Here is a 115,343-nt window from a genome sequence, read left to right as displayed (position 1 = left end):
GGCTGATAGTCGTATCCAATTCAAAGTTACGTGTCGCTTCGCGGTGTACTTTGCCGTTGTTTGAACCATTACCACTTTGCAAGTCACGGATATCTTGTGGAATCGAAGCATCAGCAGGTGGCTGATTACTCAATGCCCCTGGGATTCCCGCCACAATATTACCGTTGTTGTAATCTTCTAGGGTGTACTCACTTCGCGTTGATGGCGTTGATGGGTCGAACTTTTTGCGGGTTTCTTCTACCGCACTAAAGTCCATCGACACATCAACTTGCGAGGTGTAATTGCCCAAGCCCAATACAGGGATCAAGATGGAATCAATCTTCTCGCGCAAGGCTTTCTCTTGCTTGCGCTCATACTCGTATTCTTTACGTTTGGCGGTGGCCGATGGGTCTTCGGTACCAGAGCTCAGCAAGCGACCATGCTGATCCGTAACTGTCACGCGAGTTGGCTTCAGGCTAGGCACGGCGGTTGCTACCATGTCGACAATCGAGTCAACTTCTTGCTGGCCAAGTGTGGTATTGGATGACAAGGTCAAAAAGACCGTTGCTGTCGCCTCTTGGTTATGGCGCACAAACACACTCTGTTTGGGCATCGCGAGTAAAATTTGCGCTTTACGGACATGGCGAATTTGCTCAATCGCGCGTGCTAATTGCCGTTCACGACTTAACTTCAATCGTTCTTGCTCTAAGCGCTGCGAAACACCAAAGCCCATATCCTGTAGTAAGATATCATCGCCTTCCGCTACCGAGTTATTGAGGCCTGCGCGCGTTAATTCAAGCTTAACAGAAGCATATTTATCGCTTTGTACCCGAATCGTATTGCCATCAAGCACGTAAGCAATTTTCTTTTGGTCAAAGTGATCAAGAATAGGGATCAATTCTTCAGTCTGATACGTCCCTAATGGGCGCATTTCAGGCTCTTTGATCCACATCACGACCATCACAATCAGCGAAACGCAAATCGCGACTGATAAGACAAGGATCACTTGACGTAGCAAATCGAGGTTGCCGAGTAAGCCGTCAACCTTGGAAGCACTTTTCGCTTCTAAATCTGGATTTTGTAGTTCAAGATCACCATCTGCTGAAACGACCGCTGAGCTGCTGTCACCCGCGATAGCCAAATCGTGATTTTGTGATTGTTCAGACACGAATTAATTCCCGAATTAAACTGGCATGTTCATCATTTCTTTGTATGTTTCGACCAGCTTGTTACGTACTTGTACGGTTGCTTCAAAAGCAACACTGGATTTATTACGGGCTATCATCACATCGGAAAGGCTAACGCTGCGATCACCTTGATCAAAACGTGTTTGTAGCGCACTAGACTCGCCCTGCAATTGGTTCACCGATTTAATGGCATTGCCAAGTAAATCACCAAAATCAGCATTCACTTGCTGAGCCGTGGCAGGACGTGTTGTGTTCTGCGCTTCTAATGCCATGGTTTGCATTTCAGATTGAAGACCACTGATTTTCATTCGCTACCTCATGGCCCCCCCATTAATGTACATCCAAGCACATTACGGTAATGAGAGAGTAGTAATTATATTGATTCGGTTTGCCATTATATTGACAGAGAGATTTATTAGCACTCTATTTCAGGCAATAAAACGGCAAACTCGACGCTATTATGTCTGCTTCGTTTAGTCAGCAGCCATTACAATGGAATTTCGATACCTGCATCGCGCATTTTTGCCAATTTATAGCGCAAGGTTCGCGGGCTTATGCCCAACTGCTCTGCCACCTCTTTTCGGCGACCTTCACAGGCATGAATCGTGTCGAGAATAATCGCAAACTCTTGTTCTCGTAATTCATTTCCCAACCCTTCGCGGCCATTATTGGCAGAACTCGCAACACCACTGTCAGGTAAAGCTTGGGCAACAGGACTAACCCTAGGTGCAATTTCGCTATCGTATGCTGGTTGAATACTGCATGCATCAAGCCAGTCTAAACTTTCGAGTAAAATGGCATCAGCATCAATGTTCGGACCATTCGCTAAAATCATGGCGCGCTGGATAACATTATCGAGCTCTCGTACATTACCAGGCCACTGATAGCCAAGCAGCTTTTGCTGAGCTTGTGCTGTCAGGCTAGGGACAGCAGTCCCTTGTTTGACACTATGGCGTTCAAGTAGGTGTGTTGCTAAAGGTAAAATATCCCCTGGGCGCTCAGATAAAGAAGGCCATACTAATGGGAATACATTCAATCGGTAGTACAAGTCTTCTCGGAAATTGCCTTCAGACACATACTGTTTTAAATCACGGTTACTGGTTGCGAGTACACGCACATCGAGTTTAATACTTTTACGACTACCTAAACGTTCAACTTCACGCTCTTGTAATACCCGCAGTAGCTTAGCTTGAAGGTTGAGATCCATTTCACTGATTTCATCCAGCAAAATCGTCCCACCTTGTGCCTGCTCAAACTTACCTGGACACGCTTGAATCGCCCCCGTGAACGCCCCTTTCTCGTAACCAAATAAGGTGGCTTCCAGCATGTTATCAGGAATAGCAGCACAGTTAATGGCAACAAACGGCTTGGTATTGCGGTGAGACTGTTGATGAATATAACGAGACATCACTTCTTTACCCGATCCACTCGGGCCTAGGACCATCACGCTAGCATCGGTTTTCGCCACTTTATCGGCTAGAGCCAATAATTTTAAACTTCTTTCATCTGCTGCTATCGCATGACTGCTTTCCGTTTTAACAGGTGCATAGCGGCTAACCATATTCAGTAGTACTTCAGGCGCAAATGGCTTGGCCATATAATCAATAGCCCCTTCTTTCATTGCTGCCACTGCATCTTCAATATTGGCGTACGCCGTCATTAACAGGACGGGGATCTTTGGCCAATGTTGTTTAATATTGCGCAGTAAGCCTAAACCGTCCATGCCTGCCATCTGAACATCTGAAACCACAATATCGACCGACTCAGATTTCAATAACAAAAGTGCTTGCTCTGCACTGTCCGCCTCTACCCATTGGTAGCCAGCAAGGGCCAAGGTATCAACAAGTGCTTCACGCAGACCTTCATCATCTTCTACAACTAAGACTCGGCTTGTGTTCATTTATAGTTCTCCCATTGGGGTATTTTCAGCATACTGAGCAACAAGGTCACTCTCTGTGGCGACAGCATCTGCCATTGGCAATGAAACAGTAAAACAAGCCCCCTGTCCTTCCTTTGAGACTAAGGACAAACGACCTTTATGTGCTTTAGTCACCATTTGAACAACCGCAAGCCCAAGGCCAGTGCCTTGCTGACGAGTGGTGAAAAAAGGCTCTAAAATTTTGGCTTGCATATCTGGTGCAATACCAGGGCCATTATCAATCACGCTCAGGTGAATTTGATCTTGGTTGGCGCGGCATACCAAAGAAACTTGGCTACCTTTTCCTGCAATTTGGATGGCATTAGTGAGCAGGTTACTTAATGCACTCGCAAGCGCATTGGCGTTACCTAAAATCATGAGGCTTTCATCATCGCACTCGATACTAAAATCAATCTTCTGAGCAAGTACCTGAGCTTCAACCATAGGCTCAAGTTCATTGAGCAAGGCCTCTAACGTAAACGGGGCGACAACTTTATTGTCGCCACCTTTTGCAAACAACAGCATGTCATTCACTTGCTTTTCAAGATCGTGCAGCCGATCGACCAGCTTAGTCTGAAAACGTTCGCGGGTTTGTTCATTCAAATTCGGCGATGACAGATTTGATGCGTAAAGCATGGCGCTCGATAACGGCGTTCGTACTTGGTGAGCCAACGATGCAACCATACGGCCTAGCGACGACATCCGCTGCATATCGCCAATGCGTGATTGCAGCAGACGTGTTTCTGTCATATCGGTGATCAAAATAAGCTGACCAGCATCAGAAGCTGAAATAGCTAACTTTACTTTACGCCCATTTCGTAAAGACACTTCATGGCCGTCATCTTCTTTCGGTGAAAACGCACGTTGTATCACATCAAACCAGCGTTCGCCAGCTAATGGAGTATCTAATAAACGTTGTGCTTCAGGGTTGGCTTCACAAACACATCCCATAGGGTCTAACAAGATCACACCAGCAGGCAAAACATCTAAAACTTGCTTATAGCGACTGATCTGTTGACTCAAAGAGCCGAGTGGTGATTCTTGTTGATCCATACGTAATTTGATTTAGCTCGAAATAATCTAACACTTAACCCTATTAAGCATATTTCGTGCCAATAAAAAACGTTGATTTTCAATGAATTGAGCTTGATAGGTAGGAGTTAAAGTGCGCCATAAAAATGACGCACCTTATTGTAACGCGATTAGCTTGCCTTGTTTAAACCATATTTGCGCATTTTTTCGACAAGTGTTGTGCGTCGCATGCCCAACATGTCAGCCGCACGTGCAACCACAGCACCCTGAGCGTCAAGCGCTTGACGTATCATGTCAATTTCAAGTTCTGCTAACATCTCTTTCAGGTTAACGCCTTCTGGTGGTAGGTCATTAAATCCTGAATTTTCGTCGAGAGTCTCATCTTCAAATGATGATGCAAACATGTCGGCCAGTGCCGCGCGTTCCTGATCTTCTACCGATAAGAAATTACTCTCTTCTGGTTGGAAGTCTGGTAATTCGCTATAACGGTACTTCATTGGCAAGTGGTTTACGTCAACCATCTCACCTGGGTATAAAATAATTAAACGCTCAACCAAGTTCGCTAGCTCACGCACATTACCCGGCCAATCATGCTCCATTAAAGAATTAATCGCACGTGGCGTGAAGTGAATTGGCTTCGCCCCTTCCGCTTCCATACGCGCAAGCAGTTCTTGTAACAAGAGTGGCGTATCTTCAATACGTTCACGCAATGCTGGCATTTCAATTGGGAATACGTTTAGACGGTAATACAGATCTTCACGGAATTTATTTTCGGTGATCATTTCGTCTAAATTACGGTGTGTCGCCGCTACAATACGAACATTGACTTTAATGGTTTGATTACCACCAACACGTTCAAAGCTGCGCTCTTGTAGCACACGTAATAACTTCACTTGCATCGACATTGGCATGTCGCCAATCTCATCAAGGAATAAAGTACCGCCATCCGCTAGCTCAAAACGACCTTTACGCGAAGCAATCGCACCTGTAAATGCGCCCTTTTCATGGCCAAACAACTCGCTCTCTAGCAAGTCAGGTGGGATCGCACCACAGTTTACCGGTACAAATGGTCCTTTGCCGCGTGATGAGTGATAGTGGATATTACGTGCCACTACCTCTTTGCCAGTACCTGACTCACCCAAGATCAAAACACTCGCATCTGTGGCTGAAACTTGCTCAGTCAGATGACGAACTTGGCTGATGCTATCACTGCGACCAACCATGCTACGGAATAATGTATTTTTTCGACCCAACTGAGGTACATGAAAGCTACGCTTACCAAGAAACTCTTGGCAATGACGTAAAGCATCCGTCAGCTGAGGATAATGAAGCGGTAGCTCAAGTTCACCCACATAGTTTGAGAGACCAGCAACTTCGCTATCATGTGTCGATAACGCGATCACGGGTATGTGATGATGAATCTGAAGAAAATCCAAAATCTTGGTCAATGCTGTTGGTGAGCTAATTTTACCAAGTAAACACGCTCCCCAGGCTTGATCTAATAGTGAACTGTGCACTTCACCTGTTGAGACGGCTTCATGCTGTTCACCCACAAAATTTAAAATGACACTTAAGTCATGTCGGTGCTGCAAATCGTCATCAATAACGAGAGTTTTAGCTAAGCCTTGCATAGGTCTAACTGCCTGCCTTTATGAGGGGGTTTATTTTGTGGCCTATTCTAAAAAAGGAACAGCTACCAAAATTCATAACTGTCTATTGTAATAAAAGCACAGCAGATGGCAACTGGGGACGGCAAAAACCTGTGACCCCAGTACAAACCAGACGTGATTTTGCGAGGTGATTGCTTAAATATCAAGCTGTGTCATTGAATGGAATTCAGTTGGGATCTGATCCCATGCCGATTTGATTTCACGAAGGATATCAACAACGTCATCCAGCTTCTCTGGCTCATTATTCTGATTAGCTGTTGAAATTTGATGAATCATAAAGTCATATAATGAATCAAGATTCGTAGCAATCTCACCACCATCTTCCATTGATAAACAACCACGTAGGCTAATTACGATGTCCATTGCCTTACCTAGGCGCTCACCTTTTACAGCGATAGACCCCTGTTGCATTGCTGCTTTACCTTGAATCAAACGCTCAATAGCACCAGCCATTAACATTTGCACCACACGGTGTGGTGTTGCTGATGTTAGTTGGCTATCAACGGATACACGTTTATAAGCCTGAAGAGAGCCTCTCATTGCCATGATTACTTACCTTAACGAAATTTATTATAAATCTGCATCGAGCGCTGCCCGTGCTGTAATCGCTTTAATTGATCTGCGGATCTGTCTCTGTGTTGACGGATCAGCTCAAGCAACAACGATGTTCTTTCTACGGCAGCTTGCCATTGCGGCTTATTGAGCCGTTCAGGGTGCGCCATTAATTCTTGTAGCAACACTTCACGTTGCTGTAATAACTGCTGCAGCTGCTCAGAATCAACCTCTGTGTCCGTTGCCGGCTCGGTATGTGTTGCCAATAAGGCGGCTAACTGTTCATCGAGTTGATCTAATCGCTGCATACTGAAATCTCTTTATCACGACACCAAAGTCATTCTACTGTGGCATCATACTCATCATTGATCCAAACTGACTCTGCATTTTACCCATAGCGCTGTCCATTGCCGCGAACTGATCAAAAGTTCGCTTTTGCACACTGTCCATGCGGCGATTCAACTTATCTTGATCGCTATTAAGATCGAGCACTTGGTCATTTAAGCTATTTTCACGGCTACGTATACTGCCTGTGATCCCAGTATGAGCGTGGATCAATTCTTCAATTTTACGTGCAAAGCCATTACGGCCACCTAGAAACTCACCCACATCACTGAAATTTTTATCTAAATGCTTATCCAGCACTTTGTAGTCGATTTCTAAATTACCTTCCAGCGTGGTTTTGATGCCAAGCTCACTCAGTGTCGACAGTGACTCAGGGGCTTTTTCTAGCGGGGTGGAAAATGCAGCACGTAATTGATTATTGGAAATACGTACAATACTGTCTCCAACCAGCGGCCCTTTTTCTTGGCTTTGCGGATCAAATTTAGCTAATTGCTCTGATGTGTTTTGGTACTGATTAAAGGCTTGTACAAACTGCTCGATTGAACCTCGCACAGCGTCACGATCGTAAGCCACTTCAACCACTACCGGCTTTACATCGATGCCATCTGTGATTTTTTCTAAATTAAGATCGACCCCTTTGATCGCATCTTCTATCACATTATTTTGGCTTGTCACTACAGCTAAACCATCGATCAAGACTTTAGAGTCTTTGGCGACTTGCATCTCACTCATGGAGTTCAAATCGTTATTGGGGTTAAAGCCAAACTTCTGCAAGGTGCTGGTAATGGGAGCATCTACCTTGACTTTTATAGTGTTATCTTCGCCAGGTTTATCCGATGATAAGACCAAACGCGTCCCCACATCATCTTTAATTAATGATGCCATAACGCCCGTATTAGCAGGATGACGGTTAATATGGCGAACAATATCGAGTGCTTTGCTTTCATCTTCAGGAATATCAACATTGAAATGTTTTCCCCCCAGTGAAATAGCAAGCTTACCTGCGCCTAGCTTGTCTTTCTCATCAAAAGAACCTGATACTATTTTATGTGACTGCGCCAATTGCTGAACATCAATGGTGTATTTGCCTGGTATCGCGTCTGCATCAACCGATGGCTTAAGCACTTCATCGTTATCCACACTCACTGAACGCGCCGAAAAGGCATCATTACGGCGAAAGTCTGACATCATGTTTTTCATAACATCAAGCGAGCTTTTGAGTTGCCCATAAGCACTGATAGTCGTACTGATTTGTCCGCGTTGTTCGTTGATCCGCGCTTCTTTTGGCGCACGCTCAGACTCAACAATCTTGTTAACCATGCTGTTGATATCTAGGCCAGATGCCGTTGCGGAACCAATATTCATTTACATCCTCGAACGTATCAAAATTAAACTTGGGTGGTAAATAACCCCCCAGAGTGCGTTGCTAACTGACGAGACAATGACAATAAATCTTCATCAGGGATCTGTCGCACGATCTCACCGCTTTTTTTATCGTAAACGGTAATAATTTGCCGACCAGAATCTTCATCTAAGCGAAATGCTAGCCCTTTATTCAAAGTACCTACAAACTCTTCGATACTCTCAACCATTTTTTCCAATTCTTGCTGCTGAATTTGTTGTTTTTCTTCAAGCGAAGCCGTTCGCTCTACACGACGAACATCGGTTTTGCCTTGATCACTACTTTTTACAGCTTGCTCTTGGTGTATAGTTTGAGAAAGTGATGTTGTGCTGCCAGATTTATCTGCAACATTCGTGCCAGATGAGGGGGTTTGCGCAGAAGAGGATGAAGGCAGCGGAGACATAGCAACGGGTTTTATTTCCATTATCTATTACCTTCCTGTAAACAGAAAAACGGCAAGGTTCTCACCTTGCCGTCTTATCAGCGATTAACCTAGTAGGCTAAGTGCCGCTTGTGGCGTTTGTTTTGCTTGCGCCAAGATAGACGTAGATGCTTGAGACAGAATTTGGCTCTTCGTCATTTGTGTGGTTTCTTTCGCAAAGTCTGTATCACGGATACGGCTGTTAGATGCCGATACGTTTTCATTAACGTTGTTCAAGTTGTTAATGGTGTGGTTCAAACGGTTTTGCGAAGCACCAAGCTCAGCACGGTTTGAATCTACGTACTTAAGTGCGTTATCGATAAGTGCGACCGCTTTTTGTGCACCACCCACTGTCTGGATATCTACATCTTGGATTGATGTCGCAGTACCGTTACCTTTCGTGAGACCTAGACCAGTAGTCGCCGTTGATGCCAGAGTACCGCTGAATACTAGGCTCTGACCCGATGCGCTAACAATCTGTAGTTCACCTTTCTCTGAAACAGAAGCATTCACATCAGGCATTGCGCCATTGATTTTAGTTGCAAGCTCTTCGATGTCATCACCCGCTTTAACATTGATATCAACACCTGCTGAAGTTTTACCCGTTGTCGAAATCTTCAGCGTATCTGCTGTACCAACCGTCCAGCTAGCATCTTTTCCATTTTTAGCTGTATGAACTTGACCACCCATTTTCGCTTCATCAGCACGTACGTTTTTAATTTCCATTTGAACGGCTTCACCTGAATCCGAACCGACTTGGAAAGAACGCGTGTTGAATGTGCCGTTAAGCAGTTTAGTACCACCGAAAGAGGTTGTTTCTGCGATACGGTTAAGTTCGTCTTGAAGTGCTGTTACTTCTTCTTGCATCGACGTACGGTCTTCTGCAGAGTTCGAGCCGTTAGCTGATTGTAGCGATAGGTCACGCATACGTTGCAAGATGCTGGTTGTTTCTTGCATTGAACCTTCAGCAGTTTGCGCCATTGAAATACCGTCGTTAGCATTTCGAACAGCAACATCAAGGCCACGACTTTGAGTCATCAAACGGTTGGAGATTTGAAGACCAGCAGCATCATCTTTTGCACTGTTGATCTTACTACCAGTAGCAAGACGCTCCATTGATTTACCAGTCGCTTCAGACGCTTGGTTTAAGTAACGCTGAGCGGTCATTGCAGAAACGTTAGTATTTACTGTAACTGCCATAATGTATCTCCTTACCTATTCATAATGGCTTGACCAGCCCAGCCGGTAAAACCTTTCTAATTCTTTATTCAAGAGTTGTAACGGCATGGTTTCGAAAACCTTTAAGACTTTTTTTAAAAAAAGCCAAAAAAGATAAATTCACTAAATACCACTCATGGTATTGATAGAGATATCAATGACAGTACTATCAAACAGGCAAAAGAAACGGCAAGAGGAAACCTCTTGCCGTTTAGTCAAATGTGATTTGATTTATTGAAGTAACGTCATTGCCGCTTGAGGCACTTGTTTTGCTTGCGCAAGGATAGAGGTACTTGCTTGTTGCAAGATTTGGCTCTTGGTCATTTCTGTGGTTTCTTTTGCAAAATCAGTATCACGAATTCGGCTGTTAGATTGCGATACATTTTCAGATACATTAGCCAAGTTATTTATGGTGTGGCCTAGGCGGTTCTGTTTCGCACCTAAATCAGCTCGTTGGCTATCAATGTACTTAAGGGCTGCATCGATCACACTCACAGCGGATTGCGCGCCACCCACAGATTGAACATCAATTTCTTGAACTGTTGTTAATGAACTAGAGGCTTGGGTAGCAAATATTGTCGTGCTAGTACCAGCATCGTTCACACCCAGCGCAAGCTTAGTGCTTTGTCCTACAACAACCTTACCTTCATCAGAGAATAGCTGCAGCTTGCCATCTTCAGTAACAGACGCATTCACTTTACCGTTAGATTGACCATTGATGCGGGTTGCCACTTCCTCAATGTCATCGCCTTCAATCAATTTAACAGAAACCGCTGACGTTTTGCCGGCGATATCCAGTTTAAGCACGTTATTTGAACCTGCTGTCCAATTCGGACCCGCTTTACCTTGCGCCATCACTTTTTGGCCGCCCATATCAGTATGGTCAGCACGCACACTGGTAATACCCATAATGATCGCTTCACCAGAATCTGAACCAATTTGGAATGCCGCTTCACCAAATGTACCGTTCAGTAGCTTACGACCACCAAAAGCTGTGGTTTCAGCAATACGGTTAAGTTCGTCTTGCAGTGCCGACACTTCTTCTTGCATTGCCACACGATCATCATCGGAGTTTGCACCGTTAGCAGACTGTAGTGACAAATCACGCATACGTTGCAAGATGCTGGTCGATTCTTGCATCGCACCTTCTGCGGTTTGTGCAATCGAAATACCATCATTGGCATTACGCATAGCAACATTTAAGCCGCGAGTTTGCGCCACTAGACGGTTAGAAATCTGTAAACCAGCAGCATCATCTTTTGCACTATTGATCTTCTCACCTGTCGATAAGCGTTCCATTGAACGACCAAGATCTTCTGATGCCTTGTTCAGGTAACGCTGCGCAGTCATGGCAGACACGTTGGTGTTTACTGTTACACCCATTTTGCTCTCCTTTGACTTTCGCTGTCTTCAGCGAAACAGCCTACCCGCAACAGTCAATCCAAAAGACAATGAAGCGGGACTAGCTATCTAATATCATTAAATTATTGGCAACACTTGTTGACCACTGAGCATTTAGCAATAAGCATGCCAACAAAACTAGCCATTAATTTTCAACCACTTAACACAAACCATCAGATGGTGATGCGGCAAGGTGGCAAGGTGATGCCTATTCAAGTGGGGGAAACTCACCTTAGGTACAATTCTTGCATATAATCAGCTATAACTGTAGATGTGGCTGAGAGCAAATAATGACGAGTGAGACAAATAAGACGTCTTTAACGCTAGAAGAAGCGTTTAATTTGGCGGTGGAGCATTACCAACAAGGTGAAAAAGAGACGGCCAGAAATATTTTTGAACAAGTTCTTGTCGCAGCTCCTGACTCTTTGCCTGTTTTACAGGTTCTCTCTGTTCTCGATATGGAAGATCATGCTTTTAATGCGGCAGAAGCTAAACTTCGCCATGCTCAAAGCCTAGCGCCTCAAGATTTATCTCTGCAACTTGATTTAGCCATTGCGATTAAAGCACAAGGTCGTAATAAAGAAGCGCTGTTGGTGTTAGAAGATCTACTTTCTGCCGATCCAGCGAATGTCAGTGCATTACAGCTGCGGCAAGAGCTTACCGCACTCATGGGGCAACGGGGTGCCAGTCAACGCGATAAAAAACAACTCGATGTTATTCAACAGCAAAAAAAACTGCAATTTGATAAAGAAATCGATGAAACCCTTAAGGCTATAGATACGCTTATGGCGCAACACCATAACGTACAAGCAGAGCAACTAATCCTTGCTGTTCTCGCCTTGGATGAAAACAACATCGCCACATTGCAAAAATGGGTGCAGCTATTGATGGTACAAGATAAAAATGTAGAAGCTGCCCACCAATTAAAACGCCTACTACAACTTGATCCGACTGATGACTTGGCGGCGATTTTACTTTCAAAGGCTTACGCCCGCTTAAAAGATTACCGTAATGGTCGAATAGTCTGCCAAGATTTCATTCGCCATGCAGGTGAACACCCTCAAATTGAAAAACAATGGTTCGTCATGTGCGTAAAAGATTCGCACTGGATACAAGGCGAGCAGTTAGGTAAAAGTCTAATCCAACGCTTCCCTGATGATAATGACATCATTTATATGTACGCCGTTTGCTGTTTTCAGTTACTTCGTACACGCTATAACTACACCATAGAAGCCATGCAACACACGCTTGAGTATATAGATAAAGCCAAAGTCGGCGCTTCTGATAAACGCTATACCGAACTCAGTCGTTATCAAATCGAAGTCACTTGGTATTTCGGTGAAATCACAAAAGTTGAGCAACTCATAAAGCAAGTACTTACAAGTAACCCAGATGATGATGAAATTATATGGCTTAGCCATTACATTCACCTTCACCGTAATCAATGGGAACAGTATTATCCAACGCATGAACTCGGGACAACAAACGGAAAACGCTTAGCCAACACGGATAAGCTACCGCGCTGGACAATTGAACACCCGTTGAATGAACACCTTCTTGTACTACCAGAGCAAGGGGTGGGTGATGAAATTCGAAACTATCACAACCTTTCATTTCTTCTTCGTTACACCGATAAGCTGTATGTCGCGTGTGACGCACGATTAGTGCCATTGCTAGAACAAGCATTCCCAACAATCACCTACATACCACAGCAACGAATATCGGATAACCATGAAATAATCATCCCAGCTGAAATAGGACAATACATAACCAGCTGGATACCCGTTGGGAGCATAGGTGCCGAGATATACCGAAAAGAAGGTAAACACTGGGATTCTCCCCATTATGCGGTATTCCCTAGCGAGCTCAAACAGCACTGGCAAGACAAAGTTGATGCCCAACATTCAGGCTCTGGGCTCAAAATAGGTATTAGCTGGCGTAGTGGTTTAGGGTCGGCATCACGTAACATAAATTTCTTGAAAACCCATGAAGTGGCGCACTTTATTAAGCAATTTCCTGATGCGACTTTCTATAACTTGCAGTACGGTGAATGCAGTAAAGAATTAAAGAAAATTGAGAAGTTAAGCGGCGTGAAAGTGATTCAGCTTGAAGGGCTAGATCTGCGTGATGATTTCCTTGCAACTGCTGCGGTAATGGATTCACTGGATGTTGTCTTCACAGCCCCAACCGCGGTGCACATGTTAACGGTAACAACCACAACACCTTGTTATGTTTATGGTGCAGGTTCGAATGAGTCGAACTTCGCGGAGCCCACTGAGTATTTTGGTGATATGGATGAGAAACAAGAATTTTTGTTCCGCTTCCCACCACTGATGGCTAATAAATATCCGATGATTGAGGCGATTAGTCAGCGGATCAAAACAGATCTTACCGACTAAACAAGCCTACACATCGCAGTGGATCAAAAAAGCCTTTGCTATTCGCAAAGGCTTTTTAATACCAAAACTTTTACCCGTAAAAGAACTTATTATTAATAGTGTTAACATTAAATATAATTAAACAAATTCAAATCTTTGGTTTTAGCAAACGCCTGTTGCGAGGCTTGCAGCGACATCATGTTTTCGTTGAGCTCTATTACCGCACTGGCATAATCTAAGTCTTGCAGTGTGCCTCGCGCTTGGCTCATCACAATTTTAAAGTCTTGATGCATATCTTCTTGTCGATCCAACGTTTGCAGGCGAGTACCCACCTCTGAACGCACTCGGTTAATATGCTTAAAGCCTTCCGATAATTCCGCGGCAACTTGATGTAATTCGGCACTGGCTGACGCATCCGACACACTGCTATCAGACAATTCGATCCCACGACGAAACGCTTCAAACACATTGACGTGTTCCTGACGATTTAAACTAATTTTATCACCGTCTTTGATTTCGCCTTCTAGATCAACTTGTAGCGTCCCCCATTGAATACCAGTATCTGGTTCATATTTACCTTGCTGAACCGATACTCCGTTTTGGAATAGCTCATAGTTAGTACCAGCGGCTGTATTGGTAAAGGTAATATCATAGGCCGCCTTATCAGCATTATTACTATTTGCTGCATTGGATAACAGTAATAAAGAACCGCTTTTTAAATCATAGTCAGGCTGATAATCACCATACGGATTCGCGACTTCTAAAAATAGTTTGTCACCCGCATCATTCACAGGTACATCAACCGATGCGGAAACTTTTGCCATTCGCTGGTAGCTATCACCTGCGTATGCAACAACGCCGTTGTTATCTCTAAAGAAAGGCTGCTTGTTATAGCGCGTCCCCGCAAATACAAAGTTACCCGACTCATCTTGGCTATTGACCAAGTTCATAAACGAATCGTATAAACCCTGCATATCCTGCTTATGCGCGATACGGTCATCGGTGGATAGGGAACCATTGACCATCAGCATGGATTTTCGTTTTGCTTCATCCAGCAGGTTTTCAACTTCAGCCACTGCCGTCTCTTCATTGTTAAGACGGTTTCGTGCCATGGTAATACTTTTCAACGATTGATCTATTTGAGTATTTTGCTGATCGAAGTTCTGAATATAGATCGAAGAAACAGGGTCATCACCCGCCGTTAATAATCGTTTACCCGTTGCTAACTGCTGCTGGTTTTCGGCAACTTTAACTTGCTGACGATTCATGTCATTCGCAACAGATTGATAGTTATGGAAAGTTGCCATACGAGTGATCATATCAAGTTACTCCCTAGCGAGATGCATTCAGCAAGGTTTCAAACGTTTCATTTGCTACCGTCATAATTCGAGACGACGCAGCATAAGACTGTTGGAAGCGCATCATGTTGGCGGCTTCTTCATCAAGGTTCACCCCTGAGATCTCAGCGACTCGGCTTTCAGCTGCTTCTTTTTCCACTAAGCCCACTTCACGTAAACGGCTTGCCGATGCTTTTTGCACGCCCATGTCGGTATTCAACCCTTCATAGACATCGAGTACAGTCGAGCGACCATCATTCATCAGTTTCGCGGTTTGCACGTCTTGCATTTTGATCAAGTTGCCGTTATCACCGACAGCGGCATTAAGGTTAACCGCAAAGACATCGTTACCCAATGCACCGTTACTCAAACTAAAGCTAGTACCATTTACCGTCACATCCCCTGCTGGCGGATACGCTTGTGGCGCTTGTAAAATTTGTCCTTTCATATCAAGCACTGCGAATTGGCTGGCATCAGGTGAAATGGCCACTTGGAATTCACGTAAAGCACCTGGCGTCGATACCTGCAAATCAGCCGTACCGTGCGCTTTAGTGGCAGAGCTCATGTAGCTCTGCGCCGCCAATTTTGATGGGTCTTCCATGGTGACACGAATTTCGCTAGCAGAGGTCCGAGTCGGACGAATTAAAATTGGCTCACCAATACCGATAGGCGCAGCGATTTCAATTTCTAAACCATCAATACTAAATTTTGGGGGCGTACCACTTGGCATCACCGTTTGGCGTTGGCCATCTGGTGAGACTAATTGGTGTTGGCTGCCATCAAAGCTCAGTTGATATTCGCCAGACTTTAACGCTTTAATGTCATCAATATAAACATTCACAGCCGCCGTTGAACCTTTAGGGATCAATGCACGGGCAGCTGCTGTTTCTGGGCTGTTGATATCGTGGAAAATATTCTCACCAACGCGGCCTTTTAAATCTAAACCTTGCGATTGCAGTTCGTTCATTGAATCAGAAAAACCGACCGCGATACGGCCCATTTCATCCATGGCCTGCGCTAAAGTTTCATCACGAAACTGAAACAGTGCAGCCAGCTTGCCGCCAATATCATCATTGCGAATGACTTTGAGCGACTTACCTTCCACCATCGCCAACTGTGTTTGACGCGGATCAGGATTACCGTCCACCATTTTCAGTTGGCTCGATTCTGTTCCCGATACCAAGGTGTGGCCGCTACCAATCATGATATTAAAGGTTTCATCATTCTTGCGCGTCACCGTCACTTTGGTGTACTGAGACAGCTCGTTAATCAAGGCTTGGTGGCGATCGAGTAAATCATTATCAGAGCCCGCAGTCGGGGTTTTGATGATCGCTTGATGAATATCCACCAGCTCACGACCAATATCATTCACACGATCAAGCGTACGCGCTAAAACCTCATTACTTTCCGTTTGCTGCTGCGCCAACACTTTATGGTTGTCGTTCAAGCCCGCGGCGACTAACTTGGCTTTTTCTAGTACAACTTTACGGCTACCAATATCGCTAGGGCTATCCGCCATGCCTTTAATCGCGTCGTACCATTGGTTCATGTCTTCTGGAATTTTCTTGGCACTGTTCGCCAACATATTATCCAAACGCCCTAACTGACCTTCACGTTCGCTGGCATAATTCAAGTTGGTGGTGGTCAAGTTCAATTCGTTGGTGGCAAATTGATCGTAGCCACGGCGAACTTCTGCCGCATGCACGCCAGTGCCATACTGATTGCCGCCCCACCAAATTGGGTCATTAGTGCTTTGAACAACAGACTGGCGGCTGTAACCTTCAGTATTAACGTTATTAATATTGTGGCTAGTGGTGTTGAGTTGACGCTGAGCGGTTAAAACGCCCTGCGACCCCATATTGAGTAGGTCAAACCCCATCTCGCCTCCAGTAATTGTTCATGCAAATATGATTAATGCTGACTTAAATGCAATATTCGCGCCAACTGAAAAACTTCCAATAAACAAATAAATTAACACCCGCTAGAAAGTAAAAAAGCACCCTCATTAGGTGCTTTTGATAAACTTATGATAACCCATTTGTTGAATGGTATTACTTCATCATACTGGTGACTTTATCCATCACGCTGATCACTTTTTGTGAGTAGTTAGGATCGGTTGCATAACCCGCTTGGTGTAGGTTACGAATAAATTGACGCGGATCTTCCGGTGAACTCAGGGCTTTTTCATAACGTGGGTTTTGGTTTAAAAACCGCACGTAATCATTAAAGCTGTCTTGGTAATCGTTATACGAACGGAAGGCCGCTTTTTCTTGTACCGCGATCCCGTTATGGAACTCCAACGTATTGGTGGCCACTTTGCCGCCCTGCCAACGAGGGTCAGCTTTGATATTAAATAAGTTGTTACTTGAACCCGCAGCATTCTTGATAACTTTTTTACCCCAGCCTGTTTCGAGCGCGGCTTGAGCGATCAAAACAGCAGGATCTGTCCCTAACGCGTTGGCCGCTTTTTCTGCGTATGGCTGCAATTTACTGACAAACTCTTCAGGGCTATCAAAGGTTTCAGGCTTTACCTTAGCTAAAGGCGGTGCCATGACTGCCGACTGCTGCGCTTGTGATGCTTTCATCGCTTTAATGGCATCATCAGCGGCTTTATCAACCATCGCTTGATCAGGCTTGTTACCGTTTTTATCGACAGGTAAGCGTAATGGTGAGTCATGGATCGCATTACGGATCACATCTTCTGGGGGCTTTTCTTGCTCGCCCCCTAATTGGTTAACGATCAAATCCGCTAAGCCCAGTGATCCTGTGCTGCTCAGCTCACTGGCCATTTGTTCATCGTGCATCTGCTCAAAGAACTTGGTGTTACTGCTGCTCATTAAATCCGATTCAAACGCTTCATTGGCTTGGCGCATGGATTTAAATAACATTTGAGTAAAGATAGATTCAAACTGTACTGCGGCGGCACGTAACGATCCTTGCTCATCATCTTTGATCCCTGCCCGTAAGCGATCAAGGCTTGATAGGTCATGAACAAATCCCGCATCTACATTTTTAATCATCGTCTTTGCTCAATTTAATCTTTTCTTAATGTAATCTTTTACCAATTCGGCCTTTCTCTGCTTACTCAGAAATGCCATTAGATAATAATCAGCTGGCCTTCAATCGCACCCGCTTGTTTTAGCGCTTGCAAAATTGCCATTAAATCTGATGGCGCAGCGCCTACCTGATTAACCGCACGCACTAAATCATCAAGGCTGACACCGGGTTCAAATTTAAACATCCGCGAGTCTGCTTCTGTGACTTCCACTTCAGAGTTAGGCACAACAACCGTGTTACCGCCAGAGAAAGCATTCGGCTGACTCACTTGTGGGTTCTCTCGAATAGTGACCGTCATGCCACCATGGGTAATAGCAGCAGGTTTTAACTTAACATGCTGACCAACCACTATGGTGCCAGTACGTGAGTTAACAATAATTTTGGCTGCACCTTCAGCAGGGTCAAACTCTAGGTTTTCAACTGTTGATAAAAAAGCAACACGCTGACTGACATCACGCGGGGCGCGAACACGAATAGAGGTCGCATCAATGGCCGCCGCCATATCAGGGCCTAGGAATTGATTCACGGTATCTGCCATGCGCTGCGCTGTGGTGAAGTCAGATTCAAACAAATTAAACGTCAGGAAATCACCACGGCCAAAGGGGTTCGGGACTTCTTGCTCAACCATAGCACCATTAGAAATACGGCCAACGGTTGGGTTATTCCCCACGATTTTCGAGCCATCAGCACCGCTAGCGCTGAATCCACTCACCACGAGACTCCCTTGAGCGACCGCATACACTTTGCCATCGAGACCTTTTAGGAAGGTTTGTAGCAGCGTACCACCACGTAAGCTTTTAGCCGAACCGATTGAAGACACCGTAATATCAATACTCTGGCCTTGCTTAGTAAAGGCGGGTAGCGTGGCATTCACTGCGACTGCAGCTACGTTTTTAGTTTTCGGCTTTTGCCCAGCAGGCAATTGAATACCAAAGTTTTGCAGCATGGCACGGAAGCTTTGATCGGTGAAGGGTGTGGTTTCGCCCGTTCCCGGCAAGCCGACAACCAGACCATAGCCCACTAATTGGTTACTACGAACCCCAGCAACTTCCGACACATCTTTAATGCGGGCAGCATTAGCTGGCAAGGTGAGTAACATTAACAAGCTAGCGATTAATAGACGGACGTTCACGTTCATGCTCCAGGTAGGTGCCACAGTTATAACGTGACGTTGAAGAATCGGCCTAACCAGCCTTGTTCTTGAATATCTTGGCGATCACCCGTACCCGAATACTGGATACGCGCATTAGTAATACGTGTTGATGTAACGGTATTTTCTTGTGAAATATCATCTGGGCGAATGGTGCCGCTAACGCGGATGTATTCATCACCCGTGTTCAAGGTTAACCACTTTTCACCACGCACCATTAAGTTGCCATTGGCGAGCACATCAATAACTTCAACCGAGATTTCACCTTTAATGCTGTTGCTCTGATCAGCCGATGTCGTCCCTGCGAATTTATTTTGGTTCTTCACTTCGTACGACAGTTCACGACCAGCAATTTGCAAGTTTTGACCACCGATCGCCATTGGATCCATGCTCATGTCGGTTTTCTTGTCGAGATCAGAACTCGCGCTCTTTTTCGCTTGGGTTTTTTCTTCCAATAGCACAGTCACAATGTCACCAACACCGCGCGGCTTAGTATCATCGTATAAGTCTTGTACTTGTGTTTGACTGAATAACGATCCTGTCGCAGTCGCATAGTGTTCAGGCTTAGGCTGAGGGCGAATACTTGCCCACGCCGGATCACCAGCTTGAGGATCGGTACGGCGACGGAGCATATCCACCAGATCGGAGTCTTTTTGTGTCGAGCCTTCAACCGCATCCACATTGGTGGTCGCTTTATCTACATCATTACCAGTATCAGGCGGCGGCATCATTTCACAACCAGTGAGTGCTAAAAAGACGAAGCCACACAAGCATTTTTTCATCATCAAACTACCTTACTTACCATTGCTGCCCGACTTACAGTTGCTGATTCACGTAGCTAAGCATTTGGTCAACCGTTGAAATAACTTTCGAGTTCATTTCGTAAACGCGCTGCGCTTCAATCATGTTAACCAGCTCTTCGGTCACATTAACGTTCGATGTTTCTAGCATCGACTGACGAATTGAACCTAAACCGTTCAAGCCTGGAACACCTTCTTGCGGATCACCACTTGCCCCCGTTGGTAAGAAGAGGTTCTGACCAATAGGCTCTAAACCGCCTGGATTGATAAAGTTAACTGTGGTGATCTGACCAAGCACTTGGTTTTCTTGCTGGCCACGAATACGCGCTGACACTTCACCGTCCGTACCCACGGTAATACCCACTGCATCTTCAGGTACTGCCACTTCAGGTTGAAGGACATAGCCCGAGCCTGTTGTGACCAATTGACCTTCGTTATTAATGGTGAATTGACCATTTCGGGTATAACCAATGTTGCCGTCAGGTAGCATGATTTGAAAGAAGCCATCGCCTTCGATCATCATGTCCATCGCGTTGTTGGTAGTTTGGGTATTACCTTGAGTAAAGACTTTTTGGGTCGCAACGACTTTAGAACCCGCACCCAACATCAACCCCGATGGCAATTGTGTATCTTGCGACGATTGGCCACCTGGTTGGTTAATATTTTGGTAAAACAAATCTTCAAAGACCGCACGGCTCTTTTTAAAACCCACGGTCGAGGCATTCGCCAAGTTATTCGAAATGGTTGAGATATTGGTTTGCTGAGCGTCAAGGCCAGTCTTACTTACCCATAGTGCTGGATGCATCTTAGTTTCCTTCTACCCTATTAACCCATGCGCAGTAACGAGCTTGAGGCCTCGTCCATCTGCTCCGCGGTTTTCATCAATTTCACTTGCATTTCAAAGTGGCGTTGTAGATCGATCATGCTGGTCATTTCGCCCACCGCATTCACATTGCTGCCTTCCAACGCCCCTTTTAGGACTTTGACGTTAGCATCCGCTTGGTAAGTTTTACCTGGTGTTTTCGACTTAAATAAGCCGTTCGCATCTTTGTATAGTTCGTTGTTTGCAGGGCGAACCAACTTTAAGCGATCGATCACTTCCATCGCATCAGGTGGCGCACCTTGCGGCAGTACCGAGATAGTGCCATCGGTACCAATTTCAATTTTGCTAATTGGGAGAGGAACAAAAATTGGCCCGCCATTTTCACCCATCATCAGGTTGCCATTTGAGTTTTGTAGCATGCCCGTTTGGTCAATCTTTAGGTGGCCTGCGCGCGTGTAGGCTTCTTGTCCTGATGGATCCATCACAGCTAACCAGCCTTGGTCTTGAACAGCAACGTCCAAATCACGGCCTGTCGTCATGAGTGCACCTTGCGAGAAATCTTGGCCTGGTCGCTCAGTCATTGCAAAAACACGGCTAGGTAACCCTTCACCATACGCTTGCATACTACGCGCTTGCTCAAGATCGGCACGAAAACCCGTTGTTTTTACGTTAGCAAGGTTGTTGGCATGCAGCTGCATACCATGCATGTCTTGCTTTGCCCCACTCATGGCAAGAAATAGCGCGCGATCCATATTACTCTCCCATCATCATATGACGATGATAAAGCAATAAATATGCCACTATTTAATAGTCTTATTTATCAAAATGTTAGATTTACAGAGGCAAAGGTAAGCAGAAAAGTGCCAATTTCATGACAGGAGATATGACAAGATTTGCCGCTTTAGATGAAAGCGGCAAAATCAATAAAGCAGTATCCGAACGATGAATCAAGCAGGGCTATGATAGCCCATCGCCATTAGCGGATTTGTAGGATGGTCTGTTGTAGCTGATTATCGACTTCTAACGCACGTGAGTTAGCTTGGAAGTTACGTTGCGCGGTGATCAAGTCAACCAGCTCTTGCGTCATGTCGATGTTTGATTGCTCAAGCGTACCGCTCTTAATCGCACCAAATGCACCTTGGGTTGCTTCGCCCCAAATTGCCGCACCTGAATCTTGGCTCGCAACCCACTGAGTACCGCCTTTCGATACCAAGCCTTGCTCATTCGGTACGCGTACCATACCCACACGACCTAGTGTTACGTTCTCGCCGTTACTGTATGTTGCAACAATAGAACCTTTAGGGTCGATATCCACTTTTGCTAAGTAACCTGTGGTAGCACCATCTTCGTTAAAACGACGCACTTCAAACGGCGCTGCGTATTGAGTCGGCTCATCGTAATTAAAGGTCAGTGTTTGCTGATCATCACCGCCGTTCATCTGAATACCTGCCGCTGCAAAGTTATCAGTCACGATAGGATTACCACCATTAATGGTTTTCACTGAACCATCAGAGTTGAAGTCCATCACCACACCTTTATGGCCTGTGGCATTGGTTGACCCACCATTAGTCACACTTACTGGCTTCTCACCTTCACTGTCCGTTACCGTATAATGAGAGACCCAACGGTTTGGCACGGTATTATCTTTGGTGTAATACGTGGTCATCTTGTATGGCTGACCCAGTGAGTCATAAATCGTTACCGATGTTGATTTATCGTACGTTGCAGGATCATTGAAATTAAACAATGAAGCGTCTTTCGCATCAGCATTGGCGGGTAAGTTAACACCCACTTGTACATTGGTTGATGCACGAGGCTGACCAAACTGATCAGGCACTTTCAAAGCTTGTGGTTCGTACGATGTCACTTGGTCAGTTTCTGCATCCACTTTATAACCTAACAAGTACTGGTTCTCGGAGTTAACCATGTAGTTGTCTTTGTTTAAGTGGAATGCACCATTACGGCTTAAGCTGTTATTTTGTGGTTGTAGGCTATCGTCTGCAACCGCAAAGAAACCACTGCCTGAAATACGCATATCCAGCGGGTTATTGGTGTAGATACTTGAACCTTCATGGAATTGCTGTGCAACCACAGACGTTTGCACACCACCACCTGTGGTGGTTTTTGCATTCGAAAAAATCGACGATGAGTACACATCACCAAACTCAGCACGCGACTCTTTAAAACCATATGTATTCGAGTTCGCAATGTTGTTACTGGTGGTATTAAGGTCTTTCTGCGATGCCCCGATACCACTAAGTGAAATGTTAAAACCCATGATCTATTCTCCGAATCCCTAAACCTTATTAAACTTTACCGACTTCTAAAACTTCAGCCAATTTGAATGGTGAATCCAAACCAGCAAGGTTTAGCATGACATTACCATCACCATTTCCTAGCAAGACGCTATTTACGTTTGCATAGGTTGATACGTCGAATTCACGGTTCTCACCGCCAACCAAACCTGCCGCTTTAACTTGGTATCGACCTTCTGGCAATGGGTTGCCGTTTTCATCCATACCGTCCCAGTCAAGGCGGTGTTCACCTGGCGGTTTCGCGCCAAGATCCATTGTCTTAATTAATTGACCTTGTTCGTTTTCAATTCGCACCATCAAGTTATCGAGCGCTTGCGGCAATTTGACCATGCCCGCAACACCACCTTCGATGCTCTTCACCGCGGTTGAACTTGGGATCAGTACATCACGCCCCACCAGCGATGAAGCTTGTAACGCTTGGCTTGAGGTCATTGCTGAATTCAAACTACCAAATTGGTCATTCATTTGGCTGATACCATCAACCGTCGCAAACGATGCCATTTGAGCAATCATTTGGTCATTCCCCACAGGTTTAAATGGGTCTTGCTGTGCAAGTTGCTTGGTAAGCAACGACAAAAAGTCTTCTTGCTTTAGCTCATTCTGACCTGTGGTTTTCTGTTCTTCTTGTACCTTTTTATCTTGCATCGCCTTAAGCTGATCAAGATACGTTAGGTTGGAAGCGCCACCTGCACCATTAATTCCGGTCATTACTGAAACTCCTTACCTATTTGCCCATCTGTAATGTGCTCATCAGCATTTGCTTGCTCGCATCAGCCACTTGCACATTACTTTGATAGGAACGCGATGCAGAAATCATATTGGCCATTTCTTCCATCACATTAACGTTTGGCTTGTAGATGTAACCTTCAGCATTCGCCATTGGGTGCGCTGGGTTGTATTCAGCACGTAAAGGCTTTTGGCTTTCAACTATGCCTTTTACTTGAACTGGCACGCTATCTTCACGGCGATAACTAGCACTTTGCAGTTCAGCCGCAAAAATGGGGTGACGAGCTTTGTACGTTTCTTCCGCAGAACTGCTGACGCTGTTGGCATTCGCTAGGTTACTTGAAGTGGTATTCAAACGAACCGATTCAGCACTCATGGCAGAACCTGCCACATTAAATACGTTAAATAGGCTCATTTATTATTCCCCTTTCAATGCCTTGGTCATGTTCTGAAACTTAGAACCAAGAAAATCTAACGATGCTTGATATTCCAGAGAGTTCTGCATGAATAAACTTTTTTCAAGTTGAGCATCCACCGTGTTGCCATCGCCCGTATCAGGTTGCGTCGGTACACGGTACATTTGTTCGCCCATAAGCTTGGTTGAGGCAGATATGTGCCGATCACTGGTGCGGCTAAGGCCAATACTTGCCCCAGACTTTGCCGCTTTTAGTGCGCGATCGAAATCCACATCCTTTGCTTTATACCCTGGAGTATTCGCATTGGCGAGGTTACTCGCTAGCGTTTCTGCGCGTTGCGCACGCACGCCAACTGTATGTTGGTGAATACCTAATGCTTTATCAAAAGAAATGGACATAGCTGCCTCCAATTAATCTGATGAATTAAATGCAAAGACAATGCCAAGTTTTTAAGCTTGTGAATTATACTAATCTGAGTAGATAAGGGACTGGTGATTTTAGCTAGCAAAAACGAGGGGATACAGTAGAAGGATGGCACTGCTACACAATTGTCAAAACAATAAAATGAAGCAATGCCATATTTGTATAGAGCTATCGAAACGCGCCAACTAAAACGATTCAACACTATACCGATGCCAGCTTAGCCACTGGCAGCAACCTAATTATTTAAGTTTGTAGATGATACCAGGGTTACAGCGGATCATTTCAAACTTATCGGTCAAGCCTGTTAACGACTCCGATGCACCAAGGAACAAGTAACCACCAGGGTTAAGCGATGCAGCCATTTGGTTAAGTACTTTTGATTTCATCTCTGGCGAGAAGTAAATCAGTACATTACGACAGAAGATAATGTCGAACTTGCCCAATAGCGCATAGCTGTCTTTCAAGTTTTGCGGACGGAAATTAACCATACGCTTTACTTTGTCGTTTACTTTCATGCGACCATCACCGTTATCTTCAAAGAACATGCGACGGCGCTCTGGTGATAAACCACGACTTAGAGCAAGGTTGTCATAAGCACCTGCACGGCAAGTATCTAGCATCGTTTGCGAAATATCTGTTGCCGTAATACTCACACTAGACAATAAGCCTGGACGACGTGCTTGCGTTTCTAGCACTGTCATCGCAAGTGAATATGGTTCTTGACCTGATGAACTTGCTGCTGACCAGATTTTCAACGGTCGCTTGTTTGCTGCAAGTTCAGGCAAAATCTTGTCTGACATCACAGTGAACGGGTAGCTATCGCGGAACCATAAGGTTTCATTGGTCGTCATCGCATCAACAGCTGCAACGCGAAGTTCACGGTTACGGCCACTGATCACTTGCTGCAGTAATTCAGACAGAGATGATAGCGAAAATCGGCTGACTAATGGACTTAGGCGGCTACGCACCAAGTACTGCTTGCTGTCGCCAAGGACAATGCCACATTGAGCTTCTAAAAATCGGCAAAAGTCTTTATATTCTTGGTCTTTTATTGTTATAGCTGTCATCTACTACTCTTTAATACACGGTTGCATTTCAGCATTTCTATTACTCACGGTTTACCTTACTTCTGATTCGTTGAAGTAAAATAAACCAGTCGTAATCTTAGTTATTCTTTTGCAGGCATTGCCGCTTTTACGGCTGCACCTAGCTCATCTGGGTTGAACTTCGGAATGAAGGCGTTAGCACCAACACGCTCAACCATAGCTTGGTTAAAGACCCCACTCAATGAAGTGTGAAGAATAACATGAAGATCTTTTAAATTCGGATCATTGCGAATTTCAGCCGTTAGCGTGTATCCGTCCATTTCTGGCATTTCAATATCAGAAATAACAAGCGCCAGCTGTTCATAGATACTGCCTTCTTTCGCCATTTCGCGCAGCTTAACAATCGCTTCACGACCGTCTTTTACTAAGACACATTCACAACCAATAGCTTCAATTGCGCGTTGTACCTGTTTACGTGCCACACTCGAGTCATCGGCAACAAGCACACGACGTACCGCCGTGAAATCTTCTACTAATTCTTCCAGTACTGTGTCTGTAATATCTGTGTTTACTGGTGAAATTTCATCGAGGATTTTTTCTACATCCAAGATTTCCACTAGCTCACCATCAATCTCTGTCACAGCGGTTAGGTAGTTCGCTTTACCAGCCCCTTTTGGCGGCGGCAAAATCGATTCCCAGTTCATATTAATGATACGCTCAACCGACGAAACCAAGAAGCCTTGAATTGAACGGTTAAACTCAGAAATAATCACAAAACAGTTATCCAAATCATCGATTGGACGACCGCCAGTAGCAAGGCTCATGTCAATAACAGAGATAGTCTGACCACGAATATGTGCAATCCCCTTCACCAATGGGTGCAGGTTAGGCATGGTGGTCAATTTAGGGCACTGTAAAACTTCTTTCACCTTAAAAACGTTAATGCCGTAACGCTGACGTCGGTTTAAGCGGAACGTAAGTAGTTCCAGACGGTTTTGGCCGACAAGCTGGGTGCGCTGATTCACTGAATCAAGTATTCCCGTCATACAGGTGACTCCATCTAAAGATTTTTATATTTAAGCGGGTGTTCGCAAGCAATCTCTTCGCGAATCACATATTATGGACTTCATCACTTGCGATTTCAGCCCCTGCAATATTGTTAATATGAGTAAAACAGTGACAAATAAAGCACATTTTTCACCCTTATTACTGATAGTCGGCATCTTCGCGATTATCTTTAGCACTATTGTACATGGAACGAGTATAAATTACCTCCATACCGTACAGCAAACGGCTGAAGACTTTGTCACAGACAGTCTATCGACACCGCAAAATGGTGAGTTACAAGTCACCGCCACTCAACTTGATTCACGATTACGGTTGGATGAATGCTCTGTCCCGCTCAATACTTCGATTCCGGGGAAGCAGTCAATGACAGGTAATGTCACTGTACTTATTACCTGTCCAACCGAAGGCTGGCAAGTCTATGTGCCTGTTCGCGTTAAACTACTCTTACCGCGTGTCGTGGCAACAAAACCGCTCCCTCGTGGCACGGTTTTATCGTCATCAGACCTTACTATCAAGCTGGTTGAAAACCGCTTTCAACGCAGCATGAGTTTTGAAGACCCCACCCAAGTGATTGGCTCTAAAGTAAAACGAGGCGTGAATATGGGTGATACCATTGAAGCCAACGATATTTGCCTGGTGTGCCGCAACGATCCTGTGCTGATTAGAGCTGGCGGGAGTGGCTTAAATATTGTCACTAATGGTACAGCACTCAGTGACGGTGCCTTAGGTGAGCAGGTTCGCGTTCAAAATGCGAAATCTAAACGCGTGGTCGACGGTATCATTACTGGCGTAGGTGAAGTGACCGTAAATTTTTAATTTTGGTGCTAAAGTTATAATATTCACGGCCGATAGCATCGCTGTAACCAGTATTTTGTTCAAAGGGTCAATCTTATGGCTAATATCGATCAGCTTCGTGGCGGACAACACATTCCGACTGCGCGTAGCAATCAAACCAAAGCAGGCAGTGCATCATCTGATGCGCCAACGGCGACTGCTGCGCCGTCGAGCCCGCGTGTAAATAACGATGCCGTATCCCTTAGCGCACAAGGAAAAGCAGTGGGACAAATCCACCAACAACTTGCAGCTGAACCAAGTTTTGACAGCGCAAAAGTTGCCGAAATAAAACAAGCTATCGCTGATGGCTCGTACAAGGTTGATGCAGAGAAACTAGCATCAAATATGACAAAATTTGAAGATGAATTGCGTGGCATTTAAGGGGAAGTCGCCCTTCCCTTTAACCACAACAATTCATAATTTCCTGCTAACCATCGGTAAACTTAGATGTCTCAGACCATAGATCAGTTGCTTGAGCTTCAACACGCAACACTAATGTCATTGTCTCGCCTTCTTGAGCAGGAAAAGGGCGCTATCGTATCGCGTCAGTCAACTGAGATTGAACGCCTTGCCAAAGAAAAGCTTAATCTCATTAATAAGGTCCAGCAACAAGACCATCTAATTGCCAGCCACACTCAGCGTCATCTGCTCACAGAGTCAGTCCCCCACTCTGAGTTTGTGACCAAAATCAAAGCCTGCGCCGCTCGCTGCAAAGAGCTCAATGCCATTAACGGTGAAGCATTACAACGCGCACAGCTCAGCTTTCATAAGCTAAATAACTTATTCCAGCAAAGCCGTGGTAAGCATCAAATGACTTACAACAGCGAAGGTGCTGCACAAAATATTCGTACCCTAGGGACCAATATTAAAGCCTAACCTACACTTCTCTCTTCTTTATATCTTCTCGGCTACAACATTCATCTTGAAGAAAATCAACCACTTGCTGCAAAGTATCATATTGCGGTAAACAGTAAAGTGTTCGCCCTTCACGGTGCTGTTTCACTAAGCCAGCCGCCACTAAACTTGAAATGTGATGTGACAAAGTGGAGCCGGGGATACTTAACTCTTCTTGTATATCGCCAACGGCTAAACCTTGATGCCCAGATTTCACCAAATGTTTAAAAATCTGTAGCCGTGTCGGATGCCCTAGCTCTTTCAATGCTTTAGCAAAAAATTCAATACTCATAGCCCCTCACTCTTTACGTCACCTAATGATTTATATTTCGATAATAGCAGAAATATATTGACGGTAAAATTAATCACGCCTATATTTCGACTATTCCAGAAATATAGATTAAAGCGTAAAACGTAAGGCTTACTATGATCACTTCAAATATGCTCACCATGGCAAAAGACACTTTAGATATGTTCGTCTTTCTTGCGGCTGAATTAACCCTCCTATTTTTGTTGATCAGCTATGCTGTTGGGATCTTGCAAGAATACATTTCACCACAAAAGATCCAACAGATCTTAAGCGCAAAAAAAGGAAAAGGTTACATCATTGCGGCATTTCTTGGTGCAATTACTCCGTTCTGCTCATGCTCGACCATTCCTTTTCTAAAAGGGCTACTACGCGCTAAAGCAGGGTTTGGCACCATGATGGTATTCTTGTTTGCCAGCCCACTGCTTAATCCAATTATCATAGGTTTATTTGCAGTGACCTTCGGCCTACAAGTCACCATCTTCTACTTTGTCATAGCGATGGGTGTTTCTGTTATTGCAGGCTATACCCTCGAAAAATTAGGGTTTGAGCGTTACATCAAGCCCGAAGCTTACCAAACGCCAACATCTACATGCTGTGGTTCAAGCTGCGGCAGCAAAGCGAGACCTGTTAGTAAATGGGTTCGAGTATGGCGCTCGACTTGGGTAGATTTTAAAAAAGTGCTCCCTTACTTAATTGGCGGGATTGCAGTCGGTTCGATGATTTATGGTTTTATGCCTACAGAATGGGTCGCGAGCGTGGCGAACGACGATAATATTTTTGCTATTCCTGTCGCAGCCGTTATTGGTATCCCTCTCTACATTCGTGCAGAAGCGGTCATTCCACTTAGCGCAGCTCTAGCCGCTAAAGGTATGGGCCTTGGTGCTGTGATGGCATTAATCATTGGTAGTGCTGGTGCGAGTCTAACGGAAGTTATTTTATTAAAATCGATATTCAAAAATAAAATGATTATTGCATTCCTTGTGGTCATTTTAGGGATGGCTATCAGCGCTGGTTATCTATACCAAGTGTTGTTCCCTGCAGTGTGATTCGTATTCGGTAACTCATATATCGACCACAAAAAAAGAGGCAAATTTAACTCATTTGCCTCTTTTCTTTAATCCGCCAAATGAAAGCATAAATACACTTCTTACAGTAAAAGTTAAGTTATGAAGAAACATCAAATTTAATATATTTATTATCCGTTCTATTATGTTTTTTAAATTAATATTTATTTTTCTCTTCCTTATCATCCCTTTAAAATAATTCACCTACGTATATAATACTGATTAAAATATCACTCGATGATATCCGTAAAAAATAACAATAATTAAAATTCAAAAAATAACCAACGCCATTATTTCAACATTTCACACGTAGACGAGATATGCTAAATACAATAAAAAACCTTCCTTTAAGAATACTGTTATCGCTTTCATCTGCTTTTGCCATTGCTTGCTTTATTATCACAATATTAATTAGCCAAAGCTTACTATCTGACGTAGAAGAAAATACAAATACAGTAAATAACTACATTTCTTTTAACGCCACACTGAAAGATTTTCAAGATTTACAAGACGTTAGCCGCATGGCATCCATCTATGGCCTTGGTTTTTATGAGCGTTTGGATAAAATGGTTGCCACAAACAATGACAATTATGCCAAAGTTCAACAACGTTATAGTGATTTAATTAAAGCTGATAATATTGCGCTAACACCTGACGTTAAATCTGAACTTGATAAATTCATTCGCAACTTTAATCAATATACTATTAATTCACAGTATGTCCGCCAACACCGTCAAAATATCAACGCAATCTACGATGCAACAAGTTGGATTACGAACGATATTAATGATGCTGATAGTGCGGTTGCAAGTCACCGAAATAGCGAAGATATTACCCTTTGGACCAATAAACTATCCGATATTTCAAGTATTGGTGGTTTAATGTTGTTTGAAATTGCAGAAGGTGTGAAAGGTCAAAATAGTGACGCAACAAGTAAAGCACTTGAACAAACGCGTTTACTGATCAAAGAACTCAAACCTTTCCGTCAGTGGCCTGAAGTACAAACCCTGATCAACCATGCTGATGAGTGGGAAAAACAAGTTACTCAAATCATCGCGCTTGATGCACAAAAAGCAAAAGCCGTGACTGCGATGATTGACTTAGGTAACGTCAACACAGATATCATCACCAGCCTCACTCGAGATGCAATCATGCACACAGAGGAACTATCTGGTCGCTCACACGAGCTGCTCGGCTCTGTGGCTTCAAGTCAGATCATCGCCTCTACCATTGCCATCATTCTATCAATGGCAATGAGCTTACTGCTGGCCAATGCGATCAGTAACTTAATGCAAAACCTTTACCTTGCAGTAAAATCATTGGCAGAAGGTAACCTCACCTCACGCTCAGGCATCAGTGGCAAAAACGAACTCGGTAAGCTAGGCCAAAGTCTTGATGATGCCATTGTACAGCTTAACCAAACCATTCAAGCACTACGTGGTATGGGTGATGAGGTAGCAACGTCTTCAACCGAGCTTGCCGCAGTAATGACGCAAAGTGAAGTGAATGGCCGCGAACAACAACAGCAAGTTGAACAAATTACCCATGCCGTGACTGAGCTTTCTACCGCAGCCTCACAGGTTGATGGCTACGCAAGAACAGCGGACGATAGTGCGCAACAAGCACTTGAAATGGGTGCAGAAGGTAGCGCTATTGCTCAGCAATCGCGTGAACTTTCACAAGAGCTGACTCAGCAGCTAAATGAAACCTCTGAGCAGGTGCTTGATCTTAACGAGCAGAGCATCAAAATCAGTGAAGTGATCACTGTTATCGATAGCATTTCAGAACAAACCAACTTACTCGCATTGAATGCAGCGATTGAAGCGGCACGTGCAGGTGAAAGTGGCCGTGGTTTCGCCGTTGTGGCTGATGAAGTGCGCGTATTGGCAGCCAAAACACAAGAATCAACCCAGCAGATCCAAACCATTATTGAACAACTACAAAGCAAGTCATCAACGGTTGTTACGGCAGTGAATAACAGCCTAGACAAAGTAAATGAGAATAATGAAATTGCTGAGCAAACAAGCCTACAGCTAGAGTCGATTACACAAGCACTACGTCATATCAGTGAAGTGAATGGCGATGTGACGACATCGGTTGATGAGCAAAGCCGAGCGATCACTGACATTACTCAGAATATCAACAACATTAACGATATCATCAGTCAAAACGTGGCGGGTATTAGTCAAACGGCGGAAGCCAGTGGCCATTTATCTCAATTGGCTGAAAATCAGAAAAACCGCTTGAGTGAGTTTACCGTTACCAATTACTAAACCATAATCAATAAACCATTGTGCGGTAACGAAAAAGAGGTGTACCTAGGTACACCTCTTTTCATTTTACTATCACTTAAAGCTAGGTGACATACTTACATCATCGCAGCACCTGCAAACAGCACAACAATGGTGGCAACAAACACAATCACCACAAATGGCATTACCCACTTCAAGAAACGTTCATACGGGATTTTTGCCAAGGCTAAACCAGCCACTAAGTGACCCGCTGTTGGTGCAAAGATATTAATCCAGCCACTTGCTGATTGGTAAGCGGTGATAATCAAATCACGGCCAATACCTGAGAAATCAGCCAATGGTGCCATTAACGGCATAGATACTGTTGCTAGGCCAGATGTTGACGGAATAAAGAAGCTCAATACGATGTGAACAAGGTAAGTCACAATCACGAACACGCCAGATGACAAGCCCGTAACCATACCTTCTGCCCAGTTAAGGATAGTATCGATGATCACACCGTTATCCATGACAACGTAGATACCACGTGCAACCGCAACTACCAGCGCAACGCCAATCAGATCTTTTGCCCCTTCCATGAAGGTTTTAATGAAATCACCTTCAGACATACGGTTGATGACAGCAATTAAAATCGCTGATGCCAAGAACAGAGTAGAAAGTTCATCGAACCACCACCACAATGTCGGAATGGCCGTGATACCCATGTCTTCCCATGGAATAACACCGTAGATCATCACTAAGAAAGCGCCGAAGAACACACTCATGGTCAGTTTTTGCTTGGTAGTGAATTCGCCTGTGTCTTCTTTCATGTGAGAGAATTCATCTTCAAATTCAATATCCGCAAGCACAGACTTTGATTTATCCGCTTTCACTTGCGCGGCATAACGCATAACAAACCAAGACGCTAAAACAATCAGTACGGTAAGTTGGATAACACGTAGCCCGATACCATCACCAATAGGCAAGCCAGCAAAGCCAGATGCAATACCCGTTGCAAATGGGTTTACCGTTGATGCCAATACGCCCACACCTGAACCAAGCAAGATGATCCCCGCGGCAACCATACGGTCATAACCCGCAGCGGCCATAACAGGCAATATTACCGCCCAGAAAGCAACGGTTTCTTCTGCCATCCCGTAGGTTGAGCCGCCTAAGGCAAACAAGGTGATTAAGACAGGGATCAGCATTTGCTCACGCCCACGGAATTTACGAACAATCGCCGCCACCCCTGAGTCCATCGCACCTGTACGCATGGTGATTGCTAAGAAGCCACCAATAACCAAAACAAATAGCGCCACATCAACCGCTTTGTGGAAGCCTTTGATTGGTGCCATCAAGACATCAATCACCCCTTGTGGCGATGATTCAATTTCTTGATAAGAGCCTGGGATTGGCAGTAACCGCTCACCCCCGTTGTAATCCAACACTTCGGCTGCAGGTATGATCTGATCTGTACCATTCACCATGTAGTCATATTTACCTGCTGGCATGATCCATGTCAGCAAGGCCACCAAGCCAATAATAATAAACAAGATGGTATATACCGTTGGCATCTTGAATGATTTTTTCGCTTTTACCGGTTGGCTTTTTTCTGTTGCCGTTGTCATAGCTCTACTCCCTGTAGCTGATAAATGGCATTTGCGTACACATTCATCGCTTTAAGCATGTCATCGATAATGAGGTATTCATTTGGCATGTGTTCAACTTTCTCGCGTCCAGGGAATATTGCCCCGTACGCAACACAATTTGGCATAGCGCGAGCGTAGGTCGCCCCACCTGATGTCATTGGCTTACTGTCCATATCGCCACTGATATCTTGGTATGCTTTCATTAAGCTCTGGATAATTGGGCTATCTGCTGGCATATACAATGATGGCAATACATCAAATTCTTCGTATTGCAGATCGTATTGCTGGCTTACGGCATTAATGTCGTTATCGTAGTCGTCTTTACTAAAAGTAACTGGCACGCGAATATCAATACCGCATTGACTGTGGGTTTCATTAATTTCAAGTTGCGCCACATTGAAAGTTAAGCGACCACTGACATCTTCCACAGAACCAAAGATCTCTTTGGCATTGGCATCTTCACCCACTTGTTCAGCAATAAAGCGAACCATAGGGTGCTCAACGCCCACTTTGGCTAACGCCATACATAGACGAGCAATCGCATTCACACCTTTAGTGTCAGCCGATGCTGAGTGCGCCGCTTTACCAAACACCGTCAACTCGTCATCTTCACAACTAAAGTCGAACCCCATTTGATCAAGTGCTGCAACTAGCTCCTCAAGTAAAGGGCCTTGGTAGCGAGCAAGCTCAGGTACAGCATTCAATGCTCCGCCACATTTAAGGCTAAGATCTACATCACCACCGCATTTCAAGTAAGATTGGATCAGCATTTTTTCAGCGTGGATCAGTGGGAAGGCAGAATCAGGTGTAAAGCCACATTGGGGGATTTCTTCTTTCTCACAATAGCGATCAATACAACGCCACAGTGTTTCTTCATCGGTGCCGAATATAAAGCGAACACGTTTATTAAAAGTAACATCGCATGCTTGCAAGGCTTTTACGGCAAACATGGCGGCAATGGTTGGGCCCTTATCATCTTGAGTGCCACGGCCATAGATACGACCGTCTCGAATTTCAGCTGCGAACGGATCAGAATCCCATGCAGAGCGCTCACCGACAGGCACGACATCAAGGTGGCCAAGCACACCGATCATCTGCTCGCCCTGTCCTATTTCAGCATAGCCGTAGTAGCCTTCAGGATCTTTATAAGTTGAAAAGCCTAAGGTTTCACAAAACGCTAATGTCGCCGTTAAGCAATCATCGATTGGCTGGCCAAATGGCGTATTACTCTCATCCTCTTGGTATACACTCGGTATCGACACTAAATGCTGAACAGCTTGGATATAATCATCTCGCAAGCCATCAATGTAATTAGCTATCTTGGTTTTCATCGTATCCCTCGTTGTTATGCCAAAGCGTCGTCCACTTATCTGCATACTCGCCAGTAAGCAGCATATTACTTCGGCATTTAATTCTTGATTAGCACAAGATGCGCAATCATTTTTATTAAGCCACACAATTCTGCTACAGCCACCAAAGGTAATCTGTGACAACTTTCACTGCTCGTACCATTGAGATGAGATAAGCGTCAAAATGTACGAAAAATATTCTAGAATTGCGCTATGGGAATAATACGTGCTAAATAAATTGGCCAATTGACATAGCAGTTTGTTGTGCATTAGCCATTGATTTACATCAGTAAACTCAGAGGTACTTAAATTAAGGCTAACGACAAATAACCGTGGAATATGCCTACCACATCGTTATTTATGATCTCAATGTGACATTAATAGAGAGCATTGCTGAAATTGTTGGATTCTTACTACAAATGACTGACAGAGAAGATAAATCGTACACACTACCGACAAGATCACACTTTGTAACAAAAAAAGACAAATGCATATTGGTGTATACCCCTTTTTTGCTTATCGCAACAAAGCTAAGCTATCCGTATTAACAACCTATTGATTATTAATGCAACCTTGCATTAACAAAGCAATCAAAATCAATATTAACCAAATTCGTAGCAGTGCTGAAAAGTCGCCAACTAAAAATCACTATGTTGTTGAAATTACGTAGATAACCCTAAAGTGTAAATTTGCCCTTACGAGATGAAATTAAATTACATTAAAATTTTTTTAGCGTTTATCAAAAAAATTATACCCTTAAAAAACAACATGTTACGTTTGTATGACATATAACAAAACGACCAAACTTGTTATATAATTTCACCGCCATGATCTGAATCAACTTTTTGAGCTCTCCCATTTGCTATTATTCCCGCAGAAAAAATTTGAACCTAACGAGCATTCCTGTGAAGACTGAAAACAACCCGTTTGACGCTCTCATGCCACCAGCAATGGCGCACAAAGCCGAAGAAGTTGGTGTCTACAAAGCAACGAAGAATCCACTACAATCCTTCTTCCTTGCTATTACCGCTGGCGTATTTATTTCGATCGCCTTTGTTTTCTATACCACAGTGACAACGGGCGCTGGCGATATGCCTTGGGGCATGGCCAAGTTTGTTGGTGGTCTTGCATTCAGCCTAGGTCTTATTCTTGTCGTTATTTGTGGCGGTGAGCTTTTCACTTCTTCGGTCCTAACCACTGTTGCTCGCGCTAGTGGCCGCATAACAACGACTCAATTATTACGCAACTGGGTTGTCGTTTACCTCGGTAACTTCGTTGGGGCGAGTTTCTTTGTTGCTTGCATTTGGATTGCACAACAACACATGGGCGCAAACGGCCAATGGGGCATCACTGCAATGAAAATTGCACAGCACAAATTGCACCATACTTTCGGTCAAGCCGTAGTATTAGGTATGCTATGTAACCTAATGGTTTGCCTTGCAACATGGATGACGTTCTCATGTCGCACCGCAACTGATAAAATTATGGTAATGCTACTCCCAGTTGCTATGTTTGTAGCGTGTGGTTTTGAGCACAGCATTGCTAATATGTTTATGATTCCGATGGGTATCGTGATTCACTCTTTCGCTAGTCCTGAATTTTGGACCATGGCAGGTGTCGATCCATCGCAATTTGCAGATTTAACGGTAAGTCATTTTGTATTTAACAACCTGATCCCAGTAACCATAGGTAACATCCTTGGTGGTGGCTTCTTGGTTGGTATGACTTATTGGATTATTCATCGTCGTCCAGAACTACGTAAGTAAGCTGTAAACGTCGATAACACGATTATTTTTTCTACTGAATAGAATATAGGTAGGTATACAATGGCAGAGCAATTTGCTAAAGCTTGGGAAGGTTTCGCTGCTGGCGAATGGCAGAACGATGTAAACGTTCGTGACTTCATCCAGAAAAACTACACTCCTTACGAGGGTGACGAGTCTTTCCTAGTTACTGAAGGTACTGAAGCAACTAACAAGCTTTGGGATCAAGTAATGGAAGGTATCAAGCAGGAAAACAGCACTCACGCTCCTGTTGATTTCGATACTTCCCTTGTTTCTACCATCACTGCACACGATGCAGGTTACATCAACAAAGATCTAGAGACGATCGTTGGTCTTCAAACTGAAGCGCCACTAAAACGTGCAATCATGCCAAACGGCGGCGTGCGCATGATCGAAGGTTCTTGTAAAGCGTACGGCCGTACTCTTGACCCACAAGTATCTAAGATCTTCTCTGAGTACCGTAAAACGCACAACCAAGGCGTTTTCGATGTTTACTCTCCAGACATCCTTAAATGTCGTAAGTCTGGCGTTCTGACTGGTCTTCCAGATGCATACGGCCGTGGTCGTATCATTGGTGACTACCGTCGCGTTGCTCTATACGGTATTGATTTCCTAATCAAAGAAAAAGTTGCTCAATTCCATTCTCTACAAGAAAAACTAGAGAAGGGCGATGACCTACAAATGACTATGCAGCTTCGTGAAGAAATTCAAGAGCAGCACCGTGCACTAGGTCAAATGAAAGAAATGGCAGCTAAATACGGCTACGACATTTCTAACCCAGCAACTAACGCACAAGAAGCTATCCAATGGGTATACTTCGGTTACCTAGCAGCTGTTAAATCTCAAAACGGCGCGGCAATGTCTCTTGGTCGTACTTCTACGTTCCTAGATATCTACATTGAGCGTGATATCGCTGCTGGTCTTATTACTGAAGTTCAAGCTCAGGAAATGATCGACCACTTCGTAATGAAACTACGTATGGTTCGCTTCCTACGTACGCCTGAGTACGATGAGCTGTTCTCTGGTGACCCAATCTGGGCAACAGAATCTATGGGTGGTATGGGTGTTGACGGTCGTACGCTAGTATCGCGTACTAACTTCCGTTTCCTAAACACGCTATACACTATGGGTCCTTCTCCAGAGCCGAACATCACTGTTCTATGGTCTGAGCAACTACCTGACGGCTTCAAACGTTTCTGTGCGAAAGTATCTATCGATACTTCTTCTATCCAGTACGAAAATGATGACCTAATGCGTCCAGATTTCGACAACGATGACTACGCTATCGCTTGTTGTGTATCTCCAATGGTTATCGGTAAGCACATGCAATTCTTCGGTGCGCGTGCAAACCTTGCTAAAACACTACTTTACGTAATCAACGGTGGTGTGGATGAGAAACTAAAAATTCAGGTTGGCCCTAAAGCAGAACCTATGCTTGACGAAGTTCTAGACTTCGACAAAGTATACGCTGGTCTAGATAGCCTAATGGATTGGTTAGCAACACAGTACGTGACAGCACTAAACGCAATTCACTACTCTCACGACAAGTACAGCTACGAAGCAGCGCTTATGGCTCTACACGACCGTGACGTTCGCCGTACTATGGCTTGTGGTATCGCTGGTCTTTCTGTTGCTGCTGACTCACTAGCTGCTATTAAGTACGCTAAAGTTAAGCCAGTACGTGACGAAGACGGTATCGCAATCGACTTCGACATCGAAGGCGACTATCCGAAATTCGGTAACAACGACGCTCGCGTTGATGACATCGCATGTGAACTTGTTTCTAGCTTCATGAACAAGATCCGTAAGCTTAAGACTTACCGTGATGCAATCCCAACTCAGTCTATCCTAACTATCACTTCAAACGTGGTATACGGTAAGAAAACGGGTAACACGCCAGACGGTCGTCAAGCAGGTGCTCCATTTGCACCAGGTGCAAACCCAATGCACGGTCGTGATGAAAAAGGTGCTGTAGCATCTCTAACATCAGTAGGTAAACTACCGTTTGCTGATGCGAAAGATGGTATCTCTTACACCTTCTCTATCGTACCGAATGCACTAGGTAAAGAGCAGGATACACAGCGTTCTAACCTTGCAGGCCTAATGGATGGTTACTTCCACCACGAGTCTGGCATCGAAGGCGGTCAACACTTGAACGTTAACGTTCTTAACCGTGAAACGCTAGAAGACGCTGTTAAGCACCCAGAGAACTACCCTCAGCTTACTATCCGTGTATCGGGTTACGCTGTGCGTTTTAACTCTCTAACAACTGAACAACAAAAAGACGTAATCGCACGTACTTTCACAGAATCTCTATAATCTAGACTTCTGAATTGTTGTTAAAAGCCGACCTTAGGGTCGGCTTTTTTATTGCTCACAATTTCTCTCCTCCCCCCTCGCTTCTTTCCTTTCAATGTTATCAACTCATTCAGCTTAGGTTTAACATTGTATAGTTTTATGATCGATCTTATATTTTTAGGAAAAACCCGATCGAACTATATTGGCAAAAACAGAGCAAATAACTTATTTATCAATAAATTAGAACCATACGAAATAGTTATAAAAACGCATAAAACATTGAGACTGCAAAAATTTGACCCACCCCGAACTTTTGCTAGCTTTAATATGAAACCATTAGGAGTATAAATGAGCTGCGAACGTATCAAGGCTCAATATAACTATGACTAATTGGGAATACACATGCAGATCAAACACGCATTATTACTCTTTGCTTTAAGCCCTTTTGCAGTATCAGCTTCAACCGCAGTTACTGTGATAGAAGTTCAATATCAGCCTGTTTACCAAGCAAAAACCTACAGTACGGCACTAACGGCCGCCAAACGTATTCAAGTAATCGCACAAACCTCAGGTGCTATTATCAAAAAACATATTCGTAATGGTCAGTCTGTTAAAAAAGGGGACATCCTGATCGAGCTTGAAGCACGTGATTACACATTGAATCATGAAGAAGCCAAAGCCAATGTTGTCCTCGCAAATGCCATGCTAAGTGAAGCCAAGAGTGCATTTGATCGTTCAGTAACAGTCCACAAACGTGGCGGTATGTCTGATTCTGCATTTGATCAAATCACGGCAAAGTTTCGTGCGGCTCAAGCGCAACTTACTTTAGCGGAAGTTGCAGAACAACGAGCGCAAATTGAAGTTAACCGCACCAAGATTCGCGCAAAAGAAGATGGGAAAGTCACTGAGCTTTACCTCGATGAAGGTCAACTCATTGATGACGGCGATGCCATTTGTGTGTTAGTGAACGATGAGCAAATTGATGCCATTGTTGAAATCCCAAGCAATGATGACTTTATTGATAATATCAAACAACTCAATGCTGAGCTGATCGTCGACAACGAGTCTTACTCGACAGAAGGTAGATTGTTTGCCGTGGATGGGGCTATCGATCCAACAAAAGGCTCATTGCGCGTACGCTATCGCTTCAATAACCACATGGATTTACTTGATGGGCAATACGCAAGAGTGACGCTGGCAAATCATAATGGCAACGGCAATATCGTTGTGCCCCAAGCCTCTGTACTCACTGACCGTCAAGGTAAATTTGTTTACGTGGTAGAAGATAACAAAGTTGCTTTGAAGCGAGTACAGTCACTCGGCACCCACAAAAACACCGAAATATTACTCGGCCTTGATGAGCACGATAAAGTCATAACCAGTGGCACAATGAAGCTGTACAGCGGGCTAGATGTTAAAATCGAAACGGCGGGGATGTAAATATCATGAGTCGTTTTTTTATTAATCGTCCTAACTTCGCCATAGTCATTGCACTTTTCATGTCTATCGTGGGCTTAATTGCCATGAAAGTACTGCCTGTGGGTCAATACCCTAACGTCGCTCCGCCAACAGTGATGGTTTACGTCAACATGGATGGCGGGTCGACAGATGTGATGCAAAAGTCGGTTGCTTCTATTATTGAAAAAGAAGTGAACGGTGTTGAAGGCATGACATACATGAAGTCAAATATCGGTAACGATGGTTCCTATTCGCTTGAAATCAGTTTTGAAATTGGTATCGATGCTGACCGCGCTGTTACGCTTGTCCAAAACCGCGTCAACAAATCACTTTCACGCCTGCCAGAGGGCGCCCGCCGCTATGGAGTAACAGTAGAGAAAGTTTCGTCAGGGATGCTAATGGCGTTCAGTGTACGGGATGACAGCCATAAAATGGATGCTATTGAGCTGTCTAACTGGACATCCGTCAACCTTAAAGAAGGTCTACAGCGTATTTCTGGCGTGTCTCGCGTTATGATCATTGGTGAGAAGAACTACTCTATGCGCATTTGGATGAACCCATCCAAAATGAATGCCTTAGGTATCACAGTAGAAGAAGTGCAAGCTGCGCTACTTGAGCAAAACCAAATATTAGCCGCAGGCCGCGCGGGTATTGAGCCAAGTGAAGGCATGCAATCTTGGGAATATACTTTCAAAGTTGACAGTGCCCTTGTCACGCAGGACGATTTTGAAAACGTTATTGTTCGCGCCGACAACTACGGCCTAGTAAAAGTGAAAGATATTGCACGGGTAGAACTAGGTTCTGTGCAATACATGGCGAATTCATACCATAACAACCAACCCGCGACGACCGTATTTATGTACCGCTCACCAACTTCAAATGCAATGGACGTGGGCTCAAGCGTAAAAGAATACCTAGCAACAACGCCACTACCCACAGGATTGAAGATTGATATTCCCTACGATGGCACTATCTTTGTGCAAGCGGCTATCGATGATATTTTCAGTACCCTACGTGATGCCGTGATCCTCGTAACCCTGATTACCTTACTCTTCCTGCAAAGCTGGCGTGTCACACTGATCACTGTCGCGGCAATTCCCGTATCCCTGATCACAACATTCGCTGTCATGCTCGCGGCGGGGATGACGATCAACATTATCAGCATGTTTGGCCTTATCCTTGCCATTGGTATTGTGGTTGATGCTGCCATCATCGTCATTGAAAATGTCGAACGCTTACTCGAAGAAAACCTCAACCTCAGTGTCAAAGACGCGGTACTTCAGTCAATGAATGAAGTCACAGGCCCTATCATCGCCTCTATGCTGGTTTTACTGTCGGTCTTTGGTCCGACCCTCTTCATGCCAGGTATGACAGGGATCCTTTATGGTCAATTTGGTATCGCTATTTCGGCAGCAGTTGTCATTTCAACCATCGTCGCACTTGTGCTCACACCTGTGATGTGTGTGATGCTAATGAAGCGAGGGGAAACCAAGAAAATTTGGTTATTCCGTGTCTTTGATAAAGGCGTAAATACTACCCGTGATGGTTTTGGTGCGGGCGTTAACTTCTTTGGTCGCCGCATGGCACTCGCAGGCTTGTTACTGGCAGGGATCGTCGGCTCTATTTTCTACCTTGGTCAACAAACCTCAACAGGCTTTTTACCTGAGGAAGACAAGGGCACACTGTTTGCTGTCGTTATGCTACCAGATGGTTCCGCACTTCACCGCACCGACAAAGCATTACGTCAGATTTCAGATCGAGTCCGTGACGTCGAGGGGGTAAAAACTGTCGTTACGGCATCCGGTTTTAATTTGATTACCAATACAACGGGCCCTAATGCAGGTTTGCTACTGATTTCACTTGATAATTTCGATTCACGTAAAGGTCAAGACGAAGTTAGCCAATGGGCTGTATTGGCAAAAGTGCAAGCCATCATAGATCAAGATGCACAAGTCTTTGGGATGGCCTTTGCGCCACCAGCAATACCAGAACTAGGCTTGGTATCCGGCTTTGATCTGATGTTTAAAGATAAAGAGGGTCGTGCTCCTGTTGAAGTCGCAAATGCTGCGTATCAATTTATTGAAACAATCAACAATGACCCTAGGGTCAATGGTGCGTACACCACCTTTACCGCTAACACGCCAAATATCATGCTTGATATTGATCGTGAAAAAATAAAAATGATGGGGCTACGGATTGATCAGGTTTTCAACACCATACAAGCACAATTTGCTGGGGCCTATGCCGGTGAGTTTAACCAACAGGGGCGTAACTTCTATGTCTTTGTACAGGCAGAACAAACCAAGCGTAAAAACATTGAAGACCTTAACTACCTAACAGTGCGAAATAACCACGGCGAACTAATTAATATCAGTGCAATTGTGACACCTAAGGTCGTATTTGGACCGCAAGTTATTCAGCAATTCAACATGATGCAAGCCATCAACATTAATGGCTACCCAGCCCCCGGCTACGCATCGGGTGATACAATCAAAGCCGTTGAGGACGCAGCTAAGTTATTACCTGCTGGCTACGAAATTGAATGGGCAGGTTTAACCAAGCAAGAGCTTTCAGCGGGTAATTCGGCAGTGATTGCATTCGCTATGGCTATCTTATTTACCTACCTACTGCTTGTTGCACAGTACGAGTCTTGGATCATCGCGATGTGTATCATTTTAAGTGTGCCCACCGCTATTTTAGGGACCTTGTTTACCGTGTTCATGATGGGAACAGATCTGAACCTGTATGTACAAATTGCCATGGTCCTACTGGTTGGTATGTCAGCCCGTAACGCCATATTGATTGTGGAGTTTGCAAAGAAACTGCGTGAAGAAGATGGCTACACCATTGTCGATGCCGCTGTAACAGCAACGAAATTGCGTTTCAGAGCGGTAATGATGACAGCGCTGAGTTTCGTGTTTGGCTTGGTTCCACTAATGTTCTCGCAAAGTGCGGGTTATGCCGCACAACAAGCCATAGGTTGGGCAGCGTGTGGGGGAATGCTATCAGCGACCTTCATTGGTATGTTGGTTATTCCTGTCATCTTCATCATGCTACAAACCTTACGTGAAAAGCTCATCAAAAAAACACAGCCAGAGGCATTAGTAACCTCTTAATAAAGTGGGTTACGCCAATAATATTATTTAATAACAAGGGCCCAGTTCACGCTGGGTTCTCTTGTTTTCAGGCCTAAATGACTCATCGAACACCACATCCCCCAATAAAAAATACGTTGCATATTAATACGTTATACCCTTGTCATTTCAACACAAAATATCATCCTAAAAATCAAACACCTTCAGGATATAATTCAACATATACCGCATAGCGTACATTATATTCCGAATGGTATTTTGTTTATTGCCAAAGTCATTACTCTCACTTATTATTTGCGCAAATTCCACCCCCTGTACCAATGTTATTTTCAGGATGAATGACGCTTAGTGACAAACTAAGCAATACAATTACCAGCGCAGGTAGTCTACAGGGATATATCGCGATTTATGATTCGGCGTATACACGCGTAAGGTAATAAGATCAATGCGGCAAGATAGCTCCGTACTTGTTGTAGACGACTGTTCGATCATCCAACAGACTACCAAGTTGATTCTACAAAATTGTGGTTTCAACCCTGCTAATATTCATACAGCCACCAATGCCAGTGATGCAATCAAAGCCTGTCAAAACAAGGTTTTTGATATTTTATTTATTGATTTTAATCTTGGTTACGGTAGCACTGGCTTACAACTGCTAGAGCACCTTTCACAAAAAAAATTACTGGCTCATTCACCTATGGTTTTTGTGATCACGGCTGAAGATTCCACACCAGTCTTTATGGGGTTTGCAGAATTTGAACCTGATGACTACCTGATTAAACCATTACGTAGTGATGCCCTGCAGCAACGCTTACAAGCCAGTTTTGCGCAGCGTCAGCTCAATAAATTGGTACAAACTGGGTTTAAACTTTCAGGGGTTGGTGGTGCAAAATCAGCCCTACAACAAGCGAAAAGCACCAAGGCTTTTCGCCAAGCGATCACGGCGCTATGCAAGCAATTAACCCTGGATGGCGAACACCAAAAAGCAACTGCGTTACTCGCAAGCTTTGTACCTAAACATCCATACTTACCAGCCCAGTTGCTGCTGGTTGAACTGTACATGCTGCAACAAGATCTGACCTCGGCAAATGCGGTGTTAGCAGCATTACGCGTTAGTCACCCAAATCATTTATTGGTACTGGATTTAAGTGCAAAAATGGCGTTGCATAATCATCAATTTAGCGATGCGATGCAGTACTGGCAACATGCTCAGCAGCTAAGTAATACCAACCTTGAACGCCAATTTTCACTGTTTTGGCTAACGCAAGCTCACCATTCGCAAGGGGCTTTTTCTAAACTCCGTGAAGCTTGTGCACATATCCAGCATTCTATCTGGGATATGCCGCGTTACCATGCCTTATTGTTCTTAGGGCAAATTGAACAAGGTATGACCCAAAAGCACACTATCGAACGCCAGTGGTTAATGCAAACAAGCCAAAAAGCGCTTTCCGTTGAAGAACGCACCTTTGCCTTTGCGTTGAAAGCCTTACTGGCCGTTCGAAACGGTGATAATTTTGCGGCTTACCGTTTCTTAAAAAACGGTCATATCACTACAGCTGAAGAATTACTTGCAACCAGCTTTGAATTCAATGCCATTTTGCTCAAAGTATATCGTCAGTTAAATATGAAAAAAGCCAATATTGACACCCTTGATCGCCTAGATAAATTAAGCGTCACCGAAGACAACGCGACCCATCGTCTACTGAAACAATACTGGCTAAAGCGCCAGCGTGAATCACTCGATACCACCGCAAGTGATTACCAAAAGGCGATCCAATTATTTACTGACAAACAGTACAAACTGGCTGGTCAAGCCTTACTGAAAGTATGGCCAAATTTCCGCTTTGACCCTGTTATTGCGCGTCAACTTATCGAGTTATTTAGTTTGAATCTACTGCCGCTCACGCATTTACAGCGAGAGTATTTAATGGAAGCCCGCTGGACATTCGAAGCCTTACCTGAACCGCCAAACTGGTATCAAACGCTGAGATCAAGCGATGATGCGTTTGCGACCCCCATCGAGCAAATGACCGCTAAAGCATCAGGAGCGGCAACATCATGTTAAGAGTTATTCTGTTTATCAGCCTTTGCTTGACGCCACTTTTTAATGCGTTCGCCCTTGAAAGTCGAGGCCTCACTCAACCTGTTAGTATGGATATCAAGCCACTCACCACCATACTGCCAGAACAAAAAAAAGTGCTGCGCATTGGCTACCCAAATTTTGACTGGGCCCCCTTCACTTATGTTTCTGATCGCGGTCATATGGCAGGACTACTGCCAAGTATTGTGTATGAGATAGCAAAAAAAAGTGGCTACACAACCCAAACGATTATTTACCCTAATTTTGAAGATGTGCTTGAAGGATTCAATAACAACGAAATTGATATTTTGGTGGGGGTATCATCGACGTTTGAACGCAAAAAAATCATGCACTTTAGCCAGCCTCTGATTGTTGTTCCTATGGCTGTGGTGAGCAAAGATCCTGCCATTCAGAACATTCAAGACTTAGCTGGTCAAGTTATTGCCGTTGAAAGTGGGTTTGCGATTAAAGAGCAGTTGCGCCAGTTAGCCAATAATAAATTAAATATAAAGCAGTATTCATCGAGTTCTGCGGCTTTTAACGCCATGCGCGTAGATGATGCAAATGCGTATATAGGTAATGCCATCACCTTACGTAATATGATGTCGCGCGAAGATGATCGTGAATCCATCGTGTTCCAAGAATTACCCGACCTACCTTACGAGCGCCTATACATTGCAAGCCAAAAGAAAAATACGTCTATTATCAATGATTTAAATAAAGCGTATTCGTCACTCGGCCAACATTTATTGACATCTATTTATGACACCTGGCTGACCAACTCGCAGCAACATTATTTAAGTATTGAAAACAACCTAAATTTAACGCCTGAAGAACAACAGTGGCTACACAAGCACTCGACCTTGAAAGTGGCTTATCACCCCAACGATTTTCCATATCAATTCAGTGGCTCTCAAGGTGTGATGGAAGGGATCAGCGCCGATGTTTTGGCTGAAATAGGCAAACTGTTAAAATTATCTATCTCACCAACGCCAATCACATCACTAAAAAGTGTGTTACCACAATTAGAAGCGAATGAGTTTGATGTTATCGCAGCTGTCACTTGTACCGCAGATAGAAAAACATTATTTCACTGCACTCAGCCTTATACCGACGAAAGCTGGGTAATGATCGACAATGCCGAGCAAGGACCTTTTTCTAGCACAAGTAAGATCGGTGTACTCAAAAATCGTTACGGGCATGCGCTAAGCAAAAAGCTATTTAGTAATAACCCCCTAGCCTTTTATGACAGCAATGAACAGCTACTCACAGCGGCAATGAATGGCAAGATCGACGTCGCTGTAATATCACTGTCGAGTGCCTCATCATTATTACAAAGTGAGTTTCTTGGTCGCTTACAGATCATCGCAAGTAAGTTAGATTCGTACAATCACCCCGTCGGCATGGCGGTATCAAAAGACAACCGCCTATTACGTGATCTATTGAATAAAGCACTGAATGCAATTCCACCTAAAAAATTCAGTGAAATTGAAAAACAATGGCAAACCGTTACTGTCCACCAAGGGATCCCCTACAAAAAGCTACTGCTATGGGGAGCGCTCATCAGCGCCGCTGCTAGCCTCATCATTTTTACCGTCATGTATTGGAACCGCAAGCTAACTAATGAAGTGAAGCAGCGTAAGCAAGTCGAACAACAGCTGACTTACCTCACCAATAACTTTGATGGCGTGTTATTGCAGCATGTTCAACGCAGTGATGATCCAAGCGATATTGAATTACTTTTTGTCAGTAACAAAGTCCATGAGTTAATTGGTATTTCGGCAAGTAAATTATTTACTCAGCCAATGCTGATTTTCCGATTATTAAAACAACGCGATGATAATAAAGACATTCTAACCGCCATGCGTGATGCCTGTGCCAAGGGGTACTGGAAAACGGAATTACAACTAAAGAGTGTCCAAACCAGCCAACGCTGGATCGAGATCCGTTGCCACATTACCCCGCAAGAAGGTGGCTGGCAGTGGAACACCATCTTGCTTGATATCACTCCGATGAAAGAGCAGCAGCATGAGCTTGAACTCGCTCGTAAAGATGCCGAAGCCGCTACTGTTGCCAAATCACGCTTTCTTGCGATGATGAGCCATGAGATCCGTACACCCATTAGTGGTGTGCTTAGCTTGCTCGAACTGTTAACGCCTCATGTCCGTCGCCCTGAAGCCAAAAGCATTCATACCAGCTTGGTGCAATCAGGCAATAATCTACTGAATATCGTTAACGATGTTTTAGACTTCTCTAAAGTGGAAGCCGGCAAATTAAGCCTCAGTGCCGCCCCCAGTGATCTCGCCAGTTTAATTCACGAACTAGTCCAGCCTCACGTTGTTCACGCAGAACAAAAAGGGGTGCGCTTTAAACTATGGGTCGACCCCGCTATTGCACAAACCCTGACTTTTGATCCACTACGTTTACGCCAAGTCCTAAATAACTTGCTAAACAATGCGACCAAATTTACCGATCATGGCCATATTGGCCTGTTGATTGATGTAGCCAATCAAGAAGATAACCAGCAAACATTGCGCTTCACGATTGAAGACAGCGGAATTGGTATCAGCGACCGTGATATCCAAAAGCTATTTCAACCTTTTGAACAAGCCGATGCCAGTAGCGAACGTCGGTTTAGCGGCACAGGCTTAGGGCTTTCCATTTGTCGTCAACTGGTACAACTCATGGGTGGCGAAATTCATGTAGAGAGCCAGTTAGAGGTTGGGAGCCAGTTTATATTCCACCTCACTTTCTCGGTGATAACGCCATCAGCACATGGGCTGCTGCTGCCTAACTGTGGATTAATCAACTTACCACAAGAGCAAAATGTCGCTTTGTATGCTTATTTAAATAACAGCTCTGAGAAAGTATTTTCTATTGAGGCATATAACTCGCAAGATGTATTCACCACGCTTAAACGCTACCAGCAAAAGCATGCGCTCCATACGCTGATGATCAGTGAATATGATTATCAAGCATTGCAACTCACACCAGCATGGGTTGCTGAACACTTTGCAAATGTGAAGTGGATTTTCTTGCGCCAATCAAGCCTGCTGTCACCAGAGCCTACTCAGCAAGGTTGGATACTCTCGCTATCACCGTTAATGCCAATACAGTTAAAGCACGTATTAACAACACAAGCCGAACTCTCAACCGATACCGACAACAATTATATGCCGAGCAATAGCCCGTCATTATTAACGGAATATCATACCGACGATATTGAAAGTATCAGGTTAAAGCCATTTAAGATTTTGGTGGCAGAAGACCACCCTATCAACCAACAAATTATTGCCCAGCAATTACACCAACTGGGTTACCAAGCAGATATTACTGACAACGGTCAGTTGGCGTTAAATGCACTGCATCAACAAGAATACGATCTGCTGTTAACCGATTGCCACATGCCTGAGTTAGATGGTTACGGGTTGGCATCTGCTGTACGTCAGCAAGGTTTTCGCACCCCCTCGGGCAAACTCATCCCAATTGTAGCCTTAACCGCCAATGCTGCAGCCAGTGAACAGTCCAACTGTAAAGCCAATGGGTTTGATCAGTGCTTATTCAAACCAGTCACCTTGCAACAATTGGATACGGTACTGACCTTGTGGCTCCATCCCGATACCGATATAACCCAACACAGCGGTTGTGGTTTCGATCTCGATGACAAACAGGCCAACACAGTAACCGATGATGTTGACGAATGGGATCTGGGAGACTTCAGTGCAAGCGAAGAAGAAGAGAATATATCAGGCTCTTTACTGTTTGAATTTTTAGATGATGATGCGCTCAAGCGCGAAGTCAAAGACAACACTCGCAACGAAGTCATTAATCTCGCGAGTTTAAGTCAGATATTTGGCGACCCAAGCTTATGTCAGCAAATCTTGCAGCAATATCATCAAGCTTGCTTAACCGACTTAGCAGATTTAGAACAGGCGGTATTAAGCCAAAATATTGAAAATATCCGCCTGATCAGCCACCGCATGAAAGGGGCGGCAAGAATGGTGGAGTATCAAATTTTGGCGCAAGCCTGTGAAGATATGGAACAATTAATACACGCGTCGCAATCTCCTACTAAAGATGCATTCAACAAGCAACTACACGAGATTAGTCGCCATATACAACTACTAGAGCAGCAGGTGTCAGCGTTCAATGAAAGTACTATTAATTGAAGATCACGCCTTCCAGCGTCAGATAATGGCAACCCAACTGGCTCAGTTATTAACTGAGCTCGGTGATGAAATTCAAACGGCATCATCGGGCGTTGATGCCCTAACTTTAATGTCAGGTTACTCACCTGACTTATTGCTGTGCGACTTAAATATGCCCGAAATGGACGGTATTACCTTCCTCAGCCGAGTAGCAGAACAGGCATTTCAAGGCAGTGTAGTCATCACCAGTGCAACCAGCCAAGACGTTATTCGCTCAGTCAGTAAAATGTGTGCGGACTATCAGCTCAATTTATTAGGGGCTTTAACCAAACCAGTACAACTTGAAACTTTATCAAGCATGATAAAACAAGCGCGTGATGCCAAACCACAGGCCTTACACCAGCACCCAGTGACAACAGTTAATAAAAACATTATTGAACAGGCTTTTAACCAACATTGGTTTGTTCCTTATCTCCAACCTATCGTGGATATTTCAACAGGTGCATGGACATCAAGTGAAGCGCTAATGCGTTTACTGCACCCTCAGCTAGGTTTGATTAACCCCAGTGAATTTATTCCATTGATCCGTCAATTAGAGAAAGACGCTGACTTAGCTTTATATACCCTGCACTATGTCATCACCAATGCCAGTTTACTGCAAGGAAAACGCGTTGCGATCAATATCAGCTCGGCAACATTAAGCACCCCTGGGTTTGTTGATGAGGTACTTCAATTGGCGCATCGCCACCCTCATTTACACCATACTGTGTACTTCGAATTAACCGAATCAGACATGGTAAAAAATACGGGCCGTGCACTAGAGTCAGCTTCTCGCCTAGGCATGAATGGATTTACTTTATCGATTGATGATTTTGGCACCGGGTTTTCATCACTCAAGCAACTTGAAACCCTGCCCTTTGAATCACTAAAAATTGACATGGGGTTTACCAAAGCCATTGCAACCAGCGATACCGCCTTAGCGATTGTCGAATCCTGCTTATTTTTAAGCAATCGCTTGTCTTTAACCTCAATCGTGGAAGGCGTCGAGAATATTCAGATCTGGCAGCAACTCCAAATGCTTAACGGTCAACTGGCACAAGGGTATTTTATTGCAGCTCCTATGCCAACCAACAAGCTCAATCAGTGGCATATTCAATGGCAGCAAAAAGTAACTGAGTTACAGCTTAGGCGGCGTTCAGATCGTCAATATGGTGAATAAAAACACAAAAGCCTGACATTTTCACCGACATTTCCGCTACTTTCACTGGGTGATTTGTAATAAAATAACAGGCAAAACACGCACCACTGCGGAGAAGTAAAGTAATGTCAGTAAAAGGTCGTATTCACTCTTTCGAAACTTGTGGAACCGTTGATGGCCCAGGTATCCGTTTCATCGTATTCATGCAGGGCTGTTTAATGCGCTGCCAATACTGCCATAACCGTGATACATGGGATTTACACGACGGCAAAGAAGTTACCGTTGAAGAGATCATGAAAGATGCCACTTCTTACCGCCACTTCATGAAAGCTTCTGGTGGTGGTGTAACAGCATCTGGCGGCGAAGCAATGCTTCAACCTGAGTTTGTACGTGATTTCTTCCGTGCCGCTCAAGCCGAAGGTATTCACACTTGCCTTGATACCAATGGGTACATTCGTAAACACACAGATGTCGTTGATGAAGTACTGGATGCTGCCGATCTAGTCATGCTTGATATCAAGCAAATGGATGATTCGATTCACCAAAACCTTGTTGGCGTTAAAAATAAACGTGTGCTTGATTTTGCACGTTACTTGCATAAACGCGGCCAAAAAACATGGATTCGCTATGTTGTTGTTCCGGGTTACACCGACGATGAAAAATCGGCTCACATGCTAGGTGATTTCATCAAAGATATGGACAACATCGAAAAGGTTGAGCTGCTACCCTATCACCAACTTGGCGAGCACAAGTGGGAAGCGATGGGCTTTGAATACCAGCTAACAGGCGTAAATCCACCGCCAAAAGAAACGATGGAAAACATCAAGAGCATTATCGCCAGCTACGGCCATAAAGTGATCTACTAATAGGTTAACAACCAAGTTACCCAATTTATAAAGGAGAGCGTCTGCTCTCCTTTTTCTATTCCATCGAACGACTAAACAACAGCTCTCTACTCAGTCTAATCAGCCAATGAATAAGCTCACAATACCCTCTTTTTAAAGATGTTGTTTATAAAGCTGTTTCAAGCACTTTACGGCTAACATCCAGTGTCATGTCACCGTGCTCACCCAATGTCGTCATGCCATGCTCTTCAAGTTGAGTCACTAACAGATCAATGCTTGCAGCATCGAGATCTACATCGCTCAAACGTACTGGCATTCCCATTGCTTTGAAGAAGGCTTCGGTTTTCACTATGGCTTGGTCGATGATTTCATCTTCACTGCCATCAACAATGTTCCAAACTCGGTGTCCGTACTGTAATAGTTTGGCTCGTTTTTGCTCACGCTGAACTTTCATTACAGCAGGCAATACAATCGCCAATGTACGCGCATGATCAATTCCGTATTGGCCCGTGAGTTCATGACCAATCATATGCGTACTCCAGTCTTGCGGTACGCCAGCACCGATCAAACCATTAAGCGCCATCGTTGCAGACCACATAATATTCGATCGCACTTCCATATCATCAGGCGTTGCTAATACTTTCGGGCCTTCTTCGATCAGATTCAGCAACAAACCTTCTGAAAAACGATCTTGTACTTTGGCATTCACAGGGAAAGTTAAGTACTGCTCCATGGTGTGAACAAAGGCATCAATCACGCCGTTCGCCACTTGGCGCTCAGATAAGCTTAAGGTTACTTTAGGGTCAAGAACCGCAAACAAAGGCTGAACATGAGGCGACATAAATGCCAGCTTAGTGGTGCCACGTGTGATCACCGCGCCCGTGTTGCTCTCCGAACCTGTCGCAGGTAAGGTCAACACACAAGCCATAGGTACCGCATCTGTTACTTTGGCATGCTGCGCCAGAATATCCCACGGTTGCTCACCTTCAAAACGTGCAGCGGCTGCAATAAATTTCGTGCCATCAACAACAGAACCACCACCGACAGCCAGTAAATAAGTAATGTCTTCTTCTTTAATTTGCGCAACGGCTTTCATCAATGTATCGAATTGTGGGTTCGGTTCAATACCAGAGAACTCGCTCCATTGGTGATCTTTTAGTGCACTACTTACTTGATCGTACACTCCATTCGCTTTAATAGAGCCACCACCGTAAGTCACTAAGACTTTAGCATCTGTCGGGATCTGCTTGGCGATTGCGGCAATTTGGTTTTCACCAAAGAAAATCTTAGTCGGGTTGTGGAAGGTAAAATTAAGCATTGCGCATTCCTTTCGTGATTTGAATATAGTGCTGATTATTGTGGCTACGAAGCGTATAAACACATCACTGCCTACATAGCTGATAGCATTATTTTAAAGCATTTCGTCGCAGACCTACTACGACCGCTGATGAGGAGAGACTCCCCTTGTGATCAGCTTACCATATTCATAGTCAATAAAAGGGAGCGCAGAGGGCTACAACGGCCATTATCATAGGAGCTACCGACCCTATTCTGGGTAGTTATTCCACCACAATAAAATTAGTTTTGCTACTAATCACACAATTAACAAAATCGAAACAACAGACAACGTCATTAATTCAAAGACTTTTAGCTAGTTCTCGGAATTGAGGTTTTCATAGTGTTATAAACATCAACAAATCAACAACAGATATATCGGAATAAAACTATATAACCGTGATAAAATTGTGGTATAAAGCCACCGCAAACGATTGCGTGACCTGCCAGAGCAGCTCAAAGCAGTGCTTCCCCATTGTTTATAAAGGTATGAGCCCACATGAAAAGCGACATTCAAATTTGCCGCGACACCGCACTCACTCCTATTGACCAAATCGCGCTTAATGCGGGAATTGAACCGCAAGATTTAACGCCTCAAGGGACGTTAAAAGCCAAGGTCAAACCGTCTATTCTCAAACGTCTTGCTGACACACCTGATGGTAAACAAATTCTTGTTACTGCGATTACACCAACGCCACTAGGCGAAGGTAAGACAGTAACAACCATTGGTCTATCGCAAGGCTTAGCCAAAATAGGTCAACGTGTCATCGCCTGTATTCGCCAGCCTTCAATGGGCCCTGTATTTGGCGTGAAAGGCGGGGCTGCGGGCGGTGGTTATGCGCAAGTCGCTCCAATGGAGAAGCTCAATCTGCACCTTACTGGCGACATCCATGCCGTAACCGCAGCACATAATTTGGCTTCTGCTGCGATTGATGCACGTGTATTCCATGAAGATCGCCATGGCTTCGAAGCATTTAACGAAAAAACTGGCCTGCCTGCACTGCGTATCGATCGTAACCGTATTGTTTGGCGTCGCGTAATGGATCATAACGACCGCGCGCTGCGTATGATCACTGTGGGTAAAAACGAAGAAGGCAAAACCATTAACGGCCTCGAACGTGAAGATGGTTTCGATATTTCTGCCGCTTCTGAGCTAATGGCTATTTTGGCGCTTTCTACCGATCTTGCCGATATGCGCCAGCGCATTGGTCGCATTGTGGTGGCATACAACCTTGATGGCCAACCTGTAACAACCGAAGACCTGCAAGTTGCAGGCGCAATGGCTGTCACTATGTGTGAAGCCATTGAACCAACACTGATGCAAACGCTTGAAGGTGTTCCAACCCTGATCCATGCTGGGCCATTTGCCAATATTGCCCATGGTAACTCATCGATCATTGCCGATCGTATTGCCCTGAAACTGAGTGATTTCACAGTTACAGAAGGTGGGTTTGGTTCTGATATGGGCTTTGAAAAGGCTTGTAATATCAAGGCTCAACAAGCGGGGCGCGGAGCCGACTGTGCTGTGGTAGTCGCAACACTTCGCGGTTTAAAAGCGAACTCGGGCTTATACGATTTACGTCCAGGCCAAGCACTGCCTGATGCCATTTTCGAAACCGATGAAAAAGCACTCATTGCAGGGTTTGATAACCTAAAATGGCACATTCGTAATGCAGCAAAATACGGTGTGCCTGTGGTGGTCGCGATTAACCGCTTCCCACAAGATACCGATGCTGAGCTCAACCAACTGAAAGAGATGATCGCTAACGAAACATTCGATACCTATGTGGATGTCGCAATCAGTGAAGCCTTTGGTAAAGGTGGCGAAGGTGCCGTTGAGCTTGCTCACGCCGTTGTTAAAGCGTGTGAAATACCTGCCAACTTCAAGCCTTTATACCAGTTATCACAACCGCTTGAAGAAAAGCTGATGACAGTGGCAGAAGTCGGCTACGGCTGTCGCGGTGTGGAGCTCTCAGACTTAGCGAAACAACAACTGGCTGAACTCAAAGCACAAGGCCATGACAACTTAGCGGTTTGTATGGCTAAAACACCGCTTTCAATTAGTCACGACCCAAGTATTAAGGGCGCACCAAGCGACTTTATTATTCCAGTGCGTGAACTTAAATTGTGTGCGGGAGCGGGCTTTGTTTATGCCCTTTGCGGTAATGTGATGACTATGCCGGGTTTACCAGAGAAACCAGCATTCATGAACTTAGACATTGATGCTGATGGTAACATCATCGGATTAAGCTAATCGGTTAGCACGCTGGGTGCTAATCAAATACCAATCCTTAGATACAACAAGGCCACGCAATGCGTGGCCTTACTTTTAGTCCGCTTTATTGCAGCGTTTTTTACTCTCTGCTCTCTACGCTATACTTCCACCGAGATCACAGTGTGAGTGAAATAAACAGCCCTGCCACGGTAGCATTGAGTAGATTCGCCAAGGTTGCTGCCACTAACGATTTCATGCCAAGTTTGGCTATCTCATCGTAGCGCGTTTGCGCCATCAACCCCATACAACCCAATAACACCGCAATTGAACCAAAGTTTGCAAAACCACATAGCGCAAATGCAATGATCACTTCAGTACGTTTATCTAATACACCACTGTCGATCATGGGTGCTAATTGAGAAAACGCGACGAATTCATTAATGGTTGTTTTAGTGCCAAACAGCGTTGCCATCTGCTGAGCGGCATCAAAATCCCACAAACCGGCAATATAGGCAAACGGCAGGAATAAGTAACCAAACACTAAATCCAGTGATAGACCTTCAAAGCCAGCCATTGAGCCTGCCCACCCCAGTAGCGCATTCAGCATCGCAATCAAACTGATAAAGGCTAACAACATGGCACCAATGTTGAGTGCAAGCTGCATCCCTTGTAGTGCACCTTGCGCTGCCGCATCAATAATATTGGCAGGTTTTTTCTCTTCTTCTGTACTTTCAGCAGAATCACAGGCTTGCTCTGTTTCAGGGATCAGCAGTTTTGCCATCATTAAACCCGCTGGCGCTGCCATGAAAGACGCCGCCAATAAGTATTCTAACGGGATCCCCATTTGCGAATAGCCAACAAGTACAGAGCCCGCAACCGACGCCATACCACCAACCATTACGGCAAAAAGTTCAGAGCGTGTCATACGCGCAATATAAGGACGGACTGTTAATGGCGCTTCAGAAATGCCCAGGAATATATTCGCTGTCGCTGAAATAGATTCCGCACGGCTGGTGCCCAATAATTTTGACAAGCCGCGACCCAGTGTCCCTACCAACAGCTGCATAATACCGAGGTAGTACAATACGGCGACAAATGCCGAGAAAAACACCACAACAGGTAACACACGAAAAGCCATAATGAAGCCACCACCAGCAAATAGCTCAAACATTTTGTCTGAAACTAATCCGCCGAAAAGAAAGCTAATCCCATCGTTACTGAAGTTGATAATATTTTGTACCGCACTGGAAAACTCGCCCAGCGCAGCACGTCCGCTTTCACTATATAACACGATAGCAGCGAACATCATTTGAATCGCTAGCGCACCTAAAACAGTACGCCAGTTAATGTGGGAACGTTTCTCTGATAAAAAATAAGCGATTAAAATTAAAGCCAGAATACCGACCAAACCAGAAATCAATTGCATTGTTACTACTCATAGTATCGAACAAAAGTTATTGCTCGCTTCGTTTCATTAATCCTCACGCCACTGATGGCGGCGATAAGATCAATACCAAATGCGCTCGATTTCCTTTTGCTTTCCTTGATCCATGCCATCCTAGCAATCGATCTCTCACCATTCGCAGAGAAAACAACATTTGAGAACGCTGTCATACTTTGCCGAGCTATCGGGGATTTAATGCAATTTTAGAGTTACCGACTTATTTGTCGGGCGCGGAAGATTAAAGGGATGGATACAATTGTTCAATGCCCACAAGCTCAGTCGGAGACTTATCAGTCAATAGTGGGTGTAACCGAATAAGATTAAGGCATCAAAATTTCTGAGTACTGGTCAAATGTTCACTCATAGTGGCAGGTTGATATTTTCATCACTCTCCAAGGTAACGTTTAGTCTCCTCCTTTTTTCTTCGTAACGTTAGAGGGTAAAAAACAAAGTAAACCCCTGTTAAAAATAGGGTTAACAGCCACTACCAATGTACGAATGACTAAGCTTTCATCACCTTAGACTTTTTAACAAAAAAACATGTGCTACATGTAGTCAGATCATGTTTTTTTGCATCTAAACTGCTAATCTCAGCGTCAGAAGATAAAAATATTAAAGGCCTATCATAATGGAAATGACCAACGCACAACGCTTAATCTTATCTAACCAATATTACCTAATGTCTCAACTTACCCCTGAGAACGCAGCTAAATACCGTCGCCTACAAACTATCGTAGAACGTGGCTATGGCTTACAAATGCGCGAGCTAGATAAAGATTTTGGTAACCTAAGTGATGATACTTGTCGCCAAGTAATTGATTTCATGGAAATGCACCATGCTATGCAAGAATCACACAAAATGTTGAACGAAAGCGATCAAAGTCAAGTTGATACGCGTCGCCTGAAATTCTTAGGCTTTGATGCAGCAACTGAATCTCAGCTTGTGCACTACGTTCGCTTCCTAACAGAAGAAGAAGGTCTGTACCCTCAGTTTGATAAGACTGAACACCAATTTAATAGCCAAGTTGCTATGCTAGATAAATACCAACGCATGCTACAAACATGGCGTAACTGTCCACGTCAGTACCACCTATGTGCGACAGAGCTACAACAAATTCTTAGTGCATAAATCGGAATAATTCGATTATCACGACAATTTAAAACTGGAGCTTGCTCCAGTTTTTTGTGAGCAAGATAAAGTGCCCCCCCAAAGATGGGTCATAAATAACTCATATAAAACAACTTTTAAAATAAAAGCCTATCCAAGCTCAAGAATGCTTTCTCATGCTTTTTTTTCAGTATAATCCCCCGCAACAACCCGATACATTAATTCACTAAGCATCAATTTAATTAGCCGCTAACGCTAACCACCCAAGATGACGTTATCCCTATGTACCGCTTGATTATTCTTTTTCTGATGCTGCTTCCGCAGGCTGTGTTTGCTTACAACACTCCCATCATTGTACTAACGACTTTCACCCCAAATTCGTTGGGCACCTTGATCTCGGATTACCAAGCTAAACATCCCGACATTAAGATCAAGGTACTACATCGCCACGAAGATGCCGCGGTGAGGCTACTTGGTGATCCCACACATGATATTGATATGGTGATCACAACATCCACCAGTATTTTTGAGCAGCTGCAACAAAACAAAACACTGCTCAAACTACCAAATGTGAATAAAGAATTTGCCAATGCAGAAGCGAAAGCCACACTGCAACAATTTAATGAGCACGTCGCGCTACTCGGTTATTCGCGCTATGGGTTTATGTGGAACCAGCGCTATTTAGAAAAACATAATCTGGATCGTCCAAGCAGCTGGAAAAGCCTGACTCATCCGCAATATTTCCAGCATATAATCATGGCAACACCGTCGCGATCTATCTCAAGCCATTACATGGTTGAGAGTATTTTGCAGCATTACGGTTGGCAAGCCGGTTGGAAAATCTTGTACCAAGTCGCAGGCAATCTCGCATCAGTCTCTATGTTTAATGTCACCGACCAAATCTCACGTGGATTAGTGGGTGTCGCGCCTGTTATTGATATTTTTGCATTCAAAACGCAGAAGCCTTTTCCTTTCATAGGTTTTAGCTATCAACCCGACAGCCCTGTTTTACCCGCTTATATGGCTAGCATTAAAAACTTACATTACGCCACTAAGACGGTGAACTTTTTGCAATACCTTGAAGCTTTTCAAGGCAATAATGTACAACATCAAAAATCCCATCGCGGCTATCATTTCTCCCAGCAGCTAGAGGGGCAACCAGAAGGCCAGCGCCTTGATTTCACATTGATCAATCAACGTGGAGATATTGTTAAAAAGCTTTTTACCCACACCATTGTTCACTCACTCGCGCTGCACAACAAAGCCTGGCTGCTTATCAATAGAGTTCAAACCTTTAGTCAGCTTACCGCGCAGCAACAGCAACAACTCAGCCAAGCCATAACGCTGGCTACCACCCCGCCGGTTTCTGAGCAAGACCTAAACACAATACTCAGTACGAGAGATCAGCTTTCCGCTAAAGCGCGCCAAAGCCAAGATGACAGTCATTTATGGTGTCTAGCTATGTATAAACAACTCAATGCGTCGATTGCTATCACAGAGGCTATCTTGATGGAGTATGAGATCTATAACCATGGTTAATGTAAATACCATAGGCAACCGCCTCATTTTCGCAATTGGCTTTATGGCGATGTTAACCATAGGTGTCAGTGGCGTGGCGGTTTATAACTGGGAAACCCTGGATGATCACATCGAAGAGATTGTGACGGTCAATATGCCGACGCTTCGATCCAGCTATCAACTTGAACGTAATACGGCAGGTCTTCAAGCTGCACTGAATAAGATCAGTATGAATACCGATCCGATTGTGCATCAAGAATTGCAGCAAAAAATCACCGCCAAGCTTCAGCTGATCAATTTAGCCATTAAAGACACCGTCAGCATGGAGCAATACAATGCTATCCTTGCGACTCAACAAGGGCTAGCAGAAACACTCAGTCAATATACTCAGCATCTCGAGCAGCGTAATTTACAACGTAATACACTGCTACAAGTTGAAAATAATATTCACTGGATACATCAAGACTTGATCAATGAATTGCCACTGTTGCAGCAAGAGGTGGAATGGCAACTCACTCGGATGTTACCCAACATCATAGACACGAATGCGATCATCGATGTGATGACTGAGTTTTCTTTGATTCAGTCAATTACCGTCAAAGAAAATGAACTTCACCAACTCGCACAAGAGATCATTTTGCAGCACCATAGCCGTGATCTGAGCAATGCATTTTATTTTATTGGCTACAAAATCGCAGAAGTGCAAACAATGAGTGAACAGTTGAGCCACTACCCCTCAACGTCAACCTATCGTGAGCATTTAAATGATCTTATTACTATCGTCGCCCCCAATGGCCAGCTAGAACGGCAACTACGAATAGACTCAGAGATCTACCATGCGATCACCCTGCACGAGCAAGACATTCAGCAACGATTAGCACGCCAAGAAGCATTGATTCAAAAAATGGTCACGGATGCCGATGCCAGCTTAATCAACCTGAACGACAAAACACGCAATGCGATCATTATCAGTAACTTAATTTTATTAGGTGCGGTTTGTTTATCCATTTTACTCGCCATCATCTTATCGATTTACTTAGTGGGGCGAGGTATTGTAAAACGCTTAAACACCCTTGGCCGACATTTGCATGAAGTAACAAAAGGCAATTTAAACGTTGAGATTCAAGTAACAGGTAACGATGAGATCGGTTTAATCGGTGAAAACTTGCGCCAGTTCTGTCTGCAAATGCAAGAAATGGAGCGCACTAACGCTCTCAACCTAATCAACAACACTCAAGCCAGTATCATCACCTGCGATCTGATAGGACAAGTTGAATCGGTGAACTCTAGCGCCCAGCAGCTATTTAAGCATCAAAATGATAACGCTGAAAATATGGTGGTATGGCAACTGTTTAACAGCAATATTGATTCTCGCCTTGAATCGCTGTTCCACCCAGCCAGCCCACTGATCGAAAACGGCGCTTGTAACCTGACGCTTAAGCACTTTCACAATGCCGAGCATCTCTATTTACGCCTCGACTTCCGTCTATTCAAGCAAGGTGCAACGGATAAAGTCATTATTACGATGACAGATATCACCGAACAAGAGAAAGCCGCACGTTGGCTCGAAAGTATCGTCTACGAAAAAACGGAATCGTTGACCAATCGAAACCGTCAACTTCGTGCAGAGATAGAAGATCGTAAACGCATAGAGCAAGATTTACGTTCAACTCAAGATGAACTGATTCAAGCAGCCAAAATGGCCGTGGTTGGTCAAACTATGACATCACTCGCACATGAGCTAAATCAACCCTTATCAGCCATTTCCACCCATGTGTTTGCGACTAAAATGGCGGTAAAACAAAGCAAAATTGATAAATTACCAAGCAGTCTCGAAAAAATTGAAGGCTTAACCGCTCGTATGGGCCGTATTATTGCGAGTCTTCGTAACTTTTCGAAAAAACAATCCGCGGATAACCCGTTACAGAGTATTGCTGTCCACGACTCAGTTGATCAAGCAATGCAAATTGTTGAAGGGCGAGCGCGAGTACAAAAAACGACGATAGAAAATGCGATTGCACCTGAACTAACAATCAACGCCGATGATGTCCAATTTGAACAAGTACTTGTGAACTTATTAGTAAATAGCTGTGATGCTGTCGCCAGTTGCGAGAATCGCCACATCCGCATTCATTTACTATCACAAAATAATCATACAACCCTGATTGCTGTTAGTGACTCAGGGAAAGGCTTTGATGCCACCATGATGGAGAAACTCTTCACGCCATTTACTACATCCAAAGATGTCGGACTTGGCCTTGGTTTAAGCATCTGCCGCTCAATTTTGACTCGATTTGGGGGAAGCATTTCCCTCGCGTCTGCCCTTGAGGGGGGCGCAATGGTGATACTGGAGTTACCTACACATGAAAATAACCAATGATATTCAAGTTCTCGTCATTGATGATGACCAAGATGTTGTCGAGGCATATCAAAACCTGTTAGAGATTGCCGGTTATAGTGCACTCGCTGAAACTGATCCGACTAAAGCCATTGAGATGCTTCATAAAGATTGGGCGGGGGTAGTTGTTACGGATATGTATATGCCCGGCCTAAGTGGTATGGATCTGCTCGAGCAGATCAAACACTTAGATGCTGAATTACCTGTCATAATGATCACAGGCCATGGTGATATTCCAATGGCTGTTGATGCCGTTAAAAAAGGCGCTATCGATTTCTTGCAAAAACCGTTACAACCAGAGCAACTATTGGATCTGCTTGAACGGTTTTTACCACATCGTCAACAGACTATCGATCAGCGTATTACCTTACTTAAAGGGGCTAGCAGCGTCTTATTGGGTGACAGCCCTTTGATCAACAAAGTTCGTGATCAAATTGCAGAAACAGCGCCAACCTTAAAAGATGTACTGATCGAAGGTTGCCAAGGAACAGGGCGCAGTACTGTCGCCAAGTTACTGCACGACGGCAGCTTAATTCGTCAAGGACCTTACGTCACCCTAAAAGGTTGTGCTGTCAGCACCACACCTGATTTACAGCGCAGCATGATTTCTGCACGCAGTGGGACCTTATGCCTGCACAATCCGCAAGATATGCCGAAAGAAACCCAGCAGTGGTTATGTCGTTTCTTATTAGAACAAGAACGTCAGGGCAAAAAAGAAGTGCGCGTATTGGCTATCACCAATACCAACCCAGAACAGCAGGTAGAAACCGAAGTATTCTTACCTGAATTGTTCTACTTCTTAAGCCAGATTCGTTTAAGTATGCCGACAATACAGCAACGCACCTGTGACATTGCCATGCTGTTTAAGCACTTTTTAAAACAAAGCTGTTTAACCTTGAAAAAGCCATTACCATCGGTTGATAAAGCGTATATCAATACCCTGAACCGCCATGATTGGGCAGGCAATGTGTTAGAGATCAAGAATGTTGCCGAGCTTTACGCTATCGGGATTGTAAAATTAGCAGGCCAAGAACGCACCAAACCGCTCGATCAAATGAGTAGCCCACTCGATGATTTGGTTGATAGCTATGAAAAACAAGTTATTGAAGATGCTTTGTACTTGTTTGCAGGGCGGATTAATGACGTTTCCAGCTACTTACAAATTCCGCGTAAAAAGCTGTATTTGAGAATGAAAAAACACAATCTCGACAAAGCTGAATACAAAGTTCAGCCAAGTTGTTGCTAATACGACAAGCATAGTTTATTGCTATAAAACAAACGCCCAGTTCGCATTTGAACTGGGCGCTTTTATTTTCATCAAAACAATCTAGCGCTAGCCTGATACACCAACACGTCTATCGGCTAATTTTCAGTTATAAACCTAATGCCCAACGCATAAAGTCTTTACGACGCTTCTCATCGGCATTTTTATACAAATCGCGTAGTAATGCATCTGCTTGCTGAGGTGTTAAATCACTAACATCTATTTTCGCTGCATTTACAGCAGCAATACCCGTTCCAGCCACGGCCGTTGAAGACAATACAGGTGCAGGTGATACCGTCGAGCCAATTTGATCCGCTAAAATGGCGTTGTAATCGGCAGTCATTGGCGAGCCTTCATACTCAACACGTGTAGTTTGATGTACTACCGTTTGACCTTCAGCATCAACCAAAGTAAACGTCGGCGCCTTAGCATAACGTTTGACTTCTTGCGGCGTATCTATACGTGGAGCAACTAAAATAACCTCTTCCCCATCATTAGCTGTAAACGTCACTAAGATAGGCTTCGAGCTAACAAACCCTAACGATTGCGCCGTTGAATGCGGGTTAGTAGGACTATCAAAACGCACCAGAATATGTTGATCGCCCTCTGGTAGTGCTACTTGTTTAGTCGCCTTTTTAATACGTACTTGTTCTGTTGCCAAAATCTCAAAGTTATTTGGCACTTTAATCACAACATCAGCCCATGCCGCCTGCGCCATCAGTAACGCTGGTAATGCTAATGCCATTAATGTCTTTTTCATTTTTTATCCCTTATTTACTGAGTGCGTTATTGCGGTATGCCGAATAGATGAAAGCCAGCGCAAAACGCTGGCTTGTCTTAGAGCAGTAAATATCAAATTACGCTTCGATTAGAATTCGTAACGAAGACCTAGGTGGTAGTAATCTTCTTTAGCATCGTTCCAACCACTCCAGATATTAGTGTTCTGGCCGTTTTTACCGTTTTCACCGTTACGGTTTACGTAGCTAGTGAAGATAGAAGAACGGTCAGTCAGCTTGTACTGAACTTCAGCCGTTAGATCTTTATATTCAGCATTGTCACCATCTGTATTTTCTACATTACGGTAACCACCACGAACAACCCAATCGTTTTGGAAGTCATAAACAGCTGTTAATTCGTAACCTTTATCTTGAGACGAATCTTTGCTATTGGTGTAGCTTACTTTGTCTTGTGAGTAAACCGCACCTAGCATTAGGTCGCCGATGTAGTAACGTGTACCAACCGCCCAGAAATTATACTTGTCAGCGTTATCAGTACGGTTATCTTCAGCGTTGTTTTGTTGGTAAGCTACAACTGGTGCTAGTTTACCAGCGTTACCCATGTCAAAAGTATAACGCGCCGCTACGTTGTAGCCGTTTTTCATGTGATCGTTGCCAAGGATGTAAGCTGCTGACAGATCAAAATCACCAAAGCTGTTTTGGTACTGTAGCGTGTCATCTTGACGGAAAACTTGTGTTGCGTTGCCATTAACAAGGCCAGCTTGACGTGCAAGTGTTACATCAGACAGTGCGAATACATCCGCGATATCTGTTGCCATGATAAGACCAGAAGCCACACGACCAACCGTTACTTTACCGATGTTACCCATGTCAACACCGGCCCACACGTAACGTGCTGTTAGGTCATGACCTTTGTTTTTACCTTCAGCAGCACCTACTTGGTACTCAGCCCAACCGATCACAGACATTTGATCGTTGATAGTTTGAGAACCACCAAGGCCTAGACGACCATCGAATTGACCAATCGTTTTGCTCGTGTCCGCATTGTTATCACGGTTAGTCACGTTAAAACCTAGACGACCGAATACGTCTACGTTTGAACCATCTTCACCTTGGTAGATAGTTGCAGCTTGTGCAGTACCTGCTACAAGCATTGCTGGAAGTAGTGCTGCTAGAATTGTTTTTTTCATTTTTCTGAGTCCTAATATTATTTTTAGTTATCCCTACTCAGCATGTTCACGGCAGTGGATCTTTCTTGAACAAACCGAATAATTTTGCTTTTCATCCATGAATGATGACTAAACCCTGATGCCATCGAATTTCCTATAAAAAGCATGGGCACTTACACATTTTTGGAGCAAAAAAAGCCAAGTATTTATGTCTTTATCAGTACATTAAGCACTCGGATTAGGCATTACGATAGCGATTAAACCTGAATCGACCCTGAATAAAAACAGCGTTGTTTTGTATTTAGAAATAATTGTTTTTGTTTGTGATTCTGATCGTACTTCTTGATGCTAGATATGAAACATGTAACGCAGAAATGTGCTTGAAGCGGCTAGTTGCAGCTAAATAGTCAGCGGATTACAATAGGACTCTCATTTTTATCTCGGTTAAATTCATGCCTTATCAGTGCCCTCTTTGTCATCAATCACTTACTCAACAGGCCAATACATGGCGTTGCGAGAACAATCACCAGTTTGATCTAGCAAAAGAAGGCTATGTGAATCTGATGCCTGCACATCATAAAAGCTCTAAAAACCCGGGTGATAATAAAGAAATGATGCAAGCGCGTCGTTTATTCCTAAATACTGCTCACTATCAACCGCTGCGTGATCATGTGGTAAACACGCTTAGCCAGAATATGATGCAAGGTGCTACTAAGCTATTAGACATAGGTTGTGGTGAAGGTTACTACACATCAGCTTTTTCTAAGCTGAACGAACAACACCCTGAGTTAAGTGTTCATGGGCTAGATATTTCAAAAATAGCAGTACGTTATGCTGCGAAACGTTACCCTGAATGTCACTTTTGTGTCGCATCTAGCCACCGTTTACCTTTCGCAGATGCAGCTTTAGATGCGGTTGTACGCATTTACGCCCCTTGTCGCCAAGAAGAGCTTCAACGCGCAATCAAAGAAAACGGCCTACTGATCACCGTAACGCCGGCAGCAAGACATTTGTATCAACTAAAAGAACTCATCTATTCAGACGTTCGTTTACACGATATTGCTCCAGAGAATATTGAAGGGTTTACCTTGATTGAAGATGAGCAACTGCATTACGAGATGAGCTTAAACGGTGACGAAGCTACAGCATTGATGCAAATGACCCCATTTGCTTGGAAAACGTCAGAGGCCGTATGGGATCAGCTAGGTAAGGAAAATCAGTTTAACTGTGAAGCTGATTTCTCAATCCGTGTTTACCGAAAAAACAGCCTATAAACGAGTTGGCTCTCGTCCCAACCAACAAGCCCTCAAATGAAATTGATTCTCACTAATTATTGAGAATCAATTTCATCTCCTCTATTATCCTGCCTTTCATCTAGAGTTAAACCCATTAGATTAACTCACACTCTACACATCACGGTTTGGATATATTTAATGAAAAGCATGAAACAATGGCTTTCCCTCAGCTGTATTAGCTTATTGGTCGGCTGCTCGGCGCAATCAATATCATCTCCAAATACTAGCAAAGTTACGCCAACTGCTGCTGCGTCAGACAATATCGCATCAACATTTTATGACTACACCATTCGTTCGCCTCAAGGAGAGGTACTCTCGGTATCAGCACTAGCAGCCCAGTTCCAAGATGCAGACATCATATTAGTCGGAGAATGGCATGGCCACCCAGCCGCGCATTTATTGCAAGCCCAATTGCTGGCTGCGCTATACCGTCAAAATAGTCAACTGGCCCTTTCTATGGAGCAATTCACCCGAGATAAACAAGGGATCATTAATGATTATCTGGCTAATAAAATAGGGGAAGCAAGCTTAACCAAAGACGCTAACACATGGCCAAATTACATCTCTGACTATCGTCCTTTGATTGAATTTGCGAAAACAAATCACCTTGATGTCATTGCAGCGAACGCGCCTAAGCCTATCGTGCGTTGTATTGGCAAGTACGGTGAAGCTTACCTAAACCGCCTACCAACAAATGAGCGTACTTGGGTTGCAGATTCTCTGACACTGACAGAAGATGCCTACCAAGATAAATTCATCAGTTCGATGCACCATGGTGATGAAGCTCAAACTAAACGTCAGTTTGCCGCCCAAACCGCATGGGATGACACCATGGCAGAAAGTATGGTGGACTATTTAGCATCACATCCAAATACTCAAATTTTACATACCGCTGGTCGCTTTCATGTTGAAGAAGGCTTAGGTACGGCATCACGTATTCTTTCACGCAATCCAAACTTAAAAGTCGTGATGGTCACGCCTGTTTCTTCTGAAACTGTCTTGAAGCAAGGAGCGCCAGATTATCAGGTTGAAATGCAGCCATTGCCGAAACAATACATGAGTAAAGAAAAGATGATTGCAGCAATGACGAAGATCCATTCTCGAAACCAGTCATTACAATGCTACGAATAAGGTAATAGATCGCAAAATAGCGATGACGGATATGTCTTAAGGGGATTGGATTGAGTCCCATCGGCGGCCAAGCTTTTTACTTCACTCTACTTTACGTAGCACGAGGTACTGGGACTCATAGGGAGAGATACAGCCGTATCTCAAGGAGATATATAATTCCATTCATAGGAAATAAATACCCCTATAAATGCATTATCACCGTATACCCTGTCAGCGAACTGAACGAAATGTGGGATCCTCTCTCCCATTACATAAACAGTGTAATAAAAAATACTTTTTTAGCGCCAGCTCGCAAATGTTAGACAGCAGGCAAGGATTGTCCGTTGCTTTACTCACAATCAAAGCCAACCCCTTGTTCTACCATTGAAATCCATAATACTGTTATCAACAACTTTCGCGAGATCAGAAGGTTTGGTGACTTATTTAGATGGGGATTATCGCCTCTGCCGCCAAATTGAAGTAAAATGTGATCAGCGCCTGCATAGCAGAGCCCAAATTTGATTTAGGAAAACGATGAAAAAAACATTTGCTTTAACTCACCCAAAGAAAGCCGTACCTCGCGTTGTAGAAGCAGTTAAACACGAAGTGAAGAAATACCTGAAACGCGAGCGCAACAAAGCGCTACCAAAGGGTGCAGATTACTGGGATTTTGATTGTAAGTTTGGTCACACTGAGCAAGAAGCAAAAGTGATCCACGTGAAAGAAATCAACAAGTGTATTGATGAAGCAGAAACGCTAGCGCTTGAGTCGTTCTACCTTGAAATTCTGGCGAAGCCTGCAACACGTGCAAAACGTCAGCTTCTAGAAGACGACGAGTTTTAGTCTTAGCGCCATAACGTTAAGCTACTTAAAAAGCCCAACATTGGGCTTTTTTGCTATCTGTATCTGCTATCTGCTATCTGGGCAAGACTAGAACCAGCGTTCCAACGAAGTACTATCAAGCTGCTTAAATGCGCTATTCAACACTTGCGCCAATTCGACATAACGTGGTTTCGCCTTTACGGGTTCCATCGCATTACCTTCACTTTCTAGCTTTTCATGCAATTCACGATACCAAGTCGCTAACGACGGTGGTAAATCAGTGCGACTACGTCGTCCCAGCCACAATAAGCCCTGCAATGGCATACTCAGTGCAAACAACGCCACGATCATCGCTTGTGGTATTGCGTCATAATTGTGGAATACCATTTGGCTCAATACGCTAATGACAGCCACTGCTGGCATCACGCGAATCGCAAATTGTGTCGCTTTGATATAGCGCGGCTCTGGAAACATAGGAGCCAGTTCTTTGCGCATAGGCCAGGTAGTCATGTAATCCTGCCCATTACGGAACAGTGACCAAATCGATTTTCGACTCATAAAACACCAAACTTCAAATTTTAGTACAACAATTCAAATTAAGTGATAATAAACTTGATTCAAATTAAACTTTTCTAAAAATCTTTTTGTTATATTGCGTAACAATCGCTATCCTACAGCACGCCTCAATTAATTGTTGCTCGTAATTTCCATTATGGCAACTCTAAGGCAGCCTCAAGGATGACCCAGAATTGCGGGTTTCTCAATTCTCAGTTCTACGGATAGAAACGAATTTGACCCAGATTAGGCCGACTGAACAAAAAGTCGTCTATTCTATGGGTACTTTTTTATTCAGATGAATATCAACTTTCAGACAGATTATAGGTAGTCACTCTCATGTCTAAGCTGGTTCTAGTACTTAACTGCGGTAGCTCTTCTCTAAAGTTCGCAATCGTTGATCCTGTATCAGGTGAAGAACACCTAACAGGTCTTGCAGAATGTCTGCACCTTCCAGAAGCTCGCATCAAGTGGAAACTTGATGGTAAGCACGAAGCACAACTAGGTAACGGTGCTGCACACGAAGAAGCTCTAGCATTCATGGTAGATACTATCATTGCTTCTAAACCTGAGCTTGCTGACAGCCTAGCAGCTATCGGTCACCGTGTTGTTCACGGTGGTGAGCAATTCACAGCTTCTGCTCTTATCACTGATGAAGTACTTAAAGGTATCGAAGACGCTGCGACTTTCGCACCACTTCACAACCCTGCTCACATCATCGGTATTAAAGCAGCTCAACACGCTTTCCCAGCACTGAAAAACGTTGCTGTGTTCGATACTGCGTTCCACACAACTATGCCTGAAGAAGCGTACCTATACGCACTTCCATACAACCTATACAAAGACCACGGTATCCGTCGTTACGGTGCTCACGGTACTTCTCACCTATTCATTACTCGTGAAACTGCACAGCTTCTAGGTAAGAAAGAAGAAGAACTAAACATCATCAACTGTCACCTAGGTAACGGTGCTTCAGTTTGTGCAATCAAGAACGGTAAATCTGTAGATACTTCTATGGGTCTTACTCCTCTTGAAGGTCTTGTTATGGGTACACGTTGTGGTGACCTAGACCCTGCAGTTATGTTCCACCTACACGACAAGCTAGGCATGAGCGTTGCTGAAATCAACACTATGTTTACTAAAGAGTCTGGCCTACAAGGTCTAACTCAAGTGACTTCTGACTGTCGTTTCGTTGAAGACAACTACGGCGAGAAAGAAGAAGCAACACGTGCAATGGACGTGTTCTGTCACCGTCTAGCTAAGTACGTTGCTGGCTACACTGCAACACTAGAAGGTCGTCTAGACGCAATCACTTTCACTGGTGGTATCGGTGAAAACTCTGCACCTATCCGTGAGATGGTTCTTAACCGTCTAGCTATCCTAGGTGTTGAAGTAGATAGCGAAGCTAACCTTAAAGCACGTTTCGGTAAAGAAGGTACTATTACTTCTGCAAACAGCCGTATTCCTGCAATGGTTGTTTCGACTAACGAAGAACTAGTAATCGCAGAAGATACAGCTCGTCTGACTGAAATCTAATCTGAGATTATCAGGTTGTTGATTAAAACAGCCTCTAACGGCTGGCTTAGGCCGGCCGTTTTTCATGGTAATCCCATGAACTTTTAATTTTCTTGTGGTGTTGTTCCATAGTTGTTTCTAACCATTTTTGGCCTAAAACGATTACGGAACAGCGCTGTATTGTTCAATAGTTTGAGGAATTCATAGTGTCCCGTACTATTATGCTTATCCCAGTTGGCGCTGGTGTTGGCTTAACAAGCGTTAGTCTTGGTGTTGTTCGTGCAATGGAACGCAAAGGCGTTCGTGTTTCTTTCTTTAAGCCTATCGCTCAACCACGTCATGGTGGCGATCAGCCAGATCTAACAACAACTATCATTCGCGCAAACAGCGACATGAACGTTGCAGATCCTGTATCAATGGCTCGTGCCGAAGAACTTCTTCGTAACGACCAAAGCGATGTTCTACTAGAAGATATCGTTGCACGTTTCAAAGCAGCAACAGCTAACGCTGAAGTAGCATTAATCGAAGGTCTAGTACCCACTCGCAAGCACCCATTTGCGAACCAGATTAACTATGAAATTGCTAAAACGCTTGATGCTGAAATCGTATTCGTTGTGACGCCGGGTACTGATAACCCATCACAACTTAAAGAGCGTATCGAAGTAGCATGTTCTAACTTCGGCGGCACTAAGAACGAGCAAATCTCTGGCGTTATCGTTAACAAACTAAACGCACCTGTAGATGCTGACGGCCGTACTCGCCCTGATCTATCTGAAATCTTTGACGATGCTGAAGGTACTGTTCCTTCAAACGTTGAAGTAATGCAAGTGTTCAACTCTAGCCCTATCCGTGTACTTGGTTGTGCACCTTGGAGCCCAGAGCTAATCGCAACACGTGCAACAGATATGGCGAAGCACCTAAACGCTGAAATCATCAACGAAGGTGAAATCGCGACTCGTCGTATTAAGAGCATCACTTTCTGTGCACGCTCTATTCCTCACATGGTTGAACACTTCCGTCCAGGCTCACTGCTAGTAACTTCTGCAGACCGTCCTGACGTTATCGTTGCTGCATGTCTTGCTGCAATGAACGGTGTTGAAATCGGTGCTCTACTTCTTACTGGCGGCTACGAGCTACCAAAAGCGGTAACTGATCTATGTGAGCGCGCATTCGAAACTGGCCTTCCAGTGATGACGGCTCAAGGTAACACTTGGCAGACATCGCTAAACCTTCAAAGCTTCAGCCTTGAAGTACCAGCTGACGATAAAGAGCGTGTTGAATTCGTTAACGAATACATGGCTAGCCATATTGATGGCCAATGGATTGAATCGCTAACTGAAGGTTCAGCGAAAGAGCGTCGTCTAAGCCCACCAGCATTCCGTTACGAACTAACTGAACTTGCTCGTAAAGCGGCTAAGCGCGTTGTTCTTCCTGAAGGTGACGAGCCACGTACAGTTAAAGCTGCGGCTATCTGTGCTGAGCGCGGTATCGCGGAATGTGTACTTCTTGGTAACCCAGAAGAAATTAAGCGTGTTGCTGAGCAACAAGGCGTTGTTCTTGGTGCTGGCGTAACTATCATCGATTCTGAAGCTGTACGTGAAAACTACGTTGCTCGTCTTGTTGAGCTACGTGGCGCGAAAGGCATGACTGATGTTGTTGCACGTGAAAAACTTCAAGATTCAGTTTTCCTTGGCACTATGATGCTAGAAAACGATGAAGTTGACGGCCTAGTTTCTGGTGCTGTTCACACGACGGCGAACACTATCGTTCCTCCGTTCCAAATCATCAAAACTGCACCTGATGCATCTATCGTATCTTCAGTATTCTTCATGCTTCTGCCTGATCAAGTACTGGTATACGGTGACTGTGCAATCAACCCAGATCCAAACGCTGAGCAACTTGCTGAAATCGCAATTCAATCTGCAGATTCAGCGAAAGCATTCGGTATCGAACCACGCGTTGCTATGATCTCATACTCTACTGGTACTTCTGGTAAAGGTGCAGACGTAGATAAAGTACGTGAAGCAACTCGCATTGCTCAAGAGAAGCGTCCTGATCTAATCATCGATGGTCCTCTACAGTACGATGCTGCAATCATGGAAAACGTTGCTGCTTCTAAAGCGCCTAACTCGCCAGTAGCGGGTAAAGCGACTGTATTCGTATTCCCTGACCTAAACACAGGTAACACGACTTACAAAGCGGTACAACGTTCAGCAGACCTAGTATCTATCGGTCCAATGCTGCAAGGCATGCGTAAGCCTGTAAATGACCTTTCTCGTGGCGCACTAGTAGACGATATCGTATACACAGTTGCACTAACTGCGATTCAGGCTAAACAAGCTGAAGAAGCTAACGCTTAATCGTTTTTAACGACTAACCGTAAATTGAAACGCCTCCATCTCTGATGGGGGCGTTTTTTTATGCCAAGCAGCCAGTATTCCAATCTAACGCAGCAATCCGTATGCTGAGCCTTACAACTACCTTTCGCCCAGAAAAGAATCGGATTATGACGACATGGAAAAAGCAATGGGCGGTGAACACGCTCCACCGCCAACTACTCGAGCTATTCAGCTAAGAAAAATCACACTATTCCGTTAAGTAAAATTCAATACTGGTGACCACTCGAATGTCTTTTTCGATTTTATACAAGTCACCGTATTCCTGCCCCGCATCGGTGATCGAAAAATTCCCCTGACGAGCAGTACGAATGCTGCCCACTTTAACACCGGCATTTTCAGCAAACTCATTGGCCGCTATACGCGCATTTTTAGTGGCAGTTTTCAGCATTTCAGGCTTAATTTGGTTCAACTTGGTAAACCGATATGTCGGAGCATGATTCGAAATATTGTAGCCCTTAGCAATCAACTTATTGACCGCAGCACGTACTTTGGCTATTTCATGGATCTTGGTCGTTTCTAAGCTAATCGTGCCCGTTAAGTCGTGATCTTGTTCGACAACCACTTGGTTTTCATCGCGGTATTCATAGGTACTGTAATCAATCAAACCAATCGTAATTTCTTCGTCAGTAAAGCCATTTACTTTCAATATATCGACAATTTCTTGCTGTTGCTTTTCGGCTAATTGATACAGTGCAGGGATCTCAGCTTTACTCTTCACTTGGTTTGAAAAACTCAGTGACCAGTTCGCGATATCTGCTTCAACACGCTGCTCTGCTAAACCTTTTACTTCAGCCGTGTTCATTGCGACTTTGGCGTTATACATCGTCTGGCCAATGAAATAACCACTCGCGCCCAATCCCGACGCAATCAACAAACTACCAAGCGCTATCCCTAATAAATTCTTGTTCATACTCTGCCTATTCATACATTACTGCGCACATCAATGTTACGCTAATGTCACTAAGCATTGCACCTTTGTGCTTATTGTTCTAGCACTGTATGTTAGGTTTCTGTCAAAGCCTGCTAACCTCATCCCAAAACACCTAAAAGCCAAGTATTACTGACAAATCACATTTTCATTCAATAACATCTGGAGGTGTTTTAGCTACAAAAAAACGCACCAAAGTGCGCTTACTGTTATCATTTTTACTCACGGATCACGTGATATTAATCACTCAGTACAACTGAACACAAGGTCTCGCCCGTAAAGCTTACCACTGACAGTTTATTGTCTTCTAACAGACCAAAACTGGCTTGATGCTCACCGCGAGGGATAGTGGTTGAGCCTGGGTTAAACGCAAAATAGTCGCCATGTGCTTGTGCTACGGGTAAATGCGTATGACCCGAAACAATCACATCACCTTGGCGTAATCGAGGGTGTTTATCGGCATGGTAAAGGTGACCATGGGTTAGAAATAAGCGGCGCCCCGTTGGCAGGAGAACCCAGTTGTAATCTGCCATCATCGGGAAGTCGAGTAACATCTGGTCGACGTCGCTGTCGCAGTTACCACGCACAGCTAAAATACGATCAGCATATTGATTGAGCTGTTCAGCCACTTCAATTGGCGCATAGCCAGCAGGCAGGGCATTACGAGGGCCATGGTTTAACACATCACCCAATAAGATTAAGTGCTCAGCACCGCTTTGTTCAAACGCGATCAGCATGGTACGGGTGCTCTCAGCACAGCCGTGTAAGTCAGAGGCAAAAAACAATTTCATCGTAACTAATTCATAGGTTCTGAGATGATGAGCATGTTACGCCCATCGTATTCAGATTGCTAATTTGTCCCTATCTATATAGCCGTTATTCGTCCCGTAACATACCGTTTAGCACAATGTTGTTATAGCTCACCATGCCTAACACTTTGCCATCTTCTATTACAGGTGCGCGACTCACCCCAAAGCGTTCAAACAACCGCGCACAATAACGCACATCCATCGAACCACTCACAGATAAGGCGGGTTTGGTCATGATTTCATACACATTCGTCCGTTTCGGTGAACGGTCTTTGGCTAACACGTTTTTCGCAATATCGTTCATTAAGACGATGCCATACTCATCATCCGCATCGCGTTTATTTACTATCAAGGCTTTTACTTGTTGGTGTTTAGCAATACCAATGGCTTCAGCAACCGTTGTTACACCTTCCACCATGGCATAGGTATTCATCATGACATCACGCACCCTGACAATCGCTTTATCTGTCATAGTTTATCCTCCACAACTTTGGTGAGCTGCTCGACTTGATGAGCGACACCAACAGCATCTTCAACATCGATTTGTACTGCAATCCCCTGCCCGGAAGCAGAATCAAATTCACCGACTTGCTCTATAGTTTCAAGGATATGACGTGCTAGGTGTTCTTCCACTAAAAGTAAAATCACATCACGCTGCACTTCGAGCGATAATCCAAAGAAGGTGGTTTTTTTATGCAAGCCTTCTCCGCGTGCATTATTAATCACCGTCGCCCCTGTTGCACCAGCAGCGCGGGCGGCATCAAGCACAGCCTCGGCTTTATCATCGTCAACAAACGCTAGTATTAATTTAAAGCGCATTTTCAGATCTCCTTTCACGCCATACCGATAATTGGGCATAGCCCATGACTGTTATCATCGGAAACAAACTCGCAAATGCAATCAAACCAAAACCATCTAGCATAGGATTTCGTCCCGGTACTGTAGACGCAAGCCCTAGCCCTAACGCTGTCACTATCGGCACCGTCACCGTAGAGGTGGTTACCCCCCCTGAATCATATGCCAGTGGTACTATCATTTTGGGCGCAAAAAAGGTTTGTGTCACAACAATAATATAGCCAACCAAGATGTAATAATGCAGCGGATCCCCAGCGACAATACGATAACTCCCCAAAGCAATACCCATTGCTACACCAAGGGCAACCGCAATACGCAACCCATTCACTTTAATGGTTCCACCTGAGACCTGACTGGCCTTAATGGCCACCGCAATCAATGAAGGTTCGGCAATGGTCGTACTAAAGCCAATGGCAGCGGCAAACAGGTACACCCAATAATACTCAGACCAATCGATGTGTAACGGGATCACTTCATCACTATCGAACAAAAAGGCAGGTGCGGTAAGCTGTTGCGCCATTGATTCCCCTAACGGAAATAATGCAAGTTCGAGCCCCATAAGAAAGAATGACAAGCCGAGAATAACAAGTACGAAGCCTGCCACCACTTTGCGCCAATTTTTAACAGGGCGACGTAATACCGCAAACTGAAAACCAAACATGATGATCACTATCGGTAATACATCACGGATCGTACTCAAAAGGGTCGTGACAAAATGGTTAGCCGTTGTTGCAATCACACTCATCCGCGCTCCTTATCATGCTAACCACAAGCCATAAGCCATCACAAAAATCATGGGAGTGAGTGAGGCAAAAGCGATCAAACCAAAGCCATCAACCATGGGGTTTCGCCCTTTAATGGATGAGGCAAGCCCGACCCCTAAAGCTGTCACCAACGGCACCGTAATGGTCGAGGTTGTTACACCACCCGAGTCATAGGCAATGCCGATAATGCTAGGGGGCGCAAACCATGTCATCACCATTACCAAGCAGTAACCGCCAATGATCATTCGATGGATCGGCCACCCTTTAAGAATACGTAACACCCCAAGTACAATGGCAACACCGACAGATAAAGCCACCGTTAACCGTAAGCCTGACGCATAGTCAGCCATCGCCTCTTCAGTCGCGACAATCATACCGCCTTCAGCCGCGACTTCTGCGGCTTCAGACGCCACCGCTGTTAATGCAGGCTCCGCTATCGTGGTGCCAAAGCCTAAGCAAAACGCAAAAATCAGTAACCAAGCCGCACTTCCTTTACGCGCGAAAGCTTGCGCCATTGACTCCCCAATGGGAAATAACCCCATATTTAAACCAATAACAAACAAAGTAAGACCAAACACCACCAGCAATAAGCCAAAGCCGATGGTACCTAGTTGAGGAAGAGGCTGTTGCAACACCACCAACTGGAAAAAGCCAATCACGACGATGATGGGCAATAAGTCACGCAAGCTAGAGAGCATTGATTGTAAAAATGCCGTGAATCCTTTCACTTATCACTCCTTTATCGCGACGTCATACTTTAGTGATAGCGCTAATCTTTACGACTTAACAGCTTGCTATTAATACAGCGCGAAGTAGCACACAAATATGATTCTCGATCTGAATAACCGCTTGTGATTCACAGGGGAACTCGTCATTCTTATTTTGTTACGCTTTGCTTTATCCCTCATTTTCACCCGCTATTTCCCTATCCGTTATACTTCATTTAACCTTGCTCTCTCTTGCGGGTCTTTCCTATATTTCACTAGAATTGATATAAGCTTGTGACCTGTAAGAGCATTATCAGGGTATTATCTATAGATATATGATTACACAGTGTTTAGGGAGACGTTGAAATGAATATCTTAGTGACAGGTGGCACTGGCTTTATTGGTAAAGCACTTCTTCCTCACTTCAATCATGATCAAGTTACCGTATTAACCCGAGACACAACCCGTGCCTATCAACGTTTAGGGCACCATATTAAAGTCATCAATCAACTTATTGAGCTTGATAATTTGGATAACTTTGATGCCGTGATCAATTTAGCGGGCGAGCCTATCGTCAATAAACGTTGGAGTGAAAAGCAGAAACAGAAAATTTGCGATAGCCGCTGGCAAATCACCCAAGAACTTGTGAATAAATTAAAAGCAGGAAAGAATCCGCCACCGATTTTCATTAGTGGTTCTGCTGTAGGTATCTACGGCGATCAAAAAGATGACCCGTTTGATGAAACATTACAGGTTAACAAGGATGATTTCGCTCATCATGTGTGTAAAAAGTGGGAAGAGATTGCATTGCAAGCCCAGTCCGAACAGACCCGTGTTTGCCTTTTACGTACAGGTATCGTCCTTGCCAAACATGGTGGCGCGTTAGCGAAAATGCTACCCGCCTATCAACTCGGGTTAGGCGGGCCAATTGGTAGTGGTCAGCAATATTTCCCATGGATCCATTTGCAAGATATGGTCAAAGGTATTCTGTTTTTATTGAAGCACCCCACGGCACAAGGCCCCTTTAATTTTACAGCGCCAACCCCCGTAACCAACAAGCAGTTTAGCCAGACGTTAGCCAAGGTATTGCGCCGCCCTCATATACTGAGCACACCTGAATGGCTGATCAAAATGGGGCTGGGCGAATCCGCTTGCCTGCTACTTGACAGCCAGCGTGCACTCCCAGCTCGACTTGAAGCTGAAGGGTTTAAATTTTGCTTTCCAGAACTGGAGCACGCCTTAAAAGAAACCCTTCATACCGTGAAATAGCCGCACAAAGTGCGGCCAACACATTAACTTTTTAACGGCTGAAGTAATTTAGGCAGCATGCTTTGCGCCAAGGCTAATACCAGCCCAACCGCAATCACAGGTAAACCAAGCCAAAGTGATGGGTGCCATTGTGGCGAGAGTTCAAACCCAAAATGCACTAACGCTGCCACCATACCCTCCGCCCCCATAGTGGCCATCAGACCCGCAATCAGTGCCATCATACCGTATTCAGACCATACCGTTGCACTGATCCGCTGTCGGCTCGCCCCCAAAGTGCGGTAGAGCTTCATTTCTTGTTGGCGCTGCGATAAACCAAGCCGTAACAGTGTCAGCACCAGCAATAATCCACTCAGCACCCCCAGTGCAGCCAACACGGATAGCGACAAGGACACCTGCTGTAACATCAATTGAATGCGTGATGCCATGGTCCGTAAATCCATCAGACTCACGGTTGGATAATCACGACCCAGCTGATTGAGCAAAGGGCTTTGATCGGCACCGATCCGAAAACTGACTAAGAAGGTTGCAGGAAGTTCAGCCACCACATCAGGCGAGAAGATAAAATAAAAATTAGGTCGCATATTGCGCCACTCAACCTGACGGATGCTACCAACTATCGCTGAAAATGGCTGGCTATTTACGGTAAATGCTAGCTCATCACCAACTTGAATATTCAAGCGCTCTGCAATGCCTTGTTCAACAGAGACTGTCCCTTCGCCGCCCCAAATTCCCGCAATCACTTGGTTGTGAATAGGTGGTGATTCACGCCACGTAAAATTCAATTCACGGCGCAGTGCTTCATCTGATTGCGCTTGATTACGACTCGATTGAGTCTCGGTATTATCTTTCTGGGTCTGATCACTTGTAAGGAATTGCTCGCCATTGGACGCCACGAGGCGCCCGCGGATCACAGGGTACATCGAGGAATGTTCAATATTTTGCGCATCTAACGCGGCCAAGTAAGGCTGAGTTTCCGTTTCACTAATATTGAGTGCAAACACATTCGGCGCATCAGACGGCAAAGTCTGCTGCCAATCCGCAAGCAAATCGGTGCGTAGCAGCCATATCACCGCTAATAACATCAGTGATGCTGTTAATGCTGCAAGTTGTGCCCCCGTCGCTAAAGGACTTCGACCAATACGGCTCAGCGCCAATTGCATCGCAGGTCCCCACCTTTTTTTCCGCAGCAAAGCGACAACAGCCACGCCTATTACCGCCAGTAAAAATAACATGACGGCTAGCCCTAATAGGGTTAACCACATCAAGGTGTTATCGCCAAACCAAATCAATAATGCACCAAGGGGCAATAACACCAATCCAAAGCGCCACGGTGATGCTTGGCGTGTATTCGATAGCCCTGTATTCGATAACCTTGTATTCAATAACCCTGAACCGGATTGCGCTGAGCCTTCAGGCTGCATAACAGCAATGGCAGGGGTATTCACGAGTTTAATTAATGAAACCCCCATACCGGGGATCGCCACTAGCAAGGCCACTAGCACGCTGGTAACTAATGGCGCAAACCCCATCGGTGGCAGCGGCTGAGGTAAAATATCCCCCAATGGCAATCGTAATAAGGTCTCCAGTAAAGCCCCTAAACCGACACCAAGTACAGCGGCAAAAGCAAACAGCATCAATAACTGGCCAGCCAGCCAACGCCACAACCACGCCTTACGGGCACCAAGGCTTTTCATCATAGCAACCGTTTCTCGACGGCTGGCTGTATAGTGCTGGCAAGTAAGAACCAAGGTGGCACTGGCCATGATAATGACCAAAATTAAAGTCAAAGATAAATACTGACGTGCGCGATCAATCAAATCCCCCGTACGACCTTGGGTTGATTCACTGATCCAACGCTGCCCAGCTTGCAATTCCACACTCTGCCTAAAAGAAGCCAAAGCGTCATCTGCACCGACAAAATACATTCGATACTGTACGCGACCACCAAGCTGCACCGCTCCAGTCCGCGCAATATCATCATAATGAATAAGCACGGCAGGCATCTGACTAAATGGGTTAAACGACAATTCAGGATCTTGCGCGATTAAGCCAGAAACGGTGAACTGCGCATCACCTATCATGACATCATCACCCTCTTTCACCGCGAGTAATGAAAATAACCGTTCAGCTAACCAGAGTTCGCCCGGCTGCACATGCTGTGATTGAATGCGCGCAGCCCCACCAGACGACAAGGCTAAATTGCCACGTAGCGGAAAATCATTGGCTACAGCTTTTACGCTCACTAGCTGCATATTTTCATCACTAAATGCCATAGTGCCAAATCGCGTTTGCTTAGATATGGTTAAACCGCGCTGGAATGCAGCGGCCAAAATATCCTCATCAATCGGGTTACCCGACACCAAAACTAAATCTGCCGCCAACACGGATCGCCCCTGATCTGTCATGATCTTCTCGACCCGAACAACGAGTGCCGACAGCGCAAATACACACGCAATAATGAGCGTTAATGCCACAGCAACAGGCCATAACTGCCCTTGCCATAACTCTCGCCAGCTCCAACGTGATAATAAATGCGGCGAATGCTGCTGTGTTGCTACCGATGTTTCACTGAGTTCACTCATGCTGCAGCCACCATACCGCCTTCAATACGGACAACGCGATCACAACGCTGCGCAAGTTGTGGGTCATGGGTCACCAAGACTAACGTGGTGCCATGATCGCGGTTTAACGCAAAAAGAATTTCAATAATAGTGCTAGCAGTGTGCTGATCGAGGTTACCCGTTGGCTCATCAGCAAACAGGATTTTTGGCTTGGTAATAAATGCACGGGCCAAGGCGACACGTTGTTGCTCACCACCAGATAGTTGTGTGGGTAAATGGCTTTCACGCCCTTGCAGACCCACTTGGGCAAGCAGCTCCATTGCACGGGTAGCATCTCCCTCTTCACCGCGAATAATCGCCGGTAATAGCACATTCTCAAGTGCTGTTAGCGAAGGTATTAACAAAAAACTTTGAAAAACAAAGCCAATCGATTCACTGCGTAAAGCCGCGCGCGCTTCGTCATCTAACGCCGATAATGACTGCCCGAGTAATTCAATATCACCCGATGTCGGAATATCCAAACCAGCCAATAGTGTCATTAAGGTTGATTTACCTGCACCAGATACACCAACCAATGCAATACTTTCACCCTGCTCGACCTCAAGCGAAACATCCTGCAGAATAGTAATAGACGATGTTGTCGTAGCCACGTGCTTAGATACGGACACAGCTTTAATCACGGATGTAGACATGAAACGATTCCTTTCAGTTTTAATTTTTATTGTTACGCTCCCCTTAGTATCAATCACGGGATACTGCGGCACCTTAATGATACTAGGGGATAGCCTCAGCGCAGGCTACAACATGCGAGCTGAACAAAGTTGGCCAATACTCCTTGAGCCTAAACTCCGCCAGCAAGGCCATGATCTCACCGTCGTCAACGCCAGTATATCTGGGGATACCACGGGCAATGGACTCGCACGGTTACCAAGTTTATTAAACCGTCATCAACCAGATTACGTCATAATCGAGCTCGGTGCGAATGATGGTTTACGAGGGTTTCCTCCTAAAACGATTCGTAACAATTTAGCGGCAATGATCGAAGATATCCAAGCCACAGGCGCTCAGAGCCTGCTGATGCAAATTCAAGTACCCCCTAATTATGGTAAACGTTACAGCCAACTATTTAGCGCACTTTACCCTGCGTTAAGTCAGGAATACTCGTCACCTTTGCTGCCTTTTTTTCTTGAAGAAGTGATTTTGAAGCAAGAATGGATGATGGATGATGGCCTGCACCCTAAAGCGGAAGCGCAGCCGTGGATCGCAGATTACATGGCAAAAGAGATCACCAAGGCGCTAAATAAAAAGTAAAACGATATATCGACTCGCTCAGACTAAATAACAAAACATACAAGCAGGAAGCAAATGACAAGCTCAATTTTAATCACAGGCTGTAGTACAGGTATTGGCCGCCACTGCGCTTTCGCCCTTCATAAAGCGGGTTATAACGTAGTCGCCAGTTGCCGAAAACAACATGATGTCGATGAATTGCAAGCACAAGGTTTGCAATGTGTTCAACTTGATTTAGCGGATACAGTTTCAATCCATCAAGGCTTAGAACAAGCTCTGAAACTGACAGATGGCAAATTAGATGTGTTGTTTAACAATGGGGCTTACGGGCAAGCAGGTGCGCTAGAAGATCTTCCAACCCAAGCCTTACGTGAACAGTTTGAAACCAATGTATTTGGCTGGCACGAACTCACAAAAGCCGTCATTCCTATCATGCTCAAACAAGGCAGTGGCAAGATCGTTCAAAACAGCTCGGTGCTGGGTTTAGTGGCGATGAAATACCGTGGCGCATACAACGCCAGCAAATTCGCCTTAGAGGGCTATACCGATACATTACGCCTTGAGCTTATGAATACTCCTATTCATGTCTGTTTGATTGAGCCAGGGCCAATCGAAAGTCATTTCCGTGAAAATGCCAAAAAAGCATTTGAGAAATACATTAATATTGAAGAGTCTCGTCATATTAACAACTACCATAAGACGCTAGAGCGATTGGGCAAATCTTCGCCATCGAATAAATTTACTCTGACTTCTGATGCAGTTTTACGCCCACTATTACATATAATTCAAAGCGATAAGCCTAAAGCCCGCTATTTTGTTACTCAACCAACCTATATCTTTGGTTTCTTACGCAGGATCCTGCCATCAGCGCTATTAGATCGTTTACTCAACAAAAGCGACTAACCCCTAATAACACTGGCCTAACAGAGGATCGTAAGGCGAAATCCTTACGATCTTTCTTGTATAATCTCTCTCAGCTTTTAGCCGTACAATAAGCGTTCATATTGAAAATATGTTTCATATATTCCGCCTTATTGCTTAGTTTAAGTCAGATAAATACCCTTTTCCTGTCGCTATAGTTAGGTTTCATCAAAAAACACCAATAACGTAATATTACTGTCATAGAGTGATCGTAAATTAGTTACTGTTGAGCAAACCCTCATACACCCCTATATAAAAATGATAACGATATTGAGGAAGACCATGTCCTTACGACAACTAAATTTACTCTGTGTCTGTGTGACCCTCGCACTACTTCTAACCTTCAACGGTTAAAAAGGAGAGCCCCGCTCTCCTTTTTGCTTTTTCATCCCCCAGCATCCCCTTGATATTACCGCCACTATCCCCATATAGTGAGTATCAAACAGTTTATGGAATGAATGGCATGTACCAAAACTCAGCTATCGAAATCAACGAACAAAATTTACAACAAGTTATTGAGCAATCAATGCAAACACCCGTTGCTATTAGCTTTTGGGCACCATCAATGCCTGAAACCGCTGAAGTTAACGCCTTACTGAACAAGCTAGCAGCTGAGTACCAAGGTTTACTCACAGTAGCGACATTAAACTGTGAAGAACGACCTGCCGTCGCGCAACAATTTGGTGTTCGTGGTCTTCCTACTGTTGCCCTGTTCAAAAACGGTCAACCCGCTGATGGTTCTGCTGGCCCACAAACAGAAGATAGCTTACGTACTATGTTGGCAAAACATTTGCCAAGCCAAGATGAAATCGCATTAAAACAAGCGCTAAACTTGGTTGATACTCAAGCCTTTAATCAAGCATTACCTATGCTGCGTGAACTCGCACCTAAATTCCCACAACAAGCGATTGTGACACTAGCCATTGCTGAATGTTTAGTGGAAACACTGCAGTTTGATGAAGCAGAAACCTTGCTTGCGACCGTGACCATGCAAGATCAAGATGCGAAATATAAAGGCTTGATGGCGAAACTTGAGCTTCATAAGCAAGCCAGTGAATCACCTGAGATTCTTTTGCTCGAAGAAAAACTAACGGCAGACCCAAGCGATAAACAAATAGCTTATGAGCTGGCAGTACAATATAGCCAAGTAAACCGTCAGGAAGAGTCACTTGAGCTATTAATCGGTTTACTGCGTAAAGACATGAACTTCGCCGATGGTAATGCGAAAAAAACCATGATGGATATTCTTGCTGCACTAGGTCAAGGCAATGCGATTGCCGCACAATATCGTCGTCAACTTTACTCGCTATTGTACTAACAGCTACAACAGTAGAACCTAGCCAATAGCCACGATCCTTAGGGACAGAGATCGATTGGTTTAGATTAGGGTCACGCTCAAAAAGTCATGTTTTGCATGACTTTTTTTTGTAGATGTTAACCAACCAAGAGTAATTACTGATCCAAGTGAGTCTTGTCACAACACGAAGAAGAGGCAAACTGTGGATTTTGTAAGCCTTCAATAATTGGACAAACCGCCCCTTCATTACCCGGACACTGATTGGTCAGTGTTTCTAAGGTGTGCTTCATCTGCTGAAGTTCAGCAATTTTATGATCTATTTCGATAAGCTTTTCTTGCGCCTTGGCTTTTACATCGGCACTTTTTCGCTCAGGATCACGAGATAAACCGAGTAATGCTTTGGCTTCATCCAAAGTAAACCCCACTAAGCGCGCACGCCGAATAAGGTTGAGCTCTGCGATATGGCTTTCGCTATAGCGGCGATAACCATTACTCGCCCGCTGCGGCGCGCTAATAATGCCTTTATCTTCATAGAACCGAATCGTCTTAGTGCTCAAATCGGTTTTTTTAGCAATATCGCTAATATTCATTTTCTCGCCTTCTGTTTAGCACGTTATTCACACGCACACGCTCCACACAATCACATTTATCAGCATCGCATAAATAGTGTTGACCTTCCAGTTGATGGAAAGTTTATGCTATGGCCTAACTCGTATTCCATCGACAGTGTGCTAGCAAAGCAATCGACTCATTGATCTACCATGCTGCCGCCTTATACCTATTTGATTAAGGTTCAAACTATGGCTGAATTTCATCTACCTTTAAGCCAAGTTCGCTGCATGAACTGCGCGAATAAAATAAAAGCCGCCTTAACAGCGCTACCCAATACCACTGCGGATGTTGATACAAAACAAGCAAGGGTGAGCACTGAAGAACCTTTACACGCGGTATTTTCCGTTATCGAAGATCTCGGTTATGGCGTCGGTCAGCAACATTCATTACCCCTAGCAGGTTTGTCATGCGGACGCTGCGTTGCCAAGGTGCAGCAAGCTTTCGATCAACACCCACTCGTCAGTAAAGCTACTGTGACTAAGCACCAACTCGATATTTCTGGGCTTATTTCTACGCAAGAGATCAGCGACATTGTGACTGTTTTAGGTTATCGAGTTGAACACCAACCCACTATCACCTTGGCACTCAGCGGGCTAAGCTGCGGAAAATGTGTCGCAAAAGTAGAGAAAGCACTGAGCGAACAAGCGGATATTAGCCAGTTTAGTGTGACTAAGGATAGTGCTGTCATTTCCAGTGCCCTCACAACAACCACCCTCATTGAGATCATTGAACAATTAGGCTTTCAGGCTAATGTCGCCTCACCTGAGTTTAGGGATATCACAGCGAACACGGATGATGAAACCTCAGTGGTTACTGAGCAAACAAGTACAGAGACAGATCAAGAACAGCGCCAAGCCGATACTCGCTATGGTACTGAAACGACCACTCAGGCTGAAGATTCGACTAACCAACAAACGACGCAGTTCTTACTAACCGGCATGACATGCGCCAGCTGTGTTTCTTCGGTAGAGAAAGCCATTCTGAGTGTCGCTGGGGTGCTAACGGCCAATATTAACCTGGCTGAGCGTACCGCATTAGTCAGTGGTACTGCCGCTGATGTCGATATTATTACTGCTGTTATTGAAGCAGGTTACGGTGCAGAAGTCAGCGAAGACGAACAGTCTCGTCGCCAGCGCCAACAAGAACAGCAAGCCAGCAGCTATAAAACCCATATCCGTAACGCAATCATCGCGCTTAGTATAGGTATTCCTTTAATGGCTTGGGGGGTATTTGGTGGCAGCATGATGATCGACTCCACGGCAAGTCAAATGGGCTGGGGCTTTATCGGGGTCATCACACTTGTACTCTTAGTGACCACAGGCCGTCACTTTTACGTCAATGCCTATAAAGCCTTTTTACATCATCGTGCAAGTATGGATACCTTGGTTGCGCTAGGCACTGGCGCGGCATGGGTCTACTCGACCCTAGTGGTCATTGCGCCAGATTGGTTCCCACCACAGGCTCGCCATGTTTATTATGAAGCGTCTGCGATGATCTTAGGCTTAATTACACTGGGGCATGCGCTGGAAGCAAAAGCGCGAACACGTACCTCTCAAGCCATAGAGCGTTTGATCGATCTACAGCCTCAAACCGCTATCATTGTTCGCAACGGTGAGGAAATCGAAGTCGAACTTGATCAGGTTCAAAAAGGCATGCTGGTACGTTTACGTCCTGGCGCAAAAGTACCGGTAGATGGTGTTGTTGAACAAGGCGATAGCTACATTGATGAATCCATGCTGACCGGTGAGCCACTAGCCGTAAACAAACAGTCTGGTGACACGATTCATGCCGGTACTATCAATCAAAATGGCAGCCTGCTGTTTAAAGCAGAGCAAATCGGTAACGACACCATGCTAGCGCGTATTATCCAACTGGTTCGCCAAGCACAAAGTAGTAAACCGGCACTGGCAAAGCTGGCCGATTCAATCTCCGCCATTTTTGTACCTGCTGTCATGATCATTGCAACAGTTACCGCAATGGCATGGTACTACTTCGGTCCGCAACCTTCCGCTGTGTATATGTTAGTTACAGCAACCACAGTGCTCATTATTGCCTGCCCGTGTGCGCTTGGCTTAGCCACCCCAATGTCGGTTACCGTTGGCATTGGCCGTGCGGCTGAATACGGTGTACTGATTCGAGATGCGGAAGCCATGCAAGTGGCTGCCAATATCGACACTGTGGTGTTAGATAAAACAGGTACAATTACGGAAGGTAAACCACGTGTCACTGAAACCATTAGCTATGGTGATCGCAGTAAACAAACCCTACTCAGCTTAGCAGCAAGTTTAGAGCTTCATTCTGAGCACCCGCTTGCAAAAGCCTTTGTGCAAGAAGCGCAAGCACAGTCGCTAACACTGGATGGCAATACCCAATTTAAAGCAATACCAGGGTTAGGTGTTGTCGGGAGCCTTAATTCGCCAGCAACGGATACTCACTATGAGCTACTGCTAGGTAATGCTGCACTTCTTGAGCAGCACGGTATATCAACAGCAATAGCACAAGCAGATATTCTCAAACTGGCACAAACAGGAGCCACTGTTGTGTTCTTTGCGATAAACCAAACGTTAGCCGGCATTTTCGCCGTTAGCGATCCATTACGTACTGATTCGGCCGCAGCCATTAGCCGTTTAAAAGCCATGAAACTCAATGTCGTTATGCTAACAGGTGATACTGAAGCTACAGCGCAAGCAATAGCACAGCAAGCGGGCATTGATCGTGTCATTGCGGGGGTGCTGCCAGATGGTAAAGCCCAACTGATTACCGATCTTCAGCAACAAGGGCAACGCATTGCGATGGTGGGCGATGGCATTAATGATGCGCCCGCTTTAGCACAAGCCGAGGTTGGCCTTGCAATGGGAGGAGGTAGCGATGTCGCAATTGAAAGTGCCCAATTCACTTTGATGCGCCACTCTATTCACGGCGTTGCTGATGCATTACAGCTTTCACAAGCCACACTAAACAACATGAAACAAAACCTTTTTGGGGCATTTATTTACAACTCGCTAGGGATCCCTATTGCGGCAGGTTTACTGTTCCCATTTACAGGCACCCTGCTAAGCCCTGTCGTCGCAGGAGCAGCAATGGCGCTTTCTTCCATTACCGTTGTCAGTAATGCTAACCGATTACGTCTGTTCACCCCCAATAAGAAGGAGAGCTAAGATGGTACTTATTATCGGAATTGCACTCATCGCATTTATTGTTTGGTGGTTTTGGTTACACCCTTCCAAACGATAATTTTCTGTCATGACATAGCATTAACGTACCTGAGTGATAAATTGTTCCACTTAAAGAGCTATGATATACCTAAGTGAAACCATGGACTTTGGTGCGTTATGCTTAAATCTTTTTTCTCAAAACTGTTTCTCGTTTTACCATTTTTGGCTTCGAGTGCCTTTGCTGAACCTATGGTTTGGCACGCCACAGATGGCCAGCGCCAGTTTACAATTTTAGGCTCGATCCATGTGGGCACTCAAGACATGTATCCCCTGCCTGAAATTTTTCTCAACCACTGGCAAGCCGCTGATGGGCTGATAGTAGAAGCCAATATTCTTGATACCAAAATGCCGTCTTTCACCTTTAATCCGCCTCTCACCCACGCATTACTTGACGAATCGGACACACACAAACTCAATCAAATAGCCAAGCAATTGAAACTAAAGCCCAATGATCTGGCTTATGCCCCACCATGGTATAGCGTTATGAGCATTCAATTAGCATTAGCTTATAACCTTGGGCTTCAAGCTGACTTAGGGGTTGATTATATTTTACTAGAGCGTGCCGCAAATCAATCGATGCCAATTCATCAGCTTGAAAGCGTTGCCAAGCAATTCGATATGATGAAAGCACTCCCGAAAAATGGATTAGATATGCTGCTGGAGACCATTCATGACTGGGATGAAGTCGATGATCAACTCGACTGCCTCATTGCTGCTTGGCAAGATGGCGATAAAGGCAAACTTGATAGTTTATTCGCCGAAAGTAGTTACTCTGACGAAACAGATTTCATGCTCATTGATCAGCGCAATATCAACTGGGTAGAGCAATTGAATGATATAAAAAAATACCCTGCGGGTAATTACATGCTTGTTGTCGGTGCCTTTCATCTAATTGGTGAACAAGGGCTACCTAACCTATTAAAAGAAAAAGGGTTCAGTGTTCAGCTACTGACTCAAGGTAGTCAATCACAGTGCGAGTGGTAACAATGCTAGCATTTAGCTTAATCAACAACCTCTGTGCTCATCAAGGACAACAGATGAAAATAAGAGCGATTTTATTATCAGCTTTTTTACTGGCTGGCTGCACATACATCCCTGATAGTGTAGAGCCCGTTAAGTCATTTGATCTTACCCGCTTTCTTGGCCAATGGTATGAAGTGGCAAGACTGGATCATTCATTTGAATCTGGACTATCGAATGTCACCGCGACTTATGAACTGCGTGATGATCAAGGTATCAACGTTGTTAATCGTGGCTTTTCAGCAGAAAAAGAGCAGTGGAGCGAAGCGATTGGCAAAGCTTACTTCGTCGATAAAACCGATGTTGGCCACCTCAAAGTCTCTTTCTGGGGCCCATTCTATTCATCGTATGTCATTTTCGAATTGGGAGAGAATTACGATTACGCCTTTGTTTCTGGCTATAACACCGATTATTTATGGCTACTATCACGGACACCACAGGTTGATCCTAACATCATGAAAAAATTTATCACCGCTGCAAAAGCGAAAGGTTTCGATACTTCAACATTAATTAGGGTTGAGCAGTAGGAATAAATACTCAGTCTTTCAATACCATATATCTACAACACTTAATACCAATTAAGGAATTGGTATTAAGTCACATTTCAGCATAACTACTTCAAGAGCTTCTTGATGCCATCCTGAGCTTGCTTATAACGTAAATTAATTAAAGTCATAGCGACTTGCCCCACATCTTCATATAAGTTATCTGCATATTCGTGAAGGTCTAATGTTGGGTCATAGTTTTTAGAAATCACAAACTCCTCAATACGACGAGTCCTTTCTTTCGCATCATCACCGGCTTTTAACGCTATAAATTCTTGCCAAGGTTTTTGTTGTTTTGAATTATTGCATGGTGAACAACAAGGTACGACATTTCCCCAAGCGTGCAAACCTAATGAACTTTTGTTCATTGGGATTAAATGATCCTGCGATAAAGACTTACGGTCTATATCTGTACCACAGAAACAACACTTATGATTAAAAAATGTTAAAAGCTCATCTTTTTGCGCAACCTTAGGCCCAAAGGGTTCAAAACCTCTTGTTTCATCATAAAACTTTCCTACATCCTGCAAAAAAATTCGTATCGCACTATTAGATATATCGGATTTACTGCGTGCCATGAAACCTCTCAGCACTGGCGGTGATTATTAGCAGCACATTATCACTGAATATTAATGAATGTAAGTCACCTTGGCTTGACGTCAAGTCAGGTTTGGAAAGTCTATTTTAGAACGCCTAAACGAAAAAAGCCTCGTCTTTCGACGAGGCTTTCTAAAGGTGGTCGGTGAAGAGGGATTCGAACCCCCGACCCTCTGGTCCCAAACCAGATGCGCTACCAAGCTGCGCTATTCACCGAGCTGTACATTTTAAATCCTACCAGATTCTTCTGCTCGACATACATCCAACAGAAATAAAGTGGTCGGTGAAGAGGGATTCGAACCCCCGACCCTCTGGTCCCAAACCAGATGCGCTACCAAGCTGCGCTATTCACCGACATAGTATATTTTAAATCTTACCAGATTATTCTGCCCGACAAACATCCAACAGAAATAATAGTGGTCGGTGAAGAGGGATTCGAACCCCCGACCCTCTGGTCCCAAACCAGATGCGCTACCAAGCTGCGCTATTCACCGACTGACTCAACAGGATTGCTGTCGAGGTCGCTTATAATACTCAGCACGGTAAATTACGCAAGCACTTAACGCGTTTTTTTTCACTTTCCCACATCAGTTGCTTATCTAACACGCATTTTGCTTAATATCACGCACTTAGGGTGATCTGACACACAAAGCAAACTACAACTTGCATACAGTTTTAATACCGTTGATCTAGATCATCATAACAAATCATTATCATTAGGTATCGTATCAGCATTATTCAGCGATGCTAAGGATTAACATGGACTTTTGGTTAGATCTCCTGTTCGGTAATGCCGTCGGCCTATCTTCAATGATCGTGATCTTTGGCGCGCTAGGATTAATGATCTTTTTCGGTGGGTTCTTTGTTTACAAAGTGCTCTCGGCACCTTCTCCTCACTAGAGCCATTAAGCAAAATACATTTTTGCTGACCCGGGGTCTTTATTGTTTGCACGACCGCAAAGAGTAGCTTGACCCTGGTCACTTTTCTTATGGCTTATATTTCACTTCAATCTGATTGTTCGATCGGGTTGAAGTTTTCCTCTTTGTTCATTTCATGCTACAAATCGGTATACTACAAACACCCGTTTCTAAAGCTATATCATCATGTCAGATAACGATGAACTCGATCTCTTTAAAGAGATGATGGCCGACGTTGCGCCAATCACCCAAGATAAAATTGAAACCACGGCCAAGCATCAAGTGACTGATGCGCATCTTGCACGCCGCCTTGCAGCCCAAACGCTAACCAATAACGATCCTGAATACCTTTCGCTAGATTACGCAAAAATGTGTAAGCCCGATGACATGTTGGCGTTTAAGCGTGATGGGGTACAAGAAGGTGTTTTTCGTAAACTGCGCTTAGGTAAATATGATATTCAAGCGCGACTCGATCTTCACCGTAAAACATTAAAACAAGCCCGTGACGAAGTACTGCAATTTCTACGTCAGTGCCATCGGATGGATATTCGTACCGTCATCATAGTGCACGGTAAAGGTGAACGTTCTAACCCACCCGCCTTAATAAAAAGCTATCTCTCAACCTGGCTAGAGCAAATTAGTGAAGTGATGTGCTATCACTCAACGCTTCGCCAACATGGTGGCAATGGTGCGCTATACGTGATGTTAAAGAAAAGCCCAGAAAAGAAACTCGAAAATAGAGAGCGCCACATGAGCAAGAAAGGCTAAAAGCTCTTTCAAATACAGCAAGATCAAAAAAGGAGCGACTCTTCGCTCCTTTTTTATCGCTTCATGTATCAACTACACCATATAGACCACTCGAGCAGCGAGCAAAATTAGGACAACACCTGAAACACGATCTATCCATTGTGCTTTTGAGCGGAGTTTTTCCAGCACCTTAGGGCGAGAGAGAACCACAGCGATCAGGGTATACCACAAGCCATCAATAACAATGGGGGTAGATACAATAATAATTCGACTACTGAGTTCAGAGCTTAGCGCCACAAATTGACTAAATAAGGCGATAAAGTACAGCGCTAACTTCGGGTTTAACAATGAGATCATGAAGCCATCGCGAGCAGCTTCAAGAATCGTTGTCGATTCCCCCGCTTTCAACTTTGCTGCAATCCCCCCTTTCGAACGTAGGGCATTTACCCCTAAGTACGCAAGATAAGCAGCCCCTGCATAACTCACCGCAGTAAATAGCGTTGGTGACTGTTTAAGTACAACTGCCAAGCCAAGAATGCCCAATAGTGCGTGAATCCCCACTCCCATCGAATGCGACCATGACGTAACGATGCCATGCAAACGCCCGCTGGCTAAACTGTGTTTAGCGACAACCGCTAAACTTGGCCCTGGCGACATAGCTCCCAAAGCCGATATTAATATGAGTGAAAATATGATGCTGAGCGTCATCGCTAACTCCGTGAACCAATGAATAATGAAACTATGGCTGACGATAACAAGCGATGGATATTAAAAGAAATCAAAAGAAATCATCAACCTTATGATTTTAACTCATACTCATCGAATACATAGAGTCACGCATTACTGTGAGTACGCGCTGACGTAACCATTGGTGTGGTAAGTCACTGTCATATTTGGGATGCCACATCAGCCAGTACTTATGTTGCTTCACTGGCATAGGTAATGGCAGGTAATGAATGGGATAAGTCGGCTTCATGTTCAATGCAATATGCTCAGGTACCACCATTAACATGTCGCTACGACTCAGGGTATTAAATGCAGAGGTAAAAAAAGGCACCCGAAATTTAATATCTCGCTTGAGCCCTTGCGAGGATAGATGCTGATCAATAAAACTGTCTTTATCGCCACCACCCGACACTGAGATATGGCTATAACTTAAAAACTCCGTCAATGAGAGCTGGTTTTGTTGAGCTAAAGGATGGTGCTGACTCATCACGCAAACAGGGTAATCAGCGCCGATCGGCTCACCGCATAACCCTTCTGGCAATGCAGAAAGCATAGATGAAAACAGATGAATATCGCGCTGGCCTAATTCGGAATAAAAGTCAGGTTGCCACAATTGATATTCGACTGAGACTTGTGGCGCTTGATCACGCAGTAGCTCAACCACATCGGGCAAAATATACTGGGCAACATAATCCGACGATGATAAAACCACTTTACCCTGCCAGGTTTGCGGATCAAAAGTATCTAACTGGAGGATATGCTGGCAATCATCCAGCATGGCATCTAGCTTCACTTTCAATTGCGCCGCTTTGGGTGTCATCAGTAAGTGATTACCATCGCGGACCAACAAGGGATCACGAAAAATATCACGCAGCTGATGGAGTTGTCGACTCACGGCCGACTGGGTGATATGCAGCCGCTCTGCCGCACGGCTAACATGACACTCTTCCAGTAAAACTTGCAAACTCACCAATAAGTTAAGGTTGATATTTTTCATGTCTTTTCGTGTCTTAAACCTTAGCGATGGACGCAAAAGCCCCCTGCGTTAGCTTCACCAAGTCTTGTGGTGAAAGTTCAATTTCAAGGCCGCGTCGACCTGCACTCACACAAATAGTAGAAAACTCAGCTGCAGATTGATCAACAAATGTCGGCAAGCGCTTTTTCTGGCCTAACGGACTTATGCCACCAACAACATACCCTGTAGTTTTCTCTGCAATACTAGGATCAGCCATATCAGCTTTCTTACCACCAGCCGCTTTTGCCGCTGATTTAAGATCGAGCATGCCAGCGACAGGGACAACAGCCACTGCCAGTTTTTTCGGGTCACCATTTAACGCAAATAACAGTGTTTTAAAAACCTGTTGTGGATCTTGCCCTAGCGCATCTGCAGCTTCTAAGCCGAAATTGGTATTAGCGGGATCGTGCTCATACTGATGAACTTGATAAGTGATCCCTTGTTTTTTCGCTAATTTAATTGCTGGCGTCATCGTGATAATTCTCTTTTTTAACAACTAACGTTAAATCAATGCTTTTATCATACGCTTTTCAAGCCATAAAAAAACGGCTCCGATAAAGGAGCCGTTTTCTTTCATTTATACGAGTGCTTATTTGTAAATGATTTCACCTTTTGGTGCGAAGGCATTCACATCAACTGGGCTGTTGCTTTCCAAGAACTCTTTTAGAACTTCAGCATCCACAAAGCCAGTATTTACGTAACCTGGATGGTCAGCCAATTTAGGGTAACCATCGCCACCAGCAGCGTTAAAACTTGGTACAGTAAAGCGGTATGTTGCTTTAGGATCGAGTTTCTTACCATTAAGAACAACGTTGCTTACTTGGCCATCCGCAACGGTCATGGAGATACCATAAAACTGTGCGTAAGCACCTGAATCAACGGGTTTAGTCGCAACAACATTTAAGTAATCAAGTACTTCAGCACCGCTCATGTCGGTGTAGGTTACAATGTTGCCAAACGGCTGAACCGTTAATACGTCTTTGTAAGTGATATCGCCAGCAGCGATAGAATCACGCACACCACCAGAGTTCATAACCGCAAAGTCCGCTTTAGCACGTTGCATGTGTGAAGCGGCAATTAAACGACCAAGGTTAGTTTGCTTAAAGCGAACAACGTTACGATCACCTTCTAGTTTACCGTTTGATTCCGCGATCTTAACGTTAAGCTGTTCTTGGCCTTTTTCTTGATAAGGCGTTAGGAAATCAAGTACTTCTTCGTTTTGCGCAATTTCATCTTGAATGAAGACACGCTTCTTCGAGCCATCAGCCAATTTCACTTTTTTCTTCAAGTTCACTGGCACTAGGTCGTAGCTCACCATGCGTAGCTCACCGTTTTGAAATTCAAAATCAGCACGGCCTACATATTTACCCCATTCGTGTGCTTGAACAATCCAAGTACCATTTTGGTTATCTGGTTTACATGCATCACCTGGTTTGAAGTTCTTGTTGTACATGTTTGGACCTTCCATGCACACAGGTTCTTGCGAGTGACCACCCACGATCATATCCAGATCACCTTCCTCTAGATAACGCGCTAGCGCAACATCACCTGGCGCATTCACCCCACGGTTACCATTTACATAATGGCCCATGTGGGTCGCTGCTATGATCACATCAGGGTTCTCAGTTTCACGCAGCTCTGCAATCACTTTTTTAGCTTCCGCTTTAGGATCGCGGAACTCAACATCACCGATATATTCTGGGTTACCGATTTTTGCCGTATCTTCGGTTGTTAAACCAACAACAGCAATTTTAATGCCTTGCTGTTCAAAGATTTGATACGGCTGGAATAAGCGCTCACCCGTTTTCTTATCGTAAATATTTGCCGATAGGAATGGGAAATCAGCCCAACCTTCTTGTTTACGAAGCACATCTAATGGGTTATCAAACTCATGGTTACCCAATGCCATCGCATCGTAACCCAGCATGTTCATGCCTTTAAAATCGGGTTCAGCATCTTGAAGATCTGATTCTGGAACACCAGTATTGATGTCACCACCAGAAAGAAGCAACGCAGTACCACCATCAGCTTTTACTTCAGTTCGAATTTGGTCAAGCAAGGTTTTACGTGCCGCCATACCATATTCGCCATATTTGTTTTCCCAAAAACGGCCATGGTTATCATTCGTATGAAGGATAGTAATTTTATAAGCTTTGTCGGCTTCCCAAGTAGGAGCGTTACTATCAGCTTGGCTTGCACAGCCACTGAGTACTGCAAGTAAAGCTGCACTTAATGCAGTTTTAGCAAATAGGCGTTGCTTCATGAATATCACCTTAAATCAGTTATTATTATTCCTTTATGCCACTACTCTTTGTTGTACTTAGAAAGACAATCATTAGAAGTAGAAATCAGCGTTAGTTTAAAATAATTACTGAGAGCAAGTGCATCCATTTCATGAATATGTAGGTTTGATCACCATACTGTGGTGCTAATTGTCTGATTTATTGCAAAATTGCATAAAAAAGCTCTACCGAAGTAGAGCTTAATAATAATTGGCTTTATCTATGCAAGCGAGTAATTGCCTGCAGGGTAAGCTACGCTGCTGCAGCCTCTCGTGCTGCATGTTTTACAAACACAGCGGCAACCGCAGCAATCGCTAAAAAGAAGCAATAATAAGAGTGACTAACCACTTCTAACGGTGAAAGCCCGAACACAGAGCCCAGCAATAAGCCTTGTGCACCGTATGGCAAAATGCCTTGTACCACACATGAGAAAATATCGAGTAGACTTGCCGCGCGACGTGGCGTAACACCGTTAGTTTCAGCTAACTCACGTGCCACACCACCCGAAACGATAATCGCAACGGTATTATTGGCTGTACAGCAGTTTGTTAAACTCACCAGACTAGCAATACCCAGCTCGCTCGCACGTAGGTTTTGGCCTTTCGTATGTCCTTTACTAAAGACATTAATCACACGGCTAATGAACTGCGTTAAATAGGCTAAACCACCTTGTTGACGCATGAGTTCCCCCATACCGCCAATTAACATCGACAGTAAGAAGATCTCTTGCATGTTACCAAAGCCCGCGTAAATATCTTGTGCATAGGTAGCAAGGCCGTAACCTTCAGTTGCAACTAAACCGACACCGCCAGCCAGAACAATCCCTAAGCTCAGAACAACAAACACGTTAACGCCAGACACCGCTAATACAAGAATAGTGATATACGGTAGAACTTTGAGCCACTCAACATCACCAGTTGCAGGTACCTCAGTGGCTGTACTACTAAACGCAAACAATAAAATAGCAGCGATTGCAGCAGGCAAAGCAATGCCGATATTCTCTTTGAATTTATCGCGCATCTGACAGCCTTGTGAACGAGTAGAGGCAATCGTTGTATCAGAAATAATGGATAAATTATCCCCAAACATCGCGCCACTTAGTACGACACCCGCTGTTAGCGCAACATCCATACCTGCAGCTTGCGCGATACCTAATGCAACAGGCGCTACCGCAGCAATAGTGCCCATTGAGGTACCCATTGCCGTAGCGATAAAGGCTGAAATAACAAAAATACCTGGCAGGATCAGACTCGATGGTAACATCGACAAGCCAAGATTCACGGTCGCATCTACACCACCCGTCGCTTTCGCCACAGAAGCAAATGCACCCGCTAATAAATAAATCATACACATAGCGATTATATCGCCATGACCGACACCGCGAATAAACTGCTCTATCGCCTTATTTAGCTTGTCTTTACTGATCAATAACGCAACCACAACAGCGGGTAATGCTGCCACTGGGGCTGGTAATTGATAAAAAGCAAAATCTACACCTTGAAAGGTTAAATAACTCCCAACACCAATAAAGAGGGTTAAAAACACCCCTAATGGTAGAAGAGCAAGTGCTGACGGAGCAATGGGCTGGTCAGTCTGAGATTGTGTTGTGTTCGACATGATGGCTTCAGACATCTATTTTAGAATTTGGCTTAGACTAAAACTAACCCCTAGCCGAGTCAACATCTAGACGTCTAAACATCCAAATTTAATACACCCATAAGCATCCAGCCACATATAAATCAAATAATGTATCATCATACTGCGGATTAATTTATAAGTTTATTAAGCCGTTAATTTTAATGGCTTTTTATTACTTCATCATATTCCACTATGGATATTCGCCGAATTTTTATAGTGGAACATGCTTTAATTAAAAATATTTATCGTTATATAAAACATCTTTTTCTCTAACTTTATTTATTTAATAATAAATTAAAACAATTTCGTGCATCGCTATAAAATCCCAGCTAAAATCCAACCACCTCAACATATATTAATAAAAAACACTATGAAGCTATCTTTAAAACAGAAGTTCATCGGTGCAAGTTTAGCTGCTGTTATAATTATGGCGACAGCATTAACTTGGTTAGCCGCTGAGCAGTTATATAATGAAACGCGTAATGGCGTTGTTTCCCGAGCTCACAGCTTAACGAATGCTGCTACTAGCACCATCAGTGAGTGGGTCAGTATTCGAGGCGATATTACTAAAGCCTTCACCCCTTTTATTCATGACGTAAATCCAACCCCATTTTTACAACAAGCAAAACAGGCGGGTGGCTTTGAAGACATCTACTTTGGTGCAAGTAATGGCGACGTTTTTGGTTCTATAGCAGGCCGAAATTATAGTGCCTACGACCCGCGTGAACGCCCGTGGTACAAGGCGGCAGCCGCTGCGGGTAAGCAAATTATTACACCGGCCTACCGTGACGCCATGAGTAATGCTTTGATGGTGACAATCACAACCCCCGTATATAATAATGGTAGCCTAGCCGGTGTTATTGGTTCTGATGTTTTAATTAATCAATTGATTAATGATGTTATAAGTTTAGATGCAGGTAAAAATGCTTATGCCATGCTGCTTGATAAGCGTGATGGCACATTCTTAGCGCATCCAAATAAAGATTTATTATTAAAGCCAATCAGTCAATATAATAATGAATTCAACTTGTCGAGCATTGAAAAATCAATGAGTGACAAATCAATTGAGTTAATTAATATCGATGGTCATGATAAGTTAATTTATTTCATTCAAGTTCCAAATACCAACTGGATCTTGGGTGTTGAAATGGATAAAGCAACAGAAGAGGCAAGTTTAACAAATCTTCTTCGTCAACTTATCATGGTTTCAGTTATTATTACTTTAGCTGTCGTTACAGCAGTTACTTTCTTAGTCAACTTCTTCTTCCGCGATCTTGATTGTGTTTCAGCAGCATTAGCAGAAATAGCGTCAGGCGAAGGCGATCTGACTCAACGCCTTGAACCTCGCTCAGATGATGAAGTGGGTCAACTCGCCCTAAACTTCAACCGCTTCGTTGGTAACATGCATCAAATGGTGATGCGCCTTCGCGATGTGTCGGATTCATTAGGTCAGCAGGCACAAACAACGGCTTCGCAAGCTGAAGAGCGTAGTACACGCATTCAACACCAACAAGACGAAATCAATATGGTGGCAACCGCCATTAACGAAATGGCGGCAGCGACTCAAGAGATCGCGGGTAATGCAGATAATACGGCGCAAACATCCGGTGAAACGGTCAGTGCCGCTGAGCATGGCTCAGAGCAAGTCACCCAAAGCCAACACTCAATTTCAAGTCTAGCGGGCGAAGTCGAAACCGCGACTGGCGTTATAGGTGAACTCAATACTCATGCTCAAAGCATCAATACCATCTTGTCGACCATTCAAGGGATTGCAGAGCAAACCAACCTACTCGCGCTGAACGCCGCCATTGAAGCTGCCCGTGCAGGTGAACAAGGCCGTGGTTTTGCGGTTGTTGCCGATGAAGTCCGTGTACTCAGCCAACGTACTCACGCTTCAACGCAAGAAATTCAGCAAATGATCGAGACATTGCAGCAAACCACTGGCCGCGCTGTGGGCATTATGGAAAACAGCCGCCATCTAGCCGAAACTTCAGTTGATGATGCAAATTCAGCCTCTGCCAGCCTCGCGCAGATTAATAATGCCGTCACGAATATCAGTGATATGGCAACGCAAATTGCTTCAGCTGCGGAAGAGCAATCATCGGTAACAGAAGAGATCACTCGCAATACCCAAGGTATCCGTGATGTTTCTGATGAACTCGCACTAGAAGCCGATGAAGCAGCTCGACAAGCCGCTGAATTGTCTCAGCTATCACACGAATTACAGCAAGAGATAAACCGCTTTAAACTATAACCTGTCGGCAGACTATTTCACTATAGTCTGCCGCCTTTTTATAAGAAGGTTATGCCGCCGCGATCAGTCAAATACCAGTGGTCATAATGCAATTATTTAAATCATCAAAAAACCTAGACTGAATATATAAGATAAGACCATAGTGCTCATTTTATAAAACACCACCCTCCATTTTGACAACCCATCAAATGCAACTTGATTTACATTGAACGCGTAATCTTTCCACGATAACGCGTATTTCTTGACGCATTATTAATATTGCGCGTCATAAAAAACACGGATCATTTATAATAAATAAAAATATTAATAAATTAATTAAATCCCCGTGCATATTAAAAACTATGTTTATAAACTTAGGCTCCCAAACAGTTCCTAAATATTACAGTGATGTAAATAATGACATTAACATTAAAACAAAAACTCATTGGTGCCAGCCTTTCGGCTGTTGTACTAATGGCAACAGCCTTAACTTGGCTGGCAGCAAACCAACTCAACAATCAAACTCGTAGCGGTGTTTATTCTCGTGTAAATAGCCTATCAACCGCAGCAACGGATGGGATCAAAGATTGGGTGAACATTCGCCGTGATATCGCGAGCGCATTTAACGATCACGCAGATCAACCTGATGTCGTGCCCTTTCTAAAACAAGCTCGAAATGCAGGTGGCTTTGACGATATCTTCTTAGGTACCCCACAAGGTAATATGTACCGCTCTCACCCTGAGCGTAACCGAGCGGACTACGATCCACGTACTCGCCCTTGGTACAAAGATGCAAACAGTGCTGGCAAACAAATTATTACTACCGCCTATCAAGATGCCATCACCAATGCACTATTAGTAACTATTGCTGAACCTGTTCGTAAAAATGGTCAATTACAAGGTATTGTGGGTGCCGACGTCTTGATCGATCAACTGATTGAAGATGTTATTAATCTTGATGTAGGCAAAAATGCTTATGCAATGCTAATTAATAAGCAAGATGGCACTTTCTTAGCTCACCCTAATAAATCTTTATTGCTTCAACCGATTAACCGCTACAGTAGCGCTTTCTCACTATCTGCAATCGAAACGCAAATGCGTTCAGAGCAGATTGAAGAGATGAAAATCAAAGGTGTTGATAAGCTAGTTTATTTTACTGCTATTCCAAATACCGACTGGATCCTAGGTATCGAAATGGATCAAGCAACTGAAGAAGCTAGCATGCGCAGCCTGATGAGCCAGCTGTTCATCACTTCGATTGTTATTACGATCATTGTGGTTGCGATTGTTGCTTGGCTAGTGAACTTCTTGTTCCGCGATCTCGTACGTGTTTCGGATGCGTTAGCTGAAATTGCATCGGGTGAAGGTGATTTAACACAACGCCTAGAACCTCGTAGCGAAGATGAAATTGGTATGCTGGCACATAACTTTAATCGCTTTGTCGGTAACATGCATCAAATGGTGATGCGCTTACGCGATGTGTCTGATTCATTAGGCCAGCAAGCACAAACAACGGCGTCACAAGCAGAAGAACGCAGTACGCGTATTCAGCACCAACAAGACGAAATCAATATGGTTGCCACTGCGATTAACGAAATGGCAGCAGCAACACAAGAAATCGCAGGCAATGCAGATAACACTGCACAAACCTCTGGTGAAACAGTGAGTGTGGCTGAGCACGGCTCAGAACAAGTGACTCAGAGCCAGCATTCAATCTCTAGCCTTGCAGGCGAAGTTGAAACAGCAACCGGTGTGATTGGCGAGCTAAACACACACGCGCAAAGCATCAATACCATTCTTTCCACAATTCAGGGCATTGCTGAGCAAACCAACTTACTCGCTCTGAATGCTGCGATTGAAGCAGCCCGTGCGGGTGAGCAAGGTCGTGGCTTTGCCGTTGTGGCTGATGAAGTGCGTGTCCTGAGCCAACGTACTCACGCTTCAACCCAAGAGATCCAACAAATGATTGAAACCCTACAGCAAACAACAGGCCGCGCTGTGGGCATTATGGAAAACAGTCGTCACTTAGCTGAAACCTCGGTTGATGACGCAAATTCAGCTTCGGCAAGCTTGTCGCAGATTAATACTGCAGTCACCAATATTAGCGATATGGCCACCCAAATTGCCTCAGCAGCGGAAGAGCAATCTTCTGTAACAGAAGAAATCACCCGCAATACCCAAGGTATTCGCGATGTGTCTGATGAATTAGCCTTAGAAGCCGATGAAGCGGCACGTCAAGCAGCAGAGCTATCTTCACTGTCACATCAGCTACAGCAAGAAATAAACCAATTTAAACTGTAATACAGCCCAGTTGGTATAAAAAAGGGTGTCACTGATTCAGTGACACCCTTTTCTTTTTCGCTTTCTGTCCGCACCCACTTTCTTGTATGGAACAAGGGGGGCCTTAGCTTAAAAATTAAATAAAATTGCCGATACCGCTAATATCCCTACCACCAAAATAAAGTGGTTACTCACCTTGCCACGATAACGACGTAATGATTCCACTTTGTAAACCGCAATAACAGGCATAATAAACAAAATCATCGCAATAACAGGGCCAGAGAAGGCTTCCATCATACCGAGAATGCTTGGGTTCATTACCGCTGCGCCCCAAATACTCAGCATCATAAAAACAATTCCTACCTTATCAGTTGCTTTTGGCGACAAGCGAGAGTGTTTACGCACTAAACCGTTAAAGCTTTCACGAGCCCCTAAGAAATGACCAAGGAAAGACGATGAAATCGCGATAAATGCAATAACAGGGCCTAGTAGAACGATAAATGGGTTGTCATGAATATTCGCAAGGTAAGACAGCACAGAGACATTCTGCGCCTTCGCTTCTAGCAACTGCGCAGGGCTTAAACTTAATACGCATGAAAAAACGAAAAACAGCACAAAGCCAATCAGCATGATTGAGGTACGTTTTAAAATATGCTCCGCTTTATCATTGGCTGCGTGTGCATAGTGACGACGCTGCGCTTGAGCAAAACTAGAGATCGCGGCAGCATGACTAAAAGCAAAAACAGTCACAGGAACGGAAAGCCACACTGTCAGTGAGAACTCACCCACACTTGGCATAGCGCTCATAGTCGGTAAGTGCCAATTCGGGATCATGTATAACGATAGGCCAAATAAAATAGCGGCTAACGGGTAAACAATCACCTCAAATGCTTTGAGCATCACTTTCTCACCTGCCAGCATAATAGTGATCATGCCCAAGACTAATAGGCCAGAAAGCACGATACGCGATGGCGATACAAAGCCAAGCTGATTGACAATAAAACTATCAACGGTATTGGTTAAGCCCACACCGTAAATCAACAAGATCGGAAAAATAGATAAGAAATACAGTACCGAGATCACCTTACCCGCAGAACGACCAAAATGCTCTTCCACCACATCGGTAAAATCGGCTTTATCATTACGTGAAGATAGCACGAAACGGGCTAAGCCACGGTGGGCGAAATAGGTCATCGGGAAAGCCAGTAACGCCATTAATACCAAAGGCCAGAAACCACCAGCACCTATGTTGATAGGCAAGAAGAGAATACCCGCCCCCACAGCGGTACCAAACAGGCTTAGCATCCAACTTGTATCGTGTTTACTCCATGAAGAACTGGACACGCCTTCATTGCTTACTGGTATATCTTGAGATAATGACACGTTACAACCTACTTCTGCGGAATTAAAATCTGACCGAAGTATATCGACTTGGCATTTAATTCTCACAACGCGAACGACAAACATCTCGCTCCATAACCATGAAATATATAGTTACATACCCCACTATAAAAGCGATGAATAATCTATTTACCTGGAAGAGCCTTTCACAGCAGAGTTATTCACCAAATTTTTCTAATTTTCATTTTTTTATTACTGAACAAAAAAGCCCCAGTAAGCGAACTTACTGGGGCTTTCCACTAGCTGTTAGTAATACTAACGCACTGGTGATCAGTTAATTTCGATCGGTTCGAACGATTTAACCAGATCATCAAGTTGCTTCATTTGCTTCAAGAAAGGTTCTAGCTTATCTAATGGGAAGGCCGATGGTCCATCACAAAGTGCCTGATCAGGTGTTGGGTGCGCTTCCATAAATAGACCGGCAATACCTGCAGCAAGACCACAGCGCGCAAGATCGACGGTTTGCTCACGACGACCGCCAGAAGCAGCGCCTAGTGGATCACGACACTGTAGTGAGTGCGTAACATCAAAGATGATAGGGCTGCCTTTTGATGCTTTTTTCATTACATCAAAACCAAGCATATCAACCACTAAGTTATCGTAACCGTGCAGTACACCACGCTCACAAAGAATGATGTTTTCGTTACCGCACTCTGCAAATTTCTCAGTGATGTTACCCACTTGGCCAGGGCTCATGAACTGTGGTTTTTTCACATTAATCACAGCGCCTGTTTTCGCCATGGTCTGAACCAAATCAGTTTGACGTGCTAGGAAAGCTGGAAGCTGAATAACATCAACCACGTCAGCAACAGGCTGCGCTTGGTGATGCTCGTGGATATCCGTAATGATCTTTACGCCAAAAGTATCTTTTAGCTCTTGGAAAATCTTCAGGCCTTCTTCCATACCAGGGCCACGGTATGAATGTACAGATGAACGGTTAGCTTTATCGAAAGACGCCTTAAACACATAAGGGATGCCAAGCTTATCTGTCACCTCAACGTAATGTTCACAGATCTTCATCGCTAAGTCGCGAGACTCAAGCACGTTCATACCACCAAATAATACAAACGGCTTATCATTTGCTACATCAAGATCGCCAACGCGAACTACTTTCTGTTCCATCATTATCTTTTCTCTTTATTAGTGAAGGGTCAGCGGCTCTTCGTTCAGGGCTGCGACTTGCAACTTCAATAGCTCAGCTGCAGGATCTTCAGGGCATTGTTCTATAAAATAGCTGTAATCAGAGGCTGCAACATGGCTACAATCCAGTTTTTGATAGATGTAGCCGCGATCACGAATTTCATGCGGGTCATCAGGCTGCAATTTCAACGCCAGATCGCTACAGCGCAATGCGTCGGTATATTGTTCTTCACGTAACAATGCACTTTTCATGACCGTTAACCAACGCTTAATAATGTCGCTGTTGGTTGCATTCGCTAAGTCAGCATCGCCAATTTGCGCAAATGGGCCTTTTGCTCCTTTAAGCCAACCGCGTAACGTACGCATGCTTAAAAACTCACCATCAAACGGGTTGATGTATTGAACTTCACCTTGGTACCAAGTCACTTTCAAAATAAACTGGGTCGGAAAACCCACACTGCTGACGGGTAAATCAAGGTGATTGGCCAAATAAAGAAATATAGCGCCTAAGCTAACAGGAATACCACGCTTACGATCTAACACTTTATCTAAGTAGATATTGTCAGACGAAAAGTATTGCTGCTCGTCCCCTTCAAAGCCCCATTCACGATAGAATAAGCGGATTAATCCATCCAATCGTACATGTGGGTTAGGTTCGTCCATCAGCGCGTGCTCAGCTTCTTTTGCCATACGCTCGAGTTGGATTTGTACCCAGCCTTTCGGAAAGGCAGGATCCGTTAAGGCTGTCATGGCTAATGCCCCTTCAACAAGCGGCATTTGCTCTAATTCTTCATGGCTAAAGTTCACGTTAATCACCCTAAAAATGATGTTTTGGTCATCGCGATGTTAGCGGCAGCAACCAGCCAACCTAATGCACCAAAGTAAGCAAACGTTTTAAAGACTTTGTTCTTACCGTATTTCAGCGTAAAGAAGCCCAGCGCAATGTACGCCAATACACAGCTTAGTTTTTGTGTTAACCAGCTACCCGCTTCGGTAAATGGTATGAAGCCCGTAATAAAGATCAGCGCGACACCCGATAAAAGCAAAATGGTATCAACCACATGTGGGGCTATTTTTAAGAATTTTTTCTCATTTAGCGTTGAATTTGCCATCATCAAGCAATAGCGAATTGTGAATAACAATACGCTTAAAACAATGGCCACCATGTGAAGGTGTTTAGCAGCTGCATACATAGTTTTGTCTCTCTATCCTTGCCAACACCCAAGCGTTACACGATCTAACCCTGCGTAATCTTGAGCGGTTTCTACTTGGGTGTACCCCAAATCCTGTAAAATTTGACGAACGGCGAAGCCTTGCTCGAAGCCATGCTCCATCAACAACCAACCACCGCTTTGTAAGTGCTGGCGCCCTTGCTCACTGATAATACGAATATCCGCGAGGCCATTATCAGGCGCAACCAGTGCCGTTAACGGTTCAAAGCGAACATCGCCTTGTGACAAATGCGGGTCTTGATCGTCGATATAAGGCGGGTTACTCGCAATCACTGCAAACTGATCATCTGCCGTTAATGGGCTATACCAGCTGCCCGATACAAACGCAGCATTGGTGATACCTAAACGCTGGCCGTTTTCAGTCGCGAGTTGCGCGGTTTCAGGACGAAGATCAATACCAACCACAGACGCATCAGCACGTTCAGATGCCAGCGCTAACGCAATTGCACCAGTACCTGTCCCTAAATCCAACACGCGACATGGCTGAGTTGGCATTTTATCCAACGCCAATTCAACTAAGCGCTCGGTATCAGGACGAGGGATCAAAGTATGTGGTGCCACTTTTAGTGGCAGCGACCAAAACTCACGCTCACCCACAATATAAGCCACAGGTTCGCCATCAAGACGGCGCGCAATTAAAGCATCAAACGCAATTTGCTGCTGCTCATCTAAGGTTTTCTCGGGCCATGTCAGTAAATAACTGCGTGGTTTATCGAGAACATGGCAAAGCAGTACCGCAGCATCAATATGCGGGCTATCAGAGCCCGCATCGGTCAATTGCGCTGTAGTTTGCTTAAGCAAAGCGTCAATCGACAGCGCCATTAGTTTTGTTCAGCCATAGCTGCAAGCTGATCCGCTTGGTGCTCAACCAATACTGGTTGAATCAAGCTATCTAAATCACCTTCCATAACTTCGTTTAGGCGGTAAAGAGTCAGCGTAATACGGTGATCCGATACACGACCCTGTGGGTAGTTGTATGTACGGATACGGTCTGAACGGTCACCCGAACCTAGCAGGTTACGACGCGTGCTTGCTTCTGCTTCGTGACGACGTTCTTCTTCCGCTTTGATGATACGCGCAGCCAGTACAGCCATCGCTTTAGCTTTGTTTTTGTGCTGTGAACGCTCATCCTGACACTCCACAACAGTGCCTGTTGGTAAGTGCGTAATACGAATGGCAGAATCGGTGGTGTTAACGTGCTGACCACCCGCGCCTGATGCACGGAATGTATCAATTTTCAAATCTGCCGCTTTGATCTCAGGAAGCTCCGCTTCTGGGATCTCAGCCATTACCGCAACGGTACAAGCCGATGTATGCACACGACCCTGTGATTCTGTCGCAGGTACACGCTGTACTCGGTGACCACCAGATTCAAATTTTAAGATACCGTAAGCACCTTCGCCGTTTACTTTCGCGATCATCTCTTTGTAACCGCCTTGCTCAGAACGGTTTTCATTGATCACTTCGATGCGCCAGCCTTGACGCTCTGCGAACTTGCTGTACATACGGAACAAGTCACCCGCGAAGATACCCGCTTCATCACCACCTGCACCGGCACGAATTTCAACAAAACAGTTGTGATCATCATTCGGATCTTTCGGGATCAATAGCACTTGCAGCTCATCTTCCAGACGAATGATGTTCGCTTTCGCGTCTTTCACTTCTTCTTGCGCCATTTCACGCATTTCAGGATCGTCTTCTTGAGCCATTTCTTCAGCTGCTTCTAAGTCTTCTTTCGCTTGCTGATATGCTTGGAAGGCTTTGGTCACTTCTTCTAGCTGCGAATACTCACGTGATAACGCACGGAACTTATTTTGGTCAGCCAAAACACCTGGGTCACCAAGAAGATGTTGAACCTCTTCGTAACGCTCAACCAAAGTTTCTAATTTAACTAAAATGGACGGTTTCATAATTCACTACAAATCAATGTTCTGTTTATGGCGATAAGCAGCATCTCTTCTTAAGATGCTTAACTTACCGCCTCGAATAGGACGTCGCTATTTACTTTTGGCGCTTAGATTCTGCGAATCTAACCCTAGGCTTTCACGAATAACGGCCAGCTTTTCCGGTTCACCATGGTGAGCGGCTTGCTGCATAGCGCGTGTTGGGGCATGAATCAACTTATTGGTGAGCTTGTTACTTAACTCGGTTAATACCTTTTCAGGATCACCGCCATTAGCCAGTAACTGTAAACTGCGGCTCAACAAATCTTGCTTAATTTCATCAGCATGGCAACGATATTGACGAATACTATCAACAGCTTCCAGCGAGCGTAACCAACTCATAAAAGCGGCACTTTCTTCACTGACAATGGCTTCTGCCTGAATCGCTGCCACTTTACGCTGTTCACGGTTTTTATTCACAATACTTTGTAAATCGTCCACCGTGTAGAGATACACATCGTTCAGATCACCCACTTCTTGCTCGATATCACGCGGTACCGCGATATCTACTAATAGCATAGGCTGATGACGACGTGCTTTGATCGCTTTTTCTACCATCCCTTTGCCCACAATGGGTAACGGGCTGGCTGTTGAACTAATAACAATATCCGCACGGTGAAGATGATCAGGAATATCCGGTAAACCGATCACCTCGGCACCAAATTCTTTCGATAACCCCGCCGCGCGTTCTTTAGTTCGGTTAGCAACAATCAGGTTATTACACCCTTGTTCAACCAAGTGGCGCGCCACAAGCTCAATGGTTTCACCGGCACCTACCAGTAAAACCGTCGCTTCTGACATCGACTCAAAAATCTGTTTCGCTAAAGTGCAAGCAGCAAAAGCAACCGATACGGCATTACCGCCAATATCCGTTTCTGTACGAACTCGTTTTGCTACGGTAAAGGTTTTATGAAACAGCTTCTCAAGCATGCCGTGCACCGCTTGGTGTTCACCTGCATCTGAGTAGGCTTGTTTAACCTGACCTAAAATTTGCGGTTCACCTAATACCAATGAATCTAGGCCGCAAGCAACACGCATTAGATGGCGTACTGCGGCTTGTTCTTCATGGAAATAAAGGCTTGGCATGAGCTCATCAGCAGACAACTGATGAAATTGGCTTAACCAATCAATAAGCACACCTGGCCCCGCCTGAGTGACGTCGCAATACAGCTCCGTGCGATTGCACGTAGAGATGATAACGCCACTATTCACGTCAGGGTGTGTGCCTAGCTCATGTAGGGCGGCTGTTAGCTTATCAGGAGAAAAAGCCACTTTTTCACGCAAATCTACAGTCGCAGTATTGTGATTGATGCCTAATGCAAGCAAGGTCATGGAGACGGTGTACCAACTTCGCCAAATGAAAAGATCTAGGGCGGGATTTTACTTGATGACCCACCGTAATAAAAGGAAACAGGCGGAATCATTCATCATAGAGTGCACATTTGTCGCTTTTCAGATGCTATTTTATCCACTCATCGACAATAAACATCATAAATGGAACCGCATGAAATTGCTTATTAAGCCAATGCTAAGCTTGTGCTTCTGTTACAGATTTTCATTTTATCACCACGGCTTTTATTTGGCTTATCGTTCATTTACCGCTATTGTTTGCCCAAACTAACGAATGAGCTATTCGCCATGAATTTATCCATGCCATCACGGTTTAAACACCGTTATCGCCTGCTTTGCAGTGCCTTAATGCTGATTTTATTGGCAGGTTGTGCCCAACAAGCACCGATTCAATCAACCAATTGGCAAACCCACCAATATGCTCTAGAGCAGCTCAGCCACTACCAAGCAAAAGGTAAATTGGGCTATAAAGGGCCCGATCTTCGCTTTGGCGCCAACCTAGTATGGAAAACCGCCCCGCAAAAAGATCACCTGCTACTCACTAACTTTCTTGGTAGCACGCTACTGAAACTCGATGCGACTGAATCGGGCGCCACACTCATCGACAACAATGGTCGCCGTCATCAAGGACCGAATGCTGCTGCGTTAGTACAACAACTCACGGGCATTAACCTTCCTATTGAACAAATGCGAGATTGGTTAATTGGCCTACCAACAGCGGCCGATACCTACCAACTTAATGAACAAAACCTGGTCAGCTATTTAGCGAAAACCGTGGGTAATCAAACGTGGGAAATGACGTTTGATGAGTACGACTACAGTACCCAACCTATACTCCCTAAAAAAATGCTGCTGACCCAAGGCGAACAGCGTATCACCCTTATCATTCACTCTTGGTCTTTGAAATAAGTTATGAATAGCCCAGTACTCACCCAAACCACTTGCTGGCCTGCGCCTGCAAAACTCAACCTATTCTTATACATCACAGGTCGCCGACCTAACGGCTACCATGACCTACAAACCTTATTTCAATTTTTGGATCACAGCGATACGCTTACCATCACCGCCAATAATAGTAATGACATCACCATTACCCCGACTATTGAAGGTGTACCAACAGAAGATAACCTGATTTACCGCGCAGCCGATGCCCTACGTAAAGCCGCTGGCATTAAAGCAGGTGCCGATATTCATATCGATAAAATTTTACCTATGGGTGGCGGCTTAGGTGGCGGCTCATCTGATGCAGCAACCACCTTGGTTGCACTCAACTATTTATGGCAAACAAAGCTAGACGTCGAGCAACTGGCAGAGATAGGTTTAGCCCTAGGTGCAGATGTACCCGTTTTTGTCCGTGGAGTGAGTGCTTTTGCTGAAGGTGTCGGTGAACAATTACAGCCTGCGCAGCCACAAGAAAAATGGTATTTAGTCGCAAAACCAGACGTTAGCATCGCAACCGTCGATATTTTCACCCATTCTGATTTAACACGCGATACGGAAAAACGTAGCTTGAACGCACTATTAGCAGGGACTTACGAAAACGATTGCGAAAAAATAGTAAGAAGACTGCACCCTGAGGTTGATAAGGCGCTTTCTTGGCTGTTAGAATATGCGCCGTCAAGATTGACTGGCACTGGCGCATGTGTGTTTGCTGAATTTAGCACTCATCGCGAGGCCATTGCAACACTGGACAAATTACCTAACTGGCTCCACGGATTTGTCGCAAAAGGTGTCAACACATCTCCCTTATTGACAGCCTTGAGCACACTTTCTTCGGATGGTCAGTAACTACAACTTGGACGCAACCCTGAGGTTTCCACCGTGCCTGATATGAAGCTGTTTGCTGGTAACGCTACACCAGAACTAGCCCAACGCATTGCTGACCGTCTATACATCTCTCTTGGAGATGCGACTGTTAACCGTTTTTCTGATGGTGAAGTATGTGTTCAGATTAATGAAAACGTTCGCGGTAGCGACGTATTTATTATTCAATCAACTTGTGCACCAACTAACGACAACCTAATGGAGTTAGTTGTAATGATCGATGCACTTCGTCGTGCATCTGCAGGCCGTATTACCGCTGTTATCCCTTACTTCGGTTATGCTCGCCAAGACCGCCGCGTCCGTTCTGCTCGTGTGCCTATTACTGCAAAAGTCGTTGCTGATTTCCTTTCTAACGTTGGTGTTGACCGCGTTCTGACTGTTGACCTGCACGCTGAGCAAATCCAAGGCTTCTTCGATGTTCCAGTTGATAACGTATTCGGTAGCCCTGTGCTACTTGAAGACATCCTGGCGAAGAAACTGGAAGATCCAGTCGTTGTATCTCCAGACATCGGTGGCGTTGTGCGTGCACGTGCTATCGCTAAACTACTAGACGATACTGACATCGCTATCATCGACAAACGCCGCCCTCGTGCGAACGTTTCTCAGGTTATGCACCTGATCGGTGACGTTGAAGGTCGTGACTGCATCATCGTTGATGACATGATCGATACTGGCGGTACGCTATGTAAAGCAGCAGAAGCACTGAAAGAGCGCGGCGCTAAGCGTGTATTCGCTTACGCAACTCACCCAGTATTCTCTGGTACGGCTGTTCAAAACATCCGTGAATCAGTTATCGACGAAGTTATCGTGACTGACTCAATTCCTCTATCTCAAGAAATCAAAGACACAGGTCGCGTATCTGTTCTGACACTTTCTGGTATGTTAGCGGAAGCTATTCGTCGCATTAGCAACGAAGAATCAATTTCAGCAATGTTCGAACACTAATCGAGCGAAGCAGGAACTGACAAACGCCTCGCTTTTGCGGGGCGTTTTGCTTTTAGGGCTATAACAACCTTATCGGGCAATAACCGCGATCCGTATCAATCTTTCCTCGTTTGGTATAACATAGCGCGCGTTTTCAGCCTAAGACGAGAGAAATCAAGCGTGAGTAACCAAATTCGTCTACTAGTTGGCCTGGCAAATCCGGGCCCTGAGTATGCTAGAACTCGCCACAATGCCGGCGCATGGGTCGTCGAAGAGTTAGCGCGTGTTCATAACATCAGCTTACGAGAAGAATCAAAATACTACGGTCTGACTGGCCGGATCATGGCAAATGGCCAAGATCTCCGCTTGTTGATCCCAACAACATTCATGAACCTGTCAGGTAAATCCGTGGCAGCACTGGCTAATTTCTACCAAATTAAACCGGAAGAAATTCTAGTGGCGCATGACGAGCTCGATCTCCCGCCTGGAGTAGCGAAATTCAAGAAAGGCGGTGGGCACGGTGGGCATAATGGTCTGCGTGACATCATCAGTAAAATGGGCAACAACAAAGATTTCTATCGCTTACGTGTTGGCATAGGCCATCCTGGCGACAAGAATAAAGTCGCCAATTTTGTTCTAGGTAAAGCGCCAGCTAAAGAGCAAGAGTGCATTGATGCGGCAGCCGATGAGGCCGTACGCTGCATGGACATCTTACTTAAAGATGGGCTCAATAAAGCACAGAACCGACTACATTCATTCAAAGCAGAGTAAACGTTTTTCACTCTGTTTATGATTTTTTATTAGTAATGTTTGCCACGTTGCGTTTTATCAACAGTAAACGTGGCACTAAGTAATCACCAAAAGGGTTTAATACCATGGGTTTTAAATGCGGCATCGTTGGTCTTCCTAACGTTGGTAAATCAACACTATTTAACGCTTTAACTAAAGCTGGTATCGAAGCAGCGAACTTCCCGTTCTGTACTATCGAGCCAAACACTGGTGTCGTACCTGTGCCAGATCTACGTCTTGACGCGCTAGCTGAAATTGTAAATCCTGAGCGTGTTTTACCAACAACGATGGAATTTGTAGATATCGCGGGCCTAGTCGCTGGCGCATCTAAAGGTGAAGGCCTTGGTAACAAATTCCTAGCTAACATCCGTGAAACTGATGCTATCGGCCACGTTGTTCGTTGTTTTGAAAACGACAACATTGTTCACGTTGCAGGTAAGATTAACCCGCTAGACGATATCGAAGTGATCAACCTAGAGCTTGCTCTGGCTGACCTTGATACTTGTGAACGTGCGATTCAGCGTCAAGCTAAGCGCGCGAAAGGCGGTGATAAAGATGCTAAATTCGAAATCACTGTACTTGAAAAATTACTGCCTACACTAACTGAAGGCGGCATGGTACGTTCAATCGAACTAGCAAAAGAAGAACTAGCAGCGATTGATTACCTTCACTTCCTAACAATCAAACCAACTATGTACATCGCCAACGTGAGCGAAGACGGTTTCGAAGATAACGAATTCCTAGACATGGTTATTGAATACGCTGCGAAAGAAAATGCAGTTGTTGTTCCTGTTTGTGCCGCTATCGAATCTGAAATTGCTGAACTTGACGATGCAGATCGTGAAGAGTTCCTAGCAGACATGGGGATCGAAGAACCTGGCCTTAACCGCGTGATCCGTTCAGGCTACGAACTACTGACGCTACAAACTTACTTTACCGCAGGCGTTAAAGAAGTACGTGCTTGGACTATCCCTGTAGGTGCAACTGCGCCACAAGCAGCAGGTAAGATCCACACTGACTTCGAAAAAGGCTTTATCCGCGCTGAAGTTGTCGGTTACGACGCATTCATCGAGTTCAAAGGTGAAAGCGGTGCAAAAGAAGCAGGTAAATGGCGTCTAGAAGGTAAAGATTACATCGTTAAAGATGGCGATGTGGTTCACTTCCGCTTCAACGTATAAATCAAAATCCGTTAAAAGCGCATTTTGATGCATAAAGTTTTATAAGCCAGCATGATTGCTGGCTTATTTTTTGCCTGCCGTTTATCACTAACTTCATCTGATAACCCAGACAAAGCAAGTGTTTACCTGCTTAAAAAAGCTGGCTTCGTGCGCCAATCATTCATTTCGCCCAAATATCCATCGAACAATGCGATTTTATTGAGATTTTCAAAAAAACTGTTGACGCTTTTCGCTGGTATGAGCATAATGCGCCCCGTTCCCGAGTTAGCGGTCAGTCATCTGACAGCGAAATTCGAAGAACCATTATGGCTACGTAGCTCAGCTGGTTAGAGCACATCACTCATAATGATGGGGTCACAGGTTCGAATCCCGTCGTAGCCACCATTTCTCTTTTGAGAAATCATCGAAAGATGTAAAATTTTACCAGATGCGGACGTGGCGGAATTGGTAGACGCACCAGATTTAGGTTCTGGCGCCGAGAGGTGTGAGAGTTCAAGTCTCTCCGTCCGCACCATTCTCTTAACTCGGTTAAGAGGGCCTAAACAAGAATTTAGGCAAGTTGCTTCGTTACTCTTATTGAAGTAACCGCTAGTAACACTGTAGGGCTATCGCCAAGCGGTAAGGCAGCGGCTTTTGATGCCGCCATCCCCTGGTTCGAATCCAGGTAGCCCTGCCACATTTTATTATGTGGCTTATATTCAGAGWYTTTCTTTGTATACTAAGCGGCATGATCAAATACCTACTCATTGAGTAGAACAACATGGCTACGTAGCTCAGTTGGTTAGAGCACATCACTCATAATGATGGGGTCACAGGTTCGAATCCCGTCGTAGCCACCATTTCTCTTTTAGAGAAATCATCGAAAGATGTAAAATTTTACCAGATGCGGACGTGGCGGAATTGGTAGACGCACCAGATTTAGGTTCTGGCGCCGAGAGGTGTGAGAGTTCAAGTCTCTCCGTCCGCACCATTCTCTTAACTCGGTTAAGAGKGCCTAAACAAGAATTTAGGCAAGTTGCTTCGTTACTTATTTGAAGTAATCGCTAGTAACACTGTAGGGCTATCGCCAAGCGGTAAGGCAGCGGCTTTTGATGCCGCCATCCCCTGGTTCGAATCCAGGTAGCCCTGCCACATTTTATTATGTGGCTTATATTCAGAGWCTTTCTTTGTATACTAAGCGGCATGATCAAATACCTACTCATTGAGTAGAACAACATGGCTACGTAGCTCAGTTGGTTAGAGCACATCACTCATAATGATGGGGTCACAGGTTCGAATCCCGTCGTAGCCACCATTTCTCTTTTGAGAAATCATCGAAAGATGTAAAACTTTACCAGATGCGGACGTGGCGGAATTGGTAGACGCACCAGATTTAGGTTCTGGCGCCGAGAGGTGTGAGAGTTCAAGTCTCTCCGTCCGCACCATTCTCTTAACTCGGTTAAGAGGGCCTAAACAAGAATTTAGGCAAGTTGCTTCGTTACTCTTATTGAAGTAACCGCTAGTAACACTGTAGGGCTATCGCCAAGCGGTAAGGCAGCGGCTTTTGAT

Annotated in this window: 95 protein-coding genes and 11 tRNA genes (1 of these 106 running past the window's edge); 49 read left to right on the top strand and 57 right to left on the bottom strand. The window is 44.5% G+C overall.

The window, feature by feature from the left end:
• From fliF to L4C35_RS03815, 11 genes are all read right to left on the bottom strand, one after another.
• A protein-coding gene (fliF, locus tag L4C35_RS03865; RefSeq protein WP_428461640.1) for a flagellar basal-body MS-ring/collar protein FliF crosses the window boundary here: on the bottom strand, positions 1-1,147 show its 5' portion. It extends 605 nt beyond the left edge of the window; 1,147 of the gene's 1,752 nt are visible here — the first part of the coding sequence; the start codon lies at positions 1,145-1,147; the stop codon falls past the left edge of the window.
• A gap of 15 nt (positions 1,148-1,162) precedes the next feature.
• The gene (gene fliE, locus L4C35_RS03860; RefSeq protein WP_048899767.1) at positions 1,163-1,474 is read right to left on the bottom strand and encodes a flagellar hook-basal body complex protein FliE; all 312 of its coding nucleotides are present in this window, start codon (positions 1,472-1,474) and stop codon (positions 1,163-1,165) included.
• 179 nt (positions 1,475-1,653) lie between these two features.
• Positions 1,654-3,066: a sigma-54-dependent transcriptional regulator gene (locus tag L4C35_RS03855; protein ID WP_428461639.1), complete on the bottom strand. Its 1,413-nt coding sequence runs from the start codon at positions 3,064-3,066 to the stop codon at positions 1,654-1,656.
• Positions 3,067-4,137 (bottom strand): sensor histidine kinase, encoded by a 1,071-nt coding sequence (locus L4C35_RS03850; protein ID WP_428461638.1) that lies wholly within the window; start codon positions 4,135-4,137, stop codon positions 3,067-3,069. It abuts the gene before it with no gap.
• A 149-nt stretch (positions 4,138-4,286) separates the two neighbouring features.
• Positions 4,287-5,747 carry a sigma-54 dependent transcriptional regulator gene (locus L4C35_RS03845; RefSeq protein WP_428461637.1) on the bottom strand — a complete coding sequence of 487 codons (1,461 nt, stop codon included), beginning with the start codon at positions 5,745-5,747 and terminating at the stop codon, positions 4,287-4,289.
• 174 nt (positions 5,748-5,921) lie between these two features.
• Positions 5,922-6,326: a flagellar export chaperone FliS gene (gene fliS / locus L4C35_RS03840; RefSeq protein ID WP_048899788.1), complete on the bottom strand. Its 405-nt coding sequence runs from the start codon at positions 6,324-6,326 to the stop codon at positions 5,922-5,924.
• A gap of 17 nt (positions 6,327-6,343) precedes the next feature.
• Positions 6,344-6,646, bottom strand: a complete 303-nt coding sequence (locus tag L4C35_RS03835) for a flagellar rod protein FlaI (RefSeq protein ID WP_428461636.1) — start codon at positions 6,644-6,646, stop codon at positions 6,344-6,346.
• 34 nt (positions 6,647-6,680) lie between these two features.
• Positions 6,681-8,048, bottom strand: a complete 1,368-nt coding sequence (gene fliD, locus L4C35_RS03830) for a flagellar filament capping protein FliD (protein ID WP_428461635.1) — start codon at positions 8,046-8,048, stop codon at positions 6,681-6,683.
• A gap of 23 nt (positions 8,049-8,071) precedes the next feature.
• A complete protein-coding gene (locus L4C35_RS03825) occupies positions 8,072-8,509 on the bottom strand; it encodes a flagellar protein FlaG (RefSeq protein WP_428461634.1) in 438 nt (145 codons plus the stop codon).
• A 63-nt stretch (positions 8,510-8,572) separates the two neighbouring features.
• On the bottom strand, positions 8,573-9,706 hold the full coding sequence (locus tag L4C35_RS03820; RefSeq protein WP_428461633.1) for a flagellin: 1,134 nt from the start codon (positions 9,704-9,706) through the stop codon (positions 8,573-8,575).
• 249 nt (positions 9,707-9,955) lie between these two features.
• Positions 9,956-11,107 (bottom strand): flagellin, encoded by a 1,152-nt coding sequence (locus tag L4C35_RS03815; RefSeq protein WP_428461632.1) that lies wholly within the window; start codon positions 11,105-11,107, stop codon positions 9,956-9,958.
• Positions 11,108-11,415: 308 nt separating this feature from the next.
• On the opposite strand from L4C35_RS03815, the gene L4C35_RS03810 reads away from it, so the two are divergent.
• On the top strand, positions 11,416-13,524 hold the full coding sequence (locus L4C35_RS03810; RefSeq protein WP_428461631.1) for a tetratricopeptide repeat protein: 2,109 nt from the start codon (positions 11,416-11,418) through the stop codon (positions 13,522-13,524).
• Between the two features lie 107 nt (positions 13,525-13,631).
• Here L4C35_RS03810 and flgL read toward each other — a convergent pair whose 3' ends face one another.
• The 13 genes from flgL to L4C35_RS03745 all read right to left on the bottom strand — a co-directional run bounded on the left by flgL (position 13,632) and on the right by L4C35_RS03745 (position 26,642).
• Entirely contained in the window at positions 13,632-14,822 is a 1,191-nt protein-coding gene (flgL, locus tag L4C35_RS03805) for a flagellar hook-associated protein FlgL (protein WP_428461630.1), read from the bottom strand.
• Positions 14,823-14,835: 13 nt separating this feature from the next.
• The gene (gene flgK / locus L4C35_RS03800; protein ID WP_428461629.1) at positions 14,836-16,719 is read right to left on the bottom strand and encodes a flagellar hook-associated protein FlgK; all 1,884 of its coding nucleotides are present in this window, start codon (positions 16,717-16,719) and stop codon (positions 14,836-14,838) included.
• Positions 16,720-16,891: 172 nt separating this feature from the next.
• A complete protein-coding gene (flgJ, locus tag L4C35_RS03795) occupies positions 16,892-17,857 on the bottom strand; it encodes a flagellar assembly peptidoglycan hydrolase FlgJ (RefSeq protein ID WP_428461949.1) in 966 nt (321 codons plus the stop codon).
• Positions 17,858-17,937: 80 nt separating this feature from the next.
• On the bottom strand, positions 17,938-19,035 hold the full coding sequence (locus tag L4C35_RS03790) for a flagellar basal body P-ring protein FlgI (RefSeq protein WP_428461628.1): 1,098 nt from the start codon (positions 19,033-19,035) through the stop codon (positions 17,938-17,940).
• A gap of 20 nt (positions 19,036-19,055) precedes the next feature.
• Positions 19,056-19,829: a flagellar basal body L-ring protein FlgH gene (gene flgH / locus L4C35_RS03785; RefSeq protein WP_428461948.1), complete on the bottom strand. Its 774-nt coding sequence runs from the start codon at positions 19,827-19,829 to the stop codon at positions 19,056-19,058.
• A gap of 34 nt (positions 19,830-19,863) precedes the next feature.
• Positions 19,864-20,652, bottom strand: a complete 789-nt coding sequence (flgG, locus tag L4C35_RS03780) for a flagellar basal-body rod protein FlgG (RefSeq protein ID WP_048899755.1) — start codon at positions 20,650-20,652, stop codon at positions 19,864-19,866.
• Between the two features lie 20 nt (positions 20,653-20,672).
• A complete protein-coding gene (gene flgF / locus L4C35_RS03775; RefSeq protein WP_428461627.1) occupies positions 20,673-21,422 on the bottom strand; it encodes a flagellar basal-body rod protein FlgF in 750 nt (249 codons plus the stop codon).
• Between the two features lie 224 nt (positions 21,423-21,646).
• Positions 21,647-22,948 carry a flagellar hook protein FlgE gene (gene flgE, locus L4C35_RS03770; protein WP_428461626.1) on the bottom strand — a complete coding sequence of 434 codons (1,302 nt, stop codon included), beginning with the start codon at positions 22,946-22,948 and terminating at the stop codon, positions 21,647-21,649.
• A 28-nt stretch (positions 22,949-22,976) separates the two neighbouring features.
• Positions 22,977-23,693 carry a flagellar hook assembly protein FlgD gene (gene flgD, locus L4C35_RS03765; protein ID WP_428461625.1) on the bottom strand — a complete coding sequence of 239 codons (717 nt, stop codon included), beginning with the start codon at positions 23,691-23,693 and terminating at the stop codon, positions 22,977-22,979.
• Between the two features lie 16 nt (positions 23,694-23,709).
• On the bottom strand, positions 23,710-24,126 hold the full coding sequence (flgC, locus tag L4C35_RS03760; RefSeq protein ID WP_048899751.1) for a flagellar basal body rod protein FlgC: 417 nt from the start codon (positions 24,124-24,126) through the stop codon (positions 23,710-23,712).
• A gap of 3 nt (positions 24,127-24,129) precedes the next feature.
• A complete protein-coding gene (flgB, locus tag L4C35_RS03755; protein ID WP_048899750.1) occupies positions 24,130-24,525 on the bottom strand; it encodes a flagellar basal body rod protein FlgB in 396 nt (131 codons plus the stop codon).
• A 264-nt stretch (positions 24,526-24,789) separates the two neighbouring features.
• A complete protein-coding gene (locus L4C35_RS03750; RefSeq protein ID WP_428461624.1) occupies positions 24,790-25,617 on the bottom strand; it encodes a protein-glutamate O-methyltransferase in 828 nt (275 codons plus the stop codon).
• Positions 25,618-25,718: 101 nt separating this feature from the next.
• The gene (locus tag L4C35_RS03745) at positions 25,719-26,642 is read right to left on the bottom strand and encodes a chemotaxis protein CheV (protein WP_428461623.1); all 924 of its coding nucleotides are present in this window, start codon (positions 26,640-26,642) and stop codon (positions 25,719-25,721) included.
• Positions 26,643-26,772: 130 nt separating this feature from the next.
• On the opposite strand from L4C35_RS03745, the gene flgA reads away from it, so the two are divergent.
• From flgA to L4C35_RS03730, 3 genes are all read left to right on the top strand, one after another.
• A complete protein-coding gene (gene flgA / locus L4C35_RS03740; RefSeq protein ID WP_428461622.1) occupies positions 26,773-27,480 on the top strand; it encodes a flagellar basal body P-ring formation chaperone FlgA in 708 nt (235 codons plus the stop codon).
• A gap of 75 nt (positions 27,481-27,555) precedes the next feature.
• The gene (gene flgM / locus L4C35_RS03735) at positions 27,556-27,879 is read left to right on the top strand and encodes a flagellar biosynthesis anti-sigma factor FlgM (protein WP_428461621.1); all 324 of its coding nucleotides are present in this window, start codon (positions 27,556-27,558) and stop codon (positions 27,877-27,879) included.
• Between the two features lie 66 nt (positions 27,880-27,945).
• Positions 27,946-28,374 carry a flagella synthesis protein FlgN gene (locus L4C35_RS03730; RefSeq protein WP_428461620.1) on the top strand — a complete coding sequence of 143 codons (429 nt, stop codon included), beginning with the start codon at positions 27,946-27,948 and terminating at the stop codon, positions 28,372-28,374.
• 1 nt (position 28,375) lies between these two features.
• On the opposite strand, the gene L4C35_RS03725 is transcribed toward L4C35_RS03730, so the two are convergent.
• On the bottom strand, positions 28,376-28,684 hold the full coding sequence (locus L4C35_RS03725) for an ArsR/SmtB family transcription factor (RefSeq protein ID WP_428461619.1): 309 nt from the start codon (positions 28,682-28,684) through the stop codon (positions 28,376-28,378).
• Positions 28,685-28,842: 158 nt separating this feature from the next.
• Between L4C35_RS03725 and L4C35_RS03720 the strand changes: the two genes are divergently transcribed.
• Both L4C35_RS03720 and L4C35_RS03715 read left to right on the top strand, forming a co-directional pair.
• Positions 28,843-29,748 (top strand): permease, encoded by a 906-nt coding sequence (locus L4C35_RS03720; protein WP_428461947.1) that lies wholly within the window; start codon positions 28,843-28,845, stop codon positions 29,746-29,748.
• 338 nt (positions 29,749-30,086) lie between these two features.
• Positions 30,087-32,039 (top strand): methyl-accepting chemotaxis protein, encoded by a 1,953-nt coding sequence (locus tag L4C35_RS03715; RefSeq protein ID WP_428461618.1) that lies wholly within the window; start codon positions 30,087-30,089, stop codon positions 32,037-32,039.
• A 95-nt stretch (positions 32,040-32,134) separates the two neighbouring features.
• On the opposite strand, the gene L4C35_RS03710 is transcribed toward L4C35_RS03715, so the two are convergent.
• Positions 32,135-33,625 carry a YfcC family protein gene (locus L4C35_RS03710; protein WP_428461617.1) on the bottom strand — a complete coding sequence of 497 codons (1,491 nt, stop codon included), beginning with the start codon at positions 33,623-33,625 and terminating at the stop codon, positions 32,135-32,137.
• Entirely contained in the window at positions 33,622-34,977 is a 1,356-nt protein-coding gene (locus tag L4C35_RS03705; protein ID WP_428461616.1) for a M20 family metallopeptidase, read from the bottom strand. The genes L4C35_RS03710 and L4C35_RS03705 overlap by 4 nt, the downstream gene beginning before the upstream one ends.
• A 923-nt stretch (positions 34,978-35,900) precedes the next feature.
• On the opposite strand from L4C35_RS03705, the gene focA reads away from it, so the two are divergent.
• The 8 genes from focA to pflA all read left to right on the top strand — a co-directional run bounded on the left by focA (position 35,901) and on the right by pflA (position 51,922).
• Positions 35,901-36,761: a formate transporter FocA gene (focA, locus tag L4C35_RS03700; protein WP_428461615.1), complete on the top strand. Its 861-nt coding sequence runs from the start codon at positions 35,901-35,903 to the stop codon at positions 36,759-36,761.
• A 60-nt stretch (positions 36,762-36,821) separates the two neighbouring features.
• Positions 36,822-39,098: a formate C-acetyltransferase gene (pflB, locus tag L4C35_RS03695; protein WP_428461614.1), complete on the top strand. Its 2,277-nt coding sequence runs from the start codon at positions 36,822-36,824 to the stop codon at positions 39,096-39,098.
• A 381-nt stretch (positions 39,099-39,479) separates the two neighbouring features.
• On the top strand, positions 39,480-40,517 hold the full coding sequence (locus L4C35_RS03690; protein WP_428461613.1) for an efflux RND transporter periplasmic adaptor subunit: 1,038 nt from the start codon (positions 39,480-39,482) through the stop codon (positions 40,515-40,517).
• 5 nt (positions 40,518-40,522) lie between these two features.
• Positions 40,523-43,651, top strand: a complete 3,129-nt coding sequence (locus L4C35_RS03685) for an efflux RND transporter permease subunit (protein WP_428461612.1) — start codon at positions 40,523-40,525, stop codon at positions 43,649-43,651.
• A gap of 424 nt (positions 43,652-44,075) precedes the next feature.
• Positions 44,076-45,695 carry a response regulator gene (locus L4C35_RS03680; protein WP_428461611.1) on the top strand — a complete coding sequence of 540 codons (1,620 nt, stop codon included), beginning with the start codon at positions 44,076-44,078 and terminating at the stop codon, positions 45,693-45,695.
• Complete coding sequence (locus L4C35_RS03675) at positions 45,689-49,879, top strand: transporter substrate-binding domain-containing protein (RefSeq protein ID WP_428461610.1); 4,191 nt, start codon at positions 45,689-45,691, stop codon at positions 49,877-49,879. Before L4C35_RS03680 ends, L4C35_RS03675 begins: the two co-directional genes overlap by 7 nt.
• Positions 49,860-51,077, top strand: a complete 1,218-nt coding sequence (locus L4C35_RS03670) for an EAL domain-containing response regulator (protein WP_428461609.1) — start codon at positions 49,860-49,862, stop codon at positions 51,075-51,077. Before L4C35_RS03675 ends, L4C35_RS03670 begins: the two co-directional genes overlap by 20 nt.
• A gap of 104 nt (positions 51,078-51,181) precedes the next feature.
• Positions 51,182-51,922, top strand: coding sequence for a pyruvate formate lyase 1-activating protein (gene pflA / locus L4C35_RS03665; protein WP_428461608.1), 741 nt, complete (start codon positions 51,182-51,184; stop codon positions 51,920-51,922).
• Between the two features lie 145 nt (positions 51,923-52,067).
• On the opposite strand, the gene L4C35_RS03660 is transcribed toward pflA, so the two are convergent.
• Positions 52,068-53,219: an iron-containing alcohol dehydrogenase gene (locus L4C35_RS03660; RefSeq protein WP_428461607.1), complete on the bottom strand. Its 1,152-nt coding sequence runs from the start codon at positions 53,217-53,219 to the stop codon at positions 52,068-52,070.
• Positions 53,220-53,735: 516 nt separating this feature from the next.
• Here L4C35_RS03660 and L4C35_RS03655 point away from each other — a divergent pair.
• Positions 53,736-55,490, top strand: coding sequence for a formate--tetrahydrofolate ligase (locus L4C35_RS03655; protein WP_428461606.1), 1,755 nt, complete (start codon positions 53,736-53,738; stop codon positions 55,488-55,490).
• Between the two features lie 136 nt (positions 55,491-55,626).
• Here L4C35_RS03655 and L4C35_RS03650 read toward each other — a convergent pair whose 3' ends face one another.
• Positions 55,627-56,877 carry a NupC/NupG family nucleoside CNT transporter gene (locus L4C35_RS03650; RefSeq protein ID WP_428461605.1) on the bottom strand — a complete coding sequence of 417 codons (1,251 nt, stop codon included), beginning with the start codon at positions 56,875-56,877 and terminating at the stop codon, positions 55,627-55,629.
• 646 nt (positions 56,878-57,523) lie between these two features.
• Here L4C35_RS03650 and L4C35_RS03645 point away from each other — a divergent pair.
• The 4 genes from L4C35_RS03645 to L4C35_RS03630 all read left to right on the top strand — a co-directional run bounded on the left by L4C35_RS03645 (position 57,524) and on the right by L4C35_RS03630 (position 63,165).
• Positions 57,524-58,024: a YfbU family protein gene (locus L4C35_RS03645; protein ID WP_428461604.1), complete on the top strand. Its 501-nt coding sequence runs from the start codon at positions 57,524-57,526 to the stop codon at positions 58,022-58,024.
• 261 nt (positions 58,025-58,285) lie between these two features.
• A complete protein-coding gene (locus L4C35_RS03640) occupies positions 58,286-59,542 on the top strand; it encodes an ABC transporter substrate-binding protein (RefSeq protein WP_428461603.1) in 1,257 nt (418 codons plus the stop codon).
• Entirely contained in the window at positions 59,535-61,901 is a 2,367-nt protein-coding gene (locus L4C35_RS03635) for an ATP-binding protein (protein WP_428461602.1), read from the top strand. Before L4C35_RS03640 ends, L4C35_RS03635 begins: the two co-directional genes overlap by 8 nt.
• On the top strand, positions 61,885-63,165 hold the full coding sequence (locus tag L4C35_RS03630; protein WP_428461601.1) for a sigma-54-dependent transcriptional regulator: 1,281 nt from the start codon (positions 61,885-61,887) through the stop codon (positions 63,163-63,165). Before L4C35_RS03635 ends, L4C35_RS03630 begins: the two co-directional genes overlap by 17 nt.
• Before the next feature lie 127 nt (positions 63,166-63,292).
• Here L4C35_RS03630 and L4C35_RS03625 read toward each other — a convergent pair whose 3' ends face one another.
• Together L4C35_RS03625 and L4C35_RS03620 are read right to left on the bottom strand one after the other, a co-directional pair.
• Positions 63,293-63,943 (bottom strand): DUF2057 domain-containing protein, encoded by a 651-nt coding sequence (locus L4C35_RS03625; RefSeq protein ID WP_428461600.1) that lies wholly within the window; start codon positions 63,941-63,943, stop codon positions 63,293-63,295.
• Positions 63,944-64,051: 108 nt separating this feature from the next.
• The gene (locus L4C35_RS03620; protein ID WP_428461599.1) at positions 64,052-65,110 is read right to left on the bottom strand and encodes a porin; all 1,059 of its coding nucleotides are present in this window, start codon (positions 65,108-65,110) and stop codon (positions 64,052-64,054) included.
• 431 nt (positions 65,111-65,541) lie between these two features.
• Here L4C35_RS03620 and rlmA point away from each other — a divergent pair, with 431 nt between their 5' ends.
• The 3 genes from rlmA (at position 65,542) to L4C35_RS03605 (ending at position 68,337) form a co-directional block, all read left to right on the top strand.
• A complete protein-coding gene (gene rlmA / locus L4C35_RS03615) occupies positions 65,542-66,363 on the top strand; it encodes a 23S rRNA (guanine(745)-N(1))-methyltransferase (RefSeq protein ID WP_428461598.1) in 822 nt (273 codons plus the stop codon).
• Between the two features lie 168 nt (positions 66,364-66,531).
• Positions 66,532-67,515, top strand: a complete 984-nt coding sequence (locus tag L4C35_RS03610) for a ChaN family lipoprotein (protein ID WP_428461946.1) — start codon at positions 66,532-66,534, stop codon at positions 67,513-67,515.
• 513 nt (positions 67,516-68,028) lie between these two features.
• Positions 68,029-68,337: a DUF6172 family protein gene (locus tag L4C35_RS03605; protein ID WP_428461597.1), complete on the top strand. Its 309-nt coding sequence runs from the start codon at positions 68,029-68,031 to the stop codon at positions 68,335-68,337.
• Positions 68,338-68,424: 87 nt separating this feature from the next.
• Here the strand turns inward: L4C35_RS03605 and yfbV are convergent, their stop codons facing one another.
• Positions 68,425-68,874, bottom strand: a complete 450-nt coding sequence (gene yfbV, locus L4C35_RS03600) for a terminus macrodomain insulation protein YfbV (RefSeq protein ID WP_428461596.1) — start codon at positions 68,872-68,874, stop codon at positions 68,425-68,427.
• A gap of 336 nt (positions 68,875-69,210) precedes the next feature.
• Between yfbV and L4C35_RS03595 the strand changes: the two genes are divergently transcribed.
• Both L4C35_RS03595 and pta read left to right on the top strand, forming a co-directional pair.
• Positions 69,211-70,407 (top strand): acetate kinase, encoded by a 1,197-nt coding sequence (locus tag L4C35_RS03595; RefSeq protein ID WP_428461595.1) that lies wholly within the window; start codon positions 69,211-69,213, stop codon positions 70,405-70,407.
• A 200-nt stretch (positions 70,408-70,607) separates the two neighbouring features.
• Positions 70,608-72,746 carry a phosphate acetyltransferase gene (gene pta / locus L4C35_RS03590; protein WP_428461945.1) on the top strand — a complete coding sequence of 713 codons (2,139 nt, stop codon included), beginning with the start codon at positions 70,608-70,610 and terminating at the stop codon, positions 72,744-72,746.
• A gap of 226 nt (positions 72,747-72,972) precedes the next feature.
• On the opposite strand, the gene L4C35_RS03585 is transcribed toward pta, so the two are convergent.
• The 6 genes from L4C35_RS03585 to L4C35_RS03560 all read right to left on the bottom strand — a co-directional run bounded on the left by L4C35_RS03585 (position 72,973) and on the right by L4C35_RS03560 (position 76,839).
• Positions 72,973-73,695: an SIMPL domain-containing protein gene (locus L4C35_RS03585; RefSeq protein ID WP_428461594.1), complete on the bottom strand. Its 723-nt coding sequence runs from the start codon at positions 73,693-73,695 to the stop codon at positions 72,973-72,975.
• 257 nt (positions 73,696-73,952) lie between these two features.
• Positions 73,953-74,504: a phosphodiesterase gene (yfcE, locus tag L4C35_RS03580; protein WP_428461593.1), complete on the bottom strand. Its 552-nt coding sequence runs from the start codon at positions 74,502-74,504 to the stop codon at positions 73,953-73,955.
• 85 nt (positions 74,505-74,589) lie between these two features.
• On the bottom strand, positions 74,590-74,994 hold the full coding sequence (locus tag L4C35_RS03575) for a CBS domain-containing protein (protein WP_428461592.1): 405 nt from the start codon (positions 74,992-74,994) through the stop codon (positions 74,590-74,592).
• Positions 74,991-75,341, bottom strand: a complete 351-nt coding sequence (locus tag L4C35_RS03570) for a P-II family nitrogen regulator (protein WP_428461591.1) — start codon at positions 75,339-75,341, stop codon at positions 74,991-74,993. Before L4C35_RS03570 ends, L4C35_RS03575 begins: the two co-directional genes overlap by 4 nt.
• Positions 75,331-76,122 carry a DUF1538 domain-containing protein gene (locus L4C35_RS03565; RefSeq protein WP_428461590.1) on the bottom strand — a complete coding sequence of 264 codons (792 nt, stop codon included), beginning with the start codon at positions 76,120-76,122 and terminating at the stop codon, positions 75,331-75,333. Before L4C35_RS03565 ends, L4C35_RS03570 begins: the two co-directional genes overlap by 11 nt.
• A gap of 12 nt (positions 76,123-76,134) precedes the next feature.
• On the bottom strand, positions 76,135-76,839 hold the full coding sequence (locus tag L4C35_RS03560) for a DUF1538 family protein (RefSeq protein WP_428461944.1): 705 nt from the start codon (positions 76,837-76,839) through the stop codon (positions 76,135-76,137).
• A 375-nt stretch (positions 76,840-77,214) separates the two neighbouring features.
• Between L4C35_RS03560 and L4C35_RS03555 the strand changes: the two genes are divergently transcribed.
• Entirely contained in the window at positions 77,215-78,117 is a 903-nt protein-coding gene (locus L4C35_RS03555) for a TIGR01777 family oxidoreductase (protein ID WP_428461589.1), read from the top strand.
• 23 nt (positions 78,118-78,140) lie between these two features.
• Here L4C35_RS03555 and L4C35_RS03550 read toward each other — a convergent pair whose 3' ends face one another.
• Positions 78,141-80,699, bottom strand: coding sequence for an ABC transporter permease (locus tag L4C35_RS03550; RefSeq protein WP_428461588.1), 2,559 nt, complete (start codon positions 80,697-80,699; stop codon positions 78,141-78,143).
• Positions 80,696-81,370, bottom strand: coding sequence for an ABC transporter ATP-binding protein (locus L4C35_RS03545; protein WP_048899705.1), 675 nt, complete (start codon positions 81,368-81,370; stop codon positions 80,696-80,698). Before L4C35_RS03545 ends, L4C35_RS03550 begins: the two co-directional genes overlap by 4 nt.
• Between L4C35_RS03545 and tesA the strand changes: the two genes are divergently transcribed.
• The 3 genes from tesA (at position 81,369) to L4C35_RS03530 (ending at position 84,207) form a co-directional block, all read left to right on the top strand.
• Positions 81,369-81,989: a multifunctional acyl-CoA thioesterase I/protease I/lysophospholipase L1 gene (gene tesA / locus L4C35_RS03540; RefSeq protein WP_428461587.1), complete on the top strand. Its 621-nt coding sequence runs from the start codon at positions 81,369-81,371 to the stop codon at positions 81,987-81,989. The genes L4C35_RS03545 and tesA overlap by 2 nt on opposite strands.
• Before the next feature lie 54 nt (positions 81,990-82,043).
• The gene (locus L4C35_RS03535; RefSeq protein WP_428461586.1) at positions 82,044-82,871 is read left to right on the top strand and encodes an SDR family oxidoreductase; all 828 of its coding nucleotides are present in this window, start codon (positions 82,044-82,046) and stop codon (positions 82,869-82,871) included.
• Between the two features lie 481 nt (positions 82,872-83,352).
• The gene (locus L4C35_RS03530; RefSeq protein WP_428461585.1) at positions 83,353-84,207 is read left to right on the top strand and encodes a co-chaperone YbbN; all 855 of its coding nucleotides are present in this window, start codon (positions 83,353-83,355) and stop codon (positions 84,205-84,207) included.
• A gap of 134 nt (positions 84,208-84,341) precedes the next feature.
• Here the strand turns inward: L4C35_RS03530 and cueR are convergent, their stop codons facing one another.
• Positions 84,342-84,776: a Cu(I)-responsive transcriptional regulator gene (gene cueR / locus L4C35_RS03525; RefSeq protein ID WP_428461584.1), complete on the bottom strand. Its 435-nt coding sequence runs from the start codon at positions 84,774-84,776 to the stop codon at positions 84,342-84,344.
• 210 nt (positions 84,777-84,986) lie between these two features.
• Between cueR and L4C35_RS03520 the strand changes: the two genes are divergently transcribed.
• The 3 genes from L4C35_RS03520 to L4C35_RS03510 all read left to right on the top strand — a co-directional run bounded on the left by L4C35_RS03520 (position 84,987) and on the right by L4C35_RS03510 (position 89,560).
• A complete protein-coding gene (locus L4C35_RS03520) occupies positions 84,987-87,956 on the top strand; it encodes a heavy metal translocating P-type ATPase (protein ID WP_428461583.1) in 2,970 nt (989 codons plus the stop codon).
• A 174-nt stretch (positions 87,957-88,130) separates the two neighbouring features.
• A complete protein-coding gene (locus L4C35_RS03515; protein ID WP_428461582.1) occupies positions 88,131-88,997 on the top strand; it encodes a TraB/GumN family protein in 867 nt (288 codons plus the stop codon).
• 53 nt (positions 88,998-89,050) lie between these two features.
• Entirely contained in the window at positions 89,051-89,560 is a 510-nt protein-coding gene (locus L4C35_RS03510; protein ID WP_428461581.1) for a lipocalin family protein, read from the top strand.
• Between the two features lie 86 nt (positions 89,561-89,646).
• Here L4C35_RS03510 and L4C35_RS03505 read toward each other — a convergent pair whose 3' ends face one another.
• From L4C35_RS03505 to L4C35_RS03490, 4 genes are all read right to left on the bottom strand, one after another.
• Positions 89,647-90,156 carry an HNH endonuclease gene (locus L4C35_RS03505; RefSeq protein ID WP_428461580.1) on the bottom strand — a complete coding sequence of 170 codons (510 nt, stop codon included), beginning with the start codon at positions 90,154-90,156 and terminating at the stop codon, positions 89,647-89,649.
• Between the two features lie 158 nt (positions 90,157-90,314).
• Positions 90,315-90,391, bottom strand: a tRNA-Pro gene (locus L4C35_RS03500).
• A 61-nt stretch (positions 90,392-90,452) separates the two neighbouring features.
• Positions 90,453-90,529: transfer RNA gene (locus tag L4C35_RS03495), tRNA-Pro, on the bottom strand.
• A gap of 63 nt (positions 90,530-90,592) precedes the next feature.
• Positions 90,593-90,669 (bottom strand) — tRNA-Pro (locus tag L4C35_RS03490).
• Between the two features lie 265 nt (positions 90,670-90,934).
• Between L4C35_RS03490 and L4C35_RS03485 the strand changes: the two genes are divergently transcribed.
• Both L4C35_RS03485 and smrA read left to right on the top strand, forming a co-directional pair.
• Positions 90,935-91,075, top strand: coding sequence for a DUF3149 domain-containing protein (locus L4C35_RS03485; RefSeq protein WP_048900999.1), 141 nt, complete (start codon positions 90,935-90,937; stop codon positions 91,073-91,075).
• Between the two features lie 204 nt (positions 91,076-91,279).
• A complete protein-coding gene (smrA, locus tag L4C35_RS03480) occupies positions 91,280-91,861 on the top strand; it encodes a DNA endonuclease SmrA (protein WP_428461579.1) in 582 nt (193 codons plus the stop codon).
• Positions 91,862-91,933: 72 nt separating this feature from the next.
• Here smrA and L4C35_RS03475 read toward each other — a convergent pair whose 3' ends face one another.
• From L4C35_RS03475 to L4C35_RS03455, 5 genes are all read right to left on the bottom strand, one after another.
• The gene (locus L4C35_RS03475) at positions 91,934-92,548 is read right to left on the bottom strand and encodes a LysE family translocator (protein ID WP_428461578.1); all 615 of its coding nucleotides are present in this window, start codon (positions 92,546-92,548) and stop codon (positions 91,934-91,936) included.
• Between the two features lie 97 nt (positions 92,549-92,645).
• Complete coding sequence (locus L4C35_RS03470) at positions 92,646-93,563, bottom strand: LysR family transcriptional regulator (protein WP_428461577.1); 918 nt, start codon at positions 93,561-93,563, stop codon at positions 92,646-92,648.
• A 13-nt stretch (positions 93,564-93,576) separates the two neighbouring features.
• Entirely contained in the window at positions 93,577-94,053 is a 477-nt protein-coding gene (gene ybaK, locus L4C35_RS03465) for a Cys-tRNA(Pro) deacylase (RefSeq protein WP_428461576.1), read from the bottom strand.
• Positions 94,054-94,170: 117 nt separating this feature from the next.
• Positions 94,171-95,844, bottom strand: a complete 1,674-nt coding sequence (ushA, locus tag L4C35_RS03460; protein WP_428461575.1) for a bifunctional UDP-sugar hydrolase/5'-nucleotidase UshA — start codon at positions 95,842-95,844, stop codon at positions 94,171-94,173.
• A 271-nt stretch (positions 95,845-96,115) separates the two neighbouring features.
• Positions 96,116-97,480 carry a Na+/H+ antiporter NhaC family protein gene (locus L4C35_RS03455; protein WP_428461574.1) on the bottom strand — a complete coding sequence of 455 codons (1,365 nt, stop codon included), beginning with the start codon at positions 97,478-97,480 and terminating at the stop codon, positions 96,116-96,118.
• Positions 97,481-97,871: 391 nt separating this feature from the next.
• Here L4C35_RS03455 and L4C35_RS03450 point away from each other — a divergent pair, with 391 nt between their 5' ends.
• Positions 97,872-99,755: a methyl-accepting chemotaxis protein gene (locus tag L4C35_RS03450; protein ID WP_428461573.1), complete on the top strand. Its 1,884-nt coding sequence runs from the start codon at positions 97,872-97,874 to the stop codon at positions 99,753-99,755.
• A 396-nt stretch (positions 99,756-100,151) separates the two neighbouring features.
• Complete coding sequence (locus L4C35_RS03445) at positions 100,152-102,035, top strand: methyl-accepting chemotaxis protein (RefSeq protein ID WP_428461572.1); 1,884 nt, start codon at positions 100,152-100,154, stop codon at positions 102,033-102,035.
• Between the two features lie 108 nt (positions 102,036-102,143).
• Here L4C35_RS03445 and L4C35_RS03440 read toward each other — a convergent pair whose 3' ends face one another.
• The 7 genes from L4C35_RS03440 to hemA all read right to left on the bottom strand — a co-directional run bounded on the left by L4C35_RS03440 (position 102,144) and on the right by hemA (position 109,062).
• Positions 102,144-103,397: an aromatic amino acid transport family protein gene (locus tag L4C35_RS03440; RefSeq protein WP_428461571.1), complete on the bottom strand. Its 1,254-nt coding sequence runs from the start codon at positions 103,395-103,397 to the stop codon at positions 102,144-102,146.
• 288 nt (positions 103,398-103,685) lie between these two features.
• On the bottom strand, positions 103,686-104,540 hold the full coding sequence (gene kdsA, locus L4C35_RS03435) for a 3-deoxy-8-phosphooctulonate synthase (protein ID WP_428461570.1): 855 nt from the start codon (positions 104,538-104,540) through the stop codon (positions 103,686-103,688).
• Positions 104,541-104,555: 15 nt separating this feature from the next.
• On the bottom strand, positions 104,556-105,332 hold the full coding sequence (locus L4C35_RS03430; RefSeq protein ID WP_428461943.1) for a SirB1 family protein: 777 nt from the start codon (positions 105,330-105,332) through the stop codon (positions 104,556-104,558).
• A 35-nt stretch (positions 105,333-105,367) separates the two neighbouring features.
• Positions 105,368-105,748: a SirB2 family protein gene (locus L4C35_RS03425; protein WP_428461569.1), complete on the bottom strand. Its 381-nt coding sequence runs from the start codon at positions 105,746-105,748 to the stop codon at positions 105,368-105,370.
• 12 nt (positions 105,749-105,760) lie between these two features.
• Positions 105,761-106,609 carry a peptide chain release factor N(5)-glutamine methyltransferase gene (gene prmC, locus L4C35_RS03420; protein ID WP_428461568.1) on the bottom strand — a complete coding sequence of 283 codons (849 nt, stop codon included), beginning with the start codon at positions 106,607-106,609 and terminating at the stop codon, positions 105,761-105,763.
• On the bottom strand, positions 106,609-107,697 hold the full coding sequence (gene prfA, locus L4C35_RS03415) for a peptide chain release factor 1 (protein ID WP_428461567.1): 1,089 nt from the start codon (positions 107,695-107,697) through the stop codon (positions 106,609-106,611). The genes prmC and prfA overlap by 1 nt, the downstream gene beginning before the upstream one ends.
• Positions 107,698-107,784: 87 nt before the next feature.
• Complete coding sequence (gene hemA, locus L4C35_RS03410; protein ID WP_428461566.1) at positions 107,785-109,062, bottom strand: glutamyl-tRNA reductase; 1,278 nt, start codon at positions 109,060-109,062, stop codon at positions 107,785-107,787.
• A gap of 306 nt (positions 109,063-109,368) precedes the next feature.
• Between hemA and lolB the strand changes: the two genes are divergently transcribed.
• The 14 genes from lolB (at position 109,369) to L4C35_RS03340 (ending at position 115,219) form a co-directional block, all read left to right on the top strand.
• On the top strand, positions 109,369-109,989 hold the full coding sequence (gene lolB / locus L4C35_RS03405) for a lipoprotein insertase outer membrane protein LolB (RefSeq protein ID WP_428461565.1): 621 nt from the start codon (positions 109,369-109,371) through the stop codon (positions 109,987-109,989).
• 3 nt (positions 109,990-109,992) lie between these two features.
• Entirely contained in the window at positions 109,993-110,868 is an 876-nt protein-coding gene (gene ispE, locus L4C35_RS03400; RefSeq protein WP_428461564.1) for a 4-(cytidine 5'-diphospho)-2-C-methyl-D-erythritol kinase, read from the top strand.
• A 33-nt stretch (positions 110,869-110,901) separates the two neighbouring features.
• Entirely contained in the window at positions 110,902-111,849 is a 948-nt protein-coding gene (locus tag L4C35_RS03395) for a ribose-phosphate pyrophosphokinase (protein WP_048900985.1), read from the top strand.
• Positions 111,850-112,008: 159 nt separating this feature from the next.
• On the top strand, positions 112,009-112,599 hold the full coding sequence (pth, locus tag L4C35_RS03390) for an aminoacyl-tRNA hydrolase (RefSeq protein ID WP_428461563.1): 591 nt from the start codon (positions 112,009-112,011) through the stop codon (positions 112,597-112,599).
• 104 nt (positions 112,600-112,703) lie between these two features.
• On the top strand, positions 112,704-113,795 hold the full coding sequence (ychF, locus tag L4C35_RS03385) for a redox-regulated ATPase YchF (RefSeq protein ID WP_428461562.1): 1,092 nt from the start codon (positions 112,704-112,706) through the stop codon (positions 113,793-113,795).
• A gap of 51 nt (positions 113,796-113,846) precedes the next feature.
• The gene (locus L4C35_RS03380) at positions 113,847-114,125 is read left to right on the top strand and encodes a hypothetical protein (protein WP_428461561.1); all 279 of its coding nucleotides are present in this window, start codon (positions 113,847-113,849) and stop codon (positions 114,123-114,125) included.
• A tRNA-Met gene (locus L4C35_RS03375) sits at positions 114,103-114,179 on the top strand. Before L4C35_RS03380 ends, L4C35_RS03375 begins: the two co-directional genes overlap by 23 nt.
• Positions 114,180-114,224: 45 nt before the next feature.
• A tRNA-Leu gene (locus L4C35_RS03370) sits at positions 114,225-114,309 on the top strand.
• A gap of 87 nt (positions 114,310-114,396) precedes the next feature.
• A tRNA-Gln gene (locus L4C35_RS03365) sits at positions 114,397-114,471 on the top strand.
• Between the two features lie 86 nt (positions 114,472-114,557).
• Positions 114,558-114,634 (top strand) — tRNA-Met (locus tag L4C35_RS03360).
• 46 nt (positions 114,635-114,680) lie between these two features.
• Positions 114,681-114,765: transfer RNA gene (locus tag L4C35_RS03355), tRNA-Leu, on the top strand.
• 86 nt (positions 114,766-114,851) lie between these two features.
• Positions 114,852-114,926, top strand: a tRNA-Gln gene (locus L4C35_RS03350).
• Between the two features lie 86 nt (positions 114,927-115,012).
• Positions 115,013-115,089 (top strand) — tRNA-Met (locus L4C35_RS03345).
• 45 nt (positions 115,090-115,134) lie between these two features.
• Positions 115,135-115,219, top strand: a tRNA-Leu gene (locus L4C35_RS03340).
• Positions 115,220-115,343: the final 124 nt, after the last annotated feature.

The sequence above is a fragment of the Photobacterium kagoshimensis genome, from assembly GCF_050337045.1.
In the GTDB taxonomy this organism is placed as follows: domain Bacteria; phylum Pseudomonadota; class Gammaproteobacteria; order Enterobacterales; family Vibrionaceae; genus Photobacterium; species Photobacterium kagoshimensis.
This window is presented reverse-complemented; position numbering and strand designations above follow the sequence as displayed.

What these genes read in the sequence shown, in the direction of transcription:
- cueR (WP_428461584.1), bottom strand. Translation starts at nt 84,776, where the DNA reads ATGAATATTAGCGATATTGCTAAAAAAACCGATTTGAGCACTAAGACG.
- L4C35_RS03835 (WP_428461636.1), bottom strand. Translation starts at nt 6,646, where the DNA reads ATGCAGCGATTAGATCAACTCGATGAACAGTTAGCCGCCTTATTGGCA.
- L4C35_RS03645 (WP_428461604.1), top strand. Translation starts at nt 57,524, where the DNA reads ATGGAAATGACCAACGCACAACGCTTAATCTTATCTAACCAATATTAC.
- L4C35_RS03720 (WP_428461947.1), top strand. Translation starts at nt 28,843, where the DNA reads ATGGCAAAAGACACTTTAGATATGTTCGTCTTTCTTGCGGCTGAATTA.
- L4C35_RS03595 (WP_428461595.1), top strand. Translation starts at nt 69,211, where the DNA reads ATGTCTAAGCTGGTTCTAGTACTTAACTGCGGTAGCTCTTCTCTAAAG.
- kdsA (WP_428461570.1), bottom strand. Translation starts at nt 104,540, where the DNA reads ATGATGGAACAGAAAGTAGTTCGCGTTGGCGATCTTGATGTAGCAAAT.
- L4C35_RS03610 (WP_428461946.1), top strand. Translation starts at nt 66,532, where the DNA reads ATGAAACAATGGCTTTCCCTCAGCTGTATTAGCTTATTGGTCGGCTGC.
- flgE (WP_428461626.1), bottom strand. Translation starts at nt 22,948, where the DNA reads ATGGGTTTTAACATTTCACTTAGTGGTATCGGGGCATCGCAGAAAGAC.
- flgB (WP_048899750.1), bottom strand. Translation starts at nt 24,525, where the DNA reads ATGTCCATTTCTTTTGATAAAGCATTAGGTATTCACCAACATACAGTT.
- L4C35_RS03470 (WP_428461577.1), bottom strand. Translation starts at nt 93,563, where the DNA reads ATGAAAAATATCAACCTTAACTTATTGGTGAGTTTGCAAGTTTTACTG.
- L4C35_RS03810 (WP_428461631.1), top strand. Translation starts at nt 11,416, where the DNA reads ATGACGAGTGAGACAAATAAGACGTCTTTAACGCTAGAAGAAGCGTTT.
- L4C35_RS03675 (WP_428461610.1), top strand. Translation starts at nt 45,689, where the DNA reads ATGTTAAGAGTTATTCTGTTTATCAGCCTTTGCTTGACGCCACTTTTT.
- ispE (WP_428461564.1), top strand. Translation starts at nt 109,993, where the DNA reads ATGAATAGCCCAGTACTCACCCAAACCACTTGCTGGCCTGCGCCTGCA.
- pflB (WP_428461614.1), top strand. Translation starts at nt 36,822, where the DNA reads ATGGCAGAGCAATTTGCTAAAGCTTGGGAAGGTTTCGCTGCTGGCGAA.
- L4C35_RS03690 (WP_428461613.1), top strand. Translation starts at nt 39,480, where the DNA reads ATGCAGATCAAACACGCATTATTACTCTTTGCTTTAAGCCCTTTTGCA.
- L4C35_RS03475 (WP_428461578.1), bottom strand. Translation starts at nt 92,548, where the DNA reads ATGACGCTCAGCATCATATTTTCACTCATATTAATATCGGCTTTGGGA.
- L4C35_RS03620 (WP_428461599.1), bottom strand. Translation starts at nt 65,110, where the DNA reads ATGAAAAAAACAATTCTAGCAGCACTACTTCCAGCAATGCTTGTAGCA.
- L4C35_RS03640 (WP_428461603.1), top strand. Translation starts at nt 58,286, where the DNA reads ATGTACCGCTTGATTATTCTTTTTCTGATGCTGCTTCCGCAGGCTGTG.
- L4C35_RS03725 (WP_428461619.1), bottom strand. Translation starts at nt 28,684, where the DNA reads ATGAGTATTGAATTTTTTGCTAAAGCATTGAAAGAGCTAGGGCATCCG.
- L4C35_RS03655 (WP_428461606.1), top strand. Translation starts at nt 53,736, where the DNA reads ATGAAAAGCGACATTCAAATTTGCCGCGACACCGCACTCACTCCTATT.
- L4C35_RS03630 (WP_428461601.1), top strand. Translation starts at nt 61,885, where the DNA reads ATGAAAATAACCAATGATATTCAAGTTCTCGTCATTGATGATGACCAA.
- fliS (WP_048899788.1), bottom strand. Translation starts at nt 6,326, where the DNA reads ATGAGAGGCTCTCTTCAGGCTTATAAACGTGTATCCGTTGATAGCCAA.
- fliE (WP_048899767.1), bottom strand. Translation starts at nt 1,474, where the DNA reads ATGAAAATCAGTGGTCTTCAATCTGAAATGCAAACCATGGCATTAGAA.
- ybaK (WP_428461576.1), bottom strand. Translation starts at nt 94,053, where the DNA reads ATGACGCCAGCAATTAAATTAGCGAAAAAACAAGGGATCACTTATCAA.
- L4C35_RS03790 (WP_428461628.1), bottom strand. Translation starts at nt 19,035, where the DNA reads ATGAACGTGAACGTCCGTCTATTAATCGCTAGCTTGTTAATGTTACTC.
- L4C35_RS03450 (WP_428461573.1), top strand. Translation starts at nt 97,872, where the DNA reads ATGAAGCTATCTTTAAAACAGAAGTTCATCGGTGCAAGTTTAGCTGCT.
- L4C35_RS03825 (WP_428461634.1), bottom strand. Translation starts at nt 8,509, where the DNA reads ATGGAAATAAAACCCGTTGCTATGTCTCCGCTGCCTTCATCCTCTTCT.
- L4C35_RS03635 (WP_428461602.1), top strand. Translation starts at nt 59,535, where the DNA reads ATGGTTAATGTAAATACCATAGGCAACCGCCTCATTTTCGCAATTGGC.
- L4C35_RS03550 (WP_428461588.1), bottom strand. Translation starts at nt 80,699, where the DNA reads ATGAGTGAACTCAGTGAAACATCGGTAGCAACACAGCAGCATTCGCCG.
- fliD (WP_428461635.1), bottom strand. Translation starts at nt 8,048, where the DNA reads ATGAATATTGGTTCCGCAACGGCATCTGGCCTAGATATCAACAGCATG.
- L4C35_RS03520 (WP_428461583.1), top strand. Translation starts at nt 84,987, where the DNA reads ATGGCTGAATTTCATCTACCTTTAAGCCAAGTTCGCTGCATGAACTGC.
- L4C35_RS03565 (WP_428461590.1), bottom strand. Translation starts at nt 76,122, where the DNA reads ATGAGTGTGATTGCAACAACGGCTAACCATTTTGTCACGACCCTTTTG.
- flgL (WP_428461630.1), bottom strand. Translation starts at nt 14,822, where the DNA reads ATGATCACTCGTATGGCAACTTTCCATAACTATCAATCTGTTGCGAAT.
- L4C35_RS03560 (WP_428461944.1), bottom strand. Translation starts at nt 76,839, where the DNA reads ATGCTCTCTAGCTTGCGTGACTTATTGCCCATCATCGTCGTGATTGGC.
- L4C35_RS03670 (WP_428461609.1), top strand. Translation starts at nt 49,860, where the DNA reads ATGAAAGTACTATTAATTGAAGATCACGCCTTCCAGCGTCAGATAATG.
- L4C35_RS03855 (WP_428461639.1), bottom strand. Translation starts at nt 3,066, where the DNA reads ATGAACACAAGCCGAGTCTTAGTTGTAGAAGATGATGAAGGTCTGCGT.
- L4C35_RS03570 (WP_428461591.1), bottom strand. Translation starts at nt 75,341, where the DNA reads ATGCGCTTTAAATTAATACTAGCGTTTGTTGACGATGATAAAGCCGAG.
- lolB (WP_428461565.1), top strand. Translation starts at nt 109,369, where the DNA reads ATGAATTTATCCATGCCATCACGGTTTAAACACCGTTATCGCCTGCTT.
- L4C35_RS03510 (WP_428461581.1), top strand. Translation starts at nt 89,051, where the DNA reads ATGAAAATAAGAGCGATTTTATTATCAGCTTTTTTACTGGCTGGCTGC.
- L4C35_RS03820 (WP_428461633.1), bottom strand. Translation starts at nt 9,706, where the DNA reads ATGGCAGTTACAGTAAATACTAACGTTTCTGCAATGACCGCTCAGCGT.
- L4C35_RS03430 (WP_428461943.1), bottom strand. Translation starts at nt 105,332, where the DNA reads ATGCCGCTTGTTGAAGGGGCATTAGCCATGACAGCCTTAACGGATCCT.
- L4C35_RS03685 (WP_428461612.1), top strand. Translation starts at nt 40,523, where the DNA reads ATGAGTCGTTTTTTTATTAATCGTCCTAACTTCGCCATAGTCATTGCA.
- L4C35_RS03485 (WP_048900999.1), top strand. Translation starts at nt 90,935, where the DNA reads ATGGACTTTTGGTTAGATCTCCTGTTCGGTAATGCCGTCGGCCTATCT.
- flgH (WP_428461948.1), bottom strand. Translation starts at nt 19,829, where the DNA reads ATGAAAAAATGCTTGTGTGGCTTCGTCTTTTTAGCACTCACTGGTTGT.
- L4C35_RS03850 (WP_428461638.1), bottom strand. Translation starts at nt 4,137, where the DNA reads ATGGATCAACAAGAATCACCACTCGGCTCTTTGAGTCAACAGATCAGT.
- prfA (WP_428461567.1), bottom strand. Translation starts at nt 107,697, where the DNA reads ATGAAACCGTCCATTTTAGTTAAATTAGAAACTTTGGTTGAGCGTTAC.
- L4C35_RS03715 (WP_428461618.1), top strand. Translation starts at nt 30,087, where the DNA reads ATGCTAAATACAATAAAAAACCTTCCTTTAAGAATACTGTTATCGCTT.
- flgG (WP_048899755.1), bottom strand. Translation starts at nt 20,652, where the DNA reads ATGCATCCAGCACTATGGGTAAGTAAGACTGGCCTTGACGCTCAGCAA.
- L4C35_RS03650 (WP_428461605.1), bottom strand. Translation starts at nt 56,877, where the DNA reads ATGCAATTGATTTCTGGTTTGGTCGGTATTCTGGCTTTAATTTTAATC.
- L4C35_RS03535 (WP_428461586.1), top strand. Translation starts at nt 82,044, where the DNA reads ATGACAAGCTCAATTTTAATCACAGGCTGTAGTACAGGTATTGGCCGC.
- prmC (WP_428461568.1), bottom strand. Translation starts at nt 106,609, where the DNA reads ATGGCGCTGTCGATTGACGCTTTGCTTAAGCAAACTACAGCGCAATTG.
- flgC (WP_048899751.1), bottom strand. Translation starts at nt 24,126, where the DNA reads ATGAGCCTATTTAACGTATTTAATGTGGCAGGTTCTGCCATGAGTGCT.
- L4C35_RS03705 (WP_428461616.1), bottom strand. Translation starts at nt 34,977, where the DNA reads ATGAAAACCAAGATAGCTAATTACATTGATGGCTTGCGAGATGATTAT.
- L4C35_RS03575 (WP_428461592.1), bottom strand. Translation starts at nt 74,994, where the DNA reads ATGACAGATAAAGCGATTGTCAGGGTGCGTGATGTCATGATGAATACC.
- L4C35_RS03605 (WP_428461597.1), top strand. Translation starts at nt 68,029, where the DNA reads ATGAAAAAAACATTTGCTTTAACTCACCCAAAGAAAGCCGTACCTCGC.
- L4C35_RS03750 (WP_428461624.1), bottom strand. Translation starts at nt 25,617, where the DNA reads ATGACAGCTATAACAATAAAAGACCAAGAATATAAAGACTTTTGCCGA.
- L4C35_RS03815 (WP_428461632.1), bottom strand. Translation starts at nt 11,107, where the DNA reads ATGGGTGTAACAGTAAACACCAACGTGTCTGCCATGACTGCGCAGCGT.
- rlmA (WP_428461598.1), top strand. Translation starts at nt 65,542, where the DNA reads ATGCCTTATCAGTGCCCTCTTTGTCATCAATCACTTACTCAACAGGCC.
- L4C35_RS03845 (WP_428461637.1), bottom strand. Translation starts at nt 5,747, where the DNA reads ATGCAAGGCTTAGCTAAAACTCTCGTTATTGATGACGATTTGCAGCAC.
- L4C35_RS03515 (WP_428461582.1), top strand. Translation starts at nt 88,131, where the DNA reads ATGCTTAAATCTTTTTTCTCAAAACTGTTTCTCGTTTTACCATTTTTG.
- L4C35_RS03660 (WP_428461607.1), bottom strand. Translation starts at nt 53,219, where the DNA reads ATGCTTAATTTTACCTTCCACAACCCGACTAAGATTTTCTTTGGTGAA.
- L4C35_RS03710 (WP_428461617.1), bottom strand. Translation starts at nt 33,625, where the DNA reads ATGACAACGGCAACAGAAAAAAGCCAACCGGTAAAAGCGAAAAAATCA.
- ychF (WP_428461562.1), top strand. Translation starts at nt 112,704, where the DNA reads ATGGGTTTTAAATGCGGCATCGTTGGTCTTCCTAACGTTGGTAAATCA.
- ushA (WP_428461575.1), bottom strand. Translation starts at nt 95,844, where the DNA reads ATGAAGCAACGCCTATTTGCTAAAACTGCATTAAGTGCAGCTTTACTT.
- flgD (WP_428461625.1), bottom strand. Translation starts at nt 23,693, where the DNA reads ATGACCGGAATTAATGGTGCAGGTGGCGCTTCCAACCTAACGTATCTT.
- L4C35_RS03455 (WP_428461574.1), bottom strand. Translation starts at nt 97,480, where the DNA reads ATGTCGAACACAACACAATCTCAGACTGACCAGCCCATTGCTCCGTCA.
- L4C35_RS03680 (WP_428461611.1), top strand. Translation starts at nt 44,076, where the DNA reads ATGCGGCAAGATAGCTCCGTACTTGTTGTAGACGACTGTTCGATCATC.
- tesA (WP_428461587.1), top strand. Translation starts at nt 81,369, where the DNA reads ATGAAACGATTCCTTTCAGTTTTAATTTTTATTGTTACGCTCCCCTTA.
- smrA (WP_428461579.1), top strand. Translation starts at nt 91,280, where the DNA reads ATGTCAGATAACGATGAACTCGATCTCTTTAAAGAGATGATGGCCGAC.
- flgF (WP_428461627.1), bottom strand. Translation starts at nt 21,422, where the DNA reads ATGGATCGCGCGCTATTTCTTGCCATGAGTGGGGCAAAGCAAGACATG.
- L4C35_RS03745 (WP_428461623.1), bottom strand. Translation starts at nt 26,642, where the DNA reads ATGACGGGAATACTTGATTCAGTGAATCAGCGCACCCAGCTTGTCGGC.
- L4C35_RS03730 (WP_428461620.1), top strand. Translation starts at nt 27,946, where the DNA reads ATGTCTCAGACCATAGATCAGTTGCTTGAGCTTCAACACGCAACACTA.
- flgK (WP_428461629.1), bottom strand. Translation starts at nt 16,719, where the DNA reads ATGGGGTTTGACCTACTCAATATGGGGTCGCAGGGCGTTTTAACCGCT.
- L4C35_RS03625 (WP_428461600.1), bottom strand. Translation starts at nt 63,943, where the DNA reads ATGAAAAAGACATTAATGGCATTAGCATTACCAGCGTTACTGATGGCG.
- L4C35_RS03545 (WP_048899705.1), bottom strand. Translation starts at nt 81,370, where the DNA reads ATGTCTACATCCGTGATTAAAGCTGTGTCCGTATCTAAGCACGTGGCT.
- yfbV (WP_428461596.1), bottom strand. Translation starts at nt 68,874, where the DNA reads ATGAGTCGAAAATCGATTTGGTCACTGTTCCGTAATGGGCAGGATTAC.
- flgM (WP_428461621.1), top strand. Translation starts at nt 27,556, where the DNA reads ATGGCTAATATCGATCAGCTTCGTGGCGGACAACACATTCCGACTGCG.
- L4C35_RS03425 (WP_428461569.1), bottom strand. Translation starts at nt 105,748, where the DNA reads ATGTATGCAGCTGCTAAACACCTTCACATGGTGGCCATTGTTTTAAGC.
- L4C35_RS03530 (WP_428461585.1), top strand. Translation starts at nt 83,353, where the DNA reads ATGTACCAAAACTCAGCTATCGAAATCAACGAACAAAATTTACAACAA.
- L4C35_RS03380 (WP_428461561.1), top strand. Translation starts at nt 113,847, where the DNA reads ATGATTGCTGGCTTATTTTTTGCCTGCCGTTTATCACTAACTTCATCT.
- pta (WP_428461945.1), top strand. Translation starts at nt 70,608, where the DNA reads ATGCTTATCCCAGTTGGCGCTGGTGTTGGCTTAACAAGCGTTAGTCTT.
- pflA (WP_428461608.1), top strand. Translation starts at nt 51,182, where the DNA reads ATGTCAGTAAAAGGTCGTATTCACTCTTTCGAAACTTGTGGAACCGTT.
- hemA (WP_428461566.1), bottom strand. Translation starts at nt 109,062, where the DNA reads ATGACCTTGCTTGCATTAGGCATCAATCACAATACTGCGACTGTAGAT.
- yfcE (WP_428461593.1), bottom strand. Translation starts at nt 74,504, where the DNA reads ATGAAATTGTTTTTTGCCTCTGACTTACACGGCTGTGCTGAGAGCACC.
- L4C35_RS03505 (WP_428461580.1), bottom strand. Translation starts at nt 90,156, where the DNA reads ATGGCACGCAGTAAATCCGATATATCTAATAGTGCGATACGAATTTTT.
- L4C35_RS03555 (WP_428461589.1), top strand. Translation starts at nt 77,215, where the DNA reads ATGAATATCTTAGTGACAGGTGGCACTGGCTTTATTGGTAAAGCACTT.
- L4C35_RS03585 (WP_428461594.1), bottom strand. Translation starts at nt 73,695, where the DNA reads ATGAACAAGAATTTATTAGGGATAGCGCTTGGTAGTTTGTTGATTGCG.
- L4C35_RS03445 (WP_428461572.1), top strand. Translation starts at nt 100,152, where the DNA reads ATGACATTAACATTAAAACAAAAACTCATTGGTGCCAGCCTTTCGGCT.